Genomic DNA, 115,343 nt, shown 5'->3' on the forward strand with positions numbered 1-115,343 from the left:
TTCGACATGGGATACCGTCATGCCAGGCTGAAGCGTTTCCTGGACAATGGATATTTTTTCCTGTGGAGAACGGCGCCTGCGGCGTTCTGGTCCGAGCAACTCTTCGATCATGCTTATCTCCCAACTAATCTAATGACTAGTTTTAAGACTAGTCATTAATTTAAGGTGGGTCGAAGTGTCTGGAGATTCAGGGGGCCAGTCTAAATTCCGCTGTCCCCCCCCCCGACGCATAGTGGGATTCACTGCAACGAAAATACGCTCCGATAGGGAGACTGGAATAATCAAGTTTATTTTTTAACCAGTCACCTCCTCAGCGAAAAACTAAACAACAAATCATTGCCTCCCCCTACCATTACCAAGCATTCTGCAACAACCCAGAGGGAGTTATGAAGTTTTTTGGGGGGGGTAAAACATATTTACGTAAAAGCTTGTTCAGGCATGACAAAAAGCCAAAACATTATAGCAAAAATGAATCTCAGTTCCGACAAACCAAATTCACTTTGCGGGAATTTTTTTGGTTCATCGCGTCTTAGCATGAACCAATAGAAAACAGCAGTCAGAACGTTTAGGTTTGTATTCGCCCCCCCCCTAACTGTCACTATGAATGCTAACCTTTGCTCCTTGTTCCGGGACAGACAGTCCCGGGAAAGCGGAATAAAGGCGTTGCAACACCTCGCCGAGAAGCTGAAAGGATATGCCGGTGGCATCATCGCGAGTGCCAGACACAGGTTGAATACCAGCGTGCTGGAAGGGATGTACAATAAGATAAAGGTGATGAAGCGGATGGCTTATGATACCGAGATAACGCTTACTTCTTCCTGAAAATCAAAGCGGCGTTCCCCGGTAAAGTGCGATGAACCATTTTGCCCCATTCCCCACGACATCACCGCAACGAAACAACTCCCCCTATTGACATAGCCCAACTCCCTTTTCTACTTTCCAGCTGCTTGCATAAACACAGCGCGGGATAAGTTTATGCCGTAGGCGATCTGTGTCACCCAATGGTGGCACATGGACCAAACTCAGTAATTGCGGCGGGTTATTAGCCATAGTTTCTGGTCAAGATTACTTGAGTGCCATGTGTCACCACCCGCTCAGTAGTAATACCCTGCAAATTCGGGCATAGGTGTTACTAGTTAAACTGGCCCCCTAAATTTGACCGGCTCCCCGTTGATTAATACACCCCGATGTTAGTAATGTCTTCATATTGACCCTGACCCCGAACAATCCACTGAGCTAAATGAAACTGCAGCACTTTTCACCGCTCAGCAAGGAAACCCCAAATACATTTTCACAAGCGATATCTTATACCCCTGGGCTAATGCAAATATTGGTAGAGATAATCCTTGTTCAAGTGATGGAAAAGAGGAGACTTATATGGGTGAAAAAAACGGCATTGGGCGATTAGAATTCTGGTTGGGTTTGATCGGAGTTATAGTCTCCATTGTGATTGCTGTCGCTGCCACGTCCTGGACTGTATCCAATAGAATTACTGATGAAATGTCACAAGAACGCCAAGAAATTAATGGAAGTATTCAGACCTCAGAAGACCATTTAAATGGTCGAATAGACAAACTGGATAGCAAGGTCGATACCGGGTTTAAAGATACAACTTCTCAGCTAAATGACATAAAAGTGATGATAGCCACGTCGACAAATCATTCTGGCAACAAAAATCAGTAATCGCGATACCTTGGCTGCTTATGATGAACAGCCTGGCTGCCTTTTTACAAGTTGAAGTCACTTATCCAATTGACATCATAACTCCCCCGTCCATACATTCGCGTTTGCTCTTCAAAGGAGTAACGGTGCGGCATCGGTTTCTTGTTGTCAGTCTGATGATGCGCCACCCAATCAATGGTAATTCCCTGCAAATTCTGTCACAGGTGTTAATAGCAACTTTATACTGGCGTAGGGCGTTACCACCAGACAATGGCGGTGGCGAGAGCCAGGCTTGAACTCCTTATATGGTTCTCTGTCACTGCCACCCAAAAATAACAGCCTTGGTAGCAAGGAAGCTCAAAGGATGGACTGAGGCTGTGCTGATTTCATCGTATTGTATGAATAACAACCTCTACGAACGGCACTACGGCTAGGTACCGCACACAATAAGATCGCCGCGCCAGCGCAGAACCGCAGCCACGGGTGGATGTGATTATCATCATCAACCCCTCCCCTCCTTCGGGTGTATTTTTTGCTATTCTTCACTCACGGCTCTCACCGTATCAGTTTTGCAAATAAGTAAGCACCGACTGTTTGCAGCAGTTCGGGGCTTTCGCTTTTTAGACTTAAAAACCAGCTCAGGGCTGGCGGTCGGTATCAAACCACAGCGTTAGTTATCAATTTCCTCGGCTCACTGTTCGATCCTCTGACAATGTCTTTCAGTTTTCCGGCAATAGTGGCAGGAATGATATTGGCGACTTGGTAGGGAACGCCATATTGCGGTGACCAATCGTCAGAGACGGATATTTTCGCTGGGCAAGCAACAACACCTAGTAATCACCCGACAGGTGCACGCAGCGACATATGTTTACCCTCCATCTGAATAACCAGAAGTCATCACAATCAGAATACAACTCCCCCTTACATCCCTACCGCAAGGGGGAGTTGTAATCTATTTCAGACGCTCACGTAATATGGACAGCGCCACATCCAGCATATTACTGCCTCCCAGTTGATGGGTTTCGGGAGATAAATGCTGCAATACAGCCGGAAGATGTGCACTAATCCAGTCCATAACATCCGGCCGAGAGAGTCCCATACGCTGTGCAAGCGAAGATAATTCACCTTCGCTGAACAAAGTACTAATATTCTCATGGGTAAGGTTCTCTGCCGTCAGCCCCTCCCCCTCTTCCAGAGTCTTTAAACGTGCCAACAAAGTAGGAACCCCACCCGCATCCTGCACCCAAGATAAAAAAGCGACCAGGTTCAGATGCCCTTCCCCTCCCGGAAAGAATTGCCCCACAATGCTGCTCAGAATCCCCATGACTAACCCCCTCTTAATTCAACCACTGCGCCACGCCACCATGGCGCGAGCAAGAGCCGCTGTGTTGTTGACTGTGACTGAACGAACCGTCTTTACACCTTGCTGTAGCCCCTGCTTCTGTCGCATTTGGAGCTGCTGCCGGTGTTGGCACTGACTTTGGCGCAGGGATTGGGACGGGGGTTGGATTTTGCTTTTGCGCGGGCGCGGGCGCGGGCGCGGGCGCGGGCGCGGGCAGGGTTTTCACCTTTTTCACAAATCGTCCACCGTTATCCCGTACAATCGCCGGGGCCGTATCTGCTGGCTGCAGCGTGATATTATCAGCCTTTGGCTTTCGTGGGTGTGAGGCCTTCTTCGGCGCAGGAATGTCTGTAGTTTGTTGTACATCAACAGACTGTTGCGCGTCTTTCTTTGCCGGAGATGCTGCCATCGTTCCAGAGCTCAGAATAAAACCGCAGACAAGAAAAGCAAGAGGTAATATACGCATAGTCAAAACTCTCCGTTACACAAATGAATAATGAATCACTAACAAGCAATAAATCTTTAACAACGGGAGGTTATTTTTAGCAATAACAACCTAAAAACCAACGCCAGGCTGGCGGTCAATTTTCTGTACGCTTACTCAGGCTTATCCGGCCACTCTGGCTTTTCTATATCAACTCGGCTCAATTCCACGCTGTAGCGCTCCCAGGCGTCCAACCTAGCCTTTTCTGCGTCCGTGGCCATGCCCGAGTTTCACGGCGCTTTCAAGTGGCCTTATCACGTCTTCCGCTTCGCTCAGTAACCGAGACTTCCTTGATACCATGCCCTGGCGGCCCCCCTCGCCCGATAGCGGCGGGATATCTGCGCCCATAGCAGCCATGCCATGAGTAATCTGGTCTTCCAGTGCAATACGCACCGATACTTTGTATGCTTCGACGTTCATATCGACACCTTAAATTGGGCAAAAAAAGAATCACCTGAATCAAGCACTCCCCCATAACCGGATAAATCCCGGTTAATAGCTTTACCCTTGCTAACTTTACAAGTAAACAACGTCGCCATAGACGGGGCTACAATGCAAGATAAAATCAATAACAAGCTGTATTTTTTCACTATTTCGCCTTCTATTTGATAGGAAATTAATCTGAAAGGTATTAACGAGGTAGGTACGATAAAAACGATCGGTTTAGTGAAATTGATCGTTACAACAGACCAATCGTGCCTAGTGGACAGTCAACACAACCCGTTACTAGCTTCTTGTCTCCACTTTTTATTGAAACAAAAGGAAAAGGTATGCGTTTAGCTTCACTTATTGTCCTGTCTCTCCTGGCTGTTCAGCCCGCTTTTGCCAAAGGCACTCACTACTATTCCCATCATCGTACCAGCGCAGCACAATCACAGAATAGTGACTTAATCGAACAAGGGGAATACAGCAACTCGGATGGCAATGAAGTCCACCATCCAGCACATACGAAATCCCACAAGGTCCCCGAAGGAGCTACAGCGAAATGCAACGATTACTCATACAGTTTCAGCCAGCACCACCGTGGGACATGCTCGCGTCATGGTGGTGTTGCTGAGTGGTTGTCTTAGCCAAAAAAGACCCGCTACTAACGGGATATAAAGTTAAATAAGCATTGAAGAGTTATCAAAATTATGGAATGGGTCATTGGTTTTATTGTTCTCGTTTTTATCGTATCTATGTTTAAACCGAGCCGATGTGACATTTGTGGTACTGATTTTAAAAAGAAGTATTTCACATGGACAATTGATGGCAAAAAGCAGCATCTATGCCCTTACTGCAGTAGTAAAATGGATCGAAGAATAAGCGACAGGCGCTTTAAAAATAAATTTGGTTAAATCTATCGCCACCTGCCTAGTCGGTGGTTTAGAGGTGAAAGTAAAAGAACACCTCCTGAGGAGGTGGCTTTACACGACGCCCCCTTAAAGGGGGCCATTTTCGAGTTAATCCTGCAACAACTCCATCTGCTGTTCGGGCTCTTAACGCACTGGAGCTGCACTACTGAGGCTGGATGCACAACCCTCGGGGGCTGAACCGACAGTTGCTGGTACAACTGCTGACAGGTGCTTATGTTCACCGTCATGAAAACGTGCTAATCATCGGGCCAACGGGATGTAGCAAAACATATGTTACCTGTGCCCTGCGTATTACCGTGAAGGAGGTCGGTGAGTAACATTGATGGAGATCGGTTCGTGTCACTTTCACAGAACCATTTTTACATTAACTTCACTGATCTCCTTCGATCAACGTGGTTTGCATTTTTCGCATGGATTCTTCTTTAAGTTCTAAGCAGCTTCAACAGGTAGCATAATCTCACCATCAAGACGTTTATTTACTGGAGCTTTTTAATGAAAAAAATAGCGCTGCCTTCGATGCTGTTTTTGCTCAGTTCAACAACATTGGCTTCCGATATGTCACTAGGCAACGTGGTTCCCGCAGAACAAACCGTGAAGCAAGGCGAATCATTTCAGATAACGCTGCCCGCCAGTCCGACCACGGGTTATCAGTGGATAATCCGCTCCGTTCCACCTCAGGTAGCACTGGTGAGCATGGAATACACCACATCCAGTGACTGTGCAAAGGGAATGTCGGGGTGTAGAGGGAATACCGTACTCAGCCTGACAGGTATCACACCAGGTAAGGGGAAAATGGTTCTTCAGTATGCCCGCCCGTGGGAGCTTCAGCACGATGACCGGCATTCTGACGTGTTAATTACTGTCGTCCCGACAACAGGAGGAGCTGCTGATACATTCTGCCATTCTGACAATATTCAGGCACATCTTGATGATAAGGAGGGGGAATTTACCGGTATGTCGCAAAGCGGTACGCTCTTGGTGTTACGCAACACCGGACACATTACCTGCACGCTGGAACCGTTGCCGGCACTGAGGTTTAAGGATGCTAAACAGCAACCTCTGACCGTGGAGCGACGCATTTCCCTCGGGATGCATCCGAGGCCGGTTCTGCTGCCGCCAGGGCAACAGGTTGCCAGCCGGCTACGTTGGGTAGCCAGCGATTCGTTTGAGGCCGGCAACTGCGTTACACCGGCGTTTGTTTCGCTGGAGATTAAAGACGAAACGTTGCACATCCCATTTGACCACATGATGTGTGCCGCAGCCGGCGATACCGCGTATTTTGACCAGGGGCCTCTGGGTATGATGAAATAGACTTTTCACCCTGACTGAGGAAGACCGGTTCACCACAACCGCCTATCCCCCCCATCGCTGTGCTTACGTATCTGGCTTGGTGTTTACTGGTAGCGCTGTGCATCGAGGTGAATGAAGCTGGTTCAGCAACACGTGTTTATCATACGCTAGCTGGCAAACGTCCAGAAACACAAGTTGTTTCCTCGAACGGTAACCGCCGATATTCTCTAGCTTCAGGCGCCAGGAAAATTCTATGGTTTCAGGGCCAATCTGCGCGGCAAGGTGGAGCTCATATTAGCCTGAGAAGGGTACAGACAGTGATATGAGCACCTTGCCCCTAATCTCCAAACTGAACATGCGAGGCAAATTGACGCGATTTTCGAAGGTTTAGTCCCAAATCTGTCCCATGAGGAAATCGGAAAGGCGGGGCCCGATAGGATTCGATATGGAATCTCAACTTATTGTTAAAAATAACAATCTATCATATTGTCATGCTCCCAATAATGCTCCCCACATTTTGCTGAACCCCACACATTGTTGACCCTGACCCCGAATATGCTCCAGTCATAATCAGGAATAACCGGCTTAATGTTGGTATGCACCTCGGCGCCTGGGTTATTGTGTCGATGATGGTTGCAGTTTGCTGTGTCGGTTTTTTTTCTCGGATTCTTTCGCATTTGTCCCTTCTCAGAATTATCATCCCGTCAGGCGGTACAGTCGCCAGGCAAAGCAGGGTAATCAAACACGATAATGTCACTCAGCACCAGACGAAATATCATCTTCTAGCGCCTCATACCCGGGGGTGGCAAATAACGTCACCGGGCCTGCTCGTCCTGAAAGGTCATCAGCACGCAGTGAGTGTAAGCGGCGTTCTTAGCTTCCAGGCTGTCGTTAATACCCCATTCAACAGCCTGCACGCCCTCGATGTGTTCCGGGATATGCGTCTCACGCACCGGGTCGATGGCTTCGGGTGAAGCGTCAACGGCGAACGTTATCAAACAAAATGTGGCGTATCATCGAAATCCTCCCTATAGCTTTTAGCGTCATTTTCTTTCTGGACAAGTCGCAAGTTGTAATGCTTTCTATCGGCGACCTGCCAACGGTGATTAACTGGTTTGATGTCGGGTATGATGAACTGCGGGTTTCTTTGTTTTCTGTTGGCACATTAAACCGATGTGAACGACACCAATGGTTTTACAGTGAGAGCAGAAAGATTGTGACTCAATGAGCGCACGGGCTTGTCATGGTAAAATACAGTCTCATCGCCTATCCCTTTATTTTACTACAAGACAAATAATAAATTGATAATGAAACTCATTCAGTGCACGCCGAGTGCGCCTGGAACATAAGCATGGCAGGCCGTAAAACGAGAAGACTAAAAGGTTGTGCTTTACGAAGCAGAACTCACTTATTTTCATGTTCAACATCATCGTGGGGAAAACTGCCCGAAATGCTTGACCTGCCGCGCTCTCGTTCTGATGTTTAAGTGGCATTGCCGTATTTGCCTCCTCCTTGAGGTGTTCCAGCCCGTTCCCAGTAGTTTTTTTCTTGACCTGCCACACCTTTCATATTCCGGTCTATAAATCGCGTTGTGTGCATAACTTCTAGAGAAGGCTTTAACCCCTTATGGGATCCTAATTTGATTGAAGAACCTATACTGCAAGCCCCGTTTTAAACAGGGTAATAATCAACTTTTAATAAGAGAACAATTTATGAAATCCATATTTAAAGTAACCGCAATTGGCTCTCTGCTGTCTATCGGCGTTTCCTCAGCCTATGCTGCGGGTAACAACACCAGGGTGGTCATTCAGGGCGACGTAGTGCCGGTATCCTGTGACATCGACTCAACGTCAGGTGCCGCGCCAGTGGACCTGGGTAACGCCATGCCCACCGACTTCACTGCAGGCGCCGGTATTTATGCAGGCTTCAAGACCTCCATCAAGAATCAGAAAGATTTCTACATCTGTCTGGGCGTGTGCAGCGGTACGGTAGTAGCGAACAAATTCTTGGAACTGCAAATCACCGACGCCCCATCCCTGCCGGGTTACCTAACCCTGCTGGGTGGCGGCGTCGGTTCGACCACCATGAGCTTTGGTTCCCTGCTGACCGGCAAGAAAACCCAGGGAGGCGCTGACGCACTTTTACAGCAAGGCGACTCCATTCAGGCATTTAAATATACATCTACCAATGGCGCGGAAGCGGATGGTGCGACCGTGAAGTTCACCTCAACCATGGCGACTGCAATCACCGCGCAGGTGGGCCATATGGTGGCTCCGGTGACCTTTTCACTGGCGTACAACTAAGCACTGGAAACCCCCCATCCAGGCGCGTTCCCTGGGTGGGGTTTTGTTATGGGTCGAGCGCACCAGGGGTTGCAGCATGACAACAAATAAACACAAAACATTACGCACCTGCCTGGCTATGTTTGCGCTGGCTTGCGGTGTAAGCCTTTTGGGTAGCGCACCCGTGCATGCCGCGGGTATTGGTCTGGGGGCGACGCGCCTGGTGTTAAATGCCCAGTCAGGGCAGACCACCGTTGGCGTTCGCAATACCGCCGCCTTGCCATACCTGGTGACTGCGCGCCTGTCGCGTACACTAGCAGGAAAAGAGAGTACGCCGTTTTTTGTCTCGCCACCTTTGCTGCGGCCTAGAGGGCGGGAGTAGCACCTTGTTTCGTATTACCGGAAATACCGCCTCGCTGCCACAAGACCGGGAGAGCGTCTTTTTCCTGACGGTAACCGGACTGCCATCCAGTAATCCGTTGTCACGTGACGATCATGGTGGGTTTTCAGCGGGTGGTGTTTGCCGTAGGAAGCACCATCAAGCTGTTTTACCGGACGGCCGGTTTGCCATCCTCGGCCTCGGAAGTGGCAAAAACATTGCGCTTCACGCGAGCAGGCGGACAGGTGCGGGCTGAGAATCGCACGCCCTATTACGTCAGCCTGATGACACTGAATATCAATGGGGGGGCGATAAAAATCGAGACCGGGAAGTCAGACATGGTTGCGCCCTTTGGGACTGCAAGCTGGGCAGTGGGAGCGCCATACCCAATGAGTCAGGCCGGCAAGGTGTCTTGGGCAGCGATGGTGAACCTGGGTGAGGTGGTCAATGGCAGTGCAACACTGCAGTAATGGTGCCGGGCGACGCACAAGAGTGGGCGATGATATGAAAAAGGCAACAAGGTCACACATCACGCCCTGGTGGGGGGGCTGGTACTGGCAGGGGCATTGAGCAGTGGCGAGGCCCTAGCGGCCAACAGTGATGCCGGCACCTTCAGGCAAAAATCTTGCCGGGCACCTGCTCAGTGGCCTTGGACAGCCAGAAACAAACTATTGATTTGGGGCTGGTGGGGGCCGGCAGTATCACGACCGCCTCGGCTTTACTGACGTCCGACAGCGATCAGCAATACGTCGATGTGACCTGCACCGGTTACCCCACTGCGCTTTCCAAGCCCATGCTGAAAGTGACGGGGACGGATATTGGCAGCGGCGGTAATTCGCTGTTTCGTAACGGTGGCCCCAACCCCTCCACTTCACTGGGATTTCGGGTGCAGGCGGTGCAAAACGGTGCGACGCCGAACTGGGGCTCGGCTGACTACCTGGTCAAGGATCAGGGGTTTTTAGCCCTTCCGGCGGGCAGTAACGCCAGTGATGCCAAAATCCCGGTGCGCTTTAGCATGTGGTGCGTACCGGTAAGCCCCAAGACGGTCAGTGATTGCAAGTCTGCGGGCGTGGTCTCGGCGGCATTGACTTTTTCGTTTGACTATCAGTGACCTGATTGTTTCGGCATGGGGCAATGATAACGCGCAGCCCGCAAAGAGGAAGGAACAGAATGCAATATATGACACGTCACGTTAGAAGTACGCTGCGGTCGTTACCGGCATGGGCTGCGGGCCTGATGCTGCACCTCTCTTTGGTCTCGGCGGCCCATGCATCAAACCCCACGACAAAGGTGGATGTGCCGGTGCAGGCGCTTATCACTCCCGCGCCGTGCACCGTCGCCCTGACGGGGTTGACCGGTGGCGTGCTGGACCTGGGGTCGCAGACGTCAGAAAGCCTGAGCACGGCCGGTGCGGCCGTAGGGGGCAAGAGTTTTAACGTGAGTCTGACGCAGTGCGGTGGCGATATCGGTACCACGGTGCCCACCATTACGATGAGCGGCGAGACCATCGGGCAGCGGTGACAGGCGGCGATTTCCTGTTCCGGGATGCGGCGTCCAGCACGGCGTCAAATGTCGGCTTTATTTTCCATTTTGGCGGCACGAGCGTGAAGTGGGCAGACACGGACACAACGACGAAAAAGAACCTCAAAAACAGTAGCATCATCACGTCGACCGCCAACACCGAAGGGGCAGTGCTCCCCTCCACCTGGAAAACCGCCGCCATTCCGGTGGGGGTTGCCGTTTCAACCGGCGGGAGCGCCAGCGGGTTGGTGGCGGGGGATTTGCAAGCCAAGGTGACATGCACGTTTGACTATCAGTAAATCACCCCATGCAGCGCAGTGACGAACACCGCCAAGCAAACATGTTCGATGAAAAGAGAAGCGAAGGCGATATCCCAATGAAGAACAACCGGTCGACCATAAAACACACTCTGACAGCGCGCGCTCGGCGCGCCGTCGACGCCTCCTTAGGGGGGCCTGCCGTATGTCACCTGCGTACTCCTGCTGTGGGGAGCTGGGGTTTGCGTGGGGGCACAGGCCGCCAACCCGCCCTCAATCACCACCACCTACACCGTGACCACGCAATCGGCCACCTGCAGCATGGCCCGTGCCGATGGCGGCACGGGGACTGTTGTGCTGGGGAATATCAAGCAGAGCGTACTCAATGACGCCGCCCTTAACCCGGCCAGGACGCAGGGGAAAGCGGTGTCGATGAGGCTGGCCTGTCAGGGAGACCCAGGGGCGAAGACACCGAAAATCAGTGTGTATGACGACAGCGTAGACACGACGGACGGTCGCCTGTACGGCAACAGCACGACTGCCGTTAACGGCGGGGCTACCAATGTGTTTTTTTTGCTAACGAAGACCACCACGCTGCATTTTGAGTTTCTGTACGAATAAAAGAATAGCAACGCGCGGGCACGGACCGGACGTCCTGTGTTTGGCGCGGAGCACGACATACCACAATAACCAGATACGGAACGAGGATGCATGAACCTGAGAAGAATCACCGTCACACTGGCTCTGACGGTATCGAACGGTGCTCTCAAGCGAATGCCTGGCAACAAGTGGGGGGACGTGCAACATCAATCTATCTGCTCGGTCGTGGGCCAGAACTGTCGACTACGGAGTAGTAGGCGATTCACTGAGGCAAACTACAGGGTACGCAATGCTAGCGTGGCCGAACGCTCCGACTGGCAATACCGTGTCTCTCACTCTAACGTCCAACCTAAGTGCAAACTGCAGGCTAGGGTGGTCGGCCTCGTTCGCACAAGGCACGACCTTCCCGTTAGGCACTGTCGCGCCAGCAACGAGTATCACGAAAGGTGTTTGCTCCTATTCGTACTCAGGAATACCCGCCCACCCTCAAGACGGCTCGCCGATAAATGATTCGACTTACCCGGGAAGCGTGTCTGGCACGCTGGCGTGGGACGTCAATGTCGATATCGGTTCCACGATAACCTACCCTAACCTCAACCTGCTGGTCTATTTCGCCCCAACCATCCAACATTATACCATAATGACCATTGGGGTAGGAGGAAATGGGGGAGCAGACCCGCCCCCCTCCAGTCGCGGGTGAGCCGCCCAACTGCACAGCACTCGTGGGAGTCGGCAGCGCCCCAGTATACGACTTCAATGCCACAGCCGGCACCGCTGGCAGCACGATGACAACCAGTACTCCTGTTGCGGCGCATGCATTGACCCTAAACTGCACTGCGGGCCCATCTGGCAGTGTCAAGGGCGCCGCCGTTCTTAGCGTGCTGTCGAACAATCCAGCCTGACCCTACGAACAAATAACAGCGACTGGCTCGGCCTACGCCTTGTCATGCCGTCATCAATGTCAGGCGCAACCACAGCAGCGGGCCAGACCCTAGGCTCACCCGTCAAGTGGAATGGCGCGACTGCCACCCCGCTCTGGACCTGGGACCTGCCGGCGCAGCAGCAAGCCAATGGCAAGGTGACGGTCTCCACCATCAACCTGCAACCGCAAATCTACCAGGTCGCTGCGGTTGACTCGACGCATGACGGTACACGCACGTACACGGTGACCTATTCGGTGACGATGCAGTAGGTCGCAATTGAATGGGCTGCATTCCGCGCACTGTCCGGCATTGGGCAAACCTGAACATTTTCTTTCTATCTGCAACACCAGCGAGGCAGTGCGCCAAACGTTAACATTTGCATACATTCGCTTTGATGGGTTGATAACGTTACTGCTTGTTACTATCCGCCGCTGGGAAACACCTCCAAGTGTCTAAATTTGTCGCTATTTTAGCGCGGACACACGTGGTGCGTATTTTCATGAACGGCGATCACCCAATAACATCCATTGAGATCGGGTAATAACAAAATACGCACGTGGCCTACATTGACGTCCGTCACCTCCCGGCAACACGCTGCTGGCTCATTAAGCAATGGAGGTAGAGTTATGCGTCAATTATCAATCGGTGTGCTGGTGGCGTCGCTGCTGGGTTTTGGGATGACTGCTGCTGTAGCAGCTCCAATGCCGACGGCTAGCGCTGATACATCCGGCGCGATCGCGCCACTCGTTGCACGTGGCCCTGGCCCAGTTATCAACCCGGAAGGCTCAAAGTACATGGAGGAGAAAAAAGCGGCGATGGAAAAACAAATGCCACAACACACCAAGCAGGGTAAACACCACAGTAAGAGTGAGAAGAAACATCACGGTAAAAAGCATCACAAGAAAAAAAAGTAACTGGCGGCAGGCGCGGCACATGCTGCGCCTGCATCAGTCCGCACGGCCTAGATTCAGGTTAGCCCGCATCACGATCCAAATAATCTTTCGATCCGCACCACATCGTGCCCCTGTGTTATCAAGCCGTTACCCCCAAGTCCACTCTTGAACTCGACCCCAATGGACGGATTGTCACTGGCAAGCCAGAGTCGGCATGATTGCCATCCTCTGTCATCCATGACCGAGGGGACAGGGGCGTCACCCGCTACGGGCAGGACACAAGCGACCGCGAATATCCCCGTACGGCGACAAGCACGTCAACCTGAACCAACCGGTAGAGTTGTACTTGCCAACGACAAGTACAACAACAAAGAAATAACGGATACACCTACTCATTCACACCAAGAAATTTAAAGTTACAGTCTGCAGATTGCTCAGAATGTAGGATCCATTGTCCCATCCTAAATCCCCTTGGTGTAACGGTAAGAGTATAATCAGCGCCTTCTTGCAACTGAATCATCTGTGCGCTAGCATCGCCAAAACCAGAAGCCAGCCTCAAGGCGACTGAGTCAACAGACTCGCCTACACCCAATTGTCGAGCCGCTGCCATATTGGAATTCCAGATCCAAAGGTATGCACCGGTATAACGGTGACGGAACCAACAACGCCCCGAATCGTCGTAAAGCATGTCCCATAGTGCAAATTGATTAAAAAGATCTAAGTTATTTGCATATTTTTTGTCACTTTCAGCCCAAACGCTGTCAGATTCGCCAGGATTAATTTTCTCGCTAGTAACAGTTAGCCATAAATTAGTGCTAACATTGTTAATGTAAATAGCTTTTTTATTCATGCCTCATACTCCTTGATATTCCATATAATTCATGCGGATGGTTTTCAATGTTGATTACGTTAAGCATTATCAGTTAGCTTTGCTGATCGTTATCGTTTGAGTTGAACATAAACTTGTGTGTCATTCCATTTTGTATATATCTTAGCCACTCCATACGCCCATTAGGGAATAATGATGGTGAAATATAAAAACGGGTGCGTACCAATAGCAAAGGCATCATGTTCTTAACATGATGCTTGTCACATTACCAACCTTCAGTAAAAGCACGTAAGGTCAAATAATTATCTGGGGGGTAATCCCCCTGATTACTGAGCGGTTTTATTCATGTTATATAAATCATACAACATCCGGCTGGTGAGATTAGGGGATCGTTAAGTCAATACTACAGTGACTTTCCCATTTAAGATTCCCCCTATCTCCTGGCACATTATTCTCTTTTAGCAGGTACTGCTTATTCTCAAGGCGAACGATAGCCTAACGCACTGTGCAAATGCGTCATATCCAGATTCTTTACAGCAGAGCCCAGTGCAATCATCACTATCGCTGAAATCTTAACCGTTGTTTTCCCTTCGGTCAGAACATCACCCTCCGTGGAGATAACCCACACATGGGTATCACAACGCAGGTCAGACACGGCATAAACAGACACTCGTCGGGCATCCTCTCTAACTACCCTGGTGACATGCGCCTGGGCATCATCAATACCCGCCCCCCTCAGGGCACACAACCAGACACCCAGCATCGCCAGCAAAAACGTCATCCCCACAGAGGCCAGGACAGCGCTCATGCCGATAATGCGTTCATCCTCTTCGTCACCGGCCATTACACGCCCCTCAACTTGTTCTTCACAAAAAACCGCGCCAGGGCGATACTCGCTCGCAGAGACCGCCTCCCCGTTTGGCCGGTGACTGAACCACCGCACGCAAAACAGCCACCGTCAGGCCCTTTCCCGACAACAGTGCCTGCAGCTGCGCCGTCGCCTGGGCGTCCCCGTGCCGGGACCGGTTTCTGAGCGTGTCCACCACCACCTGCAGTTGCCCCAGCGCCGTGGTTGCAACAACCGGGGACAGAGGTGGCGTCGGGGGAGATGACGTACGGTGCACACACCCGCCCAGTACCCCAGCCATCAGCAGGATGCTGACTGCCCGCCACGCCCTCATCGTGCGCCTCGCGGGACAGCCGCGGCGCCGCGCCCATTCGCCTGCGACAGCAAGCCATCAAACAGCGCGTTGTGAATGGACTGGCACTGTTCGGCCAGGCGCGCCTGGTATATCTTGTCCATCACCGGCGGGATGTCGCCACCCAACTGGTCACGCAGGGTCAGGTAATGCGTGGCACGTGCTACCTCCGCGTCCAGCGCCGTCGACAGTTGCGTGTAGCGCGACGCATTGACGGCGTCCAGCATGGTCAGGTCGTCCAGGCAGCTTTCCAGCCCGCCCCCGTACAACCCGTTCAATGCTGTTCCCGCCGGGACCAACGCCGATGCCGCCTGCGCGCCCGATACCCCCAATACGCAGGCCAGTACGCCCCCTGCTATCCATAATGATTTGTGCATACATTCCTCTACTGTATTGAACGCCCCCACGCCGGTGGGGGCCCCTGTTGCCCTTCCCGTCAACCGACCAGGAGGGTGGCGACGCACACCCTGTCTTGCGTCACCTTCGATACCGGCACAGCATGCACACGGGGTGCGCATCGTGCCGTACTACGCCTGCGCGCCGATGCTGACGGTGTATTTCATCAGGCTGTAGCCAAACAGCCCGTCCGGCAGGCGCTCCGGCGGGTAGATATCCGACGCAAAGCAGTACACCTCCATCACCCCGCCCCGGCCCCCCAGAAGCACCGCCTGCTGCAGCATGTAAGGCAGTTGCCCGTTCAGCGTCACCGACCGACTCCGGTCATCCCGAAGAACCTTCCCATCGAGCAGACTCTCCCGCACCGACAGTTGCAGGGTCTCCCCGGTCTTGACCGCCTGCGCGCCTTTTCGTGTCTGAACAAAAAACAGCGACCCGTTGCGTTTGAGTACCGTTTTCTTCGCCGTCACCGCCTCCAGACGCTTGATGCCCGCATCAAACCGCCCCTTTTCCTTGTCGGACAGCCGCTGGATAATCGCAGCGTACTGCGCGTTCAGCACCTTCCTGTCCAGTTTCAGCGTTCCCTGCACCCCGTCCGTCACACCGGCCAGCAGCACCATCGGGTCCGATGAAACCCCCAGGTCTTTCTGGAGCGCCAGGGTGCGGCGCAGGGTACTCGCCATCACCACGCCGCTGGCGTACGTCTGCTGTGACCGGGCATCCGTCAAGCTCACGGCAGGGGTGGGCGGTGACGTTACCGGCGCGACCGGTTTCGCCTGCGCCGCCAGCAGCGTCTGATGCTCTGTCGCCTGAGACCGGGTCAGGGACGCCACCTGTATGCTGAGCGCATCACGCTGTTGTGTCGTCGCCGCAAGCTGCGTCTGCAGCGCAGCATTCTGCTCGCTGAGCGTCTTTTGTTGTGCCGACGACGCGTCCGTCAGGGATGTCATCTTCGCCTTGAGTGCTTCCTGCTGTTGGGTCGCCGCCGTCAGTTGCGCCTGCAGCGCGGCATTCTGGTCGCTGAGCGTCTTTTGTATTTGAGTCTGAACCTGCTGCGCCTTGTCACCCTGCGCGTCCTGCTGCCGGGTCAGGGCGGCCAGTTGCGCCTGGGTGTGTTGCAGCTTGCCCGCCAGGGACTGCGCGGTGGCCTGCGCCTGCGCCAACTGCACTTTTTCCCCGGCCCGCTGCCGGTTGTCCGTCGTCACCACCGCCAGCTGCCCCTGCAGGGCCACCATCGCGTGCTGCCACAGGCGCGCCGCCGACGTCTGGTCGACCACCCGCTGCTGCAGCTGCGCCTTCACGCGCACCAGCTCAGCCGTCACCTGTTGTACCTGCGCGCTCTGGGCCGCCGTTTTTGCCGCCGCATCCGGCGTCTGCTGCGATTGCAGCGCGGTGATGCGCGCCTGCAGCGTCGCCACCGTTCCTTGCAGGTCCGCTTCCCGTTTTTTCGCCGCCGTAAGTCGGGTGTCCGCCGCGGCCGCAGCGCGTTGCCCTGCGGCACGTTCTGCCATCAGCCGGGCGCGAACCTGTGACAGGGCGACCGACGACGTACAGACCTGCCGCGGCAACGGCGGGTGAGTCGACGCAGGCTGCCCGGCAGGGGACGCCGGTCGCGCCCCCTTCACGCCCCTGTTGCTGCCGCTCACCGGCGTATCTGGAACCTGAACCCCCTGGATGGCCGACAAAAAATCGGCGCCGGTCTGCGTGGCCCCGGCGGGCGAGACGAAACACAGTACCCCACCCAACAGCCCCCCCATCCCCAAGCGCAACATGCGCGGCGCGCGCATCACGGTTTACTCCGTATCGGGAGACTGTCCCGACCCGGCATGTCGACTTTTTTCAACTCGGTCAGCAGCGATTGGGAAATCGCGTTGCAGGCATCATTGACCCGGTACTGGTACAAGGGGGTGATGGTGTCCGTGGTACCGCTCGACAGCTCACCGGCAATCGCGGCGTAATATTTCGCTGCCCGCAGGTGACGATAGAGCGCGTCCACTTGCGAGCGGTACGCACTCCCCAGCCGTGCCAGTTGATGCGCCTCAAACAGGCAGGTGTTAAGCGGCCCCTGACCGCCCGCAGGCAAGGGCATCGGCACCGTCTCGTCCCCTGCCGCCGATGGCCGCACAGCCCCCGACTGTCCGGTCCGCACGGGCCGGGCCGGCGCCGACGTGGTGATGACCGGCATCGCCACGGTTGTCGGTGGGTGCCCTCGCGAAGGCAGGGCGCACCCCGCCAGCCACAGTGCCACCACGCACGCCCCGACAGGCCGCATCCACCGCTCCCCCTGGCTGGCGCGGTGATGCAACAGCCCCCACCCGGTCGTTTTCTGTGCCCGTGTTTTCATCGTTGCTTTTATTTTCATCGTCGTTTTTACTTTCATCGTCAATACCGCCACCCTGCTCACCATTACGGTGACCACCATCCGCCTGTCTGACGGCGTCACCCAAGCCACCGCAACAAACAGGCCACCCCATAACCGACTGCCATCCAAAACCCTATACACACCACTACCAGTGAACCCCACACCCGCCGCACCGACCAACCGCGCTTGCCTTCCATCCTCACTCTCCCGACATTGCTTTACCTACCCCGCCCATCCGGCAAGGCGCGCCTGGTTGCCGCCAGGGCATGGCCCCTACGACAAACGCCGAGCCTCCGGCACCGAGAGCGAGCCGTTCACAACAATGACCAGCCGCCCGACATAGCGCAGCGTCTCCACCATCGCCAGATGCGCCCGCGGTGGTGAACCAAGATAAGTCCGGTATTGCACCGTCCCATTGACCCGTGTCAGCGTCCCGGGACGCACCACACCGTTTTTCACCAGCTCGATACGCAGCCCGCCACGCCCCAGGCGATTGACTGATGTCGACCACCCACGTCGCCCACCGGACCACACAGGCAACGAAGCTGCAGGCTCAGTGACCAGACGGACACTCAGGCCGGGGACGTTCGTCGCCGCAGCCTGATACCACGATTGCAGTTGCCGCCCGTCCCAGAGGCCCGCCTGAACCGGCACCCGACACCACCCCAGCACGCGCCCCTCCGGAATGACGACTGACGCCACCACCGTGCCAACAGGGAGAGCATCATTGACCGTCACGACGGCCGGCATAAACTGCCAGGCCGTCGTCAGCGTCATCGTCTGCGTCCCCGTCAGGCAGACCGCCGGCTCACTGGCGCGCACGGCCAGACTGACCAGCAACACCAGCCCCCAGGCAACGCGCCGCGCGCCACCCCACCCACTCATGCCAGGCGACCGGCACGTGAGCCACGCAAACCGCCCCGACTCACGCAGGCCGAGCGGCGCTGACTGAGCGCAGCCCGCTGCTCGGGGCAGCGACTCAGGTCATACGCCAGCAACCAGTGCCGTTCCGCCCGGCGCCAGAGTCCGGCCGTCTCGAGCCGTTCAGCCTCCTGAATGCACTCAGCCAGCGACAGCATGACACCCTCGCGTACCGCAGCCCCGTCGCCAGACAACCCGGACCACAAGCACCCCGCCAGCGCAGGGACGCGCCGAACAATGGCGACCGATGCCACGACGCTGCCTACGGCCCATAGAGCTGCCGGGTCATCGTCGCATCCGGTTGCGTGCTGTATTTACTGACGAAGCACGCGCGCTTTTTGCTGTCGCAGTGCACCCCGCTGGTCAGGGTGTAGCGACTGAGCTCATCCACGGACAAATCTTTCACCACCGCCTGCAGCCGCTGCTGGGCCGCCTGTCCCAGATACAGCGCGGTCAACCCCATGGAAATCCCCTGCTCATCCGCACAGAAATTCGCCCGGCGGTCGCACACCACGTGCTGACTACCCTTCGGAAAATAGACTGACGAGTCCGGGTGGTGCTTGCGCACACCGCCTGGCGCGGCAGAAGCCAATGTGATAAGCGAGGTACCTAACAGGACTGCCACGCTCAGTGACAGCAGAACCCACACCATCCGCCGTGATAGCGGGTACCCCACCGGGTGCGTTGCTTGTTTGTTTCTCATATTCCTCTCCCTTGCTCTTGACCGGGCACGGTGACACCGCCCCCCTTTTTTTTCGTCCCGCCCCCCCTTCACCCATGACGGGACAGGAACCACAACACCGCAACAATCATCACCGCCGGCGCCGCCAGCGGATACGCATGCAGCACATCGTCATAGGCTGCCACGCACACATCCACCCACGCCGCTATTGTCTCCATGGTTAACCTCGACGCTCCTGTATCCGTGCCAGCGCACGCAAGCACGCAGCCTGACGCGCCTCGCACCAATCCCGATTCGTGGCTGTCACGGCCAGGTCGCCGGCCCGCAGCCATTGCACGGCCGCGTCCCCGTACTCCCCCGACCGCTCAAGGGCTGCGGCTCGCCTGGCCACCACCTTATGACGCAGGCGGGTGGTGGGAAACTCCCCACGCCTCTCGCCCCTTAATATTGAACTCTCTGCCACTCCCGAGCCCCCCATCTCGCCAGCCGCAGCGCGGACAGCACCCCAAACTTTTTCATGGCGGACTGCCGCTGCGAATAGCAGGTTTTGGGACTGACACCCGACAGGTGGGCCTGCGCCTGTATCGAAACGCCATACACCAAAAAACCCACCAAGATCCGCACCTCGGTACGGCACAACCCCGACAGCAAACACCGGCCCCCCGGCGCCGTCAGCAAGGCTGACGAAATACGCCCGGCCAGCGCACGAGCGATGCTGCTGGGTTGGCTACACGCAGGCAACACCAAAATCCCCTCCAGCGAACTCTCCTGCTTGACCAGACGCCGAAGGGTGTCATACAACCAGGATTTCGGGACATCGGTCAGCAACAGGATGCCCCTCAACGAACGCCGCCCCTCCTGTGATTGCCGACGCAGGTACATCCGCAAAAACTCCAGCGCCTCCAGGAGCGGCCCTAGTCGCTCGGGCAATCGCAGCAGCAGCCGGGCGTCCAGCGACACCCGCTGCCCAGTGACGCACGCCGCGTCCTGCAACCAGGCTGCCACCGAGGGCCACATCCTGACCGTTGGCGCGGGCGTCATCGCTGCCATCAGCGCAGACAACCCCGCCCGCATATAGGAACACGGCGCAATGATGGCCACATGCTGCCACGTCCCCTCCCCCACCATTCGCTGCATCATGCCTCTCCCCGGGTCAGCCCGACCGGTGCTGCCAACAGCCCCCGGTAAAACACGCCCCCCAACACACCGCCGACGATCGGCGCCATCCAGAATGCCCACAGCTGCAGCATCCACGCCCCTCCGGCCAGCGCCGCAACGGCCGTGCTGCGCGCCGGGTTCACCGACGTATTGTCGACCGGAATACTGATGAGGTGAATGAGGGTCAGACACAGCCCAATGGCTAGCGGCGCAACTCCGGCGGGCGCTCGACTGTCCGTTACCCCCATGATGACCAGCACAAAGACCGCGGTCAGCACCCCTTCTGCCAGCAACACCGACCCCACCCCGTACCCGGCCGGCGACAGCGCGCCGTAGCCGTTACAGGCAAAGGCGGTGTGCACATCAAACCCCGCCCCTCCCCGCGCAATCAGAAACAGAACGCAGGCTCCCAGCAGCCCACCGGCCACCTGCACCACGATATAAGGCATGACCAGGTGGCTTTTGATTCGCCCGCCGGCATACAATCCCAACGTAACGGCCGGGTTGAAGTGCCCGCCGGATATCGGCCCCAGCGCATACGCCATCGTGACCACCGTCAATCCGAATGCCAGCGCGACACCGACAGCCCCGTTGCCTCCCGACACCCCACTGGTCGCCAGCACAGCGCTGCCGCAGCCCCCCAGCACCAGCCAAAAGGTCCCCACCGCTTCTGCCACTAATTTTTTCACCATCAATGAATACCTCATTCACCTCACTCCTTTTTTGCCCTGACTGCGCACTACTCACGACCGAACCCATGCCCCACTTCCGCCCACAACACACTGCGTCATCCCGGAGGGCGACAGAACCACATCACCCCTCCCCCCCATGCACCAACAACCCACAGCAGGCCAATCATCAGGCTGATACCCAGACAGCAGATACCCCGAAGTTGAGACTTGCGCGCCGCATTCATCGCCGCAACCGCCCAGATTCCGCACCACACCATCCCGCCATACCCCAGCCAGACCGCCGGCGGCGCATACCCCATGGCGCTGACCCACCACACGGCAAAGGCGCAGACAGGTCCGCCCTGCCACACCGTCGCCCACACCGACAGCTCCCCCCGAACAAACCGACAGAACCACACCGGTTTACGGCCGAACAGGACTCGGCGGCGCACGCCCTGCACCCCGCGAATCACACCAATCATGCATATCGTCACAACCCCCAGGGAGCAGGCCATCAGCCACCATAGGCGAGCGTCAGTGAGGCACGTCATGAACCACGACTCGCAACACCCCCGCCAGACGTTGCCAGGCCTCTCCCGGCAACAGCGGCACGCCGCTCCCGAGTAGTGACGGCGGAATGGGGACAAAGGTGTCATTCCCCAGGAATACCTGCAGCTCATACATCCACCGCCGCACTGCCCAGTCCGCCGAGTCCAGGACCACAGCCAGCCAGTCGCCACCAGACACCACCAGGAGCACACCGGCCGCAATGAACGCACACGGCAACAGCCACGCCTGCAGCCACTGCCACAACACCACACGAAGCACAGCGCCCTTGCGCACGTTATGCATAAAGATGCCCCCCCAGGCCAGCGCCAGTACGCCCCCCACCCCAACCATGACAGGCCAGAGCCAGTGATCCACCTCCAGAAATGAGTGGGCAGAGAGCACCGACCAGAACGACAACTGTGTAGCCATACGTCACCCCGACGTCCTCATTCACTCTCCGTCCTCGAACCAACTGGTGACAGCAGCGGCCGGGCCAGGAAAGTGGCGCGCATGTTGTGCAGCGCCTGCGATTTTTTTTGCCTCTCTCCCCGTGAGGCCTTATCCGGCGCGCGCCGACGCGACCTGGGCACGGACGCAGACTGTGGCGTCTCCGCCACCCCGGTCACTTGCAGGGTCAGGCACCGTATCCCGGCCGGGTTCACCTGCAGGTGGCGAACGCAGGTAATGACATCGCCATGCTCGCGCTGGATATAAGTCATCACGTCTGCCGCCCGACGAGGCGTGATCCGAAAGGCCTGGGATATATCGTCGCGCGAAAAGGGCGTCTTTTTTAATAATCCCCAATGCGCCACGGCAATATAGAGTGGTGGATTGACCAAATGGCTCAGGCACCGCGGTAATGTAAAATCCCCGTGATTGGATTGCCTGCCCAGGACACGCGCCGAGGATTTTGGAACACACTCACCGAACTCACCCAAAACCTCTTTTTCAGAAAGAATTGACTTGCGATCTTCAACATTTTTCATGATTAAAACCTCAAAAAACAGAATCGTCGGCGACACACAACAACCATTCCGCAAGTGGATATATTGAAACAACGATAAAAACACCGCGTTACTAACAACCCTGGTGAAGCAGTAAAAATAAAACAAAGCAGAAAAAAGAAGTCAGCTAGATCTATAAATAACAATCACTGCATAAAAAGGAAAGACATCCATGTCGAGTCATAACGGAATACTACACTACGCAGAACAACAATCCTCGTATGGAACATGGCAAAACGTTCCACTTCAGCGAAAACTGCCCTGGCACATACAATGACAATGCAAATTTCAGCAAGAGACTAGTGAACACAATCATGCCATTATAAAAAACAGGCAAATGCCAGCCCCCCAATAAACAGGATGCAGAATAAACAAGACCAGACAATCAAAGCTTACCTAAGCGAATCTTTACAAAAATGCTCCCAGACATAGCCACCCACTACCATCTATTACTGTATAACAACATTAACTTTTGCGTCGGACATCACATTGCCTGAGATCAGGGTTTTGTTTATATCATGACACAATGAAAAATAGATATTTTTGCTCTCAGCATTGTTTCCTGTCTGCAATGCAGAATCATTCATCTTAAAGTTAGGATGGGCCAAACCATCAAATCTCAAATCAGGACTTGAACACGACGCATCGGATGCAGTTGCACCACCGGTTATATAAATCCCGTCGATAGAAGTCCCAAGATATCCGATATATCCGTTGTAAAGCCCATACGACCCAGCCTCAAAAGTCAAATACATATTCTGTCCTGTGACAGAGGCATTATCGAAAACATTACAACTTGCCGATATATTGGTACTGGCAGATGCGAGTAAGGGGGGCGCACTGGGCGTCGTCACCACATCACCAAAACTTACCGCCGATGGTGGTGTTAAAGAACAAGTGGCAAGGGGCGGTAAAATCGTCACATTGTAAGTCCATGTCTTACTGTTCCCCCCGACACTCACCGTGACCGTTCCGGTATATTGGCCTGTATTATTAAAATCAGAATAACTGCCAGCTCCCGCCCAAGCGCCAACCTGTGCGCCCGTTAACGAACCTCCGGTGAGACCCGTGTACATTTTGGATGAGTCAACACCTTCTGGCCGTGCCGGGGCCAGCCAGTTGAGTGTTGGTGGTGAATACGTGAACGTATCAGGCACGCCATCATACAAGGTCTTAGCGATTATCCCCACTTTGCCTGACGGTTTTATGGAAAGGCTTGAGATGGCATAATTATTTTTCGGATCGGCATCATTTACATACCCAAGCAGTGCAAATACCGGAGGTGGGTTGACGAAAATCCCCCCCTGACAGACTTTATCAGTACTTGTTACGCCTGTTTTTGAAATGCAGATCAACGGCAGCGTATCACCTGATGCTGCCACCACATTCCCATCTGAGGTGGAATACTTAACAGATATAAGTGATCCGGGAGAATAATTCTGCCCGACCGCCGCATTGTCGACTGGCCCAAGCGTTTGCATGTCAATGAGGCCTTGCTGTGACCATCTGCCGTTCAGTGTGATAGTATCAGCCATCACAGGAAAAGACTCGACAGCCATTAACATCAGTCCCAGACTACCAAAAAAATATTTTCTTTTTTTAGGTTTGAATAACCATTCGGATAAACACATAAGATCAACCTCAAAAGATAAATCGTCTTCATTCTCTGTCAGCTGTCGTGCTACGCATAACAATCTGACTGTACGTATTTTCAGATTGATGACGTTACGGGTGTAGACCGATCACCATTTTCATCAATAATTTGCCATATCACGCTGCTCCCAACCGATGGCAAACTGTATACCACCTCACCAAAAGGTGGCACCATGCGTTTAAGGACATTTTCGGATAAAGCATGACCGCCAACCTGGAGAGAATAAAAGGTTATCCAGTAAGGGGTCGGATTACTCACTTTCAATGCGTCGCCTGTCCGGAAAAATCTTAATTCCTTTGAAGCGCTGGCAACCTTGCCATTCTTGAGTGCTTCCGGTCGATAAAACAGTTTCACGTTATACGTCATAACGACATTCGCACGAGACGTTGACACACCGGTTTCTTTTTCTGCCGGGATAAGCTTAAAAGAAAGCAAATAGACACTTTCGCGATCTTTCACCGGCACGGGCTTAACTTTTATGACCTGAAAACCATAACGACCATCCGGCATGGCTTTAACCAACGGTTGTTTCAGGAAAAACGGCGTCGACTCATTTAGCACCGTGCCAGTGACCGGATCTAATCCTCTGACCCAGGCTTGTACTAGATAATTTTCACCTGCATCCTGTCTTAGCGTTACACCAACCTGACGTGCTCCCTCAGGATAAATGTAACGCGTCCGATCCGTCCCAATACCGCCCCTGCTCCGATCCTGCTGGTTGGCCTGTGCCATGTCGATACCGCTCACCATGGCGACAAATAACAACGATGTAAACAACCACATTCTGCATTGCATAGGCCATATCCTTGTCTATTACTGACAAACCGCAGTAACGCTGACCGGAACATTATCCGTCCGCTCAGACGTCAGGTGGTATGGAACACCACAACGCTCATCCGCACCACTCCCCCATTGCAGGTTAAGTCGTCCTTCATCCGGCAATCCTGTCATGAATAGCTGTCCGTCGTCTCCCACGATCCCGTTTGCAGCCTTCTGCCCCTCATCAAGATTATGAGTGTCCAGAACGGCCATGGCCCCAAACGGTACAGGCTTCCCTTGATATGTCAGGTTCAACATCGCCTGACGCCCTACCTGAGTCCGATAATCAGCCATGACCACGGCCCCTCGCGTCGGGATCACACGTGCAGATGTCAGATCCATCGCCACATCGTTACCCAGATTGGACGGATCGAGCCCGACCTCCGTGCTTCGATAAGGCGTGAGATACGGCACAATCGCATAACCACGCCAGTCAGTTGCCACACCGCTCTGGTTAGTCACCTTCACTCCAGATGCCCCCGGAGCACGGACAATGGCAATGGTTTCACCTGGCTCCTGACCCAACGTAATCCCATGTGGATGAGCCACAATGCCACCGCTGAGGCCATAGGTAAGCTGTTGTTGATTTTTGCTGTAGTTATAGCCACCCGATACCGACCCCGCACTGCCGTTATAAACAGCGCTCAGACTACCACCATACCCTTGCCCCTGGTTGCCCACACTCTGATCAACGTTATAACTCAGTTGGTTATCGCTGAGCGCAGTGCCATTAAGCCCCGCATGCTGAACCACTTTATGATCTTGATCTGAATTCACGCTATAACTCAGGTTCATATTACGAGCGAGAGAGGTATTATCTCCGGCCAGGAAACGATTCAACGGTACTGACACGTTAAAACCCACGCGCCGATCTGTTCGCTTGTCACTGCCTGCGTCACTATTTTTGGCCTGGCTCAACGATAAGCCATAGCTGATGCCAGATATTGTCGTGTTATAACCTGCGTTATATGTACGTTCGCTCCCCTCACGCTCCCAATAATCACGCTGCGTGCCCGAAAGATAAAGAGAACCGAAATCCCCCAGTGCCTGATTGAGAGTGACGTTAAATTCGCTGCGAGGACGATAAGAAGCCCCATTAGTGTTATCATCCCGCTCATCACGGTATGTATTCGCATCCTGAAAGCTGTAATACCCTTTGGTGGAATAACGATAGGCAGCCATCGTCAGTGTCGTGCCTGTTTCCAGCATGCTTTTGGAATAGCGGATACGATAAGACTGCCCCTGGGACTTATCACGCGACACCGGGGTCGCATTTGCCTGCGTGGCATCCGCAGAAATGGCCCCCCATTCCCCCAGACTGACACCGAGACCGACAACAGCAGCCCGATAATACTGAGCGGCTAACACGCCAAGATACGGGGTCATATCATGCGGCATGCCATATATCAGAGTGCCTTGTACAAACTTGGCCTCACGCAAACTATTATTACCGCTGTTACGTAGTTCACCTGCCGTTACCGAATACTTAACCTGACCTTCCCGCTGCATGATCGCAACCGACGAATAGGCCTGGGTAAAATGCCGCTCCGTCCCATCTTTCTCTTTCACGGAGACAACCAAATCTCCACTGTCAGAAGAGGGGTATAAATCCTTTATCGTAAAGGGACCAGGAGGGACATACGTCTGATAGATAACGTTACCGTTCTGCCTCACCGTCACTTGAGCATTGGTGTTCGCCACGCCTCGTATGATCGGTGCGAAACCGCGCAAGCTGTCAGGCAACATGCCCTGGTCAGAAGCAAGCTGAGCGCCACGAAACGGGATACTGTCGAACACATCACCCGGGGTGGTATATTCACCGGCAACAAACTCGCCCTGCAAAGGTTTCACATCATGCGCAAGAAACGTGTTGATGTTGTTGAAATGCGTCTGCGACCCCTGCCCTCCCCAGCCGCTATTGCGTGTCCAGGTCGAATAGTTTCGCAGGCGCCAGCCCTGAAAGTTAAGCCCGCTGCGCAAGTTGGCAAATTGCTCATCAGAATCGCCCATCAAGGTGTTATCACCACGGTTGCTGGTATGATTACCGGTGATGTTGTAATCCAGCAGTGCCGCAGGTACCCCTTCATCCCAACTGTCTGGATCAACATATCCCTGCGCCTGCGTCATCATCAGGGCCTGTGGGATACTGATGTTCAACCGCTGTTGCGAAAAATCAAAGTGCGCAGTGGCCGACGGCACATATTTGTCTAGAGGCAACAACATCGTCGTCCGCGCTACGCCATTCAGTGCCGGGATCGCCGCTGCATTGAGCCCATAATTGGAATAATCTTTTAACGATAAAGATGGGAGCAATTCAGTATCTGAACCCGCCACAAATGCAATATTTCGCGAGGTCATATATTGACCGTTCACATAAACGTCCACGCGATAGGTGCCGGGTAATTGCCCACCGGCCTCAAAGCGTGACAAATCGACATTGGAAGACGTGGGGTTTGCAGGGCCATTATTTCCCAAAAGGGCTGGGTTGAAATACTCCCGCGCTTCCACAGCCATCCCATTTAATGACAATGAAATGCACAAGAATATTCTGAATGACAGGATGGACAAACGAAAATGCCCGCTGCAACATTCAACATGTTTCAGTCTGCTCATGAGAAAAAATGTCCCCACTAAAAAGAATAAAATGTTAATTGAGAATTCAGCTACTAAAACGAAACTTTTATGCTCGGTGTCACCCCACCAAACTCATCAATTGTCTGATAATCAATGCTTCCAGATGTCCCAGAAGGCAATGGATATGCATGACTCCCAAACGGAGGTACCATATCCCGAATATTGTCAAGTTCACGACCGCCAACAGAAATTTTACTAAACGTGATATAATACGCTGTGGGGTTCTTGGCCGTTAACGTACTTCCGGTACGGGAAAACGTGAGTTGCTTATAGGCTTCCGTTGAAACACCTGGTAAGCCATTAGGTCGATAAAACAGCTTGATCATGTTTGTATAAGAAAATGACACCTTGTTGCTGTTTTTATCTTTCTCTGCAGAAGCGGGGATCGCCTTGGCATTGAAGAAAAAGACAGACTCTTTATCTTTAGGAAACGCATTCCCGGTAGGAATGACTTTCACATAATTATCGCCCGTCCCTTGGCGATATAAGGGAGGCGTCACCACAAAAGGTGGTTTCCCTCCATATAATGATGCATCATCTTTATTATAAAAGGATACCCAGGACTGAATCAGTAACGGAACGTCAGATGAATTTTGAATTTTTATCCCAGCCTCCTTACCTTCATTAACTACCAGGCGCGTCTTGGATAATGAATACCCCCCAGAGGCATATGTGAAAAATGAGAACATGGACAACACAAAGGCCACAACAATAAAATGTGATCGAGACTTAATCATAATTCACCTGTAGATCCCCCTCCACGGATAAATCCGTGGAGGGGGAGAAAGATAAAAAGATATTATGGTGAAACAACCGTTACGTTCATTACTGACGCGATGGTACCCACACCAACAGCCGCAGCGGCTTTATAGAGATTGGCTTCTGCATTAATGGTAGCGTTACCCGCAGTAATGGCAGCAGTAATCAAACCAGCCGGGGCAATGCGTGGGACCTTGCCTTTTTCGTTAATACCAACCAAGACACCTTTAGAAGTCCCGGTATTCGTCAGGTAATCCGTGGTAGTTGCCTGAGGAGTGTAATCAAAACGGATTGAAGCATTACCCGTACCAGGGCAGCCGGTAACATCAAACGTCAGCGCCTGGGTCGAACCCGCGATTTTATCGTTCACTGCCGCTGAACCTAATGTGCTCCCATCCACATCAGCAAATGTGATTGTCTTAGTCAGCTCGCTTTGCGCAACCGTACAAGTTGTGGCAACCACGGTCCCGGTGACATCCAGTTTTCCTGTTGCAGTCTGGTTCGCATAAGCACCAGCACAAACAGCAAAGTTTGCGGCCAACAACATCACTGGAATAAGTCTTTTCTTAGTATTCATTTAATTAATTCCTTCAAAATAAAAACGGGTGAATACTTAGATGTATTCCACGGTCATGTTAATTGGAAAATCAAGGGTGCCTACCGTTGGCGCAACTGCGCCATAATTATTCAGTGCCCCCTTAATATTAACAGTGGCAGTACCATTTGCTATATTGGTGTCCCAATTTGAACCAGATGCCATGCCATACCCTGTCGTCGTAGGAAGAACATTGTCATGCCCGAGTGATATCGCAAAATTACTTGTACCAGAGTTTTTTACATAACCATAAACACCCACATTAGTAAATGTTACCGTGGTCTTAATCTTCGTCAACTCCGCTGGACAAGCAGTGAATGCGAAATCCTTTGACCAAGGTCTGATATTTTGCTGCGCCGTTCCATTCACCTCATTGACACCAACATCCCCAAGAAGAACTTTTGCATTAGCAAAATCAGTCGGTGCAGTACAGGTACCACCGTTCACAATGCCATGAAAAGTAATAGTACCGCTTGCTCCATCGGCCGCATAAGCCCCTGCAGATAAGCAACCAGCAGCCGCGAGGGCCAGTGCCAGAAGATTTTTTTTCATTTCAGTTTTCCTAATACCATTGGATAGATACCTACCGACCACAACAAACAGTTGGTAGCTTATTGCTGGCCCTTCCCCACATCTCCTTACGGTGTAATGGTTGTCATTTAGGACCATTTTGACAACTTTGGTTACTTATTGGGGTTTTGTGCTGAAAAATGGGAGGTGACGGGGGCTATTGCCAACAGAATGATTAACGGCAATATTTTATACTTTCGAAAAGAAAACTCAGGAGTAGGGAGGGAGAATGAAGCGTGAAATGAGCACAATGCAAAACAGGGAAGTGATTAGCAATTGCAACTATTTCATGATGTTATCGATTTTCTTTGCGAGTATTTTTTCTTTTTTTACAAATGGATGCATTTTGTTTGGGAATTTATTATCTTTTCTCTGTGCAAAAATGGCGATGGTGACTAAGCTAGTTGACAGTTTGGTCCTAAATGTAACTTTTTGTGTTTATTTTTTAATCGCCAAACGTCTTTAAATCGCTCCGCATTACTGGCCGTATACCGCACCGTATGGCGGATATTGCGGTGACCCAGGTAGTCCTGTATCAGCCGCGTGTCCACTCCCCGGTCCGCCAGCGCAAAACCGCACGCATGGCGCAACATGTGCGGATGCGAAACTACAGCAAGATTGGCCTTTTTACCCAACCCGCTAATCAACTGATAAACGCGCTGACGCGTCAACGGCCCTCCCTGCCTCGACAAAAACAGCCAGTCGCTTTCCGCGCCTTCCCATTGCTTTCGTATCTTCACCCAGGCTTTTATCGCCCGGATTTCATTGCTCAGTAACGGGTGGTTGGTACTAAATCCGTTTTTCATGCGCCGTATGTACAAACTGCCGTGCTTCAGATCCAAATCGGACACCCGCAACCGACACGCCTCACTGACACGAAAACCGTGGATAAAACTCATGTATAAAAAGCAATAATCCCGTTCGGGATTACCGCTCTGTTTTGCCATGTCCAGCATGCTTTCCACCTCCGTTTGCGTTAAGTGCTTGCGCTTCGTCATTATACCTCTCCAGAAATATTGATTTATATTGCAGTTTTTTTCGTCCCAGACCTAAGACAGGTGATTATCCATTGAATGACACCAGGCAACAACCCTCCAAACAATAAGGCATGCCACTCAAATTTGGCCCTCATAAATATCGCAACGCGTCAATACACGTAGCCAAATGACACGTCTTCACCTTCACCATCGGCCCCGTCAAAAACAGGGGGCGCTCGACGAGAGAGTCCCGTGCACCATGAACAGCGTTCTCCTCAGGACAAAATCCCTCTTGCGCCGGAGACACTGCAGTCTGCCATAACCGCTTCTCCTGCTACAACATCCTGATGTTAACATCTCTGAACGTGGCTGGCGGAAATACGTGATTATTTCTCATTAAGCAAAACAGGCTTTTCGGCTGGTGCATTAAATCATTTGACAAGATAACACCACCGTGATTACGGTGCTAAAGATTAAAAACTCAACACCACCGAGTTCAATTTAAAAAATAGAAATATTCTTTTTTTTTAATTTCGCAATCAAACTCATTACATAATCTACTGTGACATATGAACAGTAGGCAGTACTCATGTCATACTTAAACTAACTGATGAGGATAATATCATGACAACGCCATTCGCATGGGACCCAAATGCCAATCAAACATACATGTCTAATTATGGTTCGCAAACCCTGCAAGGAGAAGGTCGCACGTTTGACAAACTCTACAACAGAAGTTTCACGATGTCTGCCCCCGGCTGTACGTTGACGCTAAAGGGAGACCGGAATATTCCGGACAACGAAGTGGCGTGGCCACGCGCCGTCTCTAGCGGAGACGACATTACACACATCCTGGTGCAACAAGGGACACTAAAGCTGATGGATATCGGCAAAGCTAATTTAGGCTATCTCGACAACGCCGGCGATACCATAGTTCGACATTTAGACCTTGAGGTAGCCAGTCAGTTGACAGTTGACGCGAGTTTAGTTTATTTCGGCCAAATGCAAGTAACGGAGGTCGGAAAACCCCAACCTCAAATCAGCATTTATAACAATGGTATATTTAATGTAAATGCCGAAGCCGAAATATGGTTTACTTCAGGCACGATGCTTGCCAGAGACAACGCCTCGGTCACGATGTCATCGATTATCATATCGGCCCAGCGCAATGAAAATCTTTGGGGGTGTAAAGATGTCCCACCTGTATTTAGGTTGTCTGCAGGGACTCCCTCGTTCACGTTTAAACGCGCAAAAAGCGATGTTCTGGTGTTTGATTTTCTCACGCGAACATATGAAAAGGGATTATTCTATTTTGATACCCAACAAGGCATCAACCGTGGGAAATTTATTATTGAGGGCATAGGAAACACGTTTCAATACAACGCCCTTGTAAACAAGGGGCTTGTTTCGATTGATGGCAATACCGACCTCAATTATGTGGATAGTCGCCTCAAGCAATCTAATTACGTTAATGGTAATTTAGTGCTTGAGCTAAAATGATATCAACTTACCCGCACTATCCATTCTGTTGACCATAAAAGGGCCTGGGAGTTCTTCCCTGCCCCTTCCATTATTACGGCGGTGAAAGCGTAACACAAGCCCCCCCCCGCCAGGCTATTTATTTCTCAGAAAGGCACTCCAGCTTCACCATCGACAGTAAATCCCCCACCACGTTGCCGAAACCAGTCACACGGAACCGGCTTTCGCAACTCTAACAGCACATACACTGAATTGAGAAATACCAAACGCACTCTCAATTCTCAGATGGGTGCATAAAAGAGCCCACAAGAGGCATTTGTGGGCTAAAGGCTTCTCTGGAAGAACATTTTTGTAGTTATACACACAACGCGATTAAAGACTGAAAATGGAAGATGTGGCGAGTCAAGAAAAAAAGCCCGAACTGGGAACGGGCTGGAACACCTCAAGGAGAAGTTAAATACAGCAATGCAACCTAAACATCGGAACGAGAGAGCCTGTACATAAGATTGTTTACAGGCTAACGCGGGTGCATGGGCCTGTAATTGTCGTAAGTAATCCACAATATGACAATAAACCACGTATACCACTGTGAGTTAAAAAATTAACTGAACGCGCTTACATTAGCGCTCTTTGGTAATTATCATAGTTTGCGTCGTAAAATCACCTCTCTGCACATTTTGAGCATACCCAACTTTAAATTGTCCATCCGTTCGCATGTCAATAACCCGACCATCGAGAGAGAAGGTCCCCCTCTGATTTAAAAGCGACAGAGTAAATGCACTGGCCGAAGGCATATCAATAGCAACGGTCCCCTTGCTGGATGAAGCGAAATCAATAATCCCTTTAGGATACGTGGCTTCAGCATCACGGCTTTGTAGTGGGTCCCCTCCCACAGAGTACGCCATTATATTAAGCTGAGGGGCCCCATCAAAAATAGAAACTCTCCATTGATCCCTTGTAACCATTATATTGTTTGTTGTGAGGTTTAATACAGATCCCCCATGTAATTCACTCAAGCTATCGTGAGGAACAACCGTAGGAGTAAAAATATCTAACTTAGCACTGTCATAAGTGGAAAATCGACCACCCCACTCGAAAATCCCACTGGATAAGCTGAGCATCGATGTATCATTCATTTCAACACCCACAGAACCACTCGTGCCTTCGTTGGATACAGTACTTATCACGCTATTCACCGTTATCTTCATTGAACCATCACGCTGTAATGTCAGTTTGAAAGGCCGCTGCTGCCCTATGAAAACACTCATATTACTCGTGTAAGAAAACATTCCGGAGAAAATGTCAAACTCAGTCACCGTATCTGCCAGTTCATTTGGATCATTGGGGGCAACTGGCCAAAAAACACCAACACTATCTTTCAACTTCAAAGATTTTCCAACGGCATCCATAATAAAGCCGGCACCGATATTTTTATTAAAATCGGAGTCGGTTTCAGTCTTGTCACCACATTGTTGCTCATAAACCTGAGTTTCATTTGCATCCCATGTAGTATATATTTTAGCCATTTAACTCTCCAGATATTACCCTTAGAAATAGGAATATTAACTATCAAAACGGGTGTTAAATAATTGCAAATATATTCAGCTAAAACATGACAAATGTCACAGTGTCATGCCCCCCCCCCCGAAAGCAACTATAAGTTACGTATACTGGGAGTAAAAATTCCGGTGGTTAGCTAGTGCTCGTTATGGGAGGAGCTGGCCGGCGCCGATCTCCGGCTTGCTGCACTTTCTCAGGACACTGGTATTGTTCGGTAGCTATCCGTTACATATAAGCCGGTAGAGTCTTAGGGCGTGGTGCAAATTAGCCAGGTTTTTGAGAAAGATAACCAGCGTTTTGCTAAATTCTCTGCCACTTTTGATGGCCAGATATTAGTTAATTACTCTAAAAACCGTATTACTGAAGTGACATTGGAAAAAGAGACACAATTGCAACAGGCCATTAATGCGATGTTTTCAGGCAAAGAAGATTAATCACACTTAGTATAGAGCTGTGTTACACGTTGCTTTGCGTAATCGCAGCAATATGCCAATTTTTGTTGATAACCAGAATGTGATTACTCTATACTTAGGGTTAACATCACTATTAACAGAATATCCCAATGAAAAACAGAGCAATTTTTATCGTAATTTTCTTAGGATTAATGATCATTAATCCTATCTTTGGCTTAGCTGCTGCGCCTAGTGCTGTGAAAACAGGCAATACCACAGCAAGCAAAGGGGCTGAACCGCCGCCGTTGAATTTATCGGAAGACTACAGTCTAGTATTTTTGTAAGCGATGAGATGGTCTTCCCTCTCCTTCACGGCAGCACCCATTTGCGCCATGATGGATAAACTTTAATCAGGAAAAAGTAAGAGGGATACCATGTCTCAAGTGAAAATCACCGGCATCGTTCTGGCTAAAACAAACTTTTATCTTTTCAGTATCAATGCCTATGGGAAACCAGTTGGAAAGATGAAACTTTCACGTAGCAACTTACTCAACTGGCTGGTTCAGCAACCACCGATGACTGTTGCCATGGAAGCATGTGGAGCATCGCATCACTGGGCCCGGGAGATACAAAAACTCGGTCATACAGCGATATTGCTTCCGGCTCAGTATGTCAGAGCCTATCAACGACGCCAGAAAAATGATTATAACGATGCACAGGCAATTGCTGAGGCTTGCCAGCATGGAACTATCCGACCCGTACCTATAAAAACGCTTGATCAGCAGGATATTCAGACGTTTTTAAAAATGCGTCAGCTGATTTCAATGGAAAGGACACAACTGATAAATCACGTACGTGGGCTTCTTGCTGAATATGGCATTGTGCTGAATAAAGGCGCAACAGAACTACGCCGAACGTTACCCGCGCTACTTGAGGATGCTGAAAATGAACTCACTGACGCTATGAGAGCATTGTTGCATCGACAGTATACCCGGCTGATTACATTGGATGATGAACTGGAATGGTGTAACACCGAGCAGAAGAAATACGTTCACCAGGACCCTGTGTGCCAAAGGCTGTTGGCTATTCCAGGATTCGGCCCTTTGGTCAGCCAGGTGATAAAAAGCTGGATGGGTGATGGTAAACAATTTAAACGAGGAAGAGATGCCTCTGCTGCTCTGGGGTTGGTCCCCCGACAATTCACAACCGGTGGTAAGCAGGTTTTGTTGGGGATAACAAAATGCGGTAATCAGTACGTGAGATCCATGCTGATACATGGTGCAAGGGCTGTACTGTTCAGGTCTGCTGAAAAAACTGACCTGCTTAGTGTGTGGGTTCACCGTATTCGGGAAAAACGTGGGTTTAACCGAGCAGTTGTCGCCCTTGCAAATAAACTACTACTGATCTCCTGGGTAATTATCGCCCGTAATGAATTATATTTACCAGCAACACTGAAAAATCAGTAAGTTATGCTATGTAGTACAATAAACGCTAACCTGAAATTGTGAAGAATGCAGAAATGATGAAAAACAGGTCAGACCGGCGTTCCAAAAACCTGCAATATGTGACAGCCCACTCAGGCCGTATAAGCGATAAGGACGGAATGCGCGAATGTCTCATCGAGGCCAGAAGCCAAAGCGTCATCAACAGGCCGGATATACGAAAGCAAACCTGTCACTTTCATTATAACTGTGCTCTTGCAATCCATATACGTCACATTTGAACCGTATTGATGCTTAGGATGAGGTGAGTTCGACTTTCCAGGGCAACAGATCTCATACACGATTCGCCGGCCAGTTATCGGGACGATGCTTCAGGGTATATAAGTGCGCACGCGAGACCTGAAGACAGCGGCTGACGAAGCTCAGTCGCCATCCCCGGGCAATAAGGGCGCGTGCGCTATCCACTTTTTGGGCGACCATACTCGACAGCTTCCTTCAGCAGCTCGTTCTCCATGGTTTTTACCCAGCAGGCGCTGTAGCTCTTTGATTTGTTTAACCGCCGCAGCAAGTTCTGAGGCGGGAACAACATCTTAGCCAGCCATGATTGCGGTGAAGCTACCTTCCTGGTACTGCTTTCGCCAGGCGAAGATCTGGTTTGCATTTAACCATGAAGCCGTGCGATATAGGATACTGTCATGCTTGGCTGAAGCGTTTCCTGGACAATGGAAATTTTTTCCTGTGGAGAACGGCGCCTGCGGCGTTCTAGTCCGAGCAACTCTTCGATCATGCTTATCACCTAATTATCGAATGACTAGTTTAAGACTAGTCACTAATTTAAGGTGGGTCGAAGTGTCTGGAGACTCAGGGGGCCAGTCTAGTTTTTGCATAACTGTGAAATTGTAAACTGCCTACATCTGCAAGGATTCAGCATAACGGATTTACGATTAGTTACCATTAATTAGTATTTTTGAGATTGTTCTTGATATGTTGCTTCCTGTGTATTTTTAATTTTATAGATGATAATGCAATGCTTTTTAGTTGACTGGCCACAGTTAGCACAAGTCACCACGTCGATATCATTCACGTTATAGATACTAATGCTGCAGCTTACGATAAGATCTTTTTTGCAGCCAGAACATTTTAAATCTAACATGCACATGGTCACCGCTCCTTTTTGTGGATAACATTATTGATTTAGTGAGACCACATCGTAATCAGATCTGATTTTTCTCACAGGGGGAAAAATCCGTAACTCACTCTCAATAATCGTGGAAGGGATGTTCTTAATTGTCGTAACGAAAAGAGCAGGAGGTCAAGAAGTGTTTGCTAACAGCACCGTAAGGATAATCGAAAATGTGTAAGATAATGCTGCCAAGCTCAGGTTTTTCGTTATTACAATCATGTTCAATTGTATTCAATACATGGGGATGAGACTGAAGCATTGATAATTCCCACTACCACCTCAACAGCCTTTTTCTAAAGTTATCGTGAGTATGTAAAGATTTTGTAAACTCATCAAGCTCAACATTTCTTATTACTTTCGAATGAAATTGAAAACGAATTACATGCGTATTCAGATCAGCGATTCCGACCGCTTTTACAGTGTTGCTGATATTGATATTAAAACTCATGGATTCTTGCGTCCTTCTGAGAATGGATTCCGACCGTGCTCCGTCTGTGGGCGGCTGATCTCAATGGAGGGCTCGGAAACGGACTTTATGGGCTTTCTTGTTTTTTGGGGGGGAGGGGCTTTTTTAGTCTTCGTTATAGGTTTCGTGGGATGCTTAACCACGATATATTTGTATGCACTTGGGGCTGGGGGAAGTTCGGTTGTAGGGGCGGCTTGTATATAGCCACTCAGTATAAAAGATACAACCAAGAGTGAAAGTCGAAGAATATACATGGTGTTCCTTACAAATATTTTTATGCTCGGCACGTGAGAGTTGGGCTGTCAACGGACCAGTGTGCAAGCCACTACTCGTTTCGCAGAGTTGCTGGTTGGTGTGGGGAGCGTTGTGCTGAAAAAGTTGATGAAGCATATTCCGTCTCAAATCGACCGGACTGAGTCTGTATCAGATTCTGATGGGATCGCCATTAGTGTGTCAAAATGGCAGGGTGTTAAACTCGACCACTTGAAAACGGGAGCGTCCGTCATGAAGATTACAACGGTTGGTATCGATCAGATAAAAAGTGTCTTTCAACTCCACGGCGTCGATCCTCAGGGTAAGGCTATGCTTAAAAAACAGTTGCCGGGCTTAAAAATGTTGGCGTATTTTGCCAATCTTCCACCCTGTTTTGTTGGTATACAAGCGTGAGTTATTCTCCTAAAAAATTCTCTATGTATAATCAGAAGGTCGTGGGTTCAGTCGGTTCAACTGCACTCAAGATGAGGGCGAGCTGAATGCATGACAAAGGTAATTTATTGATTATAATTTTAAGCGTCGGGTATTCAGAATTTTCAAGGAAAAGTAATACAGATTTTTGTTGAGGTAAGGAGGGAGCTACATGATGAGGACTAATAGGTATCTTCACGAGATGGGCTAACCTGAATTCAGACCGTGCGGTGCAGGCGCAGCACAAGAGTGAACCACTATACTGCTGCGCCCGCTGTCAATTACTGTTTTTTCTTGTGATACTTTTTACCGTGGTGCTTTTTCTTACTGTGGTGTTTAACCTGCTTGGCCTGATGTTGCTGAACCTGTTTTATGGACACCGCCCTTTCTTCTGGTGCTTTTTGCAGCCCGTTCAGCGTGCTGTTAGCAACCGGGGCAATTGCTGCTGATGTATCAGCACTAGCTTTCGGCATTGGGGCCGCCACAGCCATCCCAAAACCCAACAGCGACGCCACCAACATACCAATTGATAATTGACGCATATCTTAACTCCCTTGTTAAATGTGAGATTACAGCCTGTTGCTGGGAGGTTATGGTCGTCAAGATGTCTTCTGCCCCCCTGCCATATAGATGGACTATCATTTAGATCTGAAGGAGACCGAAATTACTATGTTGGTACTCTGGTAATTGAAAATCCAGCCTATTTTGATAAACAACATGTGAGAGTTTAAAACATTTGTTGGTCCACTATTGGTAAGCGTACACCGAGGGCCGTATTGATGGGGATGTGTTATTCAGTTGGCGGTGTGATGCGCCAGGGTAGTAGTTCGTTGACCCGGTTGACCGGTCAGTCGGCGATGACGTCAAGCACATAGCGGAGGTAGCCTTCTGGATCCACGCTGTTCAGTTTGCACGTTCCGACCAGGCTGTACAGCAGTGCTCCCCGCTCACCATCATGGTCAGAACCGAAGAACAGGAAGTTTTTGCGACCCAGACAGACCGTCCGCAGGACATTTTCAGCGATGTTGTTGTCTGCTTAGGCCCAGCCATCGTCCGCATAGTACGTTAGTGCCTGCCACTGGTTAAGTGCGTACGCGAACGCCTTCGCCAGCTCGAGTGTCGCGACAGGGTTTTCATCTTTTCACGCAGCCAGCTTTCCAGGGATTTCAACAGCGGTTTCGTTCTTAGCTTACGTTCCGCAAGCCGCTGCTCTGCCGGCATTCCCCTTATATACGCCTCTATGGCGTACAACTGACCGATCTGCTTCAGGGCTTCTTCCGTCAGGGGTGGCGGGGTGCGGACATGCACATCGTGGATCTTTCGGCGGGCATGAGCCCAGCAGGCGGCTTCCGTTATTTGTCCATTGCGGTACAGCTTGTTGAACCCGGCGTTCGCATCTGCCTGCAGAACACCGCTGAAGCCCGCAAGATGGCTCTGCGGGTGGATGCCTTTTCTGTCCGGGCTGTAAGCGAACCACACCGCCGGCGCCAGCGCTGACCCGGCGTTTCGGGCGTCACGAACGTACGTCCATAAGCGCCTGGTCCTCGTTTTTTATTACCTGGCAACAGCACCGGAACAGGCGTGTCATCAGCATGGAGCTTGCCGTTAGTCAGCACTGAACCGTACCGGGTTTCTTGGAGACTAAACTCTCAGTGAAAGGAGACCCAAAATGAAATCACCATCCGCCAAACGCTATCCCCCTGAACTGCGTGAGCGCGCTGTCAGAATGTTGTTGGAACACCGTAATGAGTATGACTCTGAGCCGGATGCCATTCGTGCCATATCGTCAAAAATCGGGTGCCATTACGACACCTTACGAGCCTGGTTGCGCCAGCATAAAAATGATGCCAGTGGTGGTGTCAGCCCCGTCAACACTGATGATGGCGGACTGAGCACCAATGAGCGCCAGCGTTTAAAAGAACTGGAGCGTGAAAATCGGGAGCTACGCCGCAGCAATGATATATTGCGCCAGGCCTCAGCTTATTTTGCCCAGGCGGAGCTCGACCGCCACTGGAAAAAATAATGCCACTTATGCAGTGTCTGAGTGGTACACACGGGGTCGGGCCGGTATGTCGCGAACTGGATATTGCCCCGTCGACATATTACTGGCATCAGCAACGCCGGCTGTATCCTGAGAAATGTAGCCAACGAGAAAAGTGCGATGCTCAAATCAGCCAGGAGATAAAACGCGTTTACGAAGAAAATTACAGTGTCTATGGAGCACGAAAAGTCTGGCGTCAGTTGCTCCGCGAGGGCTTTAGCGTTGCCCGGTGTACTGTTGAACGCCTGATGAAAATAATAGGTCTTCGGGGCGTACTCCGTGGCAAAGTCATCAAGACCACGATCGGTCGCAAAACAGCGGCAGCAGCGGATCTGGTAAACCGCCAGTTCGTGGCAGAACGTCCCAATCAGCTTTGGTGTGCAGATTTTACGTACGTTAGCACCTGGCAGGGCTTCGCCTATGTGGCGTTCATAATCGATGTGTTCGCGGGCACGATCGTTGGCTGGCGGGTCTCATCGTCGATGGAAGCAAGGTTCGTGCTAGATGCTCTGGAACAAGCTCTGTGGGCACGTCGCCCCTCAGGTACAATCCATCACTCGGACAAGGGCTCCCAATACGTGTCACTGGCGTACACCCAGCGGCTGCAGGAGGCGGAGCTGTTGGCGTCGACAGGCAGCACAGGCGACTCTTACGATAATGCCCTGGCCGAGAGTATCAATGGCCTTTACAAAGCGGAAGTGATCCACCGTAAGAGCTGGAAAAACCACGCGGAAGTGGAGCTTGCGACACTGGCGTGGGTGGACTGGTTCAACAATAGAAGGTTACTGGAACGGCTAGGACACATACCGCCGGTAGAAGCTGAAAATGCCTATTATGCTTCCAGTACAAATAATGGTCTGGCAGCCTGAGCTTCCGGACTAAAAACTCTCCAAAAAAACCGGGGCGGTTCACAAAAACCGTCGATGCACTGATTTTCATCGTCAGTCCAATACAACGGTTGGTCAGCTTCTGGTCGAACTTGAGCTGAAGGATCTTAAAACAGGTTTCCATGGAACTCCTGGCTTTTCTCTTTTTGGACATCGATGTCTCCGTTGGGATAAAAATCAGCAACGGAGACCGTGTAAGAAAGAGTTAATTCCCGGAGTGATCGGCAGGATGCCAAATCGCGATCGGAGATGGATGCCAAATCATGATCGACTGGAATGCCAAACCTTGATCGATTCAGACGCCATTTTGCACGTGAGCTTGACGGCGACTTTATAGGCTTCGATGTCCATCGCATTCCCCACATTTTGGCGATAAAAAAAACCAGCACTGAGGCTGGGCATGTTGACGAACGCGTTATTTACGCGAAACGTAGTAGTTTATTTTCGGGTATTTTCTTCAATGCGAACCAGGAGCAAAAGTGCACAAGTCAAAATAAATAGAACAAAGAAACCCATGGCAACACCAGCGGCAGCATAATAAAGTGAACCGTCTGCGATCGTATCTGTTGGGGTAAGTGAAATCACACCAGCTACTACAGATAACGCCAAGAAAAGTGAGGAAAGGAACACAGAAAAATACTTCACAACACCGATATACCCGATAGATAATCGATTAATTAAGCTCTGACCTCTGACATAATCACTTCGTTTTATTCTGCTCGCGTCCATACACCACTCATCATTCGCTTGATATTCAGCATTTTCGCGAGAAAAACCCCTTGCCATAATTACCTGCACCCGATGCTGAATGAAAGAATCCTTGTCACTCAGAGACATTTTATTACCCTCACGATGAAGTAAAAACCCAGTGTGAGCATACGAATGAATTTGCGCTCAAATCAAATAGTCTTGAACGAACGATACTGGCTTAACGATCGTTAAAACAGATCAATCAAGAGTGGTGGACGCAATACATCTACCGTTGCTAGTTTTCCGCCTTAATTGATCTGAAACAAAGGGAAAGTTATGCGTTTAGTCACACTGGTCGTTCTATCTCTGCTGGTCGTACAGCCTGCCTTTGCCAAAAACACCCACCACTCGTCCCATCACCACGCCAGCACCGCACAATCACAGAGCAGCGACCTAGTTGAACAAGGTGAGTATATCAATTCAGACGGCAACGAAGTCCACAGCCCCGCACACACAAAATCCGTCCGAGTGCCAGACGGTGCTACGGCGAAATGTCGGGATGATTCCTATAGCTTTAGCCAACATCACCGGGGAACATGCTCCCGGCATGGTGGTGTGTCTGAGTGGTTGTCGTAACCAGAAAATGAAAAACCCGCTCAGCGGCGGGTTTAGATAACCTGGTTAGGCCATTTGCAGCCGATGCAGATGAGACACGTCAATGCGCTTCTTCGCCTGCCACAAATCATAGTCATTCTGCATGCCAAGCCATACTTGAGGCGAACTGCCGACGACAACGGATAACTTCAGGGCCATTTCCGGCGATACGTCAGTTTTGCCGACAACCAGACGCTGAACGGTCGACGGAGCAACTTCCAGTTCTTTAGCAAGACCTCGTGCGCTCAAGCCCAAGGCTTCCATAGCCTCTTTGACTAACATTCCAGGGTGTGGAGGGTTATACATCATAGCCATCAGTGGTAATCCTCATAGTTCACGATGTAAACATCACCGTCAGTGATTTCGAAAGTGATCCGCCAGTTCCCGGTAACGGTGATGGACCAGACCCCTTTACGGTCTCCCGTCAGCGGATGCAAGTAAAACCCTGGGATGTCCACATCATCGATTTTCGATGCCCTGTTCAACACCTCTAAACGGGTAGAGATCTTAGGGGCCTGCTTAGCATCAATCCCAACCGTTGAGCCAGACTCGAAAAACTTTTTCAATCCTTTGTGCTTGAAACTTTTAATCATGTTCGTCTGTTTATGGTGGTGTTGCGCAATGCACAAATTATACACTATGCCGCACACCATGCAACACCCTAGCCGACAGCTGGCTTTTTTACGTACCTCTCGGCAAACCTGAAAAGCTTGTCCAGTAGGTAGCAGTACGTCTCGTTGTTGCCATCACGGGTGATCTCCACCCCGCACGTCTCACAGATCCTGAAGGTGGTATGGGCGCACTCATGAGCCAGAACGTGCAGCTGCCCAGTGAAAACTCCGATGAGAATGAGTTGCTCGTCCGTCTCAACGTTTTCAACCCGTCGAACGCAATCAGCCAGCGTGTGAAGGTTATCAGGCTCCAGACCAAGCACAGCATATGCTTGTTCCCATTCATCGTAAGCATGCGGTGAACTCATCTACCAATTGTCTTTTGGTTCGTTAGCATCGGTTTTCCCTCCAGTTTTCTGGTTATTGAGGAACACACCATGCAGGAACGAAAACTCTATACGCTTGAAGAAAAAAGACAGCATGTTGCCAACTGGCTGCAACTGGCTGCAACTGGCTGCAACTGGCGCGCCAGCGGTCTGACCCGTCAGCAGTACTGCGAATTGCATGACATCAAATTTTCCACTTTCCGAGAATGGCCGCAGGATACCAAGGCGGAGCGCAGGGTTAATGACTCAGGGCTGATACCCGTACGCATTGCTACTGCGCAGCCCGTTGTTCCGGCTCCTTCGGTCGTCAACGACCCTGTCATGTTGTTTTTGCCCGGCGGTATCCGTATGAGTTGTCATGCAACCCAGCTCACCGATGTTTTTCGGGCGCTCAAACATGCTGACGCCTGAGAACGTTTTCCTCGCGGTCAAACCGGTGGATATGCGGCGCGGGATCGACACACTGACGCAGTATGTCCAGGACGAGCTGACATCCTCGTGGCACGAAGGCGCAGCGTTCGTCTTCACCAACAAAGCCCGCTCGCGCATTAAGGTGTTGCGCTGGGACAAGCATGGCGTCTGGCTGTGCGTTCGTCGTCTGCATAAGGGGCACTTCCGCTGGCCTCGTGCGGGCGACAAAGCCTGGTCTCTCACTCAGGATGAGTTCAACTGGCTGATTACCGGCGTTGACTGGCAGCAACTCAACGGCCACGACCTCGCCAAATGGGTCTTCAGGGAAGAGAGTGTTTCCGCTATTGCTTCACCGTAATCACACCCGGTAACATCATGAAAAACCTTGAATATCCGTGCCGAAGTATAATTGCTGGCATGGATATATCACTTCTCACCACCACAAATGACATCGAGCAACTTCGCGCTATGGCCCTTGCCATGGTGCAGAAAGTGGTGACTGAGAAAAACGCCGAGTTGACAGCCAAAGACCAGCGTATCCGTCTGCTGGAAGAGGCGCTTTTGCTGGCCCGCCAGCAACGCTTCGGGCGCAAAACCGAAATGCTGTCCGGCCTGCAGCGTCAGCTCTTCGAGGAAGATACCGACGCTGACATCGCAGCCGCAGAAACGCAACTGAAGGCGTTGCTGCAGCAGGATATAAAGGAAGACGCAGAAAAATCGTCAGCTTCCCGTCCTGTGCGAAAAGCGCTGCCGTCGCATCTTCCTCGTATCAAAAAAAACATCTCACCAGCGTTAGATATCTGCGCCGACTGCGACGTTGCACTTCGCTTCATCCGCGATGAGATCAGCGAAAAGCTGGAATACATCCCGGCGCGCTTCGTGGTCAATCAGTACGTTCGCCCTCAGTATGGATGCCCCAGCTGTGAAAAGGTGTTCAGCGGTCAGATGCCGGCACAACTCATCCCCAAAGGTATCGCGGAGGCCAGCCTTGTTGCGCAGGTGGTGGTCAGCAAGTACCGTGACTACCAGCCCCTGTACCGCCAGCAGCATATCTTCGCCCGTGCAGACGTTGAGCTACCTGTCAGCACGATGGCGGGCTGGGTGGGCGCAGCCGGCGTGGCGCTTAACCCGCTGGCGGAACTGTTGCACCGGGAACTACTGACCCGCAGCGTGGTGCATGCCGATGAGACCACGATGCGTATCCTGGATACCCGCAAAGGCGGTAAAACGCGTTCTGGCTACTTGTGGGCCTACGCCAGTGGTGAAAAAAGTGGCCCGGCGATCGTCTGCTTCGACAGTCAGACGGGGCGTGGACATGAACATCCTGCTGCCTGGCTTCAGGGCTGGCAAGGCTCTCTGGTTGTTGATGGTCATACAGCTTATAAGACCCTGGCGGAAAATGTCCCGGGGATCACACTGGCTGGATGCTGGGCGCACGCCCGCCGCGGCTTCGCCGATCTGTATAAAGCGAACCAGGATCCGCGTGCGGCGATGGCAGTCAGACAGATCGCCGGGCTGTACAGGCTGGAGAAGAAGATCCGGCATCGACCGGCAGAAAAGATCCGCCAGTGGCGACAACGTTACTCCAGACCCATTGTCGACAAACTGTGGTTGTGGCTGGAGCAGCAAAAAGATGCTTGCCCGGAAAGTTCTGCACTGGGCAAGGCCGTTGGCTACGTGCTGAAACGACGTGAAACGCTCAGCCGCTTCCTTGATGATGGTTCGCTGCCGCTTGACAACAATCGCTGCGAACGCGCCATCAGACCTGTAGTAATGGGACGCTCAAACTGGCTCTTCGCGGGGTCACTGGCGGCAGGAGCCCGCGCAGCGCAGATCATTAGCCTGTTGGAAACAGCGAAAATGAACAGTCTGGAGCCACATGCGTGGCTGACCGACGTGCTGACACGTCTGCCATCCTGGCCAGAGGACCGCCTGCATGAGTTACTGCCGTTCCCGGCGTACCGCTTCGCCAGCCCTGAGTGATGCCCCGGTGTCGTATCCTGACTCCCTGAGCGACTATCCCGTCATCCGTGCTCTCGTCCCTGAAACAGTAAACCGTCTGCACGCCTGATGGTGCGCGGGTTACAGCACTCGTTGATAACCACATCCCCTAGCTCAAACACCTGACACAGAAACCCGGAGGCCTGAGGCATCAATGCTGTTTCAGTACTGCTGCCCTGACCTTGTTGACCCGAAATCACTGCAGGCAGGGTACTGGGGTTGCATGATCGCTCCCTGCCGTCAATGCGAGTGCACCGCATGCTTACCTTTTTTTTAATTAAAGTTTATCCATCATGGCGTAAATGGGGATTGCCGTGAAGGAGGGGGAAGGCCATCTTATCGCTTACCATTCAGGCTAGCTGCAGCAATAACGTCGCACGCCCATGGCGCAGGTCCCGCAGGCGAGCATGTGCTCGACGGAGAGCTTGGTCCAGTCGCTGAGCTGGTGACATTTTTCTCGAGGAAGCGATCCTAGCCATCATCGTGCTGAAACAGAAGCTTTGCGGGGCGCGGGATGTACATGACACAGAGTATAAAATGCGGCGATGAGGGTGTCGGCTGCGCAGCAGACGAGCTCACACCGCAGGCGTGCTACCGTTCAATGGCCGGAACAGAAGCATAATTCTCCTGAACTTCCCTGGCAGTCGTAAATGCAAAGACACGTTGGTTACCATTATTATCTGGCTTTGAAAAATAATCATCGAATCTAGATACTCCCCCCTCATCTATAGCATGGACAAAATGGCTTTTAGATACATGATTGCCAATATTATTAAATTTATCAATGGGCTCAGAACCACTAAGCTTTATCGCAAAATCATTACCATTAGCCTGATATATATACTTAGCTTTATCTGTGACATGTACGTATACCACATGATCATAATGCACTGCACCGTTCGGGCGTTGTACTCCAAGATGAATAAATCCAGACTTAGTGATTTCTGCAGAACTAAAACGTGTCAGCGGGATTTTAGTTGACAACCCAAAGGCCCGTAGATAATTATCAGAGTTCAATATTTCACCCTTACTGTCCTTCTTCGCAACTTTATTGAGCAACCACTCAGACTGTCCTTTAGTAAGGACTCCTGCTTGCTCAGCATCTCTAATTGCAGCACCATAACAAATATTACTATAAGAAGCAGGCCCCATCCTTTTGCTGGCTTGGTCAATTCTCTTATTTAGGTCATTTGAGCTAATTTGTGGCGGCATCCTTTGAGACATGAATCTGCTTTTCTCTGGCTTATTTACTACCCAGTTCGGCCGAAAATTTCCGGCTTCAGCTATATTACCGACATGACTAGAAGCAGCCCCTATTCCGAAAGAGTCAATGAACTTCGTATTAATCGGCGTAGGATTAAGATGCTCAAGCCCGGCCTCTCCCACTTTCTTACCTATATCTACGAACAGGCGCCTGAATTCCTGACCCAGCGGTTGTAAAAGCGCCTTGCCTTTTAAGCCTTTACCCAGAAGTGAACGGATTCTTGAAGCCCGAACCGCGGCACCAATACCCTTTGCCCCCGGATAAATTATTGCTAGGGCTTCAATGGTATCCACTATGACTTTATCAATCTCAATTTCATGTTCTCTGTCTGTTGATGCTTTGTGTACAATTTCATAGAACGGGATAAACACATAAGCAAGCTGTTCCCCTTCGGTTAATGAATGCATTTCAGAACGAAGGTAATTTGCGGCAGACTTGTTTTCGATAATTAGGGCGTCCAGAATAGCGTCATGCAGATTTTTCTTTTCAGGCTCCTGAACGTTTTCCTGCTCTGGGTAATCATTGGAAAAAAAAACTCTGCTCCCAATATTTTTCCCGAGTAACCGAAGATGAGCTCTCAGCTCATTTTCATTACTCCCTGTCATAATACTGAACAGGTCTGAGTGTTGACGTTGTGTTCCCTTATACTTATAAGGACCTTTCAGGGAACGATGCACCAGACTTCCCGATTGCTCACTATTGAATACCGCAGTTAACTTATCATAGTCCTGGTTACTGATTCTACTGATATGTTCATTAAGAAACAAGTTTGATATTACAATCGCTCCGACATTCCCTTTTAGCTTTATAATAGTCACACGCCCCGGAGCAACTGTCGCAGCACCATCACTACCTGTATAAACACAGGAAAATACGCTGACATCTTCAACGCTGTCTAAAAGCTCTTTCGTAGACAGCCCCAGCCCGAAGGTAACACTTTCAAACCGACTTGACGCATCTTTTTGTGCATACTTATCAACGTAACTATCAAACTGAGCATAATATTTCTTTGAATCGTAATCCAACTCTTTTCTGGACTTAAACTCTGATTGCCGGGTGAATCCACCGCTGTTTCGCTCATCGCTGTTTCTCATGAACGAGGTCAATAACCATATTCCAATCTCCTGTTTATCAGCATTCAGCTCCCCCACGCTCTGCACATAAAAAATTACCGACTCAATGTGCATCAGTGTCCACGGGCAGCCCTTTTCATCATTCATGATTTTGTCATATCGTTCATACCATGTTCCCCGGTTATTTTCTAACGACAAGCTATTGCTATTGATACCATCATAAATTTGTGCTGCTAAAATTCTGGCATCTAAAAACAGCTCCTCTCTGTCTTTTCCATTAACTGAGAGAACATCAAGTAGATTTGGATAGGATTTAACCAAGTCATACGCGCCACGGCTTTCTGCTTCAATCCCCTCTAACACGTCAGTGGATTTTGCTGTCCCCCCGTCATGTCGAGAGTTTTACTCCCCCCCCTCAAGTGACTATTCATTATCCGTGAATAATAAGGCTTTATGTTTTCATTTCCCATCCCTGATTTAAACGTGAAATAAGTAACAACTTTATTCAGAACGTCGTCACTCAGGCTTCTCCCATATGAACGCCTGAATTCTTTTACTGCTTCATCTCTAACATACTGTGTGTTATTCTTATTTACTCTGGAGAAAAGAATTGACAACCCTTTTACGAGATGTTTTTTTGAATCGGACAAATAACTTTCCAAAAATTTCCCTTTGTATATATCATAAGACTCTATAATCAGTCTGCCATCCAGATATTTATTTATTCCCTCATCACTACTTAAATTAATCTCATTCCTCAGTCTCAGCCAATTTGCTTTAAAGATAGAATTGTCGCCTCCCTTCATCTTAACCTTATTATATAAGTTTTCATCAAGAGTGATTATTTTTTGAAGCATCGTATTAGATAAGTGTCCTGCACCTTTTTTTAGCAATTTCAGCGCATTATCCACTTTGGTAGTATCACCAACCTGGATTCGTCGGGGTGCCGTATGTCTTTTAACTCTGGCTGAGTGATGATTGCAAGCAGAGTTCTCATATTCTGATAACTCATTTTCCGTGTTGCCCGCATCACTCCAGTCATCATCTGAAATCCCCATCAGCCCATTGTCGTACTCAACATCATCGATTTCCGGAGCGCCTGCCAGGTATTCAGGAAGGCCATCAGGCCGGTGCCTCAGCCGTGTGATGGCCCGTGCCCCCACCCCTGATACCGCATACAGTGCGACATCAAGTCCCATTCCGCCTGCCGAAGTCATTTTTACCTGTTGCGATTTTTCACCATTCACCACCCTGCCATAAATCGCACTGAAGGTATCCTCACCACTCTGTAGCCGTTTATTATAGGCAAATGCAGTGGCAGCGGCAGCGGCCCCCACTCCCGGCCGGATAACGCCGGGAACCGGTGACATAAGTAAACCGAAGCCGAGCTGTGCCAGTTTTTTACCCAGCATGTCATAAATAGCCCCATACGGTTTGTCCTGACCTGGCATGGTATGTTTGTTCACCTGGTGAATTTTATACGGTATTTTTATCGACGCCTTCACAACTTTCCATGCCATCAGAACCGGTTTCATACTGAATTCAGCCGCCCCGAAAGACAGCTCAAAAATAAGGCGGGAGACGCCTGAGGCGATATTTCGCTGCCCCCATTTCACAACATGCTCCACAAGGCCCTTTTCTAAAGCGACATATTGCTCAGGTGTCATCAGCGGACTCTGTTCACCATGGCTGGCATTGTCAGACTCACCGGCAAGGCGGGTGGCCATCAAATGCCCCTCAGGGTCCCCCTCTGAAAGAATGCCGTTCAGCAGCCCCCCCTTTTTCAGCAGAGAAAGCACTTTATCCGGGTCGGTCGACAGCGGCCTCCCCTGGGATTTTTCGTTAAGCACACCCGCAAGGTATCGGGCAATACGCGCACCCCGGGAATATTCATCCAGCCTCCTGCCGGTCAGCCAGAAGGATACTGCGGATATTTTTTCCCTGGCGGTTGCCGCCGTTATCATCGCCTCCTCAGCCAGTTCCCCGGCCGTGGAGAAATCACGTCTGCAGGCCTCACTGGCACAGAAAAGCGCTTTTTCCAGGGAATCGATGGCAATATTCAGGCTCCCGACAATATCAGACATCAGTGCCGTCAGCGACTCATCGTCAAATTCATCAGGTTGCTTTTTCCTCCGCGCAGTAAACACCTTCATCTGAAGCTCAAGCGTCGCCTGAATATCCCCCATTCGTGCCAGTACAGCCCGTGCACGACTGATATCAGCGTCCAGGAGATGGTTCATCTTCGCCAGCATCTCATCCCGCATCTGCTCATCCTCGTGACCAGACGGGGCCTTGGCGGGTTTTATTTTTTTCAGCTCTTTAGTTTTTGCGGACAGCACACTGCAGGCAAAGACAATTTTTATTGCCGGCTGTTGCCACTGCCACAAAAGCCCCCTGATGAGGGAAGCCGTGACCGCTGACAGGCTTTTACCTCCAGGGTCTGGCAGAATGCTTTCCGGGTCATGGGGGATATTTTGGGGCAGGTACTGATAATTTCCGGCCTTTGCCAGTAAAAACCGGGCGTTTGCCTTTTGCTTATCAGTCCACTTGCTAGCCCCTGCAATAACATCTGATAATTTCAAGGGTGGATCCGTCCGGGTTTCTGTAGCCATATCCGGCATTATGACGCCCTCAAAATTCATCAGGCGGCTGTCCGTATGCAGATAACTCCTCGGCTTGTTCCATTCATATTTCACTGCCTTGCCGGCAGCATGAATTCTTTTAATGGCGTAATGCGTTGCTGATGTAAACGTGACCGGTGCTTTATGCTGCTTAAACATCAGGTTGGCGGGCAGCTGTTCCGACAGCTCTCTGAGATACTGTGACACATCCCAAAAGAAGCCTTTTCCCATCGGAAGCGCGGCAGAGTTCTCGCTCCACTGCGCCTGTGCGTAACCCATGACAGCCTTTGCGCCTGTCCGCGCGGTTTGGCTTAATGCTTTAACCGCGGTAAACGTAACAGCCTCAGGCGCCACTTCCGTTCTGTAGTAATCCATAACAGAGCCGAGGGTACTGATAACATGAATTAGTCTCTTCAGGGTGTCATCCACCCTCTGGACCAGATACTGAGCGTCTTTCGTACTCCCGAGAGAACCGTCGTTGTTGTATATAAGCACATGGCTGACCCACTTCTCACCGTCGGCTGACACCCGTGTATGGAAGTTTTCTATCATGCAAAACTGCCTGTTCAGCCACCCGAATTCAAATGGCCTGCCCGCGAATGATTCAACTCTGCTGGTGTTGTTCCTGTTCAGTTCCTGACCTAATTTATCCAATAAATCCGCGTTAACCACCGGAACCTGACGGTTAAACCCATGGAGTCTGAATTCCGCCAGGAGAGGGCCCAGTCCCTCAAACACAGAGTGGTATAGCTCTTCACCGGAGTCTCTCTCTCCGGCCCTCTGAACCTCTGCTTCAGTTTCGGTCTGAGTACTCTGAAAGTCCCAGGCGGTTTTCATTTCCGTATTTTGTGGAACAATATTTTTTTCACCGGACAACCTGTTGAAAACCATGTTGTTTTCCTCAGAATTTGATGCATTAAGACACAGCAAGAAAAAGCAGAGAGTCTGTTCTGATAATTTTTTGCAGGCTCAATGCTCACCATTCAATGATATAAAGATGTAAGGTTGTAGTGGTTTACTGAATTTGCCCCCCTGAACAGAGGTGATATGCTCACCTCAGAACAACAGTCAGCGTAAACCCAGCGCCGTATGTAGCCATTAAGCCAGTACTGGTAACTTAGACGTCCACCTGTACTGATCTGCGCCCCAGATCTTGGACAACTTATGCATCCACTTCACTGATAAATGCCGCCGCAATGAGCGGGCCGACTCCCGGGATCGTTAATAAATGGCGATAGGCTGTCTGCTGTGAAGACAGTGCAGCAATATCTTTGTCCAAGCCGATGACACGTTCATTCAGTGCTTGCATATCTTCCCGCAATGAAGAAAGTAAACGGCGAACTGAACCGTACCGGGTTTCTTGGAGACTAAACTCTCAGTGAAAGGAGACCCAAAATGAAATCACCATCCGCCAAACGCTATCCCCCTGAACTGCGTGAGCGCGCTGTCAGAATGTTGTTGGAACACCGTAATGAGTATGACTCTGAGCCGGATGCCATTCGTGCCATATCGTCAAAAATCGGGTGCCATTACGACACCTTACGAGCCTGGTTGCGCCAGCATAAAAATGATGCCAGTGGTGGTGTCAGCCCCGTCAACACTGATGATGGCGGACTGAGCACCAATGAGCGCCAGCGTTTAAAAGAACTGGAGCGTGAAAATCGGGAGCTACGCCGCAGCAATGATATATTGCGCCAGGCCTCAGCTTATTTTGCCCAGGCGGAGCTCGACCGCCACTGGAAAAAATAATGCCACTTATGCAGTGTCTGAGTGGTACACACGGGGTCGGGCCGGTATGTCGCGAACTGGATATTGCCCCGTCGACATATTACTGGCATCAGCAACGCCGGCTGTATCCTGAGAAATGTAGCCAACGAGAAAAGTGCGATGCTCAAATCAGCCAGGAGATAAAACGCGTTTACGAAGAAAATTACAGTGTCTATGGAGCACGAAAAGTCTGGCGTCAGTTGCTCCGCGAGGGCTTTAGCGTTGCCCGGTGTACTGTTGAACGCCTGATGAAAATAATAGGTCTTCGGGGCGTACTCCGTGGCAAAGTCATCAAGACCACGATCGGTCGCAAAACAGCGGCAGCAGCGGATCTGGTAAACCGCCAGTTCGTGGCAGAACGTCCCAATCAGCTTTGGTGTGCAGATTTTACGTACGTTAGCACCTGGCAGGGCTTCGCCTATGTGGCGTTCATAATCGATGTGTTCGCGGGCACGATCGTTGGCTGGCGGGTCTCATCGTCGATGGAAGCAAGGTTCGTGCTAGATGCTCTGGAACAAGCTCTGTGGGCACGTCGCCCCTCAGGTACAATCCATCACTCGGACAAGGGCTCCCAATACGTGTCACTGGCGTACACCCAGCGGCTGCAGGAGGCGGAGCTGTTGGCGTCGACAGGCAGCACAGGCGACTCTTACGATAATGCCCTGGCCGAGAGTATCAATGGCCTTTACAAAGCGGAAGTGATCCACCGTAAGAGCTGGAAAAACCACGCGGAAGTGGAGCTTGCGACACTGGCGTGGGTGGACTGGTTCAACAATAGAAGGTTACTGGAACGGCTAGGACACATACCGCCGGTAGAAGCTGAAAATGCCTATTATGCTTCCAGTACAAATAATGGTCTGGCAGCCTGAGCTTCCGGACTAAAAACTCTCCAAAAAAACCGGGGCGGTTCAGTTGCGTGGCGCCCTGTGCACTATCCCGACTCTCCCTTATGTCCAGGTGACCCATCGTGCGGAAAAAAACTCATGCGTAACAGGCAGGAATCAGGATTTCCCCTTCCTCTGTCGTACCCGCCGAGTCGTCGTCATGGTCTGCGGTGATCCCTGCGTTTTTTGCTCAAGCGTGGCAGACGGAGACGTAACCACCGGCACAGCTGCTTCATCATTCAGACTCACTGGCACGGTAATACAATAATTGAGCGAAAGCCGCGGACGATTACCCAGCGATTGCCAAAAATTCCCCAGACTGTTCAGGTTTTCTCTGGGGGGAACCACCTGAGTGTAAGCCCCCGGGATACTGGCTAACTGGCGATTGTTAATCAACGCCGTCAGAACCTGGGACATCACCTGTATTGCCTGGTTGTCAGGCTGGCTGTCAGGATTGCCGGGGTCCGTAGCGGGTCCGGTGGATTCCCAGTAAGTAATCAGGTAATTACACTTCACGTTGACCCAACCGGGTAATAACCGCCCCGTGCTTGCATTAAACCCACGGGACTCTGCAGTACGCAACTGCAGGTCTTCGTGGATATCATAAAGAAACACGCTGACTGCAGCATCAGACTGCGCAGCATTCATATCGGGTAAATCAAAACGAATGGCCACGTCCGGGCTCAGATATTCACGCAACATAGTTTCAATCGCTTTATTCACACCTACCAGCGTTTGGTAGCCAGACATGCTCTCCCTCCACATTAACAGTAAATAACCATTCTCTGTGATACATCATTGAACCTGATGCTTCACAGCTACATCACCACCCGACCAGACTTCGCTAACTCACGAGTTAAAGCCACATCGATATCACCAGGAGTGACTTCCTGATGTGCATTCCCCTCTGCCAGGAGGGAGGCCAGCATGGCAATATTTCTGATACTTGCCCCCGTGACGTTTGCTCGCTGTGCCAGCTTTTTAAAATCAACGTCAGGTGAAACCTTTATGTGCTCTGGCCATATTTGCTGCCACATCTTGTGCCGTAGCGCCTCATCCGGATACGTAAAGCGGGTCATAAAGGTAAAGCGGCGATTAAAGGCACTATCCAGGTGACTCCGGTTATTGGTGGATAAAACGACCAGACCAGGAAAACTCTCCAGCCGTTGTAACAGATAAGACACTTCTATATTGGCATGCCGGTCGTGAGCATCTTTCGTTTCACTGCGCTTGCCAAATAATGCATCCGCCTCATCAAAAAATAAAACACCGGCATCCTGCTCAGCAAGGTCAAAGATACGGGAGATGTTTTTCTCGGTTTCACCAATGTATTTGTTGATAACTGTGGAGAGATCGACTTTGATTAAATCCACCCCCAGTGAACCGGCCAGCACTTCAGCGGCCATCGTTTTACCCGTTCCCGAGTCGCCGTAGAACAGTGCACTTATCCCTGTGCCGTAGCCAACCTTCTCTTTAAAACCACCGGTCAGCACCTTTTCCCGGTATCTGATGGCTATCATAATCTCCTGTAACTGTTCCCGGAGGTTATCGGAGACCAGCAGATCGTTTAAAATACGCTTCGGTGTAATTCGCTGCGCTAACGAACCGAAGTTTTGCCGGGTGCGAATATTGAGTGCCTTGCGAATATCACACTGTTGCAGGATATCCGCAGGATCACGTTGCTGTTGATACAGTCCGGCCTCCTGCATTATCAGCGGCAGGCTTTCCGGATTGAAGGTATAGCGCTGACTTAAACTTATCAGATCAATGTCCGCGGCACATCGCTCTGGCAGGCACGCCATCAGCAACTGCATTTTTTCTTCCAGCGTCAACTCAGGCATCTCTGTCTGCAATGTTGGCGTATTTTTCAGCCATAAAGGCGGGGCAGATGGTTCGACCAGCAATACCACCCTTAATCCCGGCTGATTCAGTTGCTCAGATAACCGCTCCAGCAGAGCAGGTTTTTTCTCCATCCATGTGTGCAGATGACGCACCACCATCCCGGCTCCGCGCATTCGGATTTCTCGTAACAGGCAGGTGAAGTGCATGAACAGCGTATTGTCATCCCCCACGGCACACCGGTCGATATCGACCAGCAATGTCTGTCGCTTTTCAGAGGCAAAAATACCCGACACCGTATGAGCTCTACCACTCCGCAGCATGCCCTTCAGGATCACGACCGGATGAGACTTCGTATCATCGGTCTGTAATACCCCTGCCAGCGCGTGTTTTACGCTGGCAGAATAAAAAGGCAACGCCGGGAGGGAGGCCCACTCAGCCCACGACGTTAACGCCGGCGCCAGATAGTCATGTCCGAGTAAAAAATGATACAGGCTACTGTCAGTCATAAAGCGAGTCTGGCTCCATCCCTGGTTTTGTTTATTCTCCTCAATCACTAACAAATGACTGCAGATTAACGGTGCCCAATGCAGAAAACTGGCCTGCTGTGCCCATCGCTCCTTGTCTGAATGGCAAAATAGCGTTAATGCCAGTGCAAAACTGGGCTGTTTCCCCAGCATCTCCCCCTGAATCATCGAAAACAGTTCGTGATACCGGCTATCAAAATGGGGCAGTAACCCCAGTAACACGGTGTCCCGTTCGAAGTCAGTGAGTTCGAAGCGCTGGATAAGCACCGTTAAGCCGTCAGTTATCCGGGGCTGACCGACACCGTGCCGGTATACTTTCTGAGTCACGTCCGCCCAGTGGGGCCTGCCCGTGGGGTGTTGTATTCGAGCCTCAACGTCCTCTTCGCTTAGCAGAAATGCGTTAAACATCTCGTCATGGTTTTGATTGAGACGATAATAATAACGCTGCAGTATCAGGTCGATACGTTCCAGCTCGCTGAACAACAGCATTAACGGACAATCATTCGAAGCCTGAAAGGCTGAAGAACTCATCATATTGATACTCTACCAGAATGGGAGGTCGGTTACCCAGTCATACCCGTGAGCGGCCATACAATGGTCAGCGGCTGTTCCGTCCAGGGAAAAGACGCCAGCGTCATCGGCCATGGCCAGTCTTTGAGTAAGAAATCATAGGGTTCTGAATGTACAATAACTTGGGGGAATGTCCCCTCCATATTGAGTTCACCTGGCCGCTGTAAAAACAACTGCCGGATATCCGTCGGGCTCAATGTTTGCCAGCCAGCAAGCTGCTGACCAATAACCGTCAGCCAGTCGTCAATGAGAGGCTGCTGTAATACTCCCAGTGCCTCTGCCAGAGGTTCGGGGGTTAAGAGAGAAACGCCACATAACACCTGATTCAATATTAACCTATCTGCCGTCGGGTTCGACTCCCCCCACACCAGGCGATCAAGATAAAACACGGCCTGCCACCGCGCAGCGTCACTGATAAAAGCCGCATCCCTCCACAAGCCCAACTGAGAAAACCATTGCGGCAAAAGCGGCCACAGAAGGAGCACTCCGGCATTTGTGACCCCCTTCCCCGACAACACAGACTCATCCAGAGATCCGAGAGTATCACGCCCTGACTGCCTGCGACGAGAAGTGGTAGATATTGCCTCGCCCAGGATGTTGCTATCTCTCGATAGCGCAGCCTGAGAGACCGCATACATCCCAGTATCCTCCGGCATGAAAGCATGATTCCGCCGAGGTACGCAAAGCCCCAGACAGGCATCAATCTGCTGCACACAGTGCCCTCCTTTTTGCCGGCGGATAGCCTGGCGCACGGCTGGCTGGTTCCATAATGGTAACAGCCAACGTGCCACAACCCCCGGAGGACAGGCAAGCTGCCTGGGCAATGCGCTGTCGGAAGGCAGGGAACCGGTCAGTAACAGTACGACCAGTTCCGATGGAATTTCTCCCTGGACCGCCGCCGCCCAGTCCGTCATCAGGCTGACTGCGGGGGTATGCTGACTCAGCCAGTCCTGCCCCTCCTGGCTATTGAGCAAATACAATAGGGCGCCTGTCGACAGCCGACCGGCTGTCACCCGATTGTACCAACATGCCGGCATCACCTTTGGATATTTCCACGCCCCCTCAAGCAATTGCCTCAGCAACCGCTGCAGCAGACTCGCCGGGCTATCCTTTAATAAGGTATTACGTGTTCCCGGTTGTACACAGTCCCTGGCTTGTTGAAACAATGCTTTTTCATCAGGATGGTATTCGTTAATCCATTCCTGAAGCCCGGGGTGGGGAGTTTGGAGGTTTATTCTTTGCGCCCCACCGACAGAAGCTTCCTCGCTGACAAGACACTGTGCAAATACCTGCGACAGCCGCTGATTAAACTGAATGTCAAATTGTACTTCCGGAATAACACCGAGATTAAGTTCCAACGTCGCTAACTGTAGTGATGTCGCCCCCTTTTTATTCAGCATAACCTGACTAAAGATGGACTTTAAATTATCGGGTCTGAGAAAAACTGAATGCAGGATTTTCTCCCCGCAAAATCGGTCACCCATTTTTATTTTGATTTTGACAGACTGAATAAAAAGAGATGTCATACACAACCACATGCCTCACTGTTATAATTTCATAATAAAAGCCAGCGCGTAATAAGGTGGGGTGGGGTCGATGGAATGCGTGTGTGAATTGGTGGTTAACGTTGCACCATGACTATGCCCCTGACTTCCACCTGAATTAGTTGTTTGTGACACGTGGCAGTCATAAATCATTCCCTCTTTTGAGTCACCCACATAATAGTGATAACCAGTATAAACCACCTCGTTATAACCATGTGAATGACTGGGTATCTGTTCTAGCGTCAGCCTGGTATTATCAACAATCACACTTCCTGTCACTGTAGCCCCCCCTGTTACTGTTGTCCCTCCCCCCGTATCGCTAAATTTAATCCCCCTTCCGACAATAAATCGATCACGTAAATCTGGTGTCCCCTGACTTCCATCACATAATGCCCATCCTGCCGGGGCAACACTGCCGCTAAACATAGTAATAATCCCCCGGGGCAGAACGGTTTGTGGGTCAATACTGACGCCATCAGCATCAACGGTAATACCATTCCCGGGTTTTACACTTACCCCCTCCGTATCAACACTCATCCCCCCTTTATCTTTGAGTTTTAATTCCAGAAGCCCCGGTTCAGAGAGTGTAAACCCCTCCGCTGGCCCCGACTGCCCGTCTGCGCCACCCACAGCCTGACGGCCAATATTAGCCAAATCAATCAAGTCAGCAAAATCGGTCTGCAGCGGAATACTGCCCGCTTTAAAGCGCTCTTTCAGCACAGAAGCCTGAGGCACATCCGGACTCAGTAGACCGCCGTCACTTTTCGCCTTCACTTTTTTACTTAACTTCACCGGGTTATTCACCGCATTTTTTGTTTTTTTCACAGTGGTTTTATCAGTCATGTTTCTCTCCGGATGAGTGGTTATGTTCAGGAACCGTCGGCACGTCCTGCGGGACATAAAACAGCTCGTCTCTAAGTATGGCATCGGTATTCCACTGCGTGCCGTCACTGCCGACGACCTCAGTACGCTGTGTCTCTGTGGCAATTCGCATCAGGCCAATGTCCAGTTGAGGTACCGGCAAATGTCCTAAGGTCAGCATCTGCAGAATCGCAAAGGCGTCATCCCCCAGAGGTACCCCGTTGTTCTGCCAGCGTTTATATGTCGCCCCAAAATTGTCAAAAGTTGATGCATCAAGCCAGTGGCTAATCAGCGATACGTGGGCCGGAAACTCCTCCATCATAGTTGCCTGTACCCAGGCAACCAGCTTGTCAGGCACAATATTCTGCTCCTCTGTCAGATTGCGATTGAATACGGCACTGACTACAAAGGAAAACCTGTCGGTGGTCGCATAGTTTGACTGACTAAAAGCCCACTGGTAACGAAAAGCCGTCTCTACAGTCGGAAAATCCTCTGGACTGTCAGCCGCTTTTTCAATGAGCAACGTACCCGCTATCGGATCAACGGCCTTTATGGTCGCCTCAAGCTGCCAGTCGGCACCGACAGGGGCGGAACGGTAGAGGTTTCCCCCCGGCATGGAATACTGAAGGCCTGCAGGGCGTAAAACTATGACATCACCAACACTGACCATCGAGGGATACGGACTTTGGGCATTGCTCACAATTAAACGCTGCTGTTTATCCTGCGGTTGCTCAGCGGCATAATTCAGCCGGTAATCCATATCATGCAGCCAGACATTGCTGTTCTGCCAGCGTAGATTGTGACTATCCCAAGCGCTCTGAAGCCCTGACAGATTGTTGAGCAGTTGCTGACTGTTCTCCGTACTGACGGTAAAGCTATCCTCCAGGGTATTGATAACCAGCAACCGACTCACATAAAGTCGGCTCTCTCCCTCAATCGCAATCAAGTCTATGAGCTGCCCCAGGACAACCTTACCGGCACTTTGCTCCTGCGTCAGGGTAATGTCAGAGCCATCGATCTTAAACGCCGTCGGGGTCTGCTCGCTATCAAAGATGCTGTCCGGTGTCTGAGGGAGCAGTTGACGATGCTCAATCAGATAAAACGGAAGTTGTCCAAGGTCCGGTTTTTCAGCAAAGCAGGTACGATCAAGACCGATGCGCGCAGCAATACGTTTTTGCAGTGCTGACACCTGGTCAATACGGATATTAATACGGTCATAGCCTAAGCTGGGTTGCTGTGCCAGATAACCACGTTGAGTCTCGAGGAAATCAGCCTCATCTGACGTCAATGCGATGGACGCCCGCTGGGTACCAAAATAGCCCAACAGATACTGGAGAAAATCCAGTTCGCGGGCGTAATTGCCTCGTTCAGGCGGATGTTCCGGGCCCGAAAAGATAGCCACATCCCGTTGCTCAATCGCCTTCAATGCCGCCGCATAGGATGCATGGACCGCTTGCTGAACCTCTGTGTCTGTATAGGGCCAACGGGTACCCCGAATGTCATCACCTCGATGTGTGAATGCCAGTAATTTCGGCAATAACGCCAGTTCTGCCGTGCCGTCGGCTAACAACTGGTCTACGGGCAGCAAAAATTGATGCAGGCCGCGTGTAGACGCATCAATCATGGCATCCGGCTGCTGTAATAAATAGCACTCAGGCAGGCGCTGCCCGACGGGAACATAGGGAGTCTGATCACGAAAACGTCCGGCAGGTAACACCGTAGGGGCTGTCACAATCAGCGCTTCCTGTGTCAGATAGCCCTTCATCGCATCACTGTCCAACGGGCTATTAATGCCTCCAGCCATCACCAGGCTTAACGGGCTGTTGTGACTCGCCAATAGCGGCAGGGGATCATCCCCCCACAAAAGGGGGTAATAACCATCCGCAATCTGCCAGCACCAACTGCTCCCCGAAACGACCGTAATGTGTTCATCACCAGAATCGACGCCTAAGGTTGTCAGGCTGGTCACACCGGGGATCGCCAGTATAAGCGGAACAAGGGGGCTGAGATCCAGGACGTATCCCGTAGGTAAAATCTGTGATGGTGCGATTTGTTGCCAACCGTGTTGCAACCTCGGCCCCTCAAAGATGGCGTCATCGGGATCACCGAGCCCACGCCGCTGTTCGGTCGTATAACGTCTGACGGTTGGTCGAAGAAACGCTTCAGTCACCTGATAGATGTGAGCCACTATCTGATTAATGTCGTTAATGTCTCCGGACAGTTCAAGTGTCATCCGAAGGGGAAAGGTCACCGGTTGTAGCCAAGTAATACACGAAACCGCTTCGCCGAGATTACGATGTCCCGTGAGAAATCCGTTCAGGCATTTATCCACCTTTGTCTTGTTTTCTTGTGACAAAGACTGGGTATAACGGGTCGGGACAACCGATAGCCAGAGATCTCCACGCAGGATCAGCTCCTTCTTCTCCCCGGCATCCGTGGGTTCACTGAAACTGTACTCACGTTTGTCCGCGTTATACCACCAATGGAAACGACGCTCTTCAGGCGCCTGAATCAGGCAGACATCGCTGAATAAAAAATCCTGTTCCGGGGTGTTTAGAGCAATATCCCCTTTTATGTCACTGCTGTGCAAATCTAGCAAGGCACGGCGATAATCCTCGGCCGTCACTGTATTACAAGTCAGCACGAAATCAGGACCAAACTCGGTCGGGAATAACGTATCCTGATCATTCTGAGTCAGCAGGTCATTTAAGGGCAACGACAGACGGTAACACAGGTCGGAACAATTCCAGGTGGCAGACTGTAGTAAAGTGATCCCCGGATCGTGATCGCCGGTATCAGTCCAGATATCGCCACTGAGAGCAATAATCTTCTCGCAGGCTTGTTGCCAGAGTGCATCAAACGAAATCGCATCTTTAACTTCGGGAAACAAGGCGTTATCTTTAGACATACGTCTCTCCCTCCGGGCACAAAATAAGCACCTCGTCGTATTTAGCAGTAACGGTATTCTGTGTTTCCTCAGATGTTCCCGCTTCCGTTTGGTGAATCAGTACCAGCGCATTCACGGACTGAACCAGGGGTGACAGTTGTAACGTGGCTAACAGCTGGTAATAATCCACCTTATTTCCTGGCGTCACCGCCTGCTGCAGATCGCACGCCCAGGGCATATATTCTTGCTGCAATTGCGCCGCAAGCTGGCGATAGCCATAGTCAGGGTTGATGCCTGCCACGAATGTCACCTGATAACATGCCCTAACATCAGTATATTTTGGATTGCTGAGCGCCGGCTTTGCCCATAGAGAGGTGTACTGCGTCAACCATTGTGCCATCCCTGTCAACCTTCCCTCACTTAATGCGGGACGCAACGCATCATCATTATCGCAATAACGGCTATCAGGGATAACCATCAGCATCTGCTCCTCAGGTGCCGGCAGATGGCTCAGTGTGTCCACGTCAGGAAAACGAACATCAAAAATCTGCGGGTATTGCTCCATCAGCAGGCTACGCATATTGCTCCATGTGATAGCACGATGTCGGTGGCCAATCCGCGTCGCAGCACGTTGCAACATTGCAGGTTCTGGCTCCCGGGGTTGCCCCCCCACAGAGGGAAGCGGCTGGCTAATATTACTGATGGCGGAAACGGGCGTTACAAGTTGGGTGATAGTGTTGGCCGGCAATGCCTGGGTAAAATGCCGATCATCAATATCCTGTTCCTGATCCAGCGTCGCGGTCATCGCATTGGCCAGAACGGCCTGCAGTCGCGGCATCGATTCTGAAGGAGGTAGACTTCCTTCAGGTAGAGTGCCCTTTATCCAGTAATAACCTGCATCCAACTGCAGTCCACCGCCTCCCTGCTGAATATCATCCGGTAGCCGTGCCCGCCACAGGTTGCTGACGGATAAGCCCATCGTGTCGTCCTGCACCACCGCCTCCAGTGAGGCCCATTGTGCGCTCTCGTTCCAGTACCACCAGGTCAAATCAAGTGCAAATGATGCACGCACAGACCAGTAAACTGACAGGGTGTCCTTCGCAGACGTCCCGCAGAACCCCAGCCATAGCCCTGGGGTTTGCGCGTCAGTTTCATCCGTTTCACTTTCCGTTTTACCAAAGAGACGAAAACCTTCAGCAGGGAGTAAGATCCCTTTATCCGTGTCAATGGCCGTACACCGTTTCCACGTCCCCCCATCCTTCCTGGTCCAGAACAGCACGCCCAGCTGTTGTCCAGTTATCAACAGACTGTCATCAGTCTGATAGCTGATGCTGTTCCCGGCGCTATCCTGACCGCCATCCAGAAGACTGCCGACAGGTAACCAGTAAGGAAGAGCATTTTTCTGTAGCGTAAAACTCACCGCCACACTGTCCGACTTGGGGGAGCGGGGAGAGAATCCCAATAAATCCCGGTAATAAAGCTCACGATGCCGTGCCGGTAGTGTGTTCAGCAAGACCCTGGGGGTCTCAAGCAAATGCAGAAAAGCCAGCAGGAAAGCCTGTTGTACCGGCAGTGTTTTATCTGCAAGCTCAGGGGTGAGATAAATCTTGCCCAACAAATCCGGTGCCTTCCCTGCCATCCAGAAGGTTTGCCAGACTGCCCCTGCATGACCAGAGAACGGTACGTTCCCGGTATATCCCGCTACCGCCTGAAGCAAATCAGACACTGTCCGTGGATCCAACAGGAATGCATTTTCTTCCAGCCCGGAGTCTAGTCTTTGTTTCAGTTGTTCCAGGTCAGACATGATGTCATCCATTGGTTATGTGATAATAAATGAAGGCTCCCAGGGCCCGCTTTCGCGGTATCAGCATTCAACTGATTCACCCGGCCGTGACAAAAGACTGGCTATTAACAAAGCTCCCCGCCCCCGAAACAGGACTCAGCGCCGAATCCGGAACGCCTTGTGGGTCTATCGCCGCAGAAGTAGGGGTAAAACACGCGACAAACTGTCTGCCTACAACAATGATGGCAGTTATGGCCGTGGCAAACCCAGTCTGTTGATCGGCGGCCAACGCGGTTATTGTAATATTTCCCGTCCCGGGTGTTGTGTATGGGGGCCGGGTATAAGTAGCTGCAATAGATACTTTTTTCTCATCGCCGAGCACGCAGATTTTTTTATTCGTAATACAGGCTTCCCCACTCCCCCCGATGAGGCAAGGCCCAACAGGTGTCACGATACAGTCCCCAAACCGGGGGGGAAATTTCAGCATATCACCGTCAATCACCACTATTTTATTCACAGCAACCTCAGCGTCTGACCGTCATTGATGTTCAGCAGGCCTTCCACCGTCTCGACCAGATTCGTGCCCGAAAGATAAACGGTGATCTGAACCTGCAAACGACTGGTATCTCCCTTCGCCGACCGGATAATGACATCCTTGAGTACCGCACGGGGTTCATAGCGCAAAATGCTTTCTTCTATACGGTTATGAATACCAGTCAGCAGTTCATCGGTTATATTCTCAAAAATAAAATCATGCATGCCCCCTCCCCAGCTCTCACGCATAATCCGTTCACCCGGCTCTGTCATAAACAGCACGCGCAGGCTCTGCATTACTGCCTCAATCCCTGAGGCCATAGCCACGCCGGTAGCGGGGGAAAACTGGGGCGGAAATGACCAGCATTGCCCCAACGTCTCTGTCAATATGTCATTACTCATACCGTTGTATGAACACATCCCCGTTTGCAAAGCTTCTGTGGTACTAACATTGACGACACCCGGGCGAATTTTCCGGTTTGTCAGGCCACGCGCTGACCGTCTTTGTCACCATTCAGTCACCATAGCAACCTTTCTGTATTCACCCTTTTTAAGCGTTAATGTTTATCGATATCAGCCATATACGACCTGATACTTATTGTCATGACGGTCATAAGCGGCGATGGCTCACTGCGTCCGTCCCAACTGAACAACCGTGTCGGCACATCTCAGGGCAATATATCGCGGCACTATCTTTCACCAGTCGGGTCATTCTGTGCTGCTTCGCCTTTGTTACCGCCCGCTCCGGGAAGTTTTCCCTGCGAGCCGTTCATCTCATACTCTCTGTATCGTTAATCTTTTTTCATGTTAATGTTTGCACTGGTGATCTCCACCTTCTCTTTACCGGTGATCGACAGATCACTGTCAGCCTGCAGGTCCAGCATACCGGCCGTCAATTTCAGGGTATTCTGCGTCTTCACGGCAATGTTTCCCTCTCCGGTTAAGGTGATCGTATTATCATCGGCCTGCAGCGTCAGCGTGTTATCGTCAGAATCGATCATGAGGGCCTGGGTCTTGCCAGCATTGCTCACGACCAACCCTTTCTGACTGTTCTTTTCATCAGGTGGGAACGGGGCGGTATTTTTAGGGTTATGCATTGCTCCCAGGATCATCGGATAACGCGGATCGCTGTCGATAAAACCCACCACCACTTCATCACCGGGTTCAGGGTAAAAACAAAATCCACTCGCTTTACTGGCCCAGGGCTTGCTCAGTCGGGCAAAAATCTGCGAATCGGGCAGATTCAGTGCAGGCAAATCAATGGCTATCCGATCCAGGTGCTGAGGATCAGCGGTAAAATCCGCCACCTTGGCAATATGCAGTGAGCGGACTGGCGGAACAGGCTCCAGCATCGATGCCGGCATGCCTGTCACTAACTCACTGCGCCAGCCATTCTCAGTATCAAACTGCTGAATGACCCCAGTCAGGATGGCGGTGCCGTCTAGCCCCGTCCCAAACTGGCTCAATTGAACGGTATCCCCCAGTGCGAAATCCCGGGTCCCTGCCAGCACAATATACCCCTGCACACCGGTCAGTTGTTGGTGATTAAGCCACGACATCGAGAGGGTTTGCAGAGTGGCTTCGGGCATCATGCTGAATGCAAGGGCATAGTCTTGTGCCCGGGATGGGGGTTGTCCGACATTCCCTTCAGACCTCCAGGGACAAAAAGTACCGGCCTGACTTTTTTGTACAGCGGTAAGTCCCTGTGCGGCAATATCCCATCCCTGCAGTGACAGGCTATCCAGCGTAAAGCGGTTATCAAAATTCAGGTTGACTTCATACAGCGTATAATCGCCATTACCGCGGGAAAGTTTCCGGGGAGTCATGGCAGAGGCTGACAGCGCGCTTATCACCACATGGTCACTGGCAGCATCGGGCAACAGCCAGCAATTAGTGGACAGTAGCCGACTGCGGATAAACTGCCAGTCACTAAGACGAAACTGGATCAGTTGATCATGCTTACTGCACATATTCTCAACCGCGTTTTGCGTCAGTTTCACCCCCACGGACTGTAACTTCCCCTTCAGTATGGAGCTGTCATCCTGTTGGCGAAATACCCGACTATGGGGCAAAAATGTCAGTTTCTGCAACGAATGACGAGCTTCCATCTTCACGGACCAGTATTTCCCCTTTAACTGCATTTTCTTTTGCACCAGATAACCGCTGAACAACGGCTTTTCATCCAGTGCAATTACCACACGGGCACCCAGGGTGACACGGCTGACTTCTTGTTGTATCGCGCTATCCGTCGTACCATTATTGTCGGTAGGAATACTCAGCTCCAAGTTGGCAAAAGGAATATCATTTATCTGCTGATGAACCCGCAAACGACGGAGCCCCAGAGCACTCCTCTGCCCGTTAATGTCCAGAGTGATGTGGCTCATGAACCCCCCCCTTTCGTCGCCCGCAAGAGGTCCCCGGACTGAAAATTATCCAGGTTATCCATATCATTTTCCCTGGCAAGAGACAGGTAATCGACACTGCTGGACAGCGTCTCGCTTGCACTGAGCGATAACAGCGGCAACGAGGCCATATCAGGCACGCTGACAAGTGCGCAATCGGGAGTATTCTGTGCTTTTATGGATTGCTGAATAACAAAACTTTCATCAGCCACAAGACTCAGACTGACGGTCGCCCGTAACGGCGTGGCATCACGATCAAACAATGTGTAAGTCACCGACAAATCACGGGCACGACCTGCAAACCAGCCTTTATTTTCCCAGCGCATTTTTCCCCAGGTGATGCGCAAAAAATAAGGCGTTCCTGTTGCAGAATCCACAGCGCAGAGTGATTTCAGCATCATCAACTGCGTTTCTATCGGAGTGGTATTACCCGGCATCATGCTATCGAACAACAGAGTGAGATTGAGACCGACTGGCTCGGAAATGATATAACGGTTGCTTTGTGGCACCTGATTAATGGTGTCTTCTGTGCTAAAACGAGTTTGATAATCCAGCTGAATATTCTCTGGATTGTACATCGCGCTCATGCTGCCCGCAGGGATTTTCCCTTCACGATCCTTCCATGCATTAATGGTCAGCTTTGACAAACCACATGTAAGCAAGCTCACTGACGCCCCCTTTCCAGTAGTTGTTCCAGCACCTGTTGTTTAATAATTTCCACCCAACGTTGTGCGTCCCACTCACGGTGTTCTGCCAACGGCCAGGTGCCCCCGATCGGCGCACTCTCCGTGACCTCAACCTGTATGATCAACTCACGAATCTCAACGGTCATAGCTTTATCCCCAGCACGCGCATATCCTGATAGCGCAGCTCAAGAGTGTTAATTAACACAGCGTTACTGTTGGCATCCAAATCGCCCATCTGCCAGCGCACCGGCAGTGCATGACTAAGCGTCCAGGTGGTCACCGGCAATGCCAGGTCATTCAGCAGCATGATAACCACATTCGCCCACTGCGTACTTTCCCGGCGTAAAACGCGATCAAACTGCATAGTCAGGGGAGAGGCATTTATCACTCCCCGCTCCAGCACCAGACTGCCGTGGTTTACCTGCTCGGCTAGCCAGAGATTACGTGCGTTTTCGCCGCCCTCCCGATACTGACTCACCTCCAGCGTGCGTGACAGGCCCGATACGCGCTGGAACGCGATGTCAAACGGATTAGGAATGTCGTTAAACAAAAAATTGACGATAAAACGATGAGAGACAGCAGGCGTATTCATCATGACTGAACTCCGGTTTGCGTGCTGGCAGTGCCATTACGCAGATCCAGCGCCAGGCTGATATCAATAAATTCCGCGGGTGCCAGCAAAGCCAGACTTACCTGCAGGATAATCTTCCCGCAGAGAATATCATCTTCCGACATAGTTTCATTCAACCCGATACTGAGCGAAAAAGCATCATCCTCCACGGTGCCAAAAAAAGCCCCAGCCAGCCATTGCTGGCGCAACCACGTCCAGACCTGTCCCTTTAACTTCATCCACGTTTGGGAATTATTCGGCTCAAACAGATACGCACGGGCCAGTTTGCTCAAGTAACGTTCCACACTGTTGACCAGTAAACGGGTTTGGATATAACGCCAGTCAGTGTTGTCCCCATCCACTAAGGTCCGACATCCCCATAAGCAAACGCCTTTCCCGACAAAACTGCGGATCAGGTTGCAGGAAACACCCCGGCTACCCAGTAACACCTGAGACGTTAAGATACTTTGGGTAGGTCGGAGCGTACTGTTCAGAGTGATATTGGCCGGAGCCTTCCAGACACCTTTATCGCAGGCTGAGCGCTGAATGGCCGCCGCGACTGCCGGGAGAGGGGACAACAGCACATACGCCAACGTCTCATCCCTGTAGCACGTTTCCAGCCGCGGCCACCAAGCGGCCCCACATTGACAAAGATCCGCAGAAAAAGACTGTTTGGTGAGCGCCACGGCCTGCGCCGGATCCTCCGGTAATTCCAGCAACGCAAAGCGTTGCTGATCCTGACGACACAAGGTCAGGACCGCTTCCCATCCCTGATACCAAAGCGAGGCGGTATCAACCACGCCCGTGCCAAAATTGTCCTCAGGAAAGGAGGAAACGATAACATCATTTAACTCGCTCAGTTCCGGTACTAATACCAGCCCTGTCTGCTCATCCGCTAAAATAATGTCCAGAATTCGTGTCGTCTGTAATGCGGCAATTAAATCCTTCAGACGCTCGACGGATTCTACCTTCCCGGGCCCCAGAGACAACACATAACACTGCAGCCCACCGTTTTCAAAGAAGTGGCGCAGGGAATAAGCCAGCGTCCCACATGGTCCAAAATAAGTGCTAACCTGCGTCAAGGAGCCTACACTAAAGGGCTGCATCATCGGAGCAGTCATACCAGGAAGGGTATAACCAATAAACAGAGGCATCGTCACAGGATCGTCATCTGTCGCTTGCGTTAACAGAGAGTCATGGTACGACACTCCAGGAAGAACCATCGCCATCACAGTATCCTTATCACTTATCAACGGTCGGAAAAGAGATCTCTTTACTGAGACATGTCCTGGGTAAACTGAAGGATGATGAATTCAGCAGGACGCACCGCAGCCATACCCACCTGCACAATCATTTTTCCCTGATTGATATCATCCGTGGTCATGGTGCGGTCTTTGCCGATTTGCACACTGTAGGCCTCTTCTGCTTTGTTACCAGCCAACCCCCCCAGTAGCCAGATACCATGCAGATAATTTTCGATAGCGATTTTTACCCTTTTCCAGGTCAATGCGTTGTTAGGTTCAAATACCATGGCTCGCATGGCTTTTTTGATATCACGCTCAGCGGTATCAAACAGGCGACGTACCGGAATATAGCGCCAGTTATCATCATCAGGCTTCAGAGTACGGCCTCCCCACGCGATAACGCCCCGATCGCTGAAATAGCGGATCGCATTGACGCCGAGCTGATTCATCTGGCTCTGAGTATCATCGGTGACACGAAAACTGACATCACTCACCCCAGCCAGTTCCACGTTAGCCGGGGCTTTCCACACGCCGCGTTCACGGTCCGTGCGACAATATACCCCCGCCATCACCGCGGACGCACTGACAGTTGAAGAGGCACTGGAAACCGGAATAAGTGGAGGGTAATACACTGCAATATGCGCATTATCCCCCAGGCCAGCAGGCGGCGTACCATCATGGGAGTCAGCCAGCAGAAAATAGCCTTTATTCACCGTCAGTGAAGGGGTCAGGATTCCATAGACCGTTGACTTGTATGTAACATCATTTTCAGATACGACAAACAGGGTGATATCACCGACTTTATCAATCATATCGGGCAACCCAGAGGTGCAAGCAGTATCCGTTGCATCCTCAAGGGGATAAATATAGCAAGCACCACCACCGTTCTGAAAGTAAAGTTGTAGTGCAATATCAACTGTAAATTTTTGGCAAAAATCCAGCCAGCTACTGACCCGGGTAATTATTTTTTTATAGTTGTCATCCGATGCAGAAAATTTACCAATAAACAGTGGAACTGCTGTCGCGCCCTGACTGACGGAAACTGCAGGAGATGCGTCTTCGTCAATATAAACACCCGGAAACGTCGTGGTAACATTAGACATTATATTTTCCTCGAACCCTATATGTACTGAGAGATATCCTGACTGACCTGCAGAATAATAAATTCAGCAGGACGCACTGCGGCCAGGCCGATTTTGATAACCAATTTCCCTTGATAAATATCATCATCCGTCATGGTGGTGTCCTTACCAATGGCGGTAAACCATGCGTACTCCGGCGTATTCCCCACCAGAGCCCCCTGCTGCCACAAACGGTGAAGATAATTATCCACGATCGATTTTGCCCGCTGCCAGGTAGGCTGACTGTTTGGCTCGGATATCAGTTTGCGGAGCAGTTTTTTGATATCTGTATCCACCATATTAAATAACCGACGTACCGGGATATAGCGCCAGTTATCACTGTCTTCTAAGGTACGTGCACCCCACAGCACGGTACCCGTGTCGGGGAACGTCCGGAGCATATTCAGCACTTTGCCCTGATTAAATTTCCCCTGCAGCTCATCAGTGACAGAATAAATCGAGGTAATGCCGTTGATAGCAATATTACACGGCGCTTTCCAGACGCCACGGATACTGTCATTTTTCACTATCGCAAGCGCAACAACGATACTCGGTGCAAGAAACTCTACAGAATCAGAGCGACACCATGGATAAAAAACAGCAGCATGAGGGGTTGCGCTAAAATCCTTCATAATGACTTCAGCAGAATCAGAGGACGTTATTACCCGCTGAGGACCATCAAGTAACGCAAATACAGGTTTACCGGAAGCTGCCAGATTATCGACAGCAGTAATCACAGCAGCTTGGCTGTCCATATCATGATTATAACTTTGATACCCTGCAAAACCCGCAGAGACAATGAGATTAATCTCATCGTATTTTTGCACGGCCGTTTCAATGTCCCCAGTCTGAGCCAGATAACATTTTCCTCCGCCTGCAGCAAACCATGCAGACAGAGAGTTATAGTACGCATACCCATAATGCACACCATAGTTATCTAACTCCTGACGATTATCAAAACAAAGAATACCTTTATTTGAGGGATACCTCGAACCGAAACTAATAAACAACGGTATTATAATGTTACCCTGAGAGACAAATACACCACTTCTATCTGATTCTGATATATAAACGCCAGGATAGTTTACATTTACTGTCATCTCAGGATTACCCTTTGTCGGGACATGTCATGCATTCACATTGGGGAAATCGCCCACGCTACCGCCCCTGATTTACACCAGTCTGCATATGGCTGATAAGTGAAGCTTGTGATTCAGGGTGAGTCAGTACTCAGGCTACCTGAATACTCACACGGTCAGCCATCAGGGTGATCTGCTGTACGGCAATCTCATTGCTTGAGGCATCGAAAGAAGGTGACGAGAGTGACGTGGGAAAAGCATTACTAATATTCCAACTCATAAGCACTTCCGTTCCCGCATCATTAGTCAGGCTAATGATAATATCTTTTTTATCGACCTGATTAAGCTGAATGGAGTTAATCCAAGCGTAAAGTGCATTTTCACCGGGGAAAACTCCTTTACTGAGAGTAATACTGGTGGCCTGTCGCTGGCCAGGCATTTTGAACCAGTTACCTGCCCCATCCCGGTATTCGATAGTGTCATAATTAATATCCAGTCCAGAGGCACTGGTAAAAGGAACTTTATCATCACCCAGAGTGACAACAAACCTATAGGTTGGGATTGGATACTGCACTGCGATTTCGTCTGCGGTAATAGCCATGATATCATTCCTTCTCAGGTTACAAAAAACACCGACTAAAAAAACAACAAACAATTTTTCACAGGAGAATAAAAAACAATTCATGATTCTTCTGTAAAAACACGCCACCATACCTGATTGACGTCAGCTATCAATCGATTGCACTTTCAGTTGACGGGATGGGAGCCCTGCCCACACAAAATCAACATGCTTCATCAGATTAAGGCCTTTAGCACCAGTTTTCATTGTGTACTCCATACCAGGATGACTATTTATCAAAATGTATGGACAAGGGAGATAGCACTTGTCAAGGTGCTGTGATTCTATCATTACGGATTTCTCCCACAGCGCATTGCGATACATCCATCATACCCCTGCGTAATCATGATTATTTTTCAGTTCGTGAAACCGCATAAAAATATTGGATACCAGATCTTGGGACTGTCTGCACCCGGCCATCGTCGCATCGGTGATTAGCGCCCCTTGTCTGTACATTGTTTATGCGCTAGAAGAAACATGAGACTCGTTGTCAGGTGGTGTAGATGAGTCTCGGAAAAGTCAGCGACGCCGTCAATCCCGATATCCTGCAGCGTCTGCAACTGCCGCTGTTCACGGTTGGCACGTTGCCGCTTTCCGGTTGTTACACTCGTCTCGTGATTCCCTGTCCCCACGCTTAATTCCACCATTCTCAGCCCCCTTCAGAATCCTCACGGACAACCGATCAGCTTTATGCTTGGCGGAAGGCTTAACAACGGGGAAAGATCACTGTCCAGACATATCAACAAACCGTAAACAGACAGGGTTGACGCCAGCGGCCTCCCGTCAGGACACATACCGGATACTGGCACTGAATAAAGGGAGATTGTCATGGCACCATGTTCACCGTTCACTGAAGTCACCCGCATCGCTTTCGCCCTGCTGTTTGCGTTACCCGGCTCCACGGCAGCCGCCAGTTGCAGTTGCAGCAGCAGCGTCAGTTCCCCGGATGAAAAGGGCATCTTTGCCGATCGTGAACTGGGCGAAAAAGATGTAAGAATGTCGATAATGAACACTTGCCCGCAAAAATAGCATTAATGGCAACCTTGCTGTTCAGCACTATCGACACCTGATTGGCGACCCTGTCATTGAGGCTCTCGGCTCACATACCATTATCAATGACAACGTCATTCCGGTCATGACAACTGAATATTCCAGATCTGCACTAGCTGTTGCCCCGGCAATCTCAGCACAAATACCACCGCAAGATACAGGTCAGCACTGTGAGGTCACCGTTGGCCACGTTCGACTGACATTGTCTGGTAATATCACCCCAGCCATGCTCTGTCAGCACAGGTATGGGGAGCAGCAGGTTACAGGTATGAAGGTTACGCCTATGTAACCATGGCGTGCTGCCACGTACGAAAGAGAATGACCTGGGTCAACAACCTATTTTAAAAATCCTCGGTATGGTTGACTCCTCTCTCTCCCGTTTTGATACTTATAAAGTAAAAATATGGATAGTGCGTTAATTTTTATTAAATTTACACGAGGTTTTTCATGTCAAAAATAAACGGCCCTATAAATTTACCTGCGCAGTTCTATTCTGAAGGAATTAAAGGCGGCTCTGTATCTGTACTACAAAATGCTTTTTACATTCCAGGTGCCGACACTGATAACACATCCACTCCCTTTTATACAGATGTGGCCATTATTGACTTGTTATCCGGAGATAAAGTTAACAAAATAGTTCATCACCAATACACTGAAAACCGAACGATTAATACAATATGCTGTCAGGGTGAGTTCAGTATCTCTTTTAATGGCTCCTATCCCTATTATGACATTGGCGATTCAGACTTTAATGGCTATATTACTTATTCCTCTCTGAGTGGCCGTGGATTTTCCAGTGAAACAGAAATTCAGCTACCTGATGACGTAAAACTTAAAACGTCGTTCTGTACATCAATGTATGACTATAATAATGAAGAGGTTTATTTTGGTGCAAGCATAAACAGGTTCCGAAGTGGTTATGTGGTGATCAATGCAAAAAGCAAAGAGTATAAAAAAACGATTTATGTCGATGACAGAGTAAACAATATTCAAAATGTTAATGCAGCCATAAGTAAATACAGGAGATTATATATTGCCGATCAGATGCAAACAACATCTGGCGCTATCCTCTGCTATGATGACACAACTGACAGTTTTATTGATTCCATTCCACTGATACCAAAGCCTGACTGGATTATGCAAATTATGGGGTTGGCCATTGACGACTCTAGGGATACTTTGTATGTCCTCATAGACTTTTCCAAACCAGAATCATCAGAACACGTCAGTACAATACAATTATTCGACTCACAATCTCACAACCCTCTTGGCCAGTTTGACCTGGAGCATGGTGCTTATGCATTCTCTCCCATCATTAATCAAAAAAAACAACTGATGTATCTGGCCCGGGATAGAGCTATTCAGGTGGTTAATTTAACATCTAACACTCTTCAGAACGAAATCCCGCTTCCTATTGATACTCAGCTTGGCGACCAGATTTATCAGATAGATTACAGCCCTGTCATGAATTGCATCGTCGCATCGGTCTTTCAAAACAGCACCCCTTGTCTGTACATTGTTTATGCGCCAGATGAAAAATGACTCGTTGTCAGGTGGTGTAGATGTCCCTGAAAAGACAGCGTCGCTGTCATGACCACGGAACATACCCCCGCGCAGTGTCCATCACCTGCTGAACCAGTTGACGGGCACTGCACATAACGCATTCAGGCTCAGCCAGAGTGCCGTTTATGGATACGTCTTATCGCTGCCACAATCTTTTCTGCATCACCCGCCGTGACGTGGGGGGCGGATATGCTCCCGGTGAACGCGGTCATATCCAGTCTGGCGTTTGAAACGACCTCAGAGAGAAGAGGCATCATGTTAACATTAAGGGAGGATATTTCTTTCCTGACTACCTCAAGCGTTCTGGTGTGCCAGTGGGGCTCCGGCGCCGAAAGCCAGTCGGCGCGAAAGCGATACTGCACCGCTTTCGCGACGTCTATTTGCACCTGAATAAAGGCTCTGACGGAGGCACCGTCAATCCCCGACCTCTCCGCCAGACCCATTAACGCATTAATGACCTCTTTTTCCCGTTTAATATCTTCAACGGGCAGCCGGTATATTTCCTTATGGACGGTACTGCCATGAAAGCGGTATGACCATCACCGTCGAACGTCACAGCCCCTCCGGGCAGTGCATGACCGCAGACAGTGAAGACGCGGTAACCGACGCTATCCGGGAGCTGGCCCGCTGGTTATATGGCTGGCTGGAAAGCGATTACGAATGGCGGAGCTCTGATGTCGTAACAGACCAGCTCATCCGTACCGGTCAATACACCTTCACCGGATCCGGTCAGCGCTTCGGCTGACCCCGTCACCGTTAACCCATTCTCAATCCACTTTTTAGCGAGGTTTAACCATGCCTGATATCCCTGCCACAAATGACAATATGGACGCGTCGCGCTGGGGCCTGCAGCGCAACATCACCCCGTGTTTTGGCGCACGCCTGGTCCAGGAGGGGAACCACCTGCATTACCTGGCTGAACGCGCCAGCATCACCGGCACCTTCAGTGACGAGGATTTACGTCACCTTGACCGGGCATTTCCTTTGTTGCTTAAGCTGCTTGAGCTGAAGCTGACCCTCGGTGAACTTGACCCACGTCGCCCGTACGGCGTCACGTTGTATGCAAAAGGGCTGACCTGTGACGCGGATACCCTCGGCAGTTGTGGGTACTTCTATATAGCGATTTACCCGACGCCAGCAACAACCGCATAAACCTTACCGTAGTACCACTCACCCACAAAGAGAACCCAACGATGAGAATTTATCCTGTCTCCGCAAAACGGGCCGCAGAGATTGAGCGGTTAACCCATAAATCACCGATTTACGTGTGGCAGCGCCTCCTGACATATCTGCTGGATCGTCACTACGGCATTACCCTCAACGACACGCCGTTTGGCGATGACGATGCCATTCAGGAATGAATTGATGCCCTGAACGAGGTTGCTGAATACTGCGACCTGGAGCGTATTGATAATCGGGGAAAATCACTCCTGCCCGTCTCGCCACGGCTCACGCCAGCAGATATCCGGAATGCCCAAAACGCGGTGGGTCTGGAAGGCAGCAACAATACCCTCATCATCAGCGGACAGTCGTCAGCCAGAAGCTAACTCCCCTCCATCACACCGTCGTCTGGTACAGGCGATACCACCAAGCGGCAGTCCCCGTTGTCGTAACGGCTGGCGCTGCCTTATTAACCAATACAAACCCAACCACTATCCTCAATGCGGGAGGCTTATCCGCGTCCGTCACCGGTAGAGATCTGGCAGCGCCTCCTGAGCCACCTGCTGGATAGACACTACGGCCTGACGCTCAACGATACGCCGTTTGGCAACGACGGCGTGATCGAGGGCCACATCAACTCCGGGATCTCACTGTACGACGCGGTGAACTTTATCGTGGAAAAATATGACCTAGTGCGTACCGATCGCCATGGTTTTAGCGCGGAAGCACAGTCACCGCTTATCAGCAGTATCGATATTCTCCGGGCTCGGAAAGCCACCGGGCTGATGACCCGCAGCGGGTACAAAGTGGTGACCGACATCACCACAGGCAAATATCGCGAGGTGCAGTAATGAAGTTATCCCTGACGGTTAAAGCCGATAGCATCAACGTACTGGCACTCAACATGGGCCGGATCGCCGTAGATATCGACGGGATTGAACTGGCTGACCTGATCAATGTGGTCTGTGACAACGGCTGTACGCTGCAGATCGCTGATGAACCGGGTAAGGTCATCATTGAATCGACGCTTCCTCCCTTTACGTCATTGCCGGGGATCTGCTGCAGTACCGCGCACATCACGGCAGAAGACAATTCGCTGCTGTATTCACTGTCGCATCAGGAGCAGGATTTTGGCGAGTCGGAATGGATTCATTTTTCGGGATCCGGCTATCTGCTCCGCCTGGAAGCGTGGTCGTATCCGGTCTTACGCCTCAAACGCCTCGGCCTGTCGAAAGCCTGCCGCCGGTTAGTGGTGACGCTTATGCGTCGCTACGCCGTTGGTATTATTCATCTGGATGCCTTTGGTGAACTGCTACCCGACTTTGCCATTTTTGACTGGTAACCCACACTCAGCAGGACAACCAAAACCATGACATTAACCTCTGCCACCAGCTCGTCGGGGGAACTGGCGCCGCAGGCCCCTTCGGTATGCCTGCCGGGCATATGCTGCAGTACCGCGCATATTACCCTGGAGGACAGCCTGATACTGGCGCAAGCATCATCACCCGCCACTGAATGCGGTCACTGCGACTGGATACACGATACCGGCTACGGCTATCTGCTCCGGCTCAATGCCCGGTACCACCCGGAGCTGCATCTGAAAGCGACTGGGCTCTCAGGAGCCTGTCGCCGTCTGGTCATCACGCTGATGCAACGCTATGGCATCCACATCCTGTACCTGGATGCGGATGGCGACCTACTGCACTTTTGACTGGTAATCCAGCCTCAACCACCGCATCGCCCAGCCGCGCCAGGCCCCTGTACCTGAAGGCTATCCAACGATTTATTTCCTCGACGGCAATGCGGTGCTGATGGAGCTGAAGGCTGCCCTGCTGGCAAAACTGGCGGCGGCGAAGCGGCCGCCGGTGCTGGTCATGATCGGCTATGACAACGACCTGCGCATCGATGCCGCCGGCCGCGCCTACGACTATACGCTCCCTCTGCCGGCAAGCATGAAGAAACCGCTGCGGGCCGGAGGAGGCGCTGATGCATTTTTGCAGTTGATTGAAACGCAGATCAAACCGGCGATCGCCGCCAAAATAGCGATCGATCCGCAGCAACAAACGCTGTGGGGGCACTCCGTTGAATGACTCCACTGTGGCATTATCTGTTGGTGTTCCCGGCCGGGAAAAATCAATACGGATCCCACGCTCATACACCCACTTATCCAGCATTTCCCCCGCAAATTCAGAGCCATTATCCATTTTCAGCAACCGGGGAAGCGAGCGACTGAGGGTGATGCTATTCAGCATTTCAACGACTTCCGTTGAGCACAGATTCTGCCCAACACAGATTCCCAGACATGGTTCGGATACAGCCCTGAGGCTGTGGCTGGTGGCGCTGCTGATTTGTTGCGATGCGGTCTTTTGAGACGTAGGGACAGTCCCTGTTCACGGTAAAGACGGTAAATACGTTTATGGTTATCCTGACAGCCTTCCCGCCTGAGTAAGATGTGAACCCGCCGGTATCCGTAATGCACGCGGGTTTCTGTGATCTCACGGATACGCAGGCGCAGCGCACTGTCATCGGCCGCCACGGAGCGATAGCGAAACGAGCTGCGACTAACCCGCAGCGCAAAACAGACCTGCCTTTCGCTGGCCCCATAACGTGCCTGCAGGTCCCGGCCCCATTCGTGCAGCCGTGCCAGCGTCAGGTCTTTTTTGCCAGCACGTCCTGCAGCATCGCCTTGTCGAGGCTCAGATCGACCACCAGTTTCTTCAGCCGCAGGTTTTCCTCTTCCAGCTGGCGCATGTGCTTCAACTCAGAGGGCGAAATACCACTGTATTTCTTGCGCTACGTATAGAACGTGGCATCAGAAATGCCCAACTTACGGCAGATCTCAGGCACCGACGTACCCAGTTCGGCCGGCTTCAATCTGCTCTTCGGTGAATCGTTATTTTGTCATCGGCACCACCTCCGTTCAGGGAGTGTAGGTCATGCCGAAATTCTGTTTCTGTATGGCTCAGGATTTTGGGGTGCAGTTCACTAATGGCCGGGTTAAATGCTTACTCAGTGAAGATTTTTATGATTTCTGGAATCACAGGGATTAGTTGCGCGAAAACCACAGCAGAAAACCACAGCACCGATAACCCAAAGAATTATGCTCGTTTTAGCATCGCTTACATCTGCTTTTGTTGCATAATTTGACTTTATGACGGCAAGGTCAGTTTTCATGCTTTGTACGTCATCTTCGAGTTTCTGAATTCTTCCAATCATGTTATCGCCTCCACCGCCACCGCCACCGCCTTGCTTGGTAGTATGATGGGGGAGAGGGGAATTTGCAATTGCGGTTGTTTTCTGTACTAGTTGGAATACCTCACCCATTATCATCTTCTCCGACAACAAAGAACCCACATTCTTTCGTGTCCAGCAAATTGCCCTTGTTGCCGTCAGAATCACTGCCGTGTAGTGAAACCACTACCGTATATAAATCTGAGCTCGTTAGTCTAATTTCTCGCAGGCGAAATGACACAATGGCTATCTGTTGAGTTTTCGATGCGGGATGAGCAAGTAGAATGTTGGCACTGCCTTTTTGCTGATTACTGGGAGAAAGTATTGACACATCATTTAACTTGATATCAATCTCATTCCAATATAAGCCCAATTTGTCAATAGCGGTGATAAAGCCAGCAGTAATTACGATTGTATGGCATTTATTGAGAACAATGCCATACATCATTGCATCAGGTAAATATTGCCCATTTGCGATCATTCCCTCCCGTATCAAGGTAGGGTACGAGAAAAGTACTTTTTCATGAATCACGTCATTATCCACTATTCATTGGGTGGCAACGCTCGGTGCGCAAGAGGTTAACGACTCGGCGCATTTGCCTTGCGAATTGACCGAACGTCGCCATTGTTTGGTGGCAGGGCAACGTCAGTATGTTTTTGAGCGCTGAGGTCGTTACTGACAAGCCCTGCCATTGGGTGGCGCAGCGTCACCAATCTCGTGAATAACGCCACGCCATGCTTATCATGCTTATGCAAGCAGCCGAAAAGTAAAAAAGGAAGTTGAGCGGTGTCAATAGGGGCGGCAACGTCCAGGCTGCAGGACCGGGACGGGCACGACGAATAAGAACCCTGCAAATTATCCAGACGTCACCATCGATGGGTTGGCAGCACCTGATCGCCCTTATATCCGAACCCCGAGAAGAGTTACGTTAACCCAGATGCTGCCATTCTTGAGTGGCGACCTTCAGCCCACGATATGTGTGCCAACGCCCGTTAGCTGGTTAAGCTGAAGGTCACCATTATTTGGGTGGCCGCTCATTTCAATGCGTGGGTATCCGCACGTCGGTAAAGATGATGTAAAGATAACCCCCGCACCCTCTGTCTGAAATGAGCAGCCATTGGGTGGCAACCAAAACCTGTGAGGTGAACGCCTGCGGAGCGGACAATAATTATGGCCTTGGCTGCCATTGGGTGGCACGACCTGGAAGTTGCTGAGAAAACCAAGCCGCGCCGTGCCTGTCGAAGAACATGCAGTTATAGCTTGTTAACGATAGAGGGTGACTGTCAAGGGTGAAAGGAATGAGCGGATTGTAGTCGAGAGCTCATGTTAAACGCTGGATGCATAATCACCCGCAGTTAGCGTCAATTGACAGGAAATACCTCCCTGCAATTGTATGGTGGCTTTAAGTTGTTAGGCGGTCATCCCATCCCCATTTACTAATTGAGGTATTTCATGGGTGAAATAAAAGACTGGAGTGCCCCCGAGCCCGTAGACAAATCTGCCCTATAGTTTGAGCATAGGAGGAGTCTATGGGCACGCCACGTTTTACCCCTGAATTTAAGGAAGAGGCCGTCCGCCAGATCACCGAGTGGGGCTATTCCATCGCTGAAGTATCTGAACGGCTCGGCGTGTCGGCGCACAGCCTTTATAAATGGCTCCGGGCTGTTAAGCCTGACAACAGTGGACAGCAGGCACAGGATTTACTTGATGCCAGAACAGAAATTCTCAGGCTGAAAGCACAGCTTAAACGCGCTGAGGAAGAGCGGGATATTCTGAAAAAGGCAGCGCGGTACTTTGCAAGGGAGCCCGACTGAAGTATCGCTTTATCAACGATCACCGTGAAATCTGGTCGATTGTTACGATGTGTCGGGTCCTTAAGGTTGCCCGTGCCGGATTTTATGTCTGGCTCCATAACCCTGTATCCGCCGGAGAAAAGGATAACCAGCGACTGCTGGAACTCATCCGCGACGCCTATGCGCTGAGTGGTGGAGTTTACGGTTATCGCAGGGTTCATGGCGATCTTCGCGAAATTGGCGAAGTGTGCAGCAGAAACCGGGTTGCCAAAATCATGAGGAAAAACAAGATTCAGGCTATACATGGTTATAAAGTGCCACGCGGAACCCGAGGACGACCGTCACTGATAGCGCCCAATCGCGTACAGCGGCAGTTTACCGTTGTTCGGGCCAATCAGGTCTGGGTCACCGACATCACTTATATCCGGACCTGGCAGGGATGGTTGTATCTGGCGGTGGTTATCGACCTCTTTGCCCGTAACGTGGTGGGTTGGTCGATGAAGCCGACCCTCTCACGCGAACTGGCATTGGATGCGCTGATGATGGCGGTCTGGCGACGTAAACCGGACAGCGAAGTCATCGTGCACTCAGACCAGGGCAGCCAGTACGGCAGCGACGACTGGCAACGGTTCTGTCGGGCCAATAACCTAGCACCCAGTATGAGCCCGGCGTGGACACCTCTTCTGACGACATCCTTCTGCTGAAACAGCGCCTGGCCGAACAGGAAGCGTTGATCCACGCCCTGCAGGAAAAACTGAGCAACCGGGTGCGTGAAATAGTGAACCGCCCCGGTTTTTTTGGAGAGTTTTTAGTCCGGAAGCTCAGGCTGCCAGACCATTATTTGTACTGGAAGCATAATAGGCATTTTCAGCTTCTACCGGCGGTATGTGTCCTAGCCGTTCCAGTAACCTTCTATTGTTGAACCAGTCCACCCACGCCAGTGTCGCAAGCTCCACTTCCGCGTGGTTTTTCCAGCTCTTACGGTGGATCACTTCCGCTTTGTAAAGGCCATTGATACTCTCGGCCAGGGCATTATCGTAAGAGTCGCCTGTGCTGCCTGTCGACGCCAACAGCTCCGCCTCCTGCAGCCGCTGGGTGTACGCCAGTGACACGTATTGGGAGCCCTTGTCCGAGTGATGGATTGTACCTGAGGGGCGACGTGCCCACAGAGCTTGTTCCAGAGCATCTAGCACGAACCTTGCTTCCATCGACGATGAGACCCGCCAGCCAACGATCGTGCCCGCGAACACATCGATTATGAACGCCACATAGGCGAAGCCCTGCCAGGTGCTAACGTACGTAAAATCTGCACACCAAAGCTGATTGGGACGTTCTGCCACGAACTGGCGGTTTACCAGATCCGCTGCTGCCGCTGTTTTGCGACCGATCGTGGTCTTGATGACTTTGCCACGGAGTACGCCCCGAAGACCTATTATTTTCATCAGGCGTTCAACAGTACACCGGGCAACGCTAAAGCCCTCGCGGAGCAACTGACGCCAGACTTTTCGTGCTCCATAGACACTGTAATTTTCTTCGTAAACGCGTTTTATCTCCTGGCTGATTTGAGCATCGCACTTTTCTCGTTGGCTACATTTCTCAGGATACAGCCGGCGTTGCTGATGCCAGTAATATGTCGACGGGGCAATATCCAGTTCGCGACATACCGGCCCGACCCCGTGTGTACCACTCAGACACTGCATAAGTGGCATTATTTTTTCCAGTGGCGGTCGAGCTCCGCCTGGGCAAAATAAGCTGAGGCCTGGCGCAATATATCATTGCTGCGGCGTAGCTCCCGATTTTCACGCTCCAGTTCTTTTAAACGCTGGCGCTCATTGGTGCTCAGTCCGCCATCATCAGTGTTGACGGGGCTGACACCACCACTGGCATCATTTTTATGCTGGCGCAACCAGGCTCGTAAGGTGTCGTAATGGCACCCGATTTTTGACGATATGGCACGAATGGCATCCGGCTCAGAGTCATACTCATTACGGTGTTCCAACAACATTCTGACAGCGCGCTCACGCAGTTCAGGGGGATAGCGTTTGGCGGATGGTGATTTCATTTTGGGTCTCCTTTCACTGAGAGTTTAGTCTCCAAGAAACCCGGTACGGTTCAAACAGCCTGGAAAAGGACGATATTCCCGCTGTAAGTGAAGAGAATATTCTCAGCACCTTCGAGCAGCTACATCAGAGTAAAGCGGAGGTGTTCGAGCGGGGGATCATTAACGTGTTTAAGGGACTAAGCTGGGATTACAAGAGCAACAGCCCCTGCAAGTTCGGGAAGAAGATCATCGTTGATGGTCTGGTACAATATGACCGTTGGGGATTTCACTTCCGTCATGGGCGCAGACGTGAGCAGTTAGCGGATTTAGATCGTATGCTTAATCTGCTGGATGGTAAACCTGTTCCGGAGAATCGCAACGATCTTTCCGTCAGGCTGGATGCTCATATCTGCAAACAGCACGCTTCCGTTTACGAAGACGAGTATGTTGAGATACGTTACTTCCAGAAAGGCACTGGGCATATTATCTTTAAACGCTCTGATTTGATTGATAAGATGAACGAAATAGTTGCCCGCTATTTTCCTGCAACCTTACCACCTCGTACCTGAACCCAAATTCGAGTCACCAGAATCAATGCAAACGGACCGAGGGTACAAATGAGGGTACAAAAATCACCAAATTAAAAATAATACATATACATCAATAAGTTAATAGTAAGCATCGATTCCGAGTCCGGCACCATATTTAGAGAACCCAGCCTATGGCTGGGTTTTTGCTTTTCAGGGACTGGACTCTCCATCGAACTGCGTTCGATTATTCGGCCAAGGGCCTCACCCTGCGGGCCAGCGCTAAAGCGCTGTTCAACGCGGCGCCAGCGCCGGTTGTCCGAGTCCGGGCACCCTATTCAGAAAAACCCGCCTATGGCTGGGTTTTTCGCTTTCTGGAGTACGGACTCTCCATCGAACTGCGTTCGATTATTCGGCCAAAGGCCTCACCCTGCGGGCCAGCGCTAAAGCGCTGTTCAACGCGGCGCCAGCGCCGGTTGTCCGAGTCCGGGCACCATCTTCAGAAGAACCCGCCTATGGCGGGTTTTTCGCTTTCTGAGGTACGGACTCTCCATCGAACTGCGTTCGATTATTCGGCCAAGGGCCTCACCCTGCGGGCCAGCCAGCGCCGGTTGTCCGAGTCCGGGCCCCCTATTTAGAGAACCCAGCCTATGGCTGGGTTTTTGCTTTTCTTTCACCGAGGTGCTCACTGGCAAATCGAAGCGTATTTTTTCATAAACGGGCTGGCGCAAATTGACGCGTAAATGTCTTTTTGCAGTTGGCTGGCGCTAGAATCCGGCTTTTGCGAACCGCCAACGTTTACACCGGTGCCGTTGTTGCCGTTAGTGCTGCCGTTAATGCTCACGTCAACGGAAGTTCCGCCGCCGCTGCCGGTATTGCCATTGAGACCGCCTTCAATCACCAGCTTGGCCTGAGCCAGCTGCGAACACATCAGCAGTGTGCAACCCAGTAATGCGATTTTTTTTCTCATCATGTCCTTCTCCTTGTTTATTGAATTACCCGTTTGTATTTATTTCTCTGTGCGGCAGACCCTGTACCGGTTTCCTGTTGCGGCTAATGCCCTCTTCCACCTATCGCCAATCGCCTTTTCTTCATGCGCTGATCGTGTTTGAAAAACGCATATAAACTCAGAAAAAACAAAAAAATCGCCAGATAAAAAAGATCCACTTTACCTTCCCTGGGTACATCTCGGCACCACACAAAATATAATATTCACTTGATAAATAGTTTTTCATAACTCATAAGCCATAGCGCGTTATGAGCCAAAAAAAGCAGGGTTAACCCCCGCTCATCGATAAATAGCCATTAATAAACCTGTAGTATTTTCTTTCACAACCTGTGCGACGTGCTTGTGAACTATCTTTTAAAATTTAATATTCACGCCATTAATATATTTAAAAACACATAGCTATTTCATTAAAATTGAAAATAACATGAGACGTCAGAATAACAAAAAATAAGAATTAGAATATCCCTCATCAAGGTTAAGAATATTCTCCCTCTTCGGACAATAGCCAATAAATAAACTCATGATTCCGGTTTAACATCAACTTGCTCATGACCGATCGTTTATGGCTGTGCACGGTTTTTACGCTGACGCCTAACAGCCTGGCGGTTTGCGACTGATCGAACCCGCAGCGGAGATAGTTCACGACCTGCCGTTCGCGCTGAGTCAGTGGCTGACGTTTGGTAAGCACAGAGACAGAACCAGACAATGCCTCATTCAGCAACTCAAACAGCTTGATCTGATCGTCCGTGCGATACAGCACACGTGCTACATCTTTCACCTTTAAAATGGGTCTTTCTTTAACGGTGATCACCTGCGGTGCGCATCTCCCCCAACGCTGGGCGCGCCGCCGAGAGGAAGCAAGCACCATATCAGGCGGCTCAACAACACCCGGAGGTAAAAAGCAGACGGTTTTATTGTTTTTCTTCGCATATTTTTCAATGCTGAGCCGCAGGCCTTCAGCGAAATAACGGTTCTCATCGTCGATAACGATATTAATACTATTCATTCTTATCACCCCGGTTAACATCCATCCTATGGATACGCGGCTATGGAGAACATCGATTACTCAAGCAGTTTTTATTCTAGAAATGTGACAATGGAAATGAATGGTTATATCCCATCATTATAAAAAGCACAAACCCCGTTTTAAAAAATGCCTAAAACATATCCATCACGAATATATTTATTAATCTAATTTTTTAAACAACCACAGAATTCCTCTCATCTGAAATAAGAAGAATATCAACTATGGTAAAACAATTATTATAGTTTTTGACCCCCGGAATGTACCGATACTGCCGTCATAACCTGCCAGCGTAGAGGTTAAGGTCAATGACACGCCCGCGGGTGTAACGTTAACAACTTTCCCCTCACCTAAACCAGTGCCGTCTAATTTCAGCTCGCTGCGAAAACCGCCAACCCCTTTGAAAAAAATGTTGCTGGAATGATCTGCCGACATGAGCCGCGCTTGAAGATTACCGGTGCATTGCACATATAATGAAGTTCTGGCAATATTCCCGTTGACCTTATCCGAACTGAGTGAACCATGCCGCAATTCCGCGTTCGGCATATAAACGCCGCAGTAAGTTGGGCTGACTTTAACCTGACAAAAATCTTTACCTCCTGGCATCGGAATATAAGCAGCACCTCCCTGGCCCTGATTAGGATATCCAAGAAAGACACATGACATAGAGGTGTCACCCCCCTTTAAATTATGGACATATGTCCAATTAAGATCACCTCGTCGTCTGAGATAATCGCCCAACTCCCCTAGCGTTTTAATCCCCCGAGCTTCGGGCACATATATAGACATCTGAGGGGGAGTTGAAAGTCCCCAGACACTACGATGGATAATATAAACATAACAGGCGTTACCGTTACAATTGTAAAGTGGATTAGGTGTCGTGTTATAAATATCCCATGACGTTATCTTGGCTCTAATCTTCCAAAGGCCTGATATCGCTGGTTCAATTTCTGGTTCTATCTCCCAAGGAGAAGAATATGCAGCAGGCATAAATACCAACATCGACATAATTGAAGAAAAAAAACCACCCGTTTCAGGCAACTCAATATAATACCACCCATCTTTTTTCCTTACTTACTTTTCAATAACTAACCGGGAATAAGGTTATCAGCCAATGACGAATTATCTAACATTAAAATAATAAACTTTCACCCTTACAATAGATTTCAATCATAGTGCAGTAAAAACGTTGCCACAGCGCTAAAAACGCCTCTGCTGATAGTATTATTTTTTATCGCCTCAGGCTCACCACGCACATAGGCTTTAAGCGTGATTCTGTTGCTTCCCGCCTGCAACCGCTGCTTACCGGTAAGTTTATTCAGGGGCAACAATTCTCCGGCAGTATTTTCCAGACCAATAGCAATTCCGCTCGCGCCACCGCTATTGATGGCCAGCAGCCCCGGCAGTGCAGCACTTTCCGTGCCGCTGAAAGAGACGCTTACCGTTTCGCCAAGGCTGAGATCGCATTCCATTAGTTGCAGAACAAACTCTTTCCCTGGCGTGCGTTGGTTGAGATAGAGATATTTATCGATCACCGTGCCAAAATCCAGCTCAATATTTTCTTCCCCGGGAGCAATAACGCAGGGCTCCGCTACCAGTTCGCCGCTATAGTTGACGGCTAACGTGGGCGCCGCGCTCCAGCAGGCATGGCTAATACACAATAATGCCAGCGGCAGCAAAGTCTTTTTCATCCCATCTCCTGGTTAATAGTATGGATGTCTTTTATTATTCACCGTGAATTCGATTTAATAATATTCAAGACGAAGCGAGGCATTCGCATTAAACATACCCGGCGTTAAAACCGCATTGGGGCTCTTAACCGGCACCACTTTCACATGACGCTTAACGCTGCCAACACCGCCCATATAGCCACCGACAGCAAGATCGGAGAATCCATTATTAACCTGGTACTGTGCCTTAATCCCCAACCCGTTAATATTGGTCGCCAGCGCTGAGGCATCGAAATCACTCGGATTACCGACGTAGCTGATTTTAAAGGGAACGTCGAAACCCGAGGGGCAGGTTATATCAACAGCAAATGACTTTTTGTAGCGCTCGCCATCTATTTTATTGACACCAACCGTCTCAAAATTGACGTTTATCGGCTGCCCGCCGTTGAACTCGCAGGGCACATCCTCTCGCAGTGTTCCCTTAAAACTCATGTTGTCCGCCGTCGCCCCTTGAGCTGTGATACCCAACAGGATAAGGCAAACCATGCCAAGCTTTTTCATCGCCGCCTTCCTCATTGATAAGCCACCAGCAGAGTGGCGCCGGCAGTAAAGGCGCCGCCGGGCAACGTCTTACCCGTTTTTTTTACCGGTACCGCCTCTAATAATGGCGTTTGATTATCCGAATAGGTGAACTTCAGCCAACTATTAATATTAAGCGGCTGCCCATCGGCGTGTAACGCCACGCCGAAGTCACTGATGTTAGTCTGCAACGCAGTGGGATCAAAGGAGGTCGCATTACCCTGGATCTTCATCTGCAAAGCATTGGACTTACTACCTGAACACTCCAGTGTATAATCCACTTTTTTCTTATAATTGCTGCCATTCACGCTAACCGTCAGGATCTCGCCGAAGTCCACTTCGATGGTGCGATTGCCGTTGATCACACAAGGCGGCGGTACCTGCACCGTAACGCTGACCGTCACGGTGGTCGCGCCGGTCAGTGGCGATATCCCCACACAAAGGAGAAACATCGCCGCATTACGCCAAGAGGTGAAACAACCGGCCTTAAATTTATGCGTCATGTTCCTTGATTCCTCAATCATAGCTCAGGCTAAAATCCACCGTGGCGCGATAGGCTCCGGCCGCCAGAGGGGCCGCCGTGCGCTCCGGCACCACGCTATAGCTCAAGGTATTCTGCCCCGGCGTCAATAGCAGCGGCTCGCCGCGGCCGCCCAGCCGCACGTCCTGACCACGGCCGTCTTCAAGACGCAACCCCAGGCCGGCAACGCCCTGCACCTTAACCAGTCGCGGATTGTCCGCATCCTGCACCGCGCGGAAAGCCACCGTTACCGCCGGCTGATTTTCGGCCCAGGTTAAGGCGCCGGTGCGTGAATCCCGGCTACCGGCCAGACTGCGCAAGCAGTCTTTCAGCTGTAACTCAAAGGCTACCGGCGCGCCACGGTCACCGATATTCTGCAGACGCCCAGTGCCGATCTCCCCCAGGCTGATGTCTTGCCACGCACTTTCCATCTCCAGCCGACAGGCGCTCTCCGTTAACGCTCCGCGCACCTGCAATACGCCATTGGCGCCGTCGGTGTACCAGTTGTCCGCGACTTGCCCTTGCGCGGCCGGCATTAGCCACAGCATGGCGCCTAAAGTCAGCGGCACCATCAGCGCCAACCCGCCCAGGGACCCGTAATAGCGCAAATCCTGGCGCTCCGGCAGGTGTTTTTTCAGTTTGTTGCTCATCCATTGCATCTTATTCCTCCCGATTCCCCGCCGCAGCCGATAGCATTACGACTTGCTCTTTTCCGGTACTACCTGGCAAGTGGCGCTACTGCAGTTGAACGTCAGTTGCGGCCGGCCACCGTAGTCGTTGATGTAAGTCAGCACCGGACCGGCGCCCAATGCGGCGGCGCTGGCACCCAATGCCGCACTGCCCTTCGGCGGCACCATCAGCGGTTCAAAGTCTTTCACACCCGCTATGCCCTTTTTGGCGCCCGCGTCCACGATAGTTACGTAGTAAGGCGTCGGGTTATTCACCACGTACTTGTCGCCCTGCTTGGTCAGCGTCAGCTGTTCCTGCCAGGGCGCGGCATTCTGCTTCGGCGCAATCGCCGCCGGGCGATAGAACAGCTTGATACGCGTCTGCAACGCAATCTGCAGCGTGTTCGGCTTGTCGCTCTTCGGCGGGATCTCGCGCAGGTTGAAGTAATAGAGCGATTCCCTGTCCTGCGGCAGCTGTTTGGTCGCCGGCAGCGCCTGGATCTTCACCTGGCTCGGCTTACCCGGCTCCACGCGTTGTACCGGCGGCAGCACCGCCAGCGGGCTCTGAATCTTGTTGCCCTTTTCGTCCTCCAGCCAGCCCTGCGCCAGGTACGGCAGCTGTTTGTTCTGGTTGCTGATGTTCAGGCTGACGGATTTTTCGCTACCGTCGAAGATCACCCGGGTGCGATCCAGCGCGATAGCGGCCTGCACCTGTGGCGCCAGCAGCGAGCCCAGCAACAAGGTAGCCATCAGATGCGGTTTGTTCATTGCAAAGTTCTTTTTCATACGTTTATCACTCTTACAGATTCAAATAGGGTGTTCGTGCTCATTACGCTTCTGGCTCATTGGCCAGCAATGCCCGACACGGCAGCAGCAGGTTGCTCATCATGTCAGCCGGCAAGGTTTGCGGCAGGCTGATGGCGCACTGCGCCGCGCCGTTCCAGTGCACCGTCATGCTTTCACCTGGTCGGATGCCACTCAGGTAGACGCTGCCGCCGTCGTTCACTATCCCTGTATCCTGCTTGTTGGCGTTCATCACCGTAGCGCCGAACGGCGGCGTGCTGCCGTCCGCCAGGCGGATAACCGCCATCGCCTTCTCCCCGGCGATCACGTCAAACTTGCGGTAGCCGATCGCGCCTTCGGTCAGGGTCGCCTGCACTACCGATTTGGTGGCCTCGGCGTTATCCCCCAGTTGGTTCAGATCGATGCTGGCCTTGTTGCGGTAGTAGCTGTTAACGTCCGTCACCACCGCCTTGCCCCAGCGGTTAGTGTCAACCGTACTGCCATAGCCACGCACCGGCACCTCAGCCACGCCGCCGGTATCCAGCAATAGCCGGGTACTGCCCGGCATGCCGATACGGTGCAGCGCGCCGCCCTCTGCGGTCAGGGTGGCACCGCCCTGGGCGCTGAAGCCCAGCGCGCTGTAACTGCCCTGCTGATAGCTGGCGTTGGCGCTCAACTGGGCCATATCGCCCTCACGGTTGTAATAGCCGCTCAGATTGGCGCCATTCCTGGCACTGCCGACGCTCAGCTGGTAGTTGCTGTGCTCATCCAACCTGTCGTAATATCCCACCCGCTGGCTGCTGTCGTTGCGGTTTGCCGAGGCGTTGTAGCTCAGGTTGCCCCCCTGCCCCCACGGCATCGACAGCGACAGATGCATGCCGTCATCGTTGGTGTTTTCATACTTATTGCGATAACCGGTCAATGACAGGCTCAGGTTTTTAAACCGGCCGATATCGAAATAGCGCGACAGCGTCAGGTTGTAGCGATCGTTGGCCGGCCGATCCCAATAGGTCTGGTGGTCATAGTTCAGATACAGGCTCAGGCCGATATCCCGGAACTGCTGGTTAAAGGTGATGGTGTACATCTCCTTGTTGTTGCCCACCCGGCCACCGGAGTAGCGGGCGTCCAGATATTCGCTCATGCTCATAAAGTCCTGCTCCGAGAAGCGGTAGCCGGCGAACGTCACCTGGCTGTCGGTCTCGTCAAAGGTCTTCGAATAGCTCAGGCGGTATGAGCCGCCGCTCAGCGTGCCGTCCTGCTGCGGCAACCGCGCCCGCGACTGGGTAGCGTCGAGCGACAGCGCCCCCAGCGCCATCAGATCGCGGCCGATACCCAGCGAAGCCGCGTTGTAGTCGCCGCCGAACAGACCGCCGCCGTACAGCGACCAACCGTTGCTCACCCCCCAGGAAAACTCGCCGGTGCCAAACAGCGGCCCATTGCTGCGTTGCTGCCAGTCCGAAGGCTTGCCCGCAGCCATTTTGAAGCGCCAGGAGCCAGGGCGCGTCAGGTACGGGATGCTGGCGGTGTTCATCTTGAACGCCTGCACGCTGCCGTCCTGCTCTTCCACCTTCACGTCCAGCTCGCCGGAGACCGCCTCGCTGATGTCCTGGATGCGGAACGGCCCCGCCGCCACTTGAGTCTCATATATCACCCGCCCCTGCTGGCTGATGGTGACTTTGGCGTTGGTTTTCGCCACCCCGACCACTTCCGGCGCATAGCCGCGCAGATTCGGCGGCAGCATGTTGTCGTCAGACACCAGGCTGACACCGGTGAAGCGGAAGCTGTCGAACAGACCGGAGTTGAGGTAATCCTCCCCCAGCGTCAACCGCGAACGCAGCGCCGGCAGTGCGCGGTAGGCATAGTAACGGCTCCAGTCCAGCCGCTGATCGGTACCCTGCCCGCTACCGGTTTGGTGATTGAGCTGCCCCTGCCAGTCGGCGCGCAATCGCCAGGCGCCGAAATTGGCGCCGGCGGTGCCGTTGCCGCTCAGGCTGTTGCTCTGCCCGCCGCTCCGCTCCTGGCGCTGAGTCTGGCCGTTAACGTTATAGTCAAACAGCAGGCCCGGAATGCCCTCATCCCAGCGCGACGGCGGATCCCAGTCTGGCGATGAATATTCCAGATAGGCCTGCGGAATGCTCAAATACAGCGCCGCCGTGGCTAAATCGCCGCGCGCCTCCATGCCCTTCAGGCTGGCGATATCCAGACACTCATCCTGATGCCACCAACGCAATTCTTTCGACGCATCCGGTTTCAGCCCCAGCTGTTCCACCAGCGCCGGCGAAATACAGGCCTGGCTGCCCTGAGCATCGTCATCCGGCGGATAAAAACTGACGCTCTGTTCCGGCAATTCATTGTTATTAAGATGAATCACCATGGCATAGGCGCCCGGCATAATATAGCCGCTGCGTGAAAACTGGCTCAGGTCGATATTTTTTCTATCGTTTACGTCCAAAATATCGGTATTAAACTGAATGCCGTCCTCAGCTTCTGCCTTTGGCGTCAAATGCGCTAACGCCAGAAATATACCAACACTTAGCGCATGAGGACGAAACAGCTTCCATGCAGGAGAAAAAAACATATCCACGACCCTGTTATTTAATAGTGTTTATCGGCAGAGCTCAGCCTCAGTAGTAGTCAACTTTGAATCGAATCGCAGAGTAATAAGCTCCCGGCCGCAGCGTTTTTTTATTGGCTACCAAACGCATCTCATAATTAAGACGCATACTTCCCGGCTCTATTTCTCCAGTGGGCAACGGACTACCGGGCCTGGCAACATTTCCGTAAGCATCGGCTATCTGCAGACCAACACCCTTCGCTTCACCGTCAACGCCGAATAACCCATCATCATTGTCACCATCAAATGTCATTTGAAAGTGTTGCCAGTCACTTAGTTTTTTTTCAGTACGAGACAATACACAGTTAGTTAACTCAATAGAAAAACCCTTGGATATTCCTTTCCCATCCCGAACGATATCCGCGACCGGTACCGTCTCCATCTCGATCACCTGTTCTTGACTTTCAGTGGCGATGGCGCAGGCGGTATCAATAATGGCTCCTTGCATATTGACTCGCCCCCATCCCTGAGAGGAATAAGCGGCCTGAGAGTCATTTGCCATTAGCAATGAGGCTAATATGCAAGGAAGCATTAATTTTGCATGAAAATGGCTCATAGAATATTCCCTATTCACAAACTTTTCCGTCTCCGGGTATTCCTGAAAAGCATGCGGGCAAGCCCGCATGCTAAATTAAGGAAAACAGCCGGGCTTACTGGTAAGCCAGGGTGAAGTCAGCCACGGACTGGAAGTCGCCCGGGGTGATGACAGCGGTAGAAGCCTTACTGCCCTGCAGATAGGCAGAGAAGTTCAGGGTGTTGTTGCCGTTCTGCAAGGTTTGCGCCGCTGTTGCTTTACCCAGTTCAATCAGCTTACCGGAACCGTCGGTGATGGCGATGCCGGCGCCTTTAGCGGTACCGGTAATGCCCAGCAGTTTGTCGTCCTCTACCGAAGAAGCACCGGTAAATTTGATAGAAACGGTATTGTTTTTACCAGGCGAGGTATCCGTCAGCTCACAGTTTTCCAGCTTAATCACGAAGTTCTTAGGCGTAGACTGGCCGCCGTCTTTCAGCGCCACGTTAGAAACCTGGCCCAGGTTAACGGTCTGGTCTACGGTTTCTGGGGTAATGGAACAAGGAGCGTCAATGATCGCGCCTTTAAAGGTCACGGTACCGTGGCCCTGATCCGCTGCGTGAGCCACAGAAGTTACGCCGAAAGCCAATACTGCTGCCATCATGATTTTGTTCAGTTTCATATTAAATCCCTTACATTCCTTAGTAAGAAAGAGGTACTCATTGACGTCAATTAGATCAACAATTCACTCTTGATGTTTAACGCGCCGCTTTATTATTGGGCGCAGATTCTTTCGCTGATACCTGCCTTTCAGCGTTCCGTATCAGTGGCAACAAATTTACCCCACCCAGATCAAAAATAAAACGTTATATCGCAAAAAGACAAAAACACAGGATTTATACATGAAAAATACACATTAAATAGATTTAAATACCAAAAAATAGAAATTAAATAAGGCTAATTATTTTTTAATACTTGTAAACATAAGGTCTAATTACGATAATTATACAAAGACAGGGAAAAATCCTATTGACCAATATTACGAAGGATTGAAAAAAAGACAGACAGGTCTCAGAATCATCTCTCGACAGGTAAGTTGACAGGTTGAAAAAATGATTTTCCATATAAATAACAACGTTCTCTATGATGAAGTAGAGAATACGCTGTCGCATATTGATAATGCGGCGACAAAAATAGTCTTACTTAGACCCAGTGCCAGGCTGTTATCACTGTTCATCCGTAACAATAATGTATTGTTAATGCGTGAAAGACTGCTTAATGATGTCTGGGTTGAACATGGCCTTAAAGCTTCGAACAACAACCTGAATAACTATGTTTCAGGACTACGTAAGTCGCTGGCGCAGTTCGGTGAAGAAACGCTGATTGTCACCTATCCACGGCAGGGCTTTAAATTTACCGCTGATATCATTCAAGAAATAAATAGTAAAGGAGGAGAAAAGAGAGATATAAATAATCTTGCAGAGGATGCTGCATTGGGTAATCCGATAGATTTAACTGAGAAAAATAATAGCGCCACGCGCTCATTCAGGCATCTGGCCATGGCGTTCTTTGCCTGCCTGGTGCCGTTTGCCGCTATCGTGCTTTATCAGAATGCCACCCGCATCAGCATGTATCCTTTAGGCGATTACCAGCGTTGCCAGATTTACAGCATGAGTTCAGGCAGCGGCAACCTGCCTCAAATCAGGCAGTTTATCCAGCGCGCCGGTTTTAACTGCCGAAGTAAAGCAGACGTGTATTACTACGACAACATCCGCGACGAAGCTTCACAGAAAGACACCGAGTTACTGACCTTCTGCCCACGGGAAGGCGACAGCCCGTGCATTTATAATTATATCGATAAAAACTAGCGTTGATATTGCAAGCGTTATCCCACCAGGCCAGGTAATATTCAGCCCCCTTGGTTTAGCCAAGGGGGGTTTTCTTAAGAGGTGGTACACACAAATAGCGGTGCATGATTATCTGCGAACAGAAAGCGCTGGGTATCTAGCCGTTCAATGCGCCAGTGTAGTTGCATTCCCTTCACCGGCAACCGCCGATTAAAATCCTCAAGCCTTATCGAGTCATGCGGTTTCTTGATATTTTCCTTCACCCACAGCGTATAGTTATTGCCCTGCCGCCGATAATCCATAACCAGAGTGCGCGAGACTACATAGTGATCCTTACCGTCATAGACTCTGCCGTTCAACAATATGTTAATGCGCCGCGGGCCATCAGGAATCACGTTTATCAGAACAATGCGTTCAACGCTGCGGCCGGCAATGTTGTCTGTCACGTGTTCAACCGCCCGGCACTCCGGGATTTGCGGTTTGAAAAATAAAAAGTAACCGGCGATAGCGCAGCAGCCCATAGCCAGTAATGCCACAATCGCGTAACCATATCGTTTCATCGTTTACAGGCCCCAGCCTTCATAGAAACTCTCGCATTGCACCTTGTTATCCGCCATTTGCGACTCTGGGCAGTAATAGAAATAGGACGTTCGGGTTCTCCCGGAGCCATTTGGCGCCAGTGTTTGCGTGTCGTAGTAGAGCAGCGTCGCCGGTTCGTTGCAGTGAATCTGTGGCCGCTCCTTCAGCATGTCGCGCAGATGATCCAAATCGACCTTGTTGATCGCCGGCTTATGATAGGTGGTGATAAGACGCACGCTGCAGCTGTCGATGCGCCCCACGTCGACCGTGCTGGCCGGCAGATAACCCGCATCGAACCATGCCCAAATACTGCAGCCCAGCGCCAGAACCAGCAAAGCCGCCAGTCCGGCGGCTTTGAAACGCGTATAGTTGCGTACAGCGACGGAGCCTACCTCAGGGGGGACGCCCACATCCTGGCCCACCTCCGGAGCCGGATCCTCTGCGGGCGCCTGGCTGTCCGCCGTTTTGATCGTAGCGGCGGTGAACATAAAACCTTGCCGCGGCAAGGTGACGATGATCTCCTCCTCGCCGAGCGAAGAGAACGCCTTGCGTAAAATTGAAATGGTATTGTTGAGGTTATTACCGGAAGCGACCTGGCCGTGAGCCTCCCACACCTGCGTCAACAACGTCTCTCTGGATAACACCAGATTGTTGTTTCTGACTAATGTGGAGAGCAGGCGGTTCAGCGTGGCCGTCAGCGTAATCGGCGGGATATCGTCATGCACCGAGACCAATTCCGATCTATCTTCGTGATATTTAATGTTATTATTAATTATGTATCTCATACATTCCCTGCGCTACAAACCATGTCAACGCCAATTCCCCACCAAACAACATGATATTAGCACAGCAATTATAATAAGAAAATTCTTACCAATTGAATATAAATTCATATAAAACAATGAAATAGAAACAACAAATCATAAAGAACAGCGGAACCTTGGACGCAGTTAAAGCTCCCGGCCTTCGCTTGATGCGACAACGTTCATTGCGATATATATAAAAAAACCCGCCATAACGGCGGGCTAATTCGGTTTGAAATTTATCAAACTAAGCGAGCGATTTGCCGCTTCTGCCAGCGCCCAAACAGCAACAGGCCGCACATCGCCCCGAGCAGCGCGCAGAACATGTCGGACTGGGTGTCCCACGGGTCGCCCTGGGTGCCGAGAAACTCGTCGGCGCCCTGGCCCAGCGCCAGCGCCACCCACCATTCGATCAGCTCATACAGGGCACTGATGGCGAGCGCGATGCAGCACACCACGAAGCCCAGCATCTTGCGCCCCTGTACATAACCACCGCGCAGCAGGATCTCGCGCGCCGCCAGCGCCGGCACCAACCCCTGGAAGAAGTGCCCCAGTTTGTCGTACGGGTTACGGCCAAGACCCAGCCACTGCTGCACCTCAAACCCCAGTGGCACGCGGGCATAGCTGTACATGCCGCCGAAAATCAGGATCAGCGCGTGGAAGAAAATCAGCGTGTAGAGCAGCGGCGTCAGCGGGTAACGGCGATGGGTCAGCCACAGCAGCGGCAAAACGATCAATACCGGCGCCACCTCCATCAGCCAGGTGGTGCGATCGTAAGGGCTGATGCCGCTGTGGATCAGCGCGGCCAGCAGCAGCAGAGTGATAACGGACAACAACAGCGGTGCGCGTGAGACGGGCATAACCAACGTTCCTTCGGGTCAATAAGGCAATCCACACTTTATACCGCAGATCGCACGGCGAAAAAAAACAGGCGGAGCGTCGCCGCTTCGCCTGTTCGGTGTGCGCTTACCCAGCGTAGGATTATTTCAGCGCGACGCGGATCACGTCGTCCGGCGCAGTCGCTTCTTTCTCGCGGCTGGAAGCCTGCTTGACGCTGACATACAGCGTTTGGCCATCCGGCGACAGCGCCAGGCTGTTCGGATGGGTCGGCGTCTTGATGGTGTTCAACACCTTGTAGCTCTTGGCGTCGATCACGCTCACTTCGCCCGCCTGGCGGTGGGTGACGTAAACTTCATTGCGCGCCGGGTTGAACAGCACCGCCAGCGATTCCGGCACGTCGATCTTGCTCAGGATGTTGCCGTTGCGGGTATCCACCACCAGCACCTGCGGCTGCTTGGAATCGGTGATGAAGGCGCGGTGAGTGGCGGTATCCAGGCTGATGTTCAGGAAGAAGTGCTCTTTAGACTCATCCAGCTTCTTGCGCGACAGCACCTTGTTGCTCTGGGTATCGATGGTCACCAGCTCGCCGTCGGCGTTGGTGACGTACAGGCGTTTGGCGGCGGCGTCCAGCGCCAGGCCAGTGCCGTACTTGCCGGTGTCGGTCACGGTGGCGCGCAGGGTCAGATCCTTGCCGTCCACCACCCATACTACGCTGGAATCCCCCAGCCCGGTGATATACAGGGTATCGCTGTCGGCATCCGCCACCAGTTCGCGCGGCGCCAGCGGCTTGACGGTTTCGGAGCGCTGGCGCGCGTCCAGCACCAGGCGGCCTTTCACGTCACCGGTTTTGGCGTCGATGGCGGTTACCGAGTTATTGACGGTGTTACCGAAGAACAGCGTGCCGGTCTTGGCGTTGACGGCGGCGCCGAACGGCTTGATGTCGTTATGGATAATTTGGGTCACGTCCAGCGTGGTCGGATCCAGACGGTAAACGATGCCGCCCTTGTCCAGCTTGCGGCTCTGCGAGGTGGCCAAGTAGAGCGCGTTCTCGCTCGGGCTGTAGGCCATTTCATAGGCGCCTTTGCCGACCGGCTTGCGCAGCACTTCCGGCGCGGTTTGCGCCTGCAAAGTGTTGGAGAACAGCAGCGTAGACAGCAGCATCAGCGGAAATGCCGCACGTTTTCCCTTGGTGATCAAAGTATTCATCAAAATCTCCTTATAAAGCCAACAGGGTGGCCGAACGGCCGCCCTCTGCTCGTGATTAAAATCAGGCTTTCTCTTCGGAAAGCAGCGCCCACCAGCTGTCGATGGTCGGGTTGCGCGCCAGCGCGATAAAGTCGATGTCGCTGCGGATCTTGCGCCAGCGGGTCGCCAGCTCCATGATGCGCACCGAATCCAGACCGTAATCGATCAGGTTTTCATCGTTGCCCATGTCCTCGCTGTCTTCGTCCAGCAGCGGCAGGATCTGCAGACGCAGCGCATCGATGCTGGCGATGCCGGCCGCCGGCAGCAGAGACGCGGTGGTCACCACCCGGCCGCAGCGGCCGGCGGTGTAGCGCAGCGCCATCAGGTGTTCGTCGCGCGAGAAGTCCGCCAGGCCGTCGGCCACCATGAACGGCTGGATGTTGCGCATGAAGGCGTCGATGGCGGTGGTCAGGCAGCCGATGTGCGCATACACGCCGCAGATGATCAGCTGATCGCGGCCGGACTCCTGCAGGATCTCCTGCAGCGGCGAGCGATGGAAGGCGCTGTAGCGCCATTTCACCAGCACCGTGTCGTCTTCGTCCGGCGCCAGCGCAGCGGTCACCGCCTGCTGCTCAGGGTGCTTGTTCAGGCCCGGCCCCCACATGTCGTTCAACAGCGCGCGATCTTCATCGCTCTGCTGGTTCGGCTGCGCGGTATAGAACACCGGGATGCCCTGCTGCTTGCAGTAGCGGCGCAGGTTGGCGATGTTCTCCACCACCTGTTTAATCAGCGCGCTGTCCTCGCCCCAGAAGTTGAGGAAATACTGTTGCATATCGTGGATCAACAGCGCGGCGCGCTGTGGCTCCACCTGCCAGGTGACTTTATTTTGCGGCAGTTCGTCCGCCGTCGGCAGCGCGTAGTCATTAAGTTTTGGAATGGCCATCGATTAATCTCCCTGAGCCTGAGTCTGTAGTTGCGCGTCGAGCTGCTGGCGCAGCCGTTTTTTGTCCACTTTGCCGACCGGGGTCAGCGGCAGGCTGTCCACCTGAATAAAGCGATCCGGCAGCTTGAAGTCCGCCACGCCCTGCTCACGCAGGTGGCGGCGCAGCACCACCGGTTTCAGCGGCGCGTTGGCGATGATATAGGCGCAGCTCTTCTCCCCCATCAGCGCATCCGGCATCGATACCAGCGCGGCGTTGATCACGTCCGGATGACGCAGCAGCAGGTTCTCGATCTCCTCGGCGGCGATCTTCTCCCCGCCGCGGTTGATCTGGTCTTTCTGCCGCCCCTGCACGGTGATGTAGCCGTCTTCGCTGATGCTGATCAGATCGCCGGAGCAATAGAAACCGTCGGCGTCGAAGGCGTCGGCGTTGTGCGCCGGGCTCTGGTAGTAACCGCGGAAGGTGTAAGGCCCGCGCGTCATCAACCGTCCGACCTCGCCCGCCGGTAACGGATTGCCGTCGTCATCCGCCACCCACACTTCGTCGTCCGGCGACATCGGCCGCCCTTGCGTCGCCAGGATGTGGCGTTCGTCATCGTCCAGCCGGGTGTAGTTCACCAGCCCTTCCGCCATGCCGAACACCTGCTGCAGTTGGCAGCCGATTTCGTTCTGAATGCGCGCCGCCAGCGTTTCGCCCAGCTTGGCGCCGCCCACCTGCAGCAGTTTCAGGCTGGCGAGCTGGGCATTGCCGCCCCACTCTTCGATCGCCTGCAGCCACAGCGTGACCGCCGGCGGCACCAGCGCCGTCACGTTGATTTGGTGCTGTTCGATCAGGCGGAAGCATTGCCCGGCGTCCGGATCGGCGGCGAACACCACCAGCCCGGCGCCATAAAACACGCCCAGCACGCCCGGCGAACTCATCGGGTAGTTGTGCGCCACCGGCAGCGCGCACAGATAGCGGGTCTGCGCGTCGAAGCGGCAGATCTCCACGCTGCGGCGAATGCTGTAGTAGTAATCATTGTGGGTGCGCGGGATCAGCTTCGGCGTACCGGTGCTGCCGCCGGAAAGCTGGAAGAACGCCACCTGATCAGCCGCGGAAGGCTGCGCGGCGAAACCGTCGCTCGCTTCGTCCAGCCAGGCGGCCAGCGCCAGCTCGCCCTCGGCCTGGCTGCGCAGCGCCACGACGCGCAGCGAAGGATGCGCATCGCGGAAGGCGTTCAGGAATTGATCGTCGGCAAACAGCGCGTGCCGGCGATCGGCGATCAGCAGCGCCGGTTTGATCTGCTCGGCATAGGCGTTCAGCTCACTGCGCTGATGGCTGAACAGCGCGTTGACCGGCGCCACACCAATTTTCAGCAGCGCGAAGAACACGATATAGAACTCCGCCACGTTGCCCAGCTGCACCAGCGCGGTGTCGCCGGATTTCACGCCGCGGCGCAGCAAAGCGGCCGCCAGGCGATCGGAGCGCTGCTGCAGCTCGCGGTAGGTCAGGCTGCCCTGGGCGTCGATGATCGCCGGAGCGTCATTGTTGGCCTGCCGGTCGAGGATCTCGGTCAGCGGCTTGTCAGTCCAGTAGCCGCGCTCGCGATAGCGGCTGGCGAACTCCGCCGGCCAGGGGGTAAAGGCAATGCTCATCTTGTCGTTATCCTTGATTTATACCAAAGGCACGCAGAATGGTGCTGAGTTTGGTGCCTGTTTCATGCCATTCAGATTCGGGTGAAGAGTCTTCCACGATGCCGGCGCCGGCGAACAGCCGTACCCGGTTGCCGTCAACGGTGCCGCAGCGAATAGTCACAACCCACTCGCCGTTGCCTTCGTCGTCGCACCAGCCGACGATGCCGCCGAACAGGCCGCGATCGAACGGCTCCAGCTTGCCGATCAGGGCGTGCGCCTCGGCCGTCGGCATGCCGCACAGCGCCGGCGTCGGGTGCAACAGGCAGGCCAGCGACAGGGCGTTTTCGTCGGGAGACGCCGCCTCGCCGTCGATCGGCGTGGAGAGATGCCACAGCGTGGTGGTGGTCAACAATTCAGGGGTGTGCGGCACGTTCAGGTAGCGGCAGCGGCCGGCCAGCACGTCACGCATGCTTTCGGTGACGATGCGATGCTCGTGGCGATCTTTCGCCGAGGCCATCAGCCGCTCCCCCACTTCGCGATCGCGCTCTGGGTCGGCCTCGCGCCGGGCGGAACCGGCCAGCGGATTGGAATAGAAACGGCCGCCGTCCTGGCGCAGCAGCAGCTCGGGGCTAGCGCCCAACAGCGCGCCCTGCTCCAGCGGCACATGGAAATGGAAACCGTGCGGGTTCTGGGCAATCACGCGCGCCATCAGCGCATGGCGATCCACCGGCTGACGCGTTTCGATCTCCAGCAGGCGCGACAAGACCACTTTGTCCAACTCACCGGCCTTCATCGCGTCGACGGCGTCGCTGACCATATTCATGAACGGCTGCTGTGGCGGCAGTTCCGTTACCCCGGCCAGCTCCGGCCCGTCCGCCGCCGGCCTAACGCCGGCCATAAAGGCGGCGCGATCGAACCAGCGGCTCTGCTGCGGAATAAACAGCGCCGAAGGCTGCCGGGTATCGAACGGAATGGCGCCGCACAGCAGCGGTTTTTTGATGCCGGCCTGGCGGGCCTCGGCAAACGCCTGCCGTACGCTGCGCTGGAACTCGCCGTTCAGATCGGCGCCGTCCGCGGCCGGCAGGCGAATGCGGCTGAAACAACCGGTGGTGGTCAAGCTGCGGAAAGGGGAGGTAAAGAAGAAGCCCGACGCCGGAGAAAAATCAGCGGCAAACCGCTGCTCTTCGCACTCCTGCACTTCCTTTCGATTGATGTCGTTCACGGCAGTATCCATCGCTTCGCCCTCAAGAATTTGAAGTGATAACCAATATAATAATGATTATCATTTGAGTTAATTCCGCGCTAAATTACTCGCCGATATTTGCTATGTCAATAAACGTAAGCACTTCTTTCATTTCGAAATCATGACATAAACGCTGTGGGTTTTACGCATGCCGATGATAAGCATTGCTATTTGATCCCACAGCGTTGTTTTAACGCGTTCGACTACTTTTCTGTGGCGGGCTGCGGCTCCGGTTTGTGCAGCGTGACCTGGCGCAAACCGGTCATGGCGAACAGCAACAGGATGCCGAGCAGCGCCGCGCCGAAGCCGAAACCGCTGGCGCTCATCGCCGGCAGCATGAAGGCGCCCATCGCCCCCAGCAGCAACGCGCCCAGCGCATCGCCCACCACGTTTTGCGCCGTCCACAGGCCGTTGATGCGGCCAAGGAAGTTATCCGGCGTCAGGCTCTGGATCAGGCCGTATTGCAGCAGCGAGTTCAGCGCGCTCAGGTAGCCGAACGCCACCAGGCACAGTAACGCCAGGCTGTACCACGGCATCAGGCCGAACAGGCCGATGGCGGCGAACGCCGCGATCGCCGTCAGCAGCATCACCCAGCCGGGGCGCGCCACATGCGCCACGCGCCCGCTGGTGAACGCGCCGATGGCGGCGCCGAGCGGCACGGCGGCGTACATATAACCGAGGTGGGCAGCGTCGATGTGCCAACCTTCCGCCATCGCCGGGTACAGCACCCGCACCGCGCTGGCCATGGTCAGCAGCGCGCCGATCAGTGCCACCATGCCGATCACCTTGTTCTGGAGCAGGAAGGCGAAACCGCCTGCCAGCGCGCGCAGCGGGTGTTCACGCGGCTGCGGTGGCGGCATCAGCTGCGGCAGGCTCAGCAGCGGCAGCAGCGTCAGCAGGGTGCCGAACGCCGCCAGACCGTAGTTCCAGGCGATGCCCATATGGGCGATCACCAGGCCGCCGATCGCCGGAGAAAGAATCGAGCCGAAGCGCACCGTCAGCATGCTGATGGCGCCCGCCTGCACGATGTTTTCGCGGCCCACCAGCGCCGGCGTGGCCGCCAGCAGCGCCGTCACCCCCACCGCGCCAAAGAAGCCGTCCCACACCGCCAGCAGATAAATGGCCGCCAGCGAAGGCGACGGCAACAGGGCATTGAGACACAGGCCGACAAATCCGACGCCGCAGGTGGAACGCGCAAACAGAATCAGTCGGCGCCGCTCATAGCGATCGGCCAATACGCCCCCCATCAGCAGCCCGGCGAACATGCCGCCGCCGGCCAGCGTCACCGCCAGCCCGACCTGCAGGGTGGAACCGGTCAGCGCCTGGATCTGCACCGGGATGGCGATCGCCATCAACCCCAGCGCCACAATGGAGATAAAGCGCGCGCAGAACACCGCGCGGAAAGCCCGATTGGTTTTCAGCAGGCTGAAATCAAGCAGGATGGAGGGTTTGCTACTCATCGGTTGTTCACCACATCTTTAAACGGGGATTCTGCAGTTGCGGAGCGCTATGCTAGCACAGATGACGAAATCAATAATGATAATAAAAATCATTGATATTCAATTGTGAGCGACCGCAAGAAACGCCGCCAAACGCGGGATAATCCCCGTGCCTGGCGGCGGGATGAGGGCGTCATTACAGCGTGCGCAAGATCCGGTTCAGCAGCGGCCCCAGCACTTTGAACGACGCCGGCGAAACGATATCGACGTGCGCACAGTCCAGCTCGTGCGCCTGCAGCGCATCGACGTACTGCGACCAGGTCTGCTGCACGTCCATCCCTTCCTGCAGCGTGCGTTTGGCGACGAACAGCGTCGCCTGGCCGTGGAAACGGGCGGTCCGCGTGTGCGACAACAACCGCACCGAATCGGCGTAGTTGGCTTCGATGTTGTCGAACATCGCCGTGCGCGTCTCACCCAGCGCCGGATCGAGCGTGTCCTGCGACACCGCCAGGAACTGCTCGCGCTCGCGCTGCACTTCCTTCAACACGTTGTCGTCCAGCATCACGTCCCAGTTTTGGGTCTCCGGCGGATAGGTATCCAGCAGGCCGAGGAACGCCACCTGCTCGCCGCGCGCCTGCAGCCGGGCGGCGATGCCCTGCGCCAGCGTGCCGCCGAGCGAATAACCGATGAAGTGGTACGGCCCGTGCGGCTGAACCTGCAGCACCGTCTGCAGGTGGGCATCCACTACCTGATCCATATCTTCGCTCAGCGCCAGCGGGCCATCCGGCCGCGGCGACTGGATGCCGACCAGCGACCAGTGCTGGTCGAGATAGCGCGGCAATACGCTGAACTGCCAGGAGAAACCGGACGCCGGGTGCAGACAGAACAGCGTCGGCCCCTCGGTGACGCGCAGCGGCAATACGCTGTCGAAGCCGCTGCGATCGGCCTCTTCCTGCGTGCGATCTTCCGCCAGCAAGGCGGCCAGTTGCTCAACGCGCGACGCCACCATCACCTGGCCGACGGACACCGCCTTGCCCAGATCGCGGCGCAACTCCGCCGCCAGGCGCATCGCCAGCAGCGAATGGCCGCCAAGGGCGAAGAAATCGTCGTCGGCAAACACCTGCTCGCGCTGCAGCAAACGGGCGAATACCGCAGCGATCTCGCTTTCCAACCCGGCCTGCGGCGGCCGCCCCGCCTTGCGCACACCGCCCTGCGGCTGCGGCAAAGCCTTGCGATCCAGCTTGCCGTTGGCGCTCAGCGGCAAATCACTCATTTCCACCAACGCCACCGGCACCATGTGCGGCGGCAGGCGGTCGGCCAGCGCCGCGCGCAAAACTTCCGCATCCCAGCTCGCGCCGGGCTGCATCACCAGATAGCCCACCAGCTGGCGCGCATCGCCGCCGGCGTCCACCGGCGTGCCCTGCAACACCAGCGCATGCGTCACCGCCTGGCGCACGCCCGGCAGCGACAGCAAGGCGTGGTCGATTTCACTCAGCTCGATACGCTGCCCGCGGATCTTCAGTTGATCATCGCTGCGGCCCAAATATTCCACCGCGCCGTCCGGCAGCCAGCGCGCCACGTCGCCGGTACGGTACATCCGTCCGCCCTCGCCGAACGGGTCGGCGACAAAGCGGCTGGCGGTCAGATCAGGCCGGCCAAGGTAGCCGTGCGCCAGCTGCACGCCAGTCAGATACAGATCGCCCGCCACGCCCGGCGGCACCGGCCGCAGGCGCGCGTCCAGAATGCGTAGTCCGGTGTTCCATACCGGCAGGCCGATCGGCACGTTGGCGCCGGTCACCTTCGCCAGCGCGTCGCCGTAGGCCGGATGCCAGGTCACATCCACCGCCGCCTCGGTCGGGCCGTAGAGGTTGTGCAACGGCACCGCCGTGCGGCTTTGCCACAGGCGGCACAGCTCCGCCGGCAGCGCTTCGCCGCTGCAGAACACCTGGCGCAGCGCGGCGCAGTTCGCCACCGCCGCGTCGTCGTCCAGTGCGGCCACGAAAGCCGCCAGCATCGAAGGCACGAAGTGCATCGTGGTAATGCGGTGTTGCGCGATCAGCTGTTGCAGTTGCTGCGGATCGCGGTGCGCCTCCGGCGGCGCCATCACCAGCCGGGCGCCGACCATCAGCGGCCAGAAGAATTCCCACACCGAGACGTCGAAACTGCATGGCGTTTTCTGCAGCACCGCGTCGTCCGCCCCCAGCGGATACTGGTGCTGCATCCACAGCAAGCGGTTGACGATCGCCTGATGGCCGACCAGCACGCCTTTCGGGCGCCCGGTGGAACCGGAGGTAAAGATGATATAGGCCGCATGATCCGGCATCGGGCCCGCGATCGCCACCCCGGCGGCATGATCGGCCGCCAGCGGCGCGTCATACAGCAAGATTTCGCCCTTGTCGGCGAAGCGCGCCTGCTGCGCCGGGTTGGTGATGACCAGCCGGGGCGCGGCGTCTTCCAGCATCATCGCCAGCCGCTCGTCCGGATAACCGGTATCCAGCGGCAGGTAGGCGGCGCCCGCTTCCACGATCGCCATCAACGCCAGCGACAGGAACACCGAACGCGGCAGCGCCACCGCCACGATGTCGCCCGGCTGCACGCCCTGCGCCACCAGCTGGCGCGCCAGCGCCGTGACCTGCTCGCGCGTTTCGCGGTAGGTGAAATTGAAATGCGCATCCGCCAGCGCCGGCGCGTTCGGCGTAATTTGCGCCTGCTGCGCCAGCAGTTGGCTCAGCGTGGCCGCCGGCACCGGATGCGTCGTGTCGTTGACCCGCGCCAGCAGCGCATGATCGTCGGCGGTCAGCATGTCGGCTTCGCCGATCGGCAACGTTGCCAGCGCGGCGAACTGCGCCAGCAGCAGCGGCAACCGCTGCAGATGCGCCAGCAGTTCCTGACGGCTGTAACGCTCGGCGTTGGCCAGCAGCTCCACCTTCAGCTGATGGTGTTCGTCGATAAACAGCGCAATCTCCAGATCGCGCACCGGCCCGGAGGCCAGATCGTGGGTAATGCCTTCGATACCGGCGAAATCCAGCTGGTAATCGAACATTTTGAAGTTGAAGACCGTGCCGTACAGCGGTTCGCCGTCGCCGATGCGCCCCAGATCGCGTTGCACCTGTTCGGCGTCGTAGCGCTGATGGCGGCGCACCGTTTTCAGCTCGCGGCTGATGCGGGCGGCGGCCTCATACAGCGTGGCCTGCGGCTCGAGGTGCATCTCCATCGGCAGCACGTTGATCACCGGACCGGCCGCGCACAGGGCGGCCGATCCGGTGCGGCGCATGAAGATAAAACCGGCGCTGAAGCTCGGTTGGCCGCTCAGACGCGACACCCACAGCGCCACCAGCGCCACCGCCATATCGGCGGCGTTCAGCTTCTGCTGCGCGCCGCACTGCACCAGTTCGGCGAAGGCCTGCGGATCGCAGCGCTGTTCCAATCGATGGATGCGCGGCGTGGGCGTTTGCCCGGCCAGCGGCTGCGGGCAGAGCGTGGCCGGCGGCGGCAGCTGCCGTGCTTTTTCGAGCCAGAAATCGGCGTCGCGTTGCCAGGCCGGCGCCTGCCGGTAAGCCTGGTATTCCGCCACCACGTCGCTGAACGCCGTGAAAGGCGTCGGTTCCAGCGCGTCGCCGCGGCAAAGATGGGTGTAAATCGCCGCCACGCGGCGCGCGATGGCGGTGAAGCTGAAACCGTCCACCAGCAGATGGTGATAGCGCTGATACCAGAACCAGCGGTCATCCGCCAGACGCATCACCACATGGCGATACAGCGGCGCGCCGCTGCCGGCGCGCAGATCGCTCGCCAGATCGATGTCCATCAGCGCGCGCGCGGCGGCTTCAGGGTCCGGCGACGTCGTCAGATCGACAAGTTCCGGCTCGTGCACCGCCAGCGCGTCGTCCAGCCATTGCACCGGCACGCCGTCACGTTCCGCAAAACGCAGGCGCAGCATGTCCACCTCGCCCAGGCCCTGGATGATGGCCTGCAGCAGAGGCTCCACGGCAATGGGGCCGTTGAGTTCGATGGCGTGAGCCACCGCGTAGGCATTGCGATGCGGGGAGATTTGATCGGCGACCCAGATGCCGGGTTGTGCCGCGACCAGCGGCCATTCGCCCGCAAGCGCCGGGCCGCTGAGAGAGTTAGGGGTATGTGACACTGCTTATTGCTCCCGTGATTACCTGGCGCCGGTCACGCCTCGCGTGCTGCGACCGGCAGAATATCTTGCCAATGCTGTTCCAGCCATTCGGCGCACTCGAGGCGCGCCGCCGGGCCAAAGACGATCGTCCACTCGGACGGAATGGCGCGGAAATCCGGCCACAAACTGTATTGTTGTTGTACGTTGCGCAGCACCAGGCTGCGCTGCTGTTGATCATCGAACGGATTCAGGCTTTCCATCATGTGTTCCTCGTGCCGTCGCCGATGCCGGGTAAGCGGTGGCGAAAGCGGAAGCCCATACCGCCTGCAGCCCATCGGTCAGGCCGCTGCGCCAACACAACGCGTCGTGCCCGCCTTCCACCACCCGGTAGTGCACCCGATGGCCGGCGTCGCTCAGGCGTGCCGCCATTTCGCCGCTGACCCGATGCACCAGCTTTTCCTGCGAACCGGCTTCCATAAAGACCTTCAGCGCGCCATGGTTGCCCAGGCCGTGCCGTTCTACCTGCTGCATCAGCCAGCAGGCGTCGTCGGGAATGCTCGGCAGCTGCAGCATGTCGCGCCGCGGCCACCAGTAGGAGCCGGACTGGGTGATCACCGCGCCGAAGCGCTGCGGCCAACGCAGCCCGGCGTACAGAGAAGCCAGGCCGCCAAAGCTTTGCCCCGCCACCACCGTATCGGCCGGCTTGTCGCTGTGCGGCGCCCAGTCGGCCAGCTGCGGCATCAGTTCTTCCTGCACCGCCAGCCAGAAATCGTCCTTGCAGGTTAATTCTCGCGCCCGGTGCGGCAGATCGATGATGTCGATCAGCACATACACCGCTTCCGGCAACGCCCCCTCGCGGGTCAGCTGCATCAGCGGCTCCCAAACCGGCATCTGCTTCGCCCAGAACTGGCCGTCGAGCAGGATCGCGAGCGGGCGCTCGGCCGGCTTGCTGTCGCCGGTGGTGTAGATCCAGACGTCGCGGCTGTTGCCCAGGCGTTCGCTCTGCCAGGTATGGCGCTGCAAACGCGCCGGCAGTGGCGGCGTGCAGCGCCCGCTGGCGATCTCATACTCGTCGAACGAGCGCCATACCGGCTGCGGCGGCGCATCCGGCATGTGCAGACCGGAGACGCTGTGGCCGCTGGCGCTTTGCCAGGAGCGATAAGGGTTGAGCAGATCGGGGGTAGCGCTGGCGAACACCTGGTGCCACCAGTGACGCAGGTTGTGCATGTTGGCGTGCGCATCGTCGCCGCTGAACGCCGGCGGCCGCTCGTCAAAGCAGGGGATAAAGCAGTAGCTGCCGCGCCAGGCGCCGCTCAGCTCGGTCTGCCAGTACCACACGTCGGTACCGGCCAAGCGCTGCAGGCTTTGCGGCGGATTCGGCTGATGATGGTCGGTCAGGCAGTTAATGTTGATCCACACGCGACGGTAGGCGGAGGTCAATTCGCATCCCTGAGGATCGCGCCAGAAGAAGGTGGTGCGCCACCGGCCGTTACCCGCCGGTTCTACCCATGGCGTACCGCGTCGTGCCACCGTCAACCACCACCCTGGACTGCCCGCATTGCTGCTGGCCAATAATCTGCTGCTTTCTGACTGTAGTTCTGTATTCACAACGCCTACCCATTTTGTAGTTGGCGGCACCGGGAACGTCGACTTTTCCCTATCGCCGGCCACCGCCCGAACGCACTGTACGCCAAATACTATTGATAATAATTTGCATTTGCAATAGTGTGTAAGGCTTGGAGATCGTGCTGGTATTGCGCGCAACGGACAGGGATCGGGGATACATCAATGGCATCCCTTGCCGCAGCCGATTTTCTATTTCCGACTACACAAAAACTACAACCGCCCTTCCCCCCATTCGGCGAGGGATGGCAGCAAGGTAGGACACTCAGATGAAAAGCAAGCTATCACGTTATTCTTTAGCCACTCTTATCGGCTTGGGATTGGGCGCGTCCGCGTTCGCCAACGCCGCGCAGCAGACCGACACCACCACCACGGAAGAGAACAGCGGCGCCACGGAGAAAAAGCCGCGCGGCGAAGACACCATCGTCGTGACCGCCGCCCGGCAGAACCTGCAGGCGCCGGGGGTGTCCACCATCACCGCCGACGAGATCAAAAAACGCCCGCCGGCGCGCGACATCAGCGAACTGATCCGCACCATGCCCGGGGTTAACCTGACCGGCAACTCCACCAGCGGCCAGCGCGGCAACAATCGCCAGATCGATATCCGCGGCATGGGCCCGGAAAACACCCTGATTCTGATCGACGGCAAACCGGCCTCCAGCCGCAACTCGGTGCGTCAGGGCTGGCGCGGCGAGCGCGACTCGCGCGGCGATACCGCCTGGGTGCCGCCGGAGATGATCGAGCGCATCGAAGTGCTGCGCGGCCCCGCCGCGGCGCGCTACGGCAACGGTGCCGCGGGCGGCGTGGTCAACATCATCACCAAGAAGGCCGGCGATGCGCTGCACGGCTCGCTGAACGGTTACTTCAACGTGCCGCAGCACAAGCAGGAAGGCGCCACTAAGCGCACCGACTTCAGCCTGTCCGGCCCGCTGAGCGACACCCTGAGCTTCCGCCTGTTCGGCGGCTACAGCAAAACGCAGGCCGACGCCTGGGACATTAACGAATCGCATAAATCCGAACGCGTCGGCGCCTACGCCAACAGCGTCCCGGCCGGGCGCGAGGGGGTGGTCGATAAAAACATCGACGCCTTGCTGCACTGGGATTTCGCCCATCTGCAGTCATTGGAGTTCGAATACGCCTATGGCCGCCAGGGCAACCTGTACGCCGGCGATACTCAGAACACCAACACCAACGCCCTGGTGCAGAGCAACTACGGCAAAGAGACCAACCGCATCTACCGTGAAACCTTCGGCCTGACCCACCGCGGTGCCTGGGACAACGGCGTGAGCACCAACAACTACGTGCAGTTCGAACGCACCCGCAACACCCGCCTGAACGAAGGCTTGGCCGGCGGCACCGAAGGCATTTTCGATACCAAGAACACCGGTTTCGGCACCACCAAGCTGGACGACTTCCTGGCGCACAGCGAAGTCAGCGTGCCGTTCGAGCTGGGCGTCGCGCAAACCGCTACGCTGGGTACCGAGTGGAGCCAGCAGCGCATGAAGGACGGCACCTCCACCAGCCAAACGCTGATGGGCGGCACCATTCCCGGCATGACGACCGGTACGCGCAGCCCTTACGCTTCCGCGCATATCTTCTCGCTGTTCGCCGAAGACAACATTGAACTGACCGACACCACCATGCTGACGCCGGGTCTGCGCTACGATCTGCATTCGGAATCCGGCAACAACTGGAGCCCGGCGCTGAACCTGTCGCAGGAACTGGGCGACTACTTCACGCTGAAGATGGGCATCGCGCGTTCCTATAAAGCCCCGACGCTGTTCCAGACCAACGGCAACTACCTGCTGTACAGCAAAGGCCAGGGATGTGCCGGCAGCGATACCAAAAACGGCTGCTACCTGCTCGGCAACGACGATCTGAAAGCGGAGACCAGCGTTAACAAAGAGATCGGGCTGGAGTTCCATAACGACGGCTGGCTGGCTGGCGTGACCTACTTCCGCAACGATTATCACAACAAGATCGAAGCGGGCAACTCGCGCATCGCCACCAGCAGCACCGGCACGGCGGTCTATCAGTGGGAAAACGTACCGAAAGCGGTGGTGCAGGGGCTGGAGGGCTCATTGAACGTGCCGGTCAGCGAGACCGTCACCTGGAGCAACAACGCCACCTACATGATCGAGAACAAGAACAAGACCACCGGCGATTACCTGTCGGTGATCCCGAAGTTTACCGTCAACTCGACCCTCAGCTGGCAGGCCACGCAAGATCTGTCGATGCAGTCCACTCTGACCTGGTACGGCCGTCAGAAGCCGAAGAAGTACAACTACCAGGGTAAACCGGCCACCGGCGGCGAAACCCGTGAGGTTAGCCCTTACGCCGTCGTCGGCGCCAGCGCGACCTATGACCTGACCAAAAACGTCAGCCTCACCGCCGGCATCGACAACCTGTTCGACAAACGCCAGTTCCGCGCCGGCAACGCGCAGAACGTGGGCGATCCGAACACCGGCGCGATCAACATCGCCGGCGCGGGCGCGGCTACCTACAACGAACCGGGCCGTACCTATTACATGAGCATCAACACCCACTTCTGATGGCATGTTCCAACGACAAAGGGCGCCGCAGCGCCCTTTTTTTTATCTTTATATTCAGCTAGTTGGAATGCAGTTGAATACGCACCACGCTTTCCGGCTTGCCGGCCTTGGTGGAAGCGCCGTCGTTTTTCACCGTCACGAACAGCGCGTCACCTTTCGGATCCAGCGCCAGGCTGTTAGGGTGCGGCGGCAAATCCACGGTCTGCAGACGCTTGAGCGTTTTGGCGTCAAACACCGTCAGCGTCCCGGCGCCGTGATCCACGCGTACCCCTTTGCGGTTGGCGACATACAGCCGCTGGCTGCGCTCGTCGAGCAACAGGCCGATCGGCACCTCATCCGTCAGCTCGCTGGCCAGCACCTTGCCGCTGTCCGCATCCAGCGCAAATACCCGGTGGCCGCTGCTGCGCTTCACGTAGTCGTGCCCCAGATGATGGTTGCGGTAGTCGTCGCGATCGATGCCCTGATCGACGCCCAGCAGGCGATTGCTCGCCGGGTCATACACCAGGTTCAGCAGCTGATCGGCCTGCACTTCGTGCGTGGCGGTGATCGCCAGCGTGTCGGCGTTCAGGGTGATCACCTGCCCCTGCATGTTGGAAACGAATACCCGACGGCCCTTCTCATCCAGCGTGATGCCCACCGCGTTGTAACCGAAGCCCGGGATCACTTTCTCCAGCTTGCCGGCCTTGGTATCGACCACGTACAGCACGCTGTCGACGCCGAAACCCAGGCCCGGCAGGAACAGACGGCCGCTTTGCGCGTCATACTTGATCTCGCGGAGGCGATACAGGTAGTCCTCGGTGATTTTAAACTTCTTCAGCTCCGCCAACAGGAAATCCAGACGCTTGCCGCTGATGCCCGCCTGCTTGTAAGCCTGCTCCAGCACCGCCTTGTCCAGCAGCTTGATGCCGCCCAGCGCGTGGTTGGTGGTGGTGTCCACCACCCCGACTTCGCCGTTGAAGGCCTGCGTCAGGTACAGGCGATTGCCAGCGTCGTTCAGCGCCACGCCGAAGCCTTTCACCTGCAGCGGGATCTCCGCCTTGATCGCCAGGGTGTTGGGATCCAGCCGCAGCACGCGGGAGCGCGCCTCTTCCTTCCAATCCGGCGCGCTGACGAACAGCGCCTGTTGCGAGGTGCTGTAGGCCATCTCCACCACCGTCGACGACAGCGCCTGGCGCTTGATGTCTTGCGGTTTGATGCCGGCATCGTCGGCCTGCGCGGCGCCGGCGACCACCAGAGAGGCCGCCACCAGCAGCGACAGTAACGCGCGCGGGGTTGCTAGGGTTCCAGACATCCTTTTATCTCCTTGAAAATCATGCTTTCGGTTAGAGTGAAACAACGTCATGCCTGCGGCCCGGGCGGCAGCGCCGCCAGAGCGATATCGCCAGCGATGTGCTGCGCAAACTGGGTAAAGACGTGCTGAACGCCGTCGGCGATCAGATTGGCCTGCTCCCGGCTGTAGTGATCCTGGCGGTAGGTCATCATCACCCGCAGGGATTTCGCCCCCGCCAGATCGTCTTCCATCACCTCAAACTGCAGGCCGAGCAACGATTCGGCTTTCTCCGGCTCCACCTGACGGTAGGCGATCGCGCTGCCGTCCTGCAGACGGAACTCGCCGTTCAGCTTGATGCGGCTGTGGATCTGGATAAACACTTCGAACATGTGGTTCTTGCGGTCGGCGTCCACGCCGAACAGCCCTTCCTCCACCAGATCGATCGGAATGTCAGTGTACGGCAGCGAGCCATTGATGGTGTTTTTCACCTGGCTGACCAAGCCGGCCACCGTCAGCCCCTCGTCGAAGCGCACGCGGTGCACCACCACGGTGGTGAAATAGCCGACGGTATCGAAGAACTCGGCGTCGTTACGGCCGGAAGTCGAGGTGCCCACCAGCAGATCCGCCGGGCCGCCCAGCAGGCGCAGCGCCGAGGTAATCCCGGCATACACCACGTTGAACAGCGACGCGTTGTTGCGGCGGGCAAGCTGATACAAGCCTTCCGCCACGGCAGGATCGACCTCGAACTCCAGCCAGCCGCCGTTGACGTCCGCCGGCGCCGGCACCGCCGGGTGGGTGGACGCTTCTTGCCGGAAGATCGGCTGGCCGACCGGCGCGCCGCGCAGCGCATCGAGCCAGTAGTCCAGATGTTGCTGCTGCACTCCCGAGGCCCGCTGTTGCCGGGCGAAGGTATGGAACTGCGGCGGCTGCCCGCTCCACTGCGGCGCCTGGCCGACGACGCGATGGCGATAGGCGACGCCCAGCTCGTCCATCATCAGGTTGAGCGACCATTCATCCAGCACCACATGGTGGAACAGCAGCGACAGCAGCTGTTGGCCGTTGTCCGCATCGCGCAGCAGCGTGGCGCGCAGCGGCAGCTCGGCGGCCAGATCGAACCGATGCTGGCCGGCGTCGGCCAACAGGGCGGCGGCATTACCCGCCGGCGTCTCGTGGGAGAAGCGGAACCACTGATAATCAGGCAATTCTGCGGCCGGCACCACGACCTGCACCACCTCCCCCTGCTGCTCGACGAAGCGTGAACGCAGCACGGTATGACGAGTCATGACGTCGATAAACGCCTGATGCAGCGCCGTTTCATCCACCGCATCGAAGAAGCGCAGAGAGAACGGCAGGTTGAAAATCTCGTCATGGCCGAAGGCTTCATACACCTTCCACAGCGATTCCTGTGCCAGCGACAGCGGCGCCTGTGCCCGATCATGATCGTCGGCGATGGCTAGCGCGGCATTCGGCTGCGCAACGTTCAGGCGTTTGGCATAGCCCGCCAGCCCGCGCGCCGTCGGATGGCTGAACAAATCGTTAATGTTGATTTCGATCTGATGCAGGCTCAGCAAGCGGCCAATCACCCGGGTAGCGACCAGCGAATGGCCGCCGCGATCGAAGAAGTCTTCATCCAGGGTCATTTCCGGGGCCACCAGCGCCTCACGGAACTCCTGCAAAATCAGCGGCGCAACACTTTCGTCCGCGTCGCCGTTCGCCGCCGGCGCGGCCATCGCCGGGGAAGCCGCCTCAGCCGCTGGCAATGCGACGGCAATTCGCTGCCCGGCCAGGAAGGCGCTGAACTGCTCCAGCAGGAACGGCGCCGCGTGCGGAGACAGACGCGGGTCGGTGACCAGCTCCAGCGTCAGCGCTTCCGCCTCGGGCAAGCCCAACAGCAGCGCCAGTTCAAACGGCGTATGCAGCGGCGGCAGCAACAGGCGTTCGGCGTGAACGCCTTCCATGCACCAGTCCGCAGCCAGATCGTCACGCCAGGCCACCAGCAGCTGCGCCCGCTGCGGATCCGGCTGTTCGGCCACGGTCTGTGCCAGCAGCCGCTGCCCGACGTTGCCCTCGCCATGCAGCACGGTCAGGCGCATCAGCGGTACCGCCGTCAGCCCCAGCTCCAGACCGATGCACTCCGCCGTCTCCGCCGTCGGCACGCACAGCTGCACGGCTTGCCCACCGGCCTGCGCGGCGACGAACTCGGCAAACCGCGCCGCTACCGCCGCCAGCAAGGCCCGCGGTGTGTCGTTGGCGGGTAACAGCGAACGCGCAATGCGCGTGACCACGCGCCCCCCCACCGGCGGCAAGGCTTCAGCACGCTGCGCCGGGCTGCGGTAATCCTGCAGTGAAACCGCCTGGCGCTTCCAGGGCAGTTGCGGCTCCGGGATTTCCGCCGGCTCGACCGGCTCCGCCACGAAAGACAGGGGCATCGCACCCCCGTTATAACGGGCGGACAGCATCGTCGGCAGGTGGCGCCACGGCAACGCTTCCGCCAAAATGTCATGCAATACCACGCCCAAAATCACGTCATCACCCGACGTGAGCAACAGCAGGCAGCGCAGCGGCGCTTCGCTTTCCAGTTCAAATGGCGCCGCCTGCGCTTGCAGCAGGCAACCCATGGCGTGTTGTTCATCCGCCACCTGACGCAGGCTCACCGGCAACGGCGCCGAATCGGCGGCGCGTTTAACCAGACCGTTTTCGTCATCAAAAACGTAACGCACGTTCACGCCCGGCGTTTCTCGCACCAGCGCCTGCAGCGCCACCGCCAGCCGGGCGATATCCACGTCCCCCGTCAGGCGCCAGGCCAGCGCCCGCTGCCCGTGTGCACCGCCCTGCTGCAGATGGGCGAACCATGCTCGTTCTTCGGCTTCGCTTACCGGCCGATCGCCGTTCGCCGCCCCCGCGCCCAGCGCCTGAAACGCGCTCTCCAGCCGCTGGGCCTCTTCATCGCTCAGAATGCTGTCAAAATCACCGA

Annotated in this window: 107 protein-coding genes, 15 pseudogenes and 3 other annotated features (2 of these 125 running past the window's edge); of the genes and pseudogenes, 40 read left to right on the top strand and 82 right to left on the bottom strand. The window is 53.3% G+C overall.

What is annotated here, in order from left to right:
* A pseudogene (locus tag ACMGGK_RS21885) lies at positions 1–111 on the bottom strand (IS3 family transposase); it reaches 1,082 nt to the left of the window's first position.
* 525 nt (positions 112–636) lie between these two features.
* On the opposite strand from ACMGGK_RS21885, the pseudogene ACMGGK_RS21890 reads away from it, so the two are divergent.
* A pseudogene (locus ACMGGK_RS21890) lies at positions 637–857 on the top strand (transposase); the annotation flags it as partial.
* A 520-nt stretch (positions 858–1,377) separates the two neighbouring features.
* On the top strand, positions 1,378–1,683 hold the full coding sequence (locus ACMGGK_RS21895) for a hypothetical protein (protein WP_420277204.1): 306 nt from the start codon (positions 1,378–1,380) through the stop codon (positions 1,681–1,683).
* Between the two features lie 931 nt (positions 1,684–2,614).
* Here ACMGGK_RS21895 and ACMGGK_RS21900 read toward each other — a convergent pair.
* The 3 genes and pseudogenes from ACMGGK_RS21900 to ACMGGK_RS21910 all read right to left on the bottom strand — a co-directional run.
* Complete coding sequence (locus tag ACMGGK_RS21900; RefSeq protein WP_420277205.1) at positions 2,615–2,986, bottom strand: YidB family protein; 372 nt, start codon at positions 2,984–2,986, stop codon at positions 2,615–2,617.
* 13 nt (positions 2,987–2,999) lie between these two features.
* Positions 3,000–3,470: a DUF3761 domain-containing protein gene (locus ACMGGK_RS21905; protein ID WP_420277206.1), complete on the bottom strand. Its 471-nt coding sequence runs from the start codon at positions 3,468–3,470 to the stop codon at positions 3,000–3,002.
* Between the two features lie 131 nt (positions 3,471–3,601).
* Positions 3,602–3,776: pseudogene (locus tag ACMGGK_RS21910) on the bottom strand (tail fiber assembly protein); the annotation flags it as partial.
* Between the two features lie 482 nt (positions 3,777–4,258).
* Between ACMGGK_RS21910 and ACMGGK_RS21915 the strand changes: the two are divergent.
* From ACMGGK_RS21915 to ACMGGK_RS21930, 4 genes and pseudogenes are all read left to right on the top strand, one after another.
* Entirely contained in the window at positions 4,259–4,558 is a 300-nt protein-coding gene (locus tag ACMGGK_RS21915) for a DUF3761 domain-containing protein (protein ID WP_420277207.1), read from the top strand.
* A gap of 440 nt (positions 4,559–4,998) precedes the next feature.
* On the top strand, positions 4,999–5,160 hold the full coding sequence (locus ACMGGK_RS21920; protein ID WP_420277208.1) for an ATP-binding protein: 162 nt from the start codon (positions 4,999–5,001) through the stop codon (positions 5,158–5,160).
* A 175-nt stretch (positions 5,161–5,335) separates the two neighbouring features.
* Positions 5,336–6,154 (top strand): protease inhibitor I42 family protein, encoded by an 819-nt coding sequence (locus ACMGGK_RS21925; protein ID WP_420277209.1) that lies wholly within the window; start codon positions 5,336–5,338, stop codon positions 6,152–6,154.
* Positions 6,155–6,454: 300 nt separating this feature from the next.
* Positions 6,455–6,601: pseudogene (locus ACMGGK_RS21930) on the top strand (hypothetical protein); the annotation flags it as partial.
* A 347-nt stretch (positions 6,602–6,948) separates the two neighbouring features.
* Here ACMGGK_RS21930 and ACMGGK_RS21935 read toward each other — a convergent pair.
* Positions 6,949–7,131 carry a Dabb family protein gene (locus ACMGGK_RS21935; protein ID WP_420277210.1) on the bottom strand — a complete coding sequence of 61 codons (183 nt, stop codon included), beginning with the start codon at positions 7,129–7,131 and terminating at the stop codon, positions 6,949–6,951.
* Between the two features lie 714 nt (positions 7,132–7,845).
* On the opposite strand from ACMGGK_RS21935, the gene ACMGGK_RS21940 reads away from it, so the two are divergent.
* The 10 genes and pseudogenes from ACMGGK_RS21940 (at position 7,846) to ACMGGK_RS21985 (ending at position 13,009) form a co-directional block, all read left to right on the top strand.
* Positions 7,846–8,436: a fimbrial protein gene (locus ACMGGK_RS21940; RefSeq protein ID WP_420277211.1), complete on the top strand. Its 591-nt coding sequence runs from the start codon at positions 7,846–7,848 to the stop codon at positions 8,434–8,436.
* Positions 8,437–8,554: 118 nt separating this feature from the next.
* The gene (locus ACMGGK_RS21945; RefSeq protein ID WP_420277480.1) at positions 8,555–8,797 is read left to right on the top strand and encodes a molecular chaperone; all 243 of its coding nucleotides are present in this window, start codon (positions 8,555–8,557) and stop codon (positions 8,795–8,797) included.
* Positions 8,757–8,882, top strand: a pseudogene (locus tag ACMGGK_RS21950) (hypothetical protein); the annotation flags it as partial. The gene ACMGGK_RS21945 and the pseudogene ACMGGK_RS21950, both read left to right, overlap by 41 nt.
* A gap of 28 nt (positions 8,883–8,910) precedes the next feature.
* Positions 8,911–9,264, top strand: a complete 354-nt coding sequence (locus tag ACMGGK_RS21955) for a molecular chaperone (protein WP_420277212.1) — start codon at positions 8,911–8,913, stop codon at positions 9,262–9,264.
* A gap of 149 nt (positions 9,265–9,413) precedes the next feature.
* Positions 9,414–9,905: pseudogene (locus tag ACMGGK_RS21960) on the top strand (fimbrial protein); the annotation flags it as partial.
* Between the two features lie 59 nt (positions 9,906–9,964).
* Positions 9,965–10,315, top strand: a complete 351-nt coding sequence (locus ACMGGK_RS21965; protein WP_420277213.1) for a fimbrial protein — start codon at positions 9,965–9,967, stop codon at positions 10,313–10,315.
* Positions 10,312–10,614: a hypothetical protein gene (locus tag ACMGGK_RS21970; protein ID WP_420277214.1), complete on the top strand. Its 303-nt coding sequence runs from the start codon at positions 10,312–10,314 to the stop codon at positions 10,612–10,614. Before ACMGGK_RS21965 ends, ACMGGK_RS21970 begins: the two co-directional genes overlap by 4 nt.
* A 204-nt stretch (positions 10,615–10,818) precedes the next feature.
* The gene (locus ACMGGK_RS21975) at positions 10,819–11,193 is read left to right on the top strand and encodes a hypothetical protein (protein ID WP_420277215.1); all 375 of its coding nucleotides are present in this window, start codon (positions 10,819–10,821) and stop codon (positions 11,191–11,193) included.
* Positions 11,194–12,130: 937 nt separating this feature from the next.
* Positions 12,131–12,364, top strand: a complete 234-nt coding sequence (locus ACMGGK_RS21980; RefSeq protein WP_420277216.1) for a hypothetical protein — start codon at positions 12,131–12,133, stop codon at positions 12,362–12,364.
* Between the two features lie 357 nt (positions 12,365–12,721).
* On the top strand, positions 12,722–13,009 hold the full coding sequence (locus ACMGGK_RS21985) for a hypothetical protein (protein ID WP_420277217.1): 288 nt from the start codon (positions 12,722–12,724) through the stop codon (positions 13,007–13,009).
* Between the two features lie 367 nt (positions 13,010–13,376).
* On the opposite strand, the gene ACMGGK_RS21990 is transcribed toward ACMGGK_RS21985, so the two are convergent.
* The 22 genes from ACMGGK_RS21990 to ACMGGK_RS22095 form a co-directional block, all read right to left on the bottom strand.
* Positions 13,377–13,838, bottom strand: a complete 462-nt coding sequence (locus tag ACMGGK_RS21990) for a hypothetical protein (RefSeq protein ID WP_420277218.1) — start codon at positions 13,836–13,838, stop codon at positions 13,377–13,379.
* Positions 13,839–14,295: 457 nt separating this feature from the next.
* Positions 14,296–14,661 (bottom strand): hypothetical protein, encoded by a 366-nt coding sequence (locus tag ACMGGK_RS21995; RefSeq protein ID WP_420277219.1) that lies wholly within the window; start codon positions 14,659–14,661, stop codon positions 14,296–14,298.
* Between the two features lie 333 nt (positions 14,662–14,994).
* Positions 14,995–15,393: a hypothetical protein gene (locus tag ACMGGK_RS22000; protein ID WP_420277220.1), complete on the bottom strand. Its 399-nt coding sequence runs from the start codon at positions 15,391–15,393 to the stop codon at positions 14,995–14,997.
* Positions 15,394–15,543: 150 nt separating this feature from the next.
* The gene (locus ACMGGK_RS22005) at positions 15,544–17,202 is read right to left on the bottom strand and encodes a hypothetical protein (RefSeq protein WP_420277221.1); all 1,659 of its coding nucleotides are present in this window, start codon (positions 17,200–17,202) and stop codon (positions 15,544–15,546) included.
* Positions 17,199–17,834 carry a hypothetical protein gene (locus ACMGGK_RS22010; protein WP_420277222.1) on the bottom strand — a complete coding sequence of 212 codons (636 nt, stop codon included), beginning with the start codon at positions 17,832–17,834 and terminating at the stop codon, positions 17,199–17,201. The genes ACMGGK_RS22005 and ACMGGK_RS22010 overlap by 4 nt, the downstream gene beginning before the upstream one ends.
* A 213-nt stretch (positions 17,835–18,047) precedes the next feature.
* Entirely contained in the window at positions 18,048–18,614 is a 567-nt protein-coding gene (locus tag ACMGGK_RS22015) for a hypothetical protein (protein ID WP_420277223.1), read from the bottom strand.
* A gap of 41 nt (positions 18,615–18,655) precedes the next feature.
* Entirely contained in the window at positions 18,656–18,853 is a 198-nt protein-coding gene (locus ACMGGK_RS22020; protein WP_420277224.1) for a PerC family transcriptional regulator, read from the bottom strand.
* 104 nt (positions 18,854–18,957) lie between these two features.
* Complete coding sequence (locus ACMGGK_RS22025) at positions 18,958–19,398, bottom strand: YcgJ family protein (RefSeq protein WP_420278103.1); 441 nt, start codon at positions 19,396–19,398, stop codon at positions 18,958–18,960.
* 68 nt (positions 19,399–19,466) lie between these two features.
* The gene (locus ACMGGK_RS22030) at positions 19,467–19,595 is read right to left on the bottom strand and encodes a hypothetical protein (RefSeq protein WP_420277226.1); all 129 of its coding nucleotides are present in this window, start codon (positions 19,593–19,595) and stop codon (positions 19,467–19,469) included.
* Positions 19,596–19,597: 2 nt separating this feature from the next.
* Positions 19,598–19,855 (bottom strand): ANR family transcriptional regulator, encoded by a 258-nt coding sequence (locus tag ACMGGK_RS22035; RefSeq protein ID WP_420277227.1) that lies wholly within the window; start codon positions 19,853–19,855, stop codon positions 19,598–19,600.
* Positions 19,819–20,517: a hypothetical protein gene (locus ACMGGK_RS22040; RefSeq protein ID WP_420277228.1), complete on the bottom strand. Its 699-nt coding sequence runs from the start codon at positions 20,515–20,517 to the stop codon at positions 19,819–19,821. The genes ACMGGK_RS22035 and ACMGGK_RS22040 overlap by 37 nt, the downstream gene beginning before the upstream one ends.
* Positions 20,514–21,224, bottom strand: coding sequence for an aquaporin Z (aqpZ, locus tag ACMGGK_RS22045; protein ID WP_420277481.1), 711 nt, complete (start codon positions 21,222–21,224; stop codon positions 20,514–20,516). The genes ACMGGK_RS22040 and aqpZ overlap by 4 nt, the downstream gene beginning before the upstream one ends.
* 98 nt (positions 21,225–21,322) lie before the next feature.
* Positions 21,323–21,721 (bottom strand): hypothetical protein, encoded by a 399-nt coding sequence (locus ACMGGK_RS22050; RefSeq protein WP_420277229.1) that lies wholly within the window; start codon positions 21,719–21,721, stop codon positions 21,323–21,325.
* 19 nt (positions 21,722–21,740) lie between these two features.
* Positions 21,741–22,184: a hypothetical protein gene (locus tag ACMGGK_RS22055; protein WP_420277230.1), complete on the bottom strand. Its 444-nt coding sequence runs from the start codon at positions 22,182–22,184 to the stop codon at positions 21,741–21,743.
* Positions 22,185–22,201: 17 nt separating this feature from the next.
* A complete protein-coding gene (locus ACMGGK_RS22060; protein WP_420277231.1) occupies positions 22,202–22,777 on the bottom strand; it encodes a CaiF/GrlA family transcriptional regulator in 576 nt (191 codons plus the stop codon).
* A 431-nt stretch (positions 22,778–23,208) separates the two neighbouring features.
* Complete coding sequence (locus tag ACMGGK_RS22065) at positions 23,209–24,390, bottom strand: hypothetical protein (RefSeq protein WP_420277232.1); 1,182 nt, start codon at positions 24,388–24,390, stop codon at positions 23,209–23,211.
* Positions 24,391–24,470: 80 nt separating this feature from the next.
* Positions 24,471–25,208, bottom strand: coding sequence for a molecular chaperone (locus ACMGGK_RS22070; protein WP_420277233.1), 738 nt, complete (start codon positions 25,206–25,208; stop codon positions 24,471–24,473).
* A gap of 18 nt (positions 25,209–25,226) precedes the next feature.
* Positions 25,227–27,845: a fimbria/pilus outer membrane usher protein gene (locus ACMGGK_RS22075; RefSeq protein WP_420277234.1), complete on the bottom strand. Its 2,619-nt coding sequence runs from the start codon at positions 27,843–27,845 to the stop codon at positions 25,227–25,229.
* Between the two features lie 53 nt (positions 27,846–27,898).
* Entirely contained in the window at positions 27,899–28,603 is a 705-nt protein-coding gene (locus ACMGGK_RS22080) for a molecular chaperone (protein WP_420277235.1), read from the bottom strand.
* Positions 28,604–28,665: 62 nt separating this feature from the next.
* Entirely contained in the window at positions 28,666–29,202 is a 537-nt protein-coding gene (locus ACMGGK_RS22085; RefSeq protein WP_420277236.1) for a fimbrial protein, read from the bottom strand.
* Between the two features lie 36 nt (positions 29,203–29,238).
* On the bottom strand, positions 29,239–29,772 hold the full coding sequence (locus ACMGGK_RS22090) for a fimbrial protein (protein WP_420277237.1): 534 nt from the start codon (positions 29,770–29,772) through the stop codon (positions 29,239–29,241).
* Between the two features lie 413 nt (positions 29,773–30,185).
* Positions 30,186–30,788, bottom strand: a complete 603-nt coding sequence (locus tag ACMGGK_RS22095; RefSeq protein WP_420277238.1) for a tyrosine-type DNA invertase — start codon at positions 30,786–30,788, stop codon at positions 30,186–30,188.
* Between the two features lie 603 nt (positions 30,789–31,391).
* Between ACMGGK_RS22095 and ACMGGK_RS22100 the strand changes: the two genes are divergently transcribed.
* Positions 31,392–32,267, top strand: a complete 876-nt coding sequence (locus ACMGGK_RS22100) for a hypothetical protein (protein WP_420277239.1) — start codon at positions 31,392–31,394, stop codon at positions 32,265–32,267.
* A gap of 599 nt (positions 32,268–32,866) precedes the next feature.
* Here the strand turns inward: ACMGGK_RS22100 and ACMGGK_RS22105 are convergent.
* Positions 32,867–33,772, bottom strand: coding sequence for a hypothetical protein (locus ACMGGK_RS22105; RefSeq protein ID WP_420277240.1), 906 nt, complete (start codon positions 33,770–33,772; stop codon positions 32,867–32,869).
* Positions 33,773–34,063: 291 nt separating this feature from the next.
* Between ACMGGK_RS22105 and pgi the strand changes: the two are divergent.
* The 3 genes and pseudogenes from pgi to ACMGGK_RS22120 all read left to right on the top strand — a co-directional run.
* Positions 34,064–34,325: pseudogene (pgi, locus tag ACMGGK_RS22110) on the top strand (glucose-6-phosphate isomerase); the annotation flags it as partial.
* A 43-nt stretch (positions 34,326–34,368) separates the two neighbouring features.
* Positions 34,369–34,542 carry a hypothetical protein gene (locus tag ACMGGK_RS22115; RefSeq protein ID WP_420277493.1) on the top strand — a complete coding sequence of 58 codons (174 nt, stop codon included), beginning with the start codon at positions 34,369–34,371 and terminating at the stop codon, positions 34,540–34,542.
* Positions 34,543–34,632: 90 nt separating this feature from the next.
* Entirely contained in the window at positions 34,633–35,664 is a 1,032-nt protein-coding gene (locus tag ACMGGK_RS22120) for an IS110 family transposase (RefSeq protein WP_420277241.1), read from the top strand.
* A gap of 315 nt (positions 35,665–35,979) precedes the next feature.
* Here ACMGGK_RS22120 and ACMGGK_RS22125 read toward each other — a convergent pair.
* A pseudogene (locus ACMGGK_RS22125) lies at positions 35,980–36,427 on the bottom strand (transposase); the annotation flags it as partial.
* A 1,366-nt stretch (positions 36,428–37,793) separates the two neighbouring features.
* On the opposite strand from ACMGGK_RS22125, the pseudogene ACMGGK_RS22130 reads away from it, so the two are divergent.
* Positions 37,794–37,952, top strand: a pseudogene (locus tag ACMGGK_RS22130) (IS110 family transposase); the annotation flags it as partial.
* A gap of 302 nt (positions 37,953–38,254) precedes the next feature.
* On the opposite strand, the gene ACMGGK_RS22135 reads toward ACMGGK_RS22130, so the two are convergent.
* Positions 38,255–38,515: a hypothetical protein gene (locus ACMGGK_RS22135; RefSeq protein ID WP_420277242.1), complete on the bottom strand. Its 261-nt coding sequence runs from the start codon at positions 38,513–38,515 to the stop codon at positions 38,255–38,257.
* 305 nt (positions 38,516–38,820) lie between these two features.
* Positions 38,821–39,595 (bottom strand): annotated as a pseudogene (gene tnpC, locus ACMGGK_RS22140) (IS66 family transposase); the annotation flags it as partial.
* A gap of 47 nt (positions 39,596–39,642) precedes the next feature.
* On the opposite strand from tnpC (ACMGGK_RS22140), the gene ACMGGK_RS22145 reads away from it, so the two are divergent.
* Positions 39,643–40,883 (top strand): IS3 family transposase gene (locus ACMGGK_RS22145; RefSeq protein ID WP_420276929.1). Its coding sequence is split into 2 segments (ribosomal slippage): positions 39,643–39,958 and positions 39,958–40,883, totalling 1,242 coding nucleotides; the frame shifts between segments, so codons are not numbered across the junction.
* Positions 39,951–40,067: a sequence feature (AL1L pseudoknot), on the top strand. (Overlaps the previous gene by 117 nt.)
* A 456-nt stretch (positions 40,884–41,339) precedes the next feature.
* On the opposite strand, the gene ACMGGK_RS22150 is transcribed toward ACMGGK_RS22145, so the two are convergent.
* A complete protein-coding gene (locus ACMGGK_RS22150; protein WP_420277243.1) occupies positions 41,340–41,738 on the bottom strand; it encodes a hypothetical protein in 399 nt (132 codons plus the stop codon).
* A gap of 189 nt (positions 41,739–41,927) precedes the next feature.
* On the opposite strand from ACMGGK_RS22150, the gene ACMGGK_RS22155 reads away from it, so the two are divergent.
* The gene (locus ACMGGK_RS22155) at positions 41,928–42,227 is read left to right on the top strand and encodes a DUF3761 domain-containing protein (protein WP_420277244.1); all 300 of its coding nucleotides are present in this window, start codon (positions 41,928–41,930) and stop codon (positions 42,225–42,227) included.
* A gap of 45 nt (positions 42,228–42,272) precedes the next feature.
* Here the strand turns inward: ACMGGK_RS22155 and ACMGGK_RS22160 are convergent, their stop codons facing one another.
* Both ACMGGK_RS22160 and ACMGGK_RS22165 read right to left on the bottom strand, forming a co-directional pair.
* A complete protein-coding gene (locus tag ACMGGK_RS22160; RefSeq protein WP_420277245.1) occupies positions 42,273–42,560 on the bottom strand; it encodes a HigA family addiction module antitoxin in 288 nt (95 codons plus the stop codon).
* Entirely contained in the window at positions 42,560–42,838 is a 279-nt protein-coding gene (locus tag ACMGGK_RS22165; RefSeq protein ID WP_420277246.1) for a type II toxin-antitoxin system RelE/ParE family toxin, read from the bottom strand. Before ACMGGK_RS22165 ends, ACMGGK_RS22160 begins: the two co-directional genes overlap by 1 nt.
* 455 nt (positions 42,839–43,293) lie before the next feature.
* Here ACMGGK_RS22165 and tnpA point away from each other — a divergent pair, with 455 nt between their 5' ends.
* From tnpA to tnpC (ACMGGK_RS22180), 3 genes are read left to right on the top strand one after another with little or no spacing between them, the layout of a single operon-like run.
* Complete coding sequence (tnpA, locus tag ACMGGK_RS22170; protein WP_420277247.1) at positions 43,294–43,653, top strand: IS66 family insertion sequence element accessory protein TnpA; 360 nt, start codon at positions 43,294–43,296, stop codon at positions 43,651–43,653.
* Positions 43,640–44,011, top strand: coding sequence for an IS66 family insertion sequence element accessory protein TnpB (gene tnpB / locus ACMGGK_RS22175; protein WP_420277248.1), 372 nt, complete (start codon positions 43,640–43,642; stop codon positions 44,009–44,011). The genes tnpA and tnpB overlap by 14 nt, the downstream gene beginning before the upstream one ends.
* A gap of 59 nt (positions 44,012–44,070) precedes the next feature.
* The gene (tnpC, locus tag ACMGGK_RS22180; protein WP_420277482.1) at positions 44,071–45,636 is read left to right on the top strand and encodes an IS66 family transposase; all 1,566 of its coding nucleotides are present in this window, start codon (positions 44,071–44,073) and stop codon (positions 45,634–45,636) included.
* Positions 45,637–46,012: 376 nt separating this feature from the next.
* Here tnpC (ACMGGK_RS22180) and ACMGGK_RS22185 read toward each other — a convergent pair.
* The 4 genes and pseudogenes from ACMGGK_RS22185 to ACMGGK_RS22200 form a co-directional block, all read right to left on the bottom strand.
* A pseudogene (locus ACMGGK_RS22185) lies at positions 46,013–46,176 on the bottom strand (IS91 family transposase); the annotation flags it as partial.
* Positions 46,177–46,245: 69 nt separating this feature from the next.
* Positions 46,246–48,354 (bottom strand): hypothetical protein, encoded by a 2,109-nt coding sequence (locus ACMGGK_RS22190; protein ID WP_420278105.1) that lies wholly within the window; start codon positions 48,352–48,354, stop codon positions 46,246–46,248.
* Positions 48,348–51,503: a hypothetical protein gene (locus ACMGGK_RS22195; protein WP_420278107.1), complete on the bottom strand. Its 3,156-nt coding sequence runs from the start codon at positions 51,501–51,503 to the stop codon at positions 48,348–48,350. The genes ACMGGK_RS22190 and ACMGGK_RS22195 overlap by 7 nt, the downstream gene beginning before the upstream one ends.
* A 271-nt stretch (positions 51,504–51,774) precedes the next feature.
* The gene (locus ACMGGK_RS22200; RefSeq protein WP_420277250.1) at positions 51,775–51,921 is read right to left on the bottom strand and encodes a hypothetical protein; all 147 of its coding nucleotides are present in this window, start codon (positions 51,919–51,921) and stop codon (positions 51,775–51,777) included.
* 86 nt (positions 51,922–52,007) lie between these two features.
* Between ACMGGK_RS22200 and ACMGGK_RS22205 the strand changes: the two genes are divergently transcribed.
* Positions 52,008–53,248 (top strand): IS3 family transposase gene (locus ACMGGK_RS22205; RefSeq protein ID WP_420276929.1). Its coding sequence is split into 2 segments (ribosomal slippage): positions 52,008–52,323 and positions 52,323–53,248, totalling 1,242 coding nucleotides; the frame shifts between segments, so codons are not numbered across the junction.
* Positions 52,316–52,432, top strand: a sequence feature (AL1L pseudoknot). Its footprint overlaps the gene before it by 117 nt.
* Before the next feature lie 132 nt (positions 53,249–53,380).
* On the opposite strand, the gene ACMGGK_RS22210 is transcribed toward ACMGGK_RS22205, so the two are convergent.
* The 16 genes from ACMGGK_RS22210 to ACMGGK_RS22285 all read right to left on the bottom strand — a co-directional run bounded on the left by ACMGGK_RS22210 (position 53,381) and on the right by ACMGGK_RS22285 (position 71,551).
* Positions 53,381–54,013 (bottom strand): DUF4255 domain-containing protein, encoded by a 633-nt coding sequence (locus ACMGGK_RS22210; protein WP_420277251.1) that lies wholly within the window; start codon positions 54,011–54,013, stop codon positions 53,381–53,383.
* A 68-nt stretch (positions 54,014–54,081) separates the two neighbouring features.
* The gene (locus ACMGGK_RS22215; RefSeq protein WP_420277252.1) at positions 54,082–56,163 is read right to left on the bottom strand and encodes an ATP-binding protein; all 2,082 of its coding nucleotides are present in this window, start codon (positions 56,161–56,163) and stop codon (positions 54,082–54,084) included.
* 29 nt (positions 56,164–56,192) lie between these two features.
* A complete protein-coding gene (locus ACMGGK_RS22220) occupies positions 56,193–57,725 on the bottom strand; it encodes a contractile injection system tape measure protein (protein WP_420277253.1) in 1,533 nt (510 codons plus the stop codon).
* 21 nt (positions 57,726–57,746) lie between these two features.
* Positions 57,747–58,586 carry a tail fiber protein gene (locus ACMGGK_RS22225; RefSeq protein ID WP_420277254.1) on the bottom strand — a complete coding sequence of 280 codons (840 nt, stop codon included), beginning with the start codon at positions 58,584–58,586 and terminating at the stop codon, positions 57,747–57,749.
* On the bottom strand, positions 58,579–61,512 hold the full coding sequence (locus tag ACMGGK_RS22230) for a hypothetical protein (RefSeq protein WP_420277255.1): 2,934 nt from the start codon (positions 61,510–61,512) through the stop codon (positions 58,579–58,581). The genes ACMGGK_RS22225 and ACMGGK_RS22230 overlap by 8 nt, the downstream gene beginning before the upstream one ends.
* The gene (locus tag ACMGGK_RS22235) at positions 61,505–63,295 is read right to left on the bottom strand and encodes a hypothetical protein (protein WP_420277256.1); all 1,791 of its coding nucleotides are present in this window, start codon (positions 63,293–63,295) and stop codon (positions 61,505–61,507) included. Before ACMGGK_RS22235 ends, ACMGGK_RS22230 begins: the two co-directional genes overlap by 8 nt.
* Positions 63,296–63,371: 76 nt before the next feature.
* Complete coding sequence (locus tag ACMGGK_RS22240; RefSeq protein WP_420277257.1) at positions 63,372–63,791, bottom strand: hypothetical protein; 420 nt, start codon at positions 63,789–63,791, stop codon at positions 63,372–63,374.
* On the bottom strand, positions 63,788–64,228 hold the full coding sequence (locus ACMGGK_RS22245) for a GPW/gp25 family protein (RefSeq protein WP_420277258.1): 441 nt from the start codon (positions 64,226–64,228) through the stop codon (positions 63,788–63,790). Before ACMGGK_RS22245 ends, ACMGGK_RS22240 begins: the two co-directional genes overlap by 4 nt.
* A gap of 371 nt (positions 64,229–64,599) precedes the next feature.
* Positions 64,600–66,192: a phage baseplate assembly protein V gene (locus ACMGGK_RS22250; RefSeq protein WP_420277259.1), complete on the bottom strand. Its 1,593-nt coding sequence runs from the start codon at positions 66,190–66,192 to the stop codon at positions 64,600–64,602.
* Positions 66,189–66,878 carry a hypothetical protein gene (locus tag ACMGGK_RS22255; protein ID WP_420277260.1) on the bottom strand — a complete coding sequence of 230 codons (690 nt, stop codon included), beginning with the start codon at positions 66,876–66,878 and terminating at the stop codon, positions 66,189–66,191. Before ACMGGK_RS22255 ends, ACMGGK_RS22250 begins: the two co-directional genes overlap by 4 nt.
* Positions 66,875–67,042, bottom strand: coding sequence for a DUF5908 family protein (locus ACMGGK_RS22260; protein ID WP_420277261.1), 168 nt, complete (start codon positions 67,040–67,042; stop codon positions 66,875–66,877). The genes ACMGGK_RS22255 and ACMGGK_RS22260 overlap by 4 nt, the downstream gene beginning before the upstream one ends.
* Positions 67,039–67,491 (bottom strand): phage tail protein, encoded by a 453-nt coding sequence (locus ACMGGK_RS22265; protein WP_420277262.1) that lies wholly within the window; start codon positions 67,489–67,491, stop codon positions 67,039–67,041. The genes ACMGGK_RS22260 and ACMGGK_RS22265 overlap by 4 nt, the downstream gene beginning before the upstream one ends.
* A complete protein-coding gene (locus ACMGGK_RS22270) occupies positions 67,488–68,735 on the bottom strand; it encodes a phage tail sheath family protein (RefSeq protein ID WP_420277263.1) in 1,248 nt (415 codons plus the stop codon). The genes ACMGGK_RS22265 and ACMGGK_RS22270 overlap by 4 nt, the downstream gene beginning before the upstream one ends.
* Before the next feature lie 44 nt (positions 68,736–68,779).
* A complete protein-coding gene (locus tag ACMGGK_RS22275) occupies positions 68,780–69,853 on the bottom strand; it encodes a phage tail sheath family protein (protein ID WP_420277264.1) in 1,074 nt (357 codons plus the stop codon).
* A gap of 17 nt (positions 69,854–69,870) precedes the next feature.
* Positions 69,871–70,971 (bottom strand): phage tail sheath family protein, encoded by a 1,101-nt coding sequence (locus ACMGGK_RS22280; protein ID WP_420277265.1) that lies wholly within the window; start codon positions 70,969–70,971, stop codon positions 69,871–69,873.
* A 130-nt stretch (positions 70,972–71,101) separates the two neighbouring features.
* Positions 71,102–71,551, bottom strand: a complete 450-nt coding sequence (locus ACMGGK_RS22285) for a phage tail protein (RefSeq protein ID WP_420277266.1) — start codon at positions 71,549–71,551, stop codon at positions 71,102–71,104.
* A gap of 1,515 nt (positions 71,552–73,066) precedes the next feature.
* On the opposite strand from ACMGGK_RS22285, the gene ACMGGK_RS22290 reads away from it, so the two are divergent.
* From ACMGGK_RS22290 to ACMGGK_RS22325, 8 genes are all read left to right on the top strand, one after another.
* Entirely contained in the window at positions 73,067–74,161 is a 1,095-nt protein-coding gene (locus tag ACMGGK_RS22290; protein WP_420277268.1) for a YncE family protein, read from the top strand.
* A 553-nt stretch (positions 74,162–74,714) separates the two neighbouring features.
* Positions 74,715–74,927: an antitoxin of the YeeV-YeeU toxin-antitoxin system gene (locus ACMGGK_RS22295; protein WP_420277269.1), complete on the top strand. Its 213-nt coding sequence runs from the start codon at positions 74,715–74,717 to the stop codon at positions 74,925–74,927.
* Positions 74,928–74,977: 50 nt separating this feature from the next.
* The gene (locus ACMGGK_RS22300; RefSeq protein WP_420277270.1) at positions 74,978–75,334 is read left to right on the top strand and encodes a type IV toxin-antitoxin system YeeU family antitoxin; all 357 of its coding nucleotides are present in this window, start codon (positions 74,978–74,980) and stop codon (positions 75,332–75,334) included.
* Positions 75,335–75,375: 41 nt separating this feature from the next.
* Positions 75,376–75,543 (top strand): TA system toxin CbtA family protein, encoded by a 168-nt coding sequence (locus ACMGGK_RS22305; RefSeq protein WP_420277271.1) that lies wholly within the window; start codon positions 75,376–75,378, stop codon positions 75,541–75,543.
* Between the two features lie 276 nt (positions 75,544–75,819).
* A complete protein-coding gene (locus tag ACMGGK_RS22310; RefSeq protein WP_420277484.1) occupies positions 75,820–76,194 on the top strand; it encodes a TA system toxin CbtA family protein in 375 nt (124 codons plus the stop codon).
* Entirely contained in the window at positions 76,194–76,685 is a 492-nt protein-coding gene (locus tag ACMGGK_RS22315) for a DUF5983 family protein (protein ID WP_420277272.1), read from the top strand. Before ACMGGK_RS22310 ends, ACMGGK_RS22315 begins: the two co-directional genes overlap by 1 nt.
* Positions 76,686–76,712: 27 nt before the next feature.
* The gene (locus ACMGGK_RS22320) at positions 76,713–77,054 is read left to right on the top strand and encodes a DUF5983 family protein (RefSeq protein ID WP_420277273.1); all 342 of its coding nucleotides are present in this window, start codon (positions 76,713–76,715) and stop codon (positions 77,052–77,054) included.
* 70 nt (positions 77,055–77,124) lie between these two features.
* On the top strand, positions 77,125–77,433 hold the full coding sequence (locus ACMGGK_RS22325; RefSeq protein ID WP_420277486.1) for an alpha/beta hydrolase-fold protein: 309 nt from the start codon (positions 77,125–77,127) through the stop codon (positions 77,431–77,433).
* Here the strand turns inward: ACMGGK_RS22325 and ACMGGK_RS22330 are convergent.
* The 3 genes and pseudogenes from ACMGGK_RS22330 to ACMGGK_RS22340 form a co-directional block, all read right to left on the bottom strand.
* Positions 77,422–78,217, bottom strand: a pseudogene (locus ACMGGK_RS22330) (IS3 family transposase); the annotation flags it as partial. The gene ACMGGK_RS22325 and the pseudogene ACMGGK_RS22330 sit on opposite strands and share 12 nt — an antisense overlap.
* A gap of 135 nt (positions 78,218–78,352) precedes the next feature.
* Entirely contained in the window at positions 78,353–78,667 is a 315-nt protein-coding gene (locus tag ACMGGK_RS22335; protein WP_420277274.1) for a hypothetical protein, read from the bottom strand.
* Positions 78,660–79,106 carry a hypothetical protein gene (locus tag ACMGGK_RS22340; RefSeq protein ID WP_420277275.1) on the bottom strand — a complete coding sequence of 149 codons (447 nt, stop codon included), beginning with the start codon at positions 79,104–79,106 and terminating at the stop codon, positions 78,660–78,662. The genes ACMGGK_RS22335 and ACMGGK_RS22340 overlap by 8 nt, the downstream gene beginning before the upstream one ends.
* Positions 79,107–80,104: 998 nt before the next feature.
* On the opposite strand from ACMGGK_RS22340, the pseudogene ACMGGK_RS22345 reads away from it, so the two are divergent.
* A pseudogene (locus tag ACMGGK_RS22345) lies at positions 80,105–81,066 on the top strand (IS3 family transposase); the annotation flags it as partial.
* A pseudogene (locus tag ACMGGK_RS22350) lies at positions 81,039–81,146 on the top strand (hypothetical protein); the annotation flags it as partial. The pseudogenes ACMGGK_RS22345 and ACMGGK_RS22350, both read left to right, overlap by 28 nt.
* A gap of 43 nt (positions 81,147–81,189) precedes the next feature.
* Here ACMGGK_RS22350 and ACMGGK_RS22355 read toward each other — a convergent pair.
* A protein-coding gene (locus ACMGGK_RS22355; protein ID WP_420276929.1) for an IS3 family transposase occupies positions 81,190–82,430 on the bottom strand; the annotation gives its coding sequence in 2 pieces (ribosomal slippage) (positions 81,190–82,115 and positions 82,115–82,430; 1,242 coding nt in all).
* Positions 82,006–82,122, bottom strand: a sequence feature (AL1L pseudoknot). It overlaps the preceding gene by 117 nt.
* Positions 82,431–82,483: 53 nt before the next feature.
* Here ACMGGK_RS22355 and ACMGGK_RS22360 point away from each other — a divergent pair.
* Positions 82,484–82,978 (top strand): annotated as a pseudogene (locus ACMGGK_RS22360) (DUF4942 domain-containing protein); the annotation flags it as partial.
* Between the two features lie 643 nt (positions 82,979–83,621).
* On the opposite strand, the gene ACMGGK_RS22365 reads toward ACMGGK_RS22360, so the two are convergent.
* The 11 genes from ACMGGK_RS22365 to ACMGGK_RS22415 all read right to left on the bottom strand — a co-directional run bounded on the left by ACMGGK_RS22365 (position 83,622) and on the right by ACMGGK_RS22415 (position 92,996).
* The gene (locus ACMGGK_RS22365) at positions 83,622–83,909 is read right to left on the bottom strand and encodes a hypothetical protein (protein ID WP_049299754.1); all 288 of its coding nucleotides are present in this window, start codon (positions 83,907–83,909) and stop codon (positions 83,622–83,624) included.
* A 511-nt stretch (positions 83,910–84,420) separates the two neighbouring features.
* Positions 84,421–84,951, bottom strand: a complete 531-nt coding sequence (locus ACMGGK_RS22370) for a helix-turn-helix transcriptional regulator (RefSeq protein ID WP_049299755.1) — start codon at positions 84,949–84,951, stop codon at positions 84,421–84,423.
* A 240-nt stretch (positions 84,952–85,191) separates the two neighbouring features.
* Positions 85,192–86,010, bottom strand: a complete 819-nt coding sequence (locus ACMGGK_RS22375; protein WP_143779098.1) for a hypothetical protein — start codon at positions 86,008–86,010, stop codon at positions 85,192–85,194.
* Between the two features lie 125 nt (positions 86,011–86,135).
* Positions 86,136–86,660, bottom strand: coding sequence for a fimbrial protein (locus tag ACMGGK_RS22380; protein WP_053090359.1), 525 nt, complete (start codon positions 86,658–86,660; stop codon positions 86,136–86,138).
* A 54-nt stretch (positions 86,661–86,714) separates the two neighbouring features.
* The gene (locus ACMGGK_RS22385; RefSeq protein WP_161801396.1) at positions 86,715–87,200 is read right to left on the bottom strand and encodes a fimbrial protein; all 486 of its coding nucleotides are present in this window, start codon (positions 87,198–87,200) and stop codon (positions 86,715–86,717) included.
* An 11-nt stretch (positions 87,201–87,211) separates the two neighbouring features.
* A complete protein-coding gene (locus ACMGGK_RS22390; RefSeq protein ID WP_065426406.1) occupies positions 87,212–87,721 on the bottom strand; it encodes a fimbrial protein in 510 nt (169 codons plus the stop codon).
* A 13-nt stretch (positions 87,722–87,734) separates the two neighbouring features.
* Positions 87,735–88,397, bottom strand: a complete 663-nt coding sequence (locus tag ACMGGK_RS22395) for a fimbrial protein (protein ID WP_049299757.1) — start codon at positions 88,395–88,397, stop codon at positions 87,735–87,737.
* A 36-nt stretch (positions 88,398–88,433) separates the two neighbouring features.
* Positions 88,434–89,192 (bottom strand): fimbria/pilus periplasmic chaperone, encoded by a 759-nt coding sequence (locus tag ACMGGK_RS22400; protein WP_164053116.1) that lies wholly within the window; start codon positions 89,190–89,192, stop codon positions 88,434–88,436.
* Between the two features lie 43 nt (positions 89,193–89,235).
* A complete protein-coding gene (locus tag ACMGGK_RS22405; RefSeq protein ID WP_164053114.1) occupies positions 89,236–91,767 on the bottom strand; it encodes an outer membrane usher protein in 2,532 nt (843 codons plus the stop codon).
* A gap of 46 nt (positions 91,768–91,813) precedes the next feature.
* Entirely contained in the window at positions 91,814–92,359 is a 546-nt protein-coding gene (locus ACMGGK_RS22410) for a fimbrial protein (RefSeq protein ID WP_049299760.1), read from the bottom strand.
* Positions 92,360–92,453: 94 nt separating this feature from the next.
* Positions 92,454–92,996, bottom strand: a complete 543-nt coding sequence (locus ACMGGK_RS22415) for a fimbrial protein (protein WP_049299761.1) — start codon at positions 92,994–92,996, stop codon at positions 92,454–92,456.
* 430 nt (positions 92,997–93,426) lie between these two features.
* Between ACMGGK_RS22415 and ACMGGK_RS22420 the strand changes: the two genes are divergently transcribed.
* A complete protein-coding gene (locus ACMGGK_RS22420) occupies positions 93,427–94,182 on the top strand; it encodes a winged helix-turn-helix domain-containing protein (RefSeq protein ID WP_049299762.1) in 756 nt (251 codons plus the stop codon).
* A 74-nt stretch (positions 94,183–94,256) separates the two neighbouring features.
* On the opposite strand, the gene ACMGGK_RS22425 is transcribed toward ACMGGK_RS22420, so the two are convergent.
* The 11 genes from ACMGGK_RS22425 to fes all read right to left on the bottom strand — a co-directional run bounded on the left by ACMGGK_RS22425 (position 94,257) and on the right by fes (position 108,532).
* Complete coding sequence (locus tag ACMGGK_RS22425) at positions 94,257–94,721, bottom strand: hypothetical protein (RefSeq protein ID WP_164053966.1); 465 nt, start codon at positions 94,719–94,721, stop codon at positions 94,257–94,259.
* 3 nt (positions 94,722–94,724) lie between these two features.
* Positions 94,725–95,465: a winged helix-turn-helix domain-containing protein gene (locus ACMGGK_RS22430; RefSeq protein ID WP_228009779.1), complete on the bottom strand. Its 741-nt coding sequence runs from the start codon at positions 95,463–95,465 to the stop codon at positions 94,725–94,727.
* 320 nt (positions 95,466–95,785) lie between these two features.
* Positions 95,786–96,403, bottom strand: coding sequence for a DUF2238 domain-containing protein (locus ACMGGK_RS22435; RefSeq protein ID WP_420277276.1), 618 nt, complete (start codon positions 96,401–96,403; stop codon positions 95,786–95,788).
* Between the two features lie 121 nt (positions 96,404–96,524).
* Positions 96,525–97,544: a YncE family protein gene (locus tag ACMGGK_RS22440; RefSeq protein ID WP_370456249.1), complete on the bottom strand. Its 1,020-nt coding sequence runs from the start codon at positions 97,542–97,544 to the stop codon at positions 96,525–96,527.
* Between the two features lie 106 nt (positions 97,545–97,650).
* Positions 97,651–98,511: an isochorismatase family protein gene (locus ACMGGK_RS22445; protein ID WP_420277277.1), complete on the bottom strand. Its 861-nt coding sequence runs from the start codon at positions 98,509–98,511 to the stop codon at positions 97,651–97,653.
* A gap of 3 nt (positions 98,512–98,514) precedes the next feature.
* Positions 98,515–100,143 (bottom strand): (2,3-dihydroxybenzoyl)adenylate synthase, encoded by a 1,629-nt coding sequence (locus tag ACMGGK_RS22450; protein WP_420277278.1) that lies wholly within the window; start codon positions 100,141–100,143, stop codon positions 98,515–98,517.
* A 7-nt stretch (positions 100,144–100,150) separates the two neighbouring features.
* Entirely contained in the window at positions 100,151–101,356 is a 1,206-nt protein-coding gene (locus ACMGGK_RS22455; protein ID WP_049186371.1) for an isochorismate synthase, read from the bottom strand.
* A gap of 212 nt (positions 101,357–101,568) precedes the next feature.
* Positions 101,569–102,825: an enterobactin transporter EntS gene (gene entS / locus ACMGGK_RS22460; protein ID WP_420277279.1), complete on the bottom strand. Its 1,257-nt coding sequence runs from the start codon at positions 102,823–102,825 to the stop codon at positions 101,569–101,571.
* A gap of 175 nt (positions 102,826–103,000) precedes the next feature.
* Positions 103,001–106,945, bottom strand: a complete 3,945-nt coding sequence (locus ACMGGK_RS22465; RefSeq protein ID WP_420277280.1) for an enterobactin synthase subunit F — start codon at positions 106,943–106,945, stop codon at positions 103,001–103,003.
* Between the two features lie 32 nt (positions 106,946–106,977).
* Complete coding sequence (locus ACMGGK_RS22470) at positions 106,978–107,184, bottom strand: MbtH family protein (RefSeq protein ID WP_004930023.1); 207 nt, start codon at positions 107,182–107,184, stop codon at positions 106,978–106,980.
* A complete protein-coding gene (gene fes, locus ACMGGK_RS22475; protein ID WP_072265060.1) occupies positions 107,159–108,532 on the bottom strand; it encodes an enterochelin esterase in 1,374 nt (457 codons plus the stop codon). Before fes ends, ACMGGK_RS22470 begins: the two co-directional genes overlap by 26 nt.
* A 284-nt stretch (positions 108,533–108,816) precedes the next feature.
* On the opposite strand from fes, the gene ACMGGK_RS22480 reads away from it, so the two are divergent.
* Positions 108,817–111,099, top strand: coding sequence for a TonB-dependent siderophore receptor (locus ACMGGK_RS22480; RefSeq protein ID WP_420277281.1), 2,283 nt, complete (start codon positions 108,817–108,819; stop codon positions 111,097–111,099).
* A 58-nt stretch (positions 111,100–111,157) separates the two neighbouring features.
* On the opposite strand, the gene ACMGGK_RS22485 is transcribed toward ACMGGK_RS22480, so the two are convergent.
* Positions 111,158–112,390 carry a YncE family protein gene (locus ACMGGK_RS22485; protein WP_420278109.1) on the bottom strand — a complete coding sequence of 411 codons (1,233 nt, stop codon included), beginning with the start codon at positions 112,388–112,390 and terminating at the stop codon, positions 111,158–111,160.
* A gap of 47 nt (positions 112,391–112,437) precedes the next feature.
* Positions 112,438–115,343 carry the 3' portion of a condensation domain-containing protein gene (locus ACMGGK_RS22490; RefSeq protein ID WP_420277282.1) on the bottom strand. Its footprint extends 4 nt past the window's final position, so only the last 2,906 of its 2,910 coding nucleotides appear in the window; its start codon lies off the right edge, out of view; its stop codon occupies positions 112,438–112,440.

This window comes from Serratia sp. BNK-33-b (genome assembly GCF_048684565.1).
Classification (GTDB): domain Bacteria; phylum Pseudomonadota; class Gammaproteobacteria; order Enterobacterales; family Enterobacteriaceae; genus Serratia; species Serratia marcescens.

Excerpts from the sequence above, each read along its gene's own strand:
- ACMGGK_RS21895 (WP_420277204.1), top strand. The coding sequence starts at position 1,378 with ATGGGTGAAAAAAACGGCATTGGGCGATTAGAATTCTGGTTGGGTTTG.
- ACMGGK_RS21900 (WP_420277205.1), bottom strand. The coding sequence starts at position 2,986 with ATGGGGATTCTGAGCAGCATTGTGGGGCAATTCTTTCCGGGAGGGGAA.
- ACMGGK_RS21905 (WP_420277206.1), bottom strand. The coding sequence starts at position 3,470 with ATGCGTATATTACCTCTTGCTTTTCTTGTCTGCGGTTTTATTCTGAGC.
- ACMGGK_RS21915 (WP_420277207.1), top strand. The coding sequence starts at position 4,259 with ATGCGTTTAGCTTCACTTATTGTCCTGTCTCTCCTGGCTGTTCAGCCC.
- ACMGGK_RS21920 (WP_420277208.1), top strand. The coding sequence starts at position 4,999 with ATGCACAACCCTCGGGGGCTGAACCGACAGTTGCTGGTACAACTGCTG.
- ACMGGK_RS21925 (WP_420277209.1), top strand. The coding sequence starts at position 5,336 with ATGAAAAAAATAGCGCTGCCTTCGATGCTGTTTTTGCTCAGTTCAACA.
- ACMGGK_RS21940 (WP_420277211.1), top strand. The coding sequence starts at position 7,846 with ATGAAATCCATATTTAAAGTAACCGCAATTGGCTCTCTGCTGTCTATC.
- ACMGGK_RS21945 (WP_420277480.1), top strand. The coding sequence starts at position 8,555 with ATGTTTGCGCTGGCTTGCGGTGTAAGCCTTTTGGGTAGCGCACCCGTG.
- ACMGGK_RS21955 (WP_420277212.1), top strand. The coding sequence starts at position 8,911 with ATGGTGGGTTTTCAGCGGGTGGTGTTTGCCGTAGGAAGCACCATCAAG.
- ACMGGK_RS21965 (WP_420277213.1), top strand. The coding sequence starts at position 9,965 with ATGCAATATATGACACGTCACGTTAGAAGTACGCTGCGGTCGTTACCG.
- ACMGGK_RS21980 (WP_420277216.1), top strand. The coding sequence starts at position 12,131 with ATGTCAGGCGCAACCACAGCAGCGGGCCAGACCCTAGGCTCACCCGTC.
- ACMGGK_RS21985 (WP_420277217.1), top strand. The coding sequence starts at position 12,722 with ATGCGTCAATTATCAATCGGTGTGCTGGTGGCGTCGCTGCTGGGTTTT.
- ACMGGK_RS21990 (WP_420277218.1), bottom strand. The coding sequence starts at position 13,838 with ATGAATAAAAAAGCTATTTACATTAACAATGTTAGCACTAATTTATGG.
- ACMGGK_RS21995 (WP_420277219.1), bottom strand. The coding sequence starts at position 14,661 with ATGGCCGGTGACGAAGAGGATGAACGCATTATCGGCATGAGCGCTGTC.
- ACMGGK_RS22000 (WP_420277220.1), bottom strand. The coding sequence starts at position 15,393 with ATGCACAAATCATTATGGATAGCAGGGGGCGTACTGGCCTGCGTATTG.
- ACMGGK_RS22010 (WP_420277222.1), bottom strand. The coding sequence starts at position 17,834 with ATGGTGGTCACCGTAATGGTGAGCAGGGTGGCGGTATTGACGATGAAA.
- ACMGGK_RS22020 (WP_420277224.1), bottom strand. The coding sequence starts at position 18,853 with ATGCTGTCGCTGGCTGAGTGCATTCAGGAGGCTGAACGGCTCGAGACG.
- ACMGGK_RS22025 (WP_420278103.1), bottom strand. The coding sequence starts at position 19,398 with ATGAGAAACAAACAAGCAACGCACCCGGTGGGGTACCCGCTATCACGG.
- ACMGGK_RS22030 (WP_420277226.1), bottom strand. The coding sequence starts at position 19,595 with ATGGAGACAATAGCGGCGTGGGTGGATGTGTGCGTGGCAGCCTATGAC.
- ACMGGK_RS22035 (WP_420277227.1), bottom strand. The coding sequence starts at position 19,855 with ATGGGGGGCTCGGGAGTGGCAGAGAGTTCAATATTAAGGGGCGAGAGG.
- ACMGGK_RS22040 (WP_420277228.1), bottom strand. The coding sequence starts at position 20,517 with ATGATGCAGCGAATGGTGGGGGAGGGGACGTGGCAGCATGTGGCCATC.
- ACMGGK_RS22050 (WP_420277229.1), bottom strand. The coding sequence starts at position 21,721 with ATGGCCTGCTCCCTGGGGGTTGTGACGATATGCATGATTGGTGTGATT.
- ACMGGK_RS22055 (WP_420277230.1), bottom strand. The coding sequence starts at position 22,184 with ATGGCTACACAGTTGTCGTTCTGGTCGGTGCTCTCTGCCCACTCATTT.
- ACMGGK_RS22065 (WP_420277232.1), bottom strand. The coding sequence starts at position 24,390 with ATGTGTTTATCCGAATGGTTATTCAAACCTAAAAAAAGAAAATATTTT.
- ACMGGK_RS22070 (WP_420277233.1), bottom strand. The coding sequence starts at position 25,208 with ATGCAATGCAGAATGTGGTTGTTTACATCGTTGTTATTTGTCGCCATG.
- ACMGGK_RS22075 (WP_420277234.1), bottom strand. The coding sequence starts at position 27,845 with ATGAGCAGACTGAAACATGTTGAATGTTGCAGCGGGCATTTTCGTTTG.
- ACMGGK_RS22080 (WP_420277235.1), bottom strand. The coding sequence starts at position 28,603 with ATGATTAAGTCTCGATCACATTTTATTGTTGTGGCCTTTGTGTTGTCC.
- ACMGGK_RS22085 (WP_420277236.1), bottom strand. The coding sequence starts at position 29,202 with ATGAATACTAAGAAAAGACTTATTCCAGTGATGTTGTTGGCCGCAAAC.
- ACMGGK_RS22090 (WP_420277237.1), bottom strand. The coding sequence starts at position 29,772 with ATGAAAAAAAATCTTCTGGCACTGGCCCTCGCGGCTGCTGGTTGCTTA.
- ACMGGK_RS22095 (WP_420277238.1), bottom strand. The coding sequence starts at position 30,788 with ATGACGAAGCGCAAGCACTTAACGCAAACGGAGGTGGAAAGCATGCTG.
- ACMGGK_RS22100 (WP_420277239.1), top strand. The coding sequence starts at position 31,392 with ATGACAACGCCATTCGCATGGGACCCAAATGCCAATCAAACATACATG.
- ACMGGK_RS22105 (WP_420277240.1), bottom strand. The coding sequence starts at position 33,772 with ATGGCTAAAATATATACTACATGGGATGCAAATGAAACTCAGGTTTAT.
- ACMGGK_RS22115 (WP_420277493.1), top strand. The coding sequence starts at position 34,369 with ATGAAAAACAGAGCAATTTTTATCGTAATTTTCTTAGGATTAATGATC.
- ACMGGK_RS22120 (WP_420277241.1), top strand. The coding sequence starts at position 34,633 with ATGTCTCAAGTGAAAATCACCGGCATCGTTCTGGCTAAAACAAACTTT.
- ACMGGK_RS22135 (WP_420277242.1), bottom strand. The coding sequence starts at position 38,515 with ATGCGTCAATTATCAATTGGTATGTTGGTGGCGTCGCTGTTGGGTTTT.
- ACMGGK_RS22150 (WP_420277243.1), bottom strand. The coding sequence starts at position 41,738 with ATGTCTCTGAGTGACAAGGATTCTTTCATTCAGCATCGGGTGCAGGTA.
- ACMGGK_RS22155 (WP_420277244.1), top strand. The coding sequence starts at position 41,928 with ATGCGTTTAGTCACACTGGTCGTTCTATCTCTGCTGGTCGTACAGCCT.
- ACMGGK_RS22160 (WP_420277245.1), bottom strand. The coding sequence starts at position 42,560 with ATGGCTATGATGTATAACCCTCCACACCCTGGAATGTTAGTCAAAGAG.
- ACMGGK_RS22165 (WP_420277246.1), bottom strand. The coding sequence starts at position 42,838 with ATGATTAAAAGTTTCAAGCACAAAGGATTGAAAAAGTTTTTCGAGTCT.
- tnpA (WP_420277247.1), top strand. The coding sequence starts at position 43,294 with ATGCAGGAACGAAAACTCTATACGCTTGAAGAAAAAAGACAGCATGTT.
- tnpB (WP_420277248.1), top strand. The coding sequence starts at position 43,640 with ATGCTGACGCCTGAGAACGTTTTCCTCGCGGTCAAACCGGTGGATATG.
- tnpC (WP_420277482.1), top strand. The coding sequence starts at position 44,071 with ATGGATATATCACTTCTCACCACCACAAATGACATCGAGCAACTTCGC.
- ACMGGK_RS22195 (WP_420278107.1), bottom strand. The coding sequence starts at position 51,503 with ATGGTTTTCAACAGGTTGTCCGGTGAAAAAAATATTGTTCCACAAAAT.
- ACMGGK_RS22200 (WP_420277250.1), bottom strand. The coding sequence starts at position 51,921 with ATGCAAGCACTGAATGAACGTGTCATCGGCTTGGACAAAGATATTGCT.
- ACMGGK_RS22210 (WP_420277251.1), bottom strand. The coding sequence starts at position 54,013 with ATGTCTGGCTACCAAACGCTGGTAGGTGTGAATAAAGCGATTGAAACT.
- ACMGGK_RS22215 (WP_420277252.1), bottom strand. The coding sequence starts at position 56,163 with ATGATGAGTTCTTCAGCCTTTCAGGCTTCGAATGATTGTCCGTTAATG.
- ACMGGK_RS22220 (WP_420277253.1), bottom strand. The coding sequence starts at position 57,725 with ATGACATCTCTTTTTATTCAGTCTGTCAAAATCAAAATAAAAATGGGT.
- ACMGGK_RS22225 (WP_420277254.1), bottom strand. The coding sequence starts at position 58,586 with ATGACTGATAAAACCACTGTGAAAAAAACAAAAAATGCGGTGAATAAC.
- ACMGGK_RS22230 (WP_420277255.1), bottom strand. The coding sequence starts at position 61,512 with ATGTCTAAAGATAACGCCTTGTTTCCCGAAGTTAAAGATGCGATTTCG.
- ACMGGK_RS22235 (WP_420277256.1), bottom strand. The coding sequence starts at position 63,295 with ATGTCTGACCTGGAACAACTGAAACAAAGACTAGACTCCGGGCTGGAA.
- ACMGGK_RS22245 (WP_420277258.1), bottom strand. The coding sequence starts at position 64,228 with ATGTGTTCATACAACGGTATGAGTAATGACATATTGACAGAGACGTTG.
- ACMGGK_RS22250 (WP_420277259.1), bottom strand. The coding sequence starts at position 66,192 with ATGAGCCACATCACTCTGGACATTAACGGGCAGAGGAGTGCTCTGGGG.
- ACMGGK_RS22260 (WP_420277261.1), bottom strand. The coding sequence starts at position 67,042 with ATGACCGTTGAGATTCGTGAGTTGATCATACAGGTTGAGGTCACGGAG.
- ACMGGK_RS22265 (WP_420277262.1), bottom strand. The coding sequence starts at position 67,491 with ATGATGAATACGCCTGCTGTCTCTCATCGTTTTATCGTCAATTTTTTG.
- ACMGGK_RS22270 (WP_420277263.1), bottom strand. The coding sequence starts at position 68,735 with ATGGCGATGGTTCTTCCTGGAGTGTCGTACCATGACTCTCTGTTAACG.
- ACMGGK_RS22275 (WP_420277264.1), bottom strand. The coding sequence starts at position 69,853 with ATGTCTAATGTTACCACGACGTTTCCGGGTGTTTATATTGACGAAGAC.
- ACMGGK_RS22280 (WP_420277265.1), bottom strand. The coding sequence starts at position 70,971 with ATGACAGTAAATGTAAACTATCCTGGCGTTTATATATCAGAATCAGAT.
- ACMGGK_RS22285 (WP_420277266.1), bottom strand. The coding sequence starts at position 71,551 with ATGGCTATTACCGCAGACGAAATCGCAGTGCAGTATCCAATCCCAACC.
- ACMGGK_RS22290 (WP_420277268.1), top strand. The coding sequence starts at position 73,067 with ATGTCAAAAATAAACGGCCCTATAAATTTACCTGCGCAGTTCTATTCT.
- ACMGGK_RS22295 (WP_420277269.1), top strand. The coding sequence starts at position 74,715 with ATGACCATCACCGTCGAACGTCACAGCCCCTCCGGGCAGTGCATGACC.
- ACMGGK_RS22300 (WP_420277270.1), top strand. The coding sequence starts at position 74,978 with ATGCCTGATATCCCTGCCACAAATGACAATATGGACGCGTCGCGCTGG.
- ACMGGK_RS22305 (WP_420277271.1), top strand. The coding sequence starts at position 75,376 with ATGAGAATTTATCCTGTCTCCGCAAAACGGGCCGCAGAGATTGAGCGG.
- ACMGGK_RS22315 (WP_420277272.1), top strand. The coding sequence starts at position 76,194 with ATGAAGTTATCCCTGACGGTTAAAGCCGATAGCATCAACGTACTGGCA.
- ACMGGK_RS22320 (WP_420277273.1), top strand. The coding sequence starts at position 76,713 with ATGACATTAACCTCTGCCACCAGCTCGTCGGGGGAACTGGCGCCGCAG.
- ACMGGK_RS22335 (WP_420277274.1), bottom strand. The coding sequence starts at position 78,667 with ATGGGTGAGGTATTCCAACTAGTACAGAAAACAACCGCAATTGCAAAT.
- ACMGGK_RS22365 (WP_049299754.1), bottom strand. The coding sequence starts at position 83,909 with ATGATGAGAAAAAAAATCGCATTACTGGGTTGCACACTGCTGATGTGT.
- ACMGGK_RS22370 (WP_049299755.1), bottom strand. The coding sequence starts at position 84,951 with ATGAATAGTATTAATATCGTTATCGACGATGAGAACCGTTATTTCGCT.
- ACMGGK_RS22380 (WP_053090359.1), bottom strand. The coding sequence starts at position 86,660 with ATGAAAAAGACTTTGCTGCCGCTGGCATTATTGTGTATTAGCCATGCC.
- ACMGGK_RS22385 (WP_161801396.1), bottom strand. The coding sequence starts at position 87,200 with ATGAAAAAGCTTGGCATGGTTTGCCTTATCCTGTTGGGTATCACAGCT.
- ACMGGK_RS22390 (WP_065426406.1), bottom strand. The coding sequence starts at position 87,721 with ATGACGCATAAATTTAAGGCCGGTTGTTTCACCTCTTGGCGTAATGCG.
- ACMGGK_RS22395 (WP_049299757.1), bottom strand. The coding sequence starts at position 88,397 with ATGCAATGGATGAGCAACAAACTGAAAAAACACCTGCCGGAGCGCCAG.
- ACMGGK_RS22400 (WP_164053116.1), bottom strand. The coding sequence starts at position 89,192 with ATGAAAAAGAACTTTGCAATGAACAAACCGCATCTGATGGCTACCTTG.
- ACMGGK_RS22405 (WP_164053114.1), bottom strand. The coding sequence starts at position 91,767 with ATGTTTTTTTCTCCTGCATGGAAGCTGTTTCGTCCTCATGCGCTAAGT.
- ACMGGK_RS22410 (WP_049299760.1), bottom strand. The coding sequence starts at position 92,359 with ATGAGCCATTTTCATGCAAAATTAATGCTTCCTTGCATATTAGCCTCA.
- ACMGGK_RS22415 (WP_049299761.1), bottom strand. The coding sequence starts at position 92,996 with ATGAAACTGAACAAAATCATGATGGCAGCAGTATTGGCTTTCGGCGTA.
- ACMGGK_RS22420 (WP_049299762.1), top strand. The coding sequence starts at position 93,427 with ATGATTTTCCATATAAATAACAACGTTCTCTATGATGAAGTAGAGAAT.
- ACMGGK_RS22425 (WP_164053966.1), bottom strand. The coding sequence starts at position 94,721 with ATGAAACGATATGGTTACGCGATTGTGGCATTACTGGCTATGGGCTGC.
- ACMGGK_RS22435 (WP_420277276.1), bottom strand. The coding sequence starts at position 96,403 with ATGCCCGTCTCACGCGCACCGCTGTTGTTGTCCGTTATCACTCTGCTG.
- ACMGGK_RS22440 (WP_370456249.1), bottom strand. The coding sequence starts at position 97,544 with ATGCTGCTGTCTACGCTGCTGTTCTCCAACACTTTGCAGGCGCAAACC.
- ACMGGK_RS22445 (WP_420277277.1), bottom strand. The coding sequence starts at position 98,511 with ATGGCCATTCCAAAACTTAATGACTACGCGCTGCCGACGGCGGACGAA.
- ACMGGK_RS22450 (WP_420277278.1), bottom strand. The coding sequence starts at position 100,143 with ATGAGCATTGCCTTTACCCCCTGGCCGGCGGAGTTCGCCAGCCGCTAT.
- ACMGGK_RS22455 (WP_049186371.1), bottom strand. The coding sequence starts at position 101,356 with ATGGATACTGCCGTGAACGACATCAATCGAAAGGAAGTGCAGGAGTGC.
- entS (WP_420277279.1), bottom strand. The coding sequence starts at position 102,825 with ATGAGTAGCAAACCCTCCATCCTGCTTGATTTCAGCCTGCTGAAAACC.
- ACMGGK_RS22470 (WP_004930023.1), bottom strand. The coding sequence starts at position 107,184 with ATGGAAAGCCTGAATCCGTTCGATGATCAACAGCAGCGCAGCCTGGTG.
- ACMGGK_RS22480 (WP_420277281.1), top strand. The coding sequence starts at position 108,817 with ATGAAAAGCAAGCTATCACGTTATTCTTTAGCCACTCTTATCGGCTTG.
- ACMGGK_RS22485 (WP_420278109.1), bottom strand. The coding sequence starts at position 112,390 with ATGTCTGGAACCCTAGCAACCCCGCGCGCGTTACTGTCGCTGCTGGTG.